This is a genomic window from Ferruginibacter paludis (assembly GCF_030409685.1).
Lineage (GTDB): Bacteria > Bacteroidota > Bacteroidia > Chitinophagales > Chitinophagaceae > Ferruginibacter > Ferruginibacter paludis.
The window spans coordinates 1-115,343 of the sequence record NZ_JAUFQJ010000024.1 but is presented as its reverse complement, the minus strand read 5'-3'; the positions used below and the strand labels follow the sequence as shown (position 1 = coordinate 115,343).

The window sequence follows — 115,343 nt, the reverse complement described above, 5'->3', positions numbered from 1 at the left end:
AAAGGAAACTTATCGCTTTTTCATTGATATTGGTGCCGATGTGGTTATATCCAATCACACTCATTGTTTTAGCGGCTATGAAGTTTATAATGGCAAACCAATTTTTTACAGCCTGGGTAATTTTATTTATGACTGGCCGGAAAAACAGCAGGCGGATTGGAATTTTGGTTATGTAGTAAAGCTGAGTATAACTGATAAAATTGATTTTGAAATTATCCCGCTTAAACAAAATAGCGGAGTACCAGGTGTTTTTAAATTGGATGAGGAAGAGAAAATTAGTTTTGATTTAAAACTCGCTCAATTCAATAAAATCATTGGCGATGATGAACAACTGGCCAGCTCATTTGATGCCTATTGCAATTCTGTAAAACGAATGTATGAGGCATTTATTGAACCAGGTTTTGGAAAAACAATTGCATCACTAAGGGCAAGGGGTTTTTTCCCAAAATTTATGAAGAAGAGAAAACGGTTACTATTATTAAACCTGGCAAGATGCGAAGCCCACAGGGATGTGCTAATAAATTTGCTTTCAAAATAATAAGAAATTTTCATGTGCGGAATAACAGGATATATTAATACGGATAGCAGGTGCATACCCAACACGGCAGTAATACGTGAAATGTTGGGCGCCCAGAAACACCGTGGGCCGGATGATTCCGGAATTATGGCTTTTAGTTTGAAGAATCAAAAAGCGCAGGAGTATATCCATCAGCAAACGCAGGAAATCAATGACCCATTTGAAGGCATACTCGGCTTTAACAGGCTAAGTATACTAGATTTGTCGGCAAATGGACATCAGCCAATGAGTTCACCGGATGGTAATGTATTGTTAATGCTAAATGGAGAAATATACAATGCGTTTGATTTGAAGCCAGCTTTGATTGCAGACGGATGTAAATTTAAAAGTACTACCGATACAGAAGTGGTATTATACCTTTATCTGAAGTATGGTTTCAGGGGAATGGTGGAAAGACTGAATGGGATGTTTGCAATAGTGGTGGCTGACTTAAGGGAAGGCAAACTGTATATAACCAGGGATCGCTTTGGTATTAAGCCCATGTACTTTTATAATAAAAACGGCGTACTCGCTTTTTCATCTGAATTAAAAAGCTTTTATGCATTGGATCAATTCAATGCTACTGTAAATACTGGGCTGCTGGATGAATACCTTATATTTAAAAACAACCTGAATAAGACGTTGATCAATGATGTGCAGCGGATAGCACCCGGACATTATTTAACATATAGTTCTGGCCAGGGAATTTCTTTTACTCAATATTTTGACGTCAACCATTATGAGCGGCAATCAGCAAAGGGGGCCGACTTTGAGGAAGCACTTAATAAACTGCATGATGTTCTTGAAAAGAGTGTACAATCGCAATTAATGAGCGATGTGAAATTAGGTTGCCAGTTATCCGGTGGGGTTGACTCCTCATTGGTGACCTGGCTGGCAAAAGACATAAAGCAGGATAATTTGTTAGAAAGTGTATCCATTGTTTTCGACGACAAAAGATTTAACGAAAAACCCTTTATTGATAAAGTGGCTAATCAGCTGGGAATTATTTCACACCAGTTCCCACTGCAGTCAGAATTTTATCAGGACAGCATCAGGCAGGCAACCTGGCACCTGGAAGAACCTATCAATCATCCGAATACCATCGGTATATATTTACTTGCACAAAAAGCAAAGGAGTATGTTACCGTTTTATTAAGCGGCGAAGGAGCAGATGAAGTATTTGGGGGCTATGCCCGTTTTTATGCTGTGATGTATCCCTATGCCAACAAGAAATTCTTCTCTGGATTAAAACAATCCGTCAACAACCCGTTCAAGTTTTTAAGGCAATATACTGACCCCTTTACAAGAGCCAATTTGGGCGTTGCCACAATGACGGAACAAATGGCCCTTTCATTAAAGCCTGATTTTAGATATGCCAATGCAACATGCCAAAGAAAAGCAGTATTTGATGAACTGACTGGCTCTGTATTTGACAAACAGGTTAAATATGATATGGCTACCTACCTGCCCGATCTCTTAACCCGGCAGGATAAAATGTCAATGGCGCATTCTATCGAGAACCGGGTACCCTTTCTTGATAATCGGGTGGTTGACCATTCATTTACAATACCGACCAACTACTTAATAAAACGAAAGGCTGCAGAAAGTAACAACACAGAGAAGTATATTTTGAAAAAAATGTGTGGTAATGTATTTGGCGATGAGTTCGCTTTTAGAAATAAAATGGGTTTCGGAATTCCTTTGCGTGAGTTTTTGGCAAAACCAGCTTTTAATAGTTATTTACGGGAGGAAATTTTACCGGGGATTGAAAAAAGAAATTTGCTGAATAGTAATAAAATAGCAGCCTGGATTAATAATCTTGAACAGATCAGTGTAGCGGAGTTGGATGCATTGTGGGTGGTAACAGGCCTTGAAATTTGGATGAAACAATTTATTGATAGATGAAAATAGCGATACACCACACTAAAGGAACTTTCAGCGTACGTTGGATTGCTTATTGCGAAAAAAATGGCATTCCCTATAAAATTGTTGATTGTTATAAAACCGATATAATACAGCAGCTAGAAGACTGTACCGCTTTGATGTGGCATTTTCATCATGCAGGTGCCAGGTCAGTATTATTTGCAAAGCAATTGATGTATTCAGTGGCCATCTCAGGGAAAAAAGTCTTTCCGGGCTTTAGTAGTGCCTGGCATTTTGATGACAAAGTAGGACAGAAATACTTGCTGGAAGCCTTAGGGGTGCCTTTTGTCGCAACATATGTTTTTTACTCAAAAAAGGAGGCGATAGAATGGATAAATAATACCAGCTTTCCCAAAGTATTTAAATTGAGAGGAGGAGCAGGTTCTGTAAATGTACGGTTGGTTAATTCAAAAAGGGAGGCAATAAGATTGGTGAACAAATCTTTTGGAAGGGGCTTTGGTCAATACCAGGGTTGGTCCAATTTTAAAGAGCGGCTTCGGAAATACAGGAATGGCAAAACATCATTTATTGACCTTTGTAAAGGAGTGGCCCGTATTTTTTACAAACCTGCATTCGATAAAATTGCAGGAAGAGAAAGGGGCTATATCTATTTTCAGGATTTTATTGAAAACAACGATAGTGATATTAGAATCATAGTAATAGATGGAAAAGCTTTTGCCGTAAAAAGAGTGGTGAGAAAGAACGATTTTAGGGCTTCAGGCAGCGGAGTTGCATTGTATGATAAGAATCTATTTGATCTGGGATCCGTTAAACTTGCGATGAATATTTCTTCCCGTTTAAATGCGCAATGCGTTGCCTATGACTTTGTATATAAAAATGGCAGACCTTTAATTTTAGAAATAAGTTATGGTTTTGCTATTGAATTTTATGACCCCTGTGAAGGATACTGGGATAAAGAGTTGAACTGGCATGAAGGGCAATTTGTTCCGCAAAACTGGATGGTGGATATGATGTTAGACGAAAAAAATAATTAATACCCTTATATATTCCCGATAATGCTATTTAATTCTGTAAGTTTTCTTATTTTTTTTCCCATTGTATTTTTTTTCTATTGGTTTGTAACCAAAGGGAATTTAAAATGGCAGAATATACTTTTGCTGGCGGCAAGTTATTTTTTCTATGCCTGCTGGGACTATCGTTTTCTTTTCCTGCTTATTTTTTCAACCGGGCTCGATTATTATACCGGGATAAAAATGGATGAAAGCGAAAATCAAAAAAAAAGAAGCTTTTGGTTTTGGTTAAGTGTTATCATAAACCTTGGTTTTTTAGGCGTATTTAAATACTACAACTTTTTTATAGGCTCATTCGTAGAAGGACTTTCATACCTGGGGGTAAGTGTTAATGTCTGGACAATAAAAGTGATACTACCGGTGGGCATTTCATTTTATACCTTTCATGGGTTATCTTATGTAATTGATATTTATAACAGAAAAATAAAGGCAGAACGGAATTTTGTTGATTATTCTTTATTTGTAAGCTATTTTCCATTGCTGGTGGCTGGTCCCATTGAGCGGGCAACGCACCTGCTGCCCCAGATAAAACAAAAAAGAACATTCAATAGCAAAAATGCCATCAGCGGAATTGAGCAGATGATATGGGGTTTTTTTAAAAAAGTGGTGATAGCGGATACGATGGCAATTATAGTAAATAAAGTATTTGATGATGCTGCTTCCTACGGCAGTGTTGCTTTAATCATTGGAGCAATTGCATTTTCATTCCAGATTTATTGTGATTTTAGTGGTTATTCAGATATAGCGATTGGTACCTCTAAATTATTAGGTATTGATCTTATACAGAATTTTAATTTTCCTTACCTCTCCAGGAATATTGCTGAGTTTTGGAGAAGGTGGCACATATCTTTATCAACCTGGTTCAGGGATTATTTATATATCCCATTGGGTGGTTCAAAAGCTAGCAGGTTATTGAGCATTAGAAATGTATTCATCATATTTTTAGTAAGTGGTTTTTGGCATGGTGCCAACTGGACATTTTTGATTTGGGGCGGTATTCATGCGTTACTTTTTATACCCTCATTTGTTTTGGGGTCTAACAGAAAATACAAGGAAGACATTGTGCACCGTAATAAGGTAGTCCCATCAGTGTTGGATATTTTTCAAATGGTAATTACTTTTCTCCTGGTTACAATTGCCTGGATATTTTTCAGGGCAGCTACACTTGCGCAGGCTGGTCATTATCTAAATAACATTGTACATAATGTAAAAGGGAAAACACTCGCTTTGGAAAATTCGGATGTAATAAGTTACTCACTTTCATTTGCTGTTTTTTTTACCGTAAGCACTTATTTTTTATACAGGAAGAATCATCTTTTAAAGACAACTGTTCTTAAACAATTTGCTTTATCGTTGGGGTTGTTAATTCTAATTACACTACTGGGTCAATTTTCACAACAAAGCTTTATTTACTTTCAGTTTTAATGAAAAAATTCTTTCAATTCTTCATAGCACTTTTACTGGCTTTTTTACTGGCCAATTTACTTTACCTGTTTGTTTTGCCCCGGGTCGATTGGGAATTTAAAAAAACAAAGGAGGCGCATAATTTTAAAGATAAACAGCTTAACGTAATCGTATTTGGCAATAGCACTGGAATGGACGGAATCAATCCTGAAATATTATCCGAAAAATTTGGTTCGGCCTATAATTTTTCAGTTGGCGGGGCTTCCCTGCAAACCAATTATGTTCAGTTATCTTATTACCTTCAACACAATGCCAGGCCCTCAAAAGTTTTGTTGTTTTTAAGTAGTGCACACACAAATTATGTAAAGGCGAATGATGTCAATCCAATTATTGAATACTATTATATTGATTCTTTTCATATTGGTGGCTTAACAGATATGCCGCTCTTCCGGTTCAGGTGGACCTTTGTTGAAAACATTAAAAAATTGCTCTCATTCAATCACCGCTCAGCAAAGGTTATTAATGGTCAGCTGCAAATAAAGAGAATGGTTACGGATTTTACGGTAAGAAAAAATGATTCCATAGTGTGCCATGATAATCGTTTCTACAACAGTACAGGCTATGAGTATATGTGGCAAATGGCTGCACTTTGCCGGGAAAAAGGCATACAAATGGAAGTGTTTGAAATGCCATGCTGGAAAGATGTACAAAACAATTGTGCTGACCTGGAAGTAAATAAACTGGTAGGCAACACGGCCTGCAATTTATTCATCCACAACCTCAATAATGTAAGCAAGTGTGATACATTATTGGAATCTAAAAAAGACTGGCTTAGCAGGGATCACCTGAATTACAATGGATCCATAAAAATTACAGATGAAGTGGTAAGGATATTATCACATTGAATCTATAAATTCTTCAACTATAATTTGTCTTTCAATTATAACCCAAAACGCCTCATTTAACATTTGATTGTTTTGACAATTTCAAAATAATTGAAATTCTTTATTTTAAATAAGTATTTCATGCCACAGCTAAGGAATTTGTATTTCACAATGCGTAGGATTTTCCTAAGAAACTTTGTGCCGGAATTTGTGTGGCCCAAACAAATTATTATGGATAATGTTGCTATTCCAATAAGAAATATGCCCTTTTCGTTTGGAACAAAAAGGGGATTAATAAGAAACGAATATGAACTGCCTGAAAGACAATTGATTTCTAATCAGTTAAAATCTTCAGATATTGTTATAGAAATGGGAGGGTCAATTGGAATACTTACTGCAATAATTTCAAAATATGTTGGACCACAAGGAAAGATAATATCTGTTGAAGCTTCAAAAAGAATAACTGATATTTCAAAAAAATGGTTGCAACCTAAAGGGAATATCGAAATACTAACAGGTTTTGGGTTCCCGGTTTTTTCAGTTAATAAGAAGCTAAAGGTTGATAAATTTTCTGAATATGGTGGCAGTCTCGGAGGTGTTGTTTCTTATAGTGATGCGGAGGCAGATAATTCTTCAAATGAGAAAAATGAAATTTGGGACATTGGTAAAATCTGTACAAACTTTAATATCAAGCCAACCGTGTTGGTATTTGATATTGAAGGCACAGAGACAATTTTAATAGATAGCCAGCCAAATTTCCCAGCTACCGTTAGAATCATTATGATTGAACTTCATCCCTGGATGTATGATGAAACGAGCAAAAATGCTATTATTGAAAGAATACAATCGGAGGGCTTTTCAATAGCAGACATAGTAACTACTTCTTATTTGTTCACAAGGAAATAAGTTACTTTATTATAACTTTTTACTTAGGGTTGATGGATCTAAGCAGAGGAGTTATTTGGCTAAAATGGAAACCTATAGATAGTTACCTGTTTATTTTTCTAATCCGGTTTTAGCTGATTTTTAAAGAAGCTAAACAACTTGAATTTTATATATGCACACTTTCTGATGAAAGATAATAAAGTATGTTTAATTAATCTGGCACTTGATATAGGTGGGGCTCAACGCCATACTGCAGATCTTGCAAATTTTCTTGCTGAAAATGACTGCCAGGTGAGTATTATTCTTTTGTCTAAAGCGCCTGTTTGCTTTAAGTTAAGTTCCGATATTAATTTAATAGAGCCCGATTTTAAGATGCAAAGGTCTGTTAAAGGTAAGTTAGTGCATATGACACGGTTGATCAGGTATATCAGGAAATCACTAAAAATGGTTGATCCTGGTGTTATTTTTAATGCATCGTCTCCTTCTTTTTTATTGGCTGCTACGGTAGGTTTAAATTATCCTATGTATTTAACTATCCGGTGTAACCCCTTATATACAAAATTAATTGAGTCATTTTCTGTGCCTTTAATCATCCGTAAAATTTTATACAGAAGACTCAAGGGAATTATAGCACAAACAAATTTTGCTGCATACATACTCGACCGGCAATTTAGTACCAATGCCATTATAGTTATACCTAATTATATCAGGCCATTGCCAACGCTCCGGGTAGCAAAAAAAAATCAAATTGTATCTGTAGGCAGGTTGATAAAAAGCAAAGGGTTTGATTATTTATTAAGAGCATTCGCATTAATAAAAAATGCTGACTGGAAGTTAATGATTGTTGGAGATGGGCCAGAAAGCAGTAACTTAAAACAACTTGCCGTTTCGTTGGCAATTGAAGAAAATGTTGTTTTTACAGGAGCCAAAAATGATGTAAATCAATGCCTTCAGGAAAGTAAAATTTTTGCTTTCACTTCATTGTCCGAGGGGTTTCCCAATGCACTGATGGAGGCAATGGCTACACCACTTGCCTGTATCAGCTTTAACTGTGATGCAGGTCCGGCAGATATTATTGAGGATGGGAAAAGCGGGTTTTTGATTACGCCAAAGGATATAAACGCCTTTGCCGAAAAATTAAGCGTTTTAATGAATGATGAAATGCTACGCACAGTATTTATGGAAGAAGCTTATAAAATAACAGTAAAAAATAGTCTTGAAAAAATTGGCAAACGTTACCTGGATTTAATAGCAGTAAAAGAAAATTAATATGTCTGAAAAACTGGTGAAGGGGAATATATTTTTCTATAATGCTATCCCAATGCCTCATTCCATCCTGATGCATAAGAAAATGGTGGAGGCCGGGTATAAGGTTAATTTTTGGTATTATAAGGGGCTCACTACAATGTATCCCTGGAGCACCATTGATAATGAAGTACATTATTATATATTTAATAAAAAGCCCGGGGATCTTAAAAAGATTTTTGCCCAATTTTCAAGTGCAGATTTTGCAGTTATAACTGGTTGGCATACTTATATGCATTTGTTGTTAATTATTTGGGGAACAATTACCCGAAAAAAATTTGCCTTATGGATTGATATTCATCTTGAAGAAATTGGATGGATTAAAAAACAACGAAATACAATCATGCTTAAAATAGCAACTTACCTTTTTGTGACCGGAAAAAATGGTTTTAATATAATTAATAAGCAGTATGGCATAAGTGAAAAAAAAATGATTGATTTTCCATATCTGGGTGCTGAGTTTGAGGAGCAGTTGGTTAAACAAATCAATGAAGACAGAAAACGGCAGGTAGAATCCGGCGCTAATATAAGATTATTGATTTCGAACAGGTTTATAGAAAGAAAGGGCTACGCTGTAATTTTAAAAATGCTTCATTTAATAAATCGAGATATTCTCAATCAATTTGAGATATCAATATTGGGTACCGGACCAGAGTTGGAGTTTTATAAAAGTTCTATTAGTGCATTTGCTAATAAAGTACATTTTTATGAATGGGTAGAGTACGACGTTTACATTCAACATGTAATGCGATGTGATGTTTATCTGCACGCATCTCTTAATGAACCATTTGGTATTCCTCCCAATGATGCAATGAGCTGCGGTAAAACTGTCGTTGCTTCTGATGGAGTAATTTCTTCAGCTGGCAGAATTACTACTGGTATAAACGGGTTCATCTATGAAAAGAACAATGCAGCCGAGTTGGCAAAAATATTAACCCAACTCGCAAATAACAGGCTTGAAATTTATACTATTGGAGAGAGGGCATTTGAAACGGCACAAATGTATGCACCTTCTTACAATGTGCATCATATGCAAAGTGTTTTATGATTGAAAAAAAAGTATTGTTTCTTTAATTTAAATGACGGTTTTACAAATAAATACAATTGTTAATAGCGGCAGTACCGGACGCATTGCTGAAAGTATCGGGATATTGTTGAGGTCCCGAGGCGAAGAAAGTGTTATTGCCTTCGGTAGAGGAAATCAGCAAAGTGCGTCTAAAACGATACGAGTAGGTACTAAACTGGATGCTCAGTTACACGGGTTAAAAACCAGGTTATTGGATAAACATGGTTTCGGTTCAACTTCGGCAACAAAAAAATTAGTAAATGAAATTAAAAAGATTCAACCGGATATCGTCCACCTTCACAACATACATGGCTACTATATTAATATTAAGGTGTTGTTTAATTTTTTAAAAGAAATCAATATTCCGGTAGTTTGGACACTGCATGATTGCTGGCCTTTTACTGGTCACTGTAGTTATTTCACAACTGTTAGCTGTGAAAAATGGAAAAGCCAGTGTCATCATTGTCCATTATTCAATCGTTATCCTGAGAGTTTTTTTGTAGATAATTCTTACAACAACTATCTCAAAAAAAAAGAATTATTCACTGGCCTGCAAAATATGGTGCTGGTGACACCCAGCAATTGGTTAAAGGATTTGGTAAAAGAGTCATTTTTGAAATCATATCCGGTTCAGGTAATTCATAATGGGGTTGATATAGAGCAATTTATTCCAGGTACAAACGGGGTAGAGCAGTATCGGGAAAAATTAGGCATTGGAAATAAAAAGGTGGTTTTAGGTGTAGCCAGTATTTGGGATCGGCGAAAAGGGCTGGCAGATTTTAAACTATTGGCAGCATTGCTATCACCCGAAGTTATAATCATATTGGTAGGTCTCACCCAGGATTTAATAAAAGAACTGCCTGCCAATATTATCGGAATACAAAGAACAGAAAATCTAAATGAATTGGTTGTTCTCTATAACATGGCCAGTGTGTTTATAAATCCTACCTGGGTAGATAATTTTCCAACAACCAATGTGGAAGCTCTGGCCTGCGGAACTCCCGTGATAACTTACGATACTGGCGGGAGTCCGGAAGCAATTGACGAAAGGTCAGGTATTGTAATTGAAAAGGGAAATATTCAATTGGTTAATGAAAAGCTGCAACAGATTTTAGAAAATGGGGAAGGCTTTTATTCAGCTGCATGCAGAAACAGGGCCGTCAACTTTTTCAATAAAGAGGAACGGTATAGCGATTATGTGGGATTGTATAAGATGCTTATAAAACAGGAAAAAGTTGAAAGCACTCCTTTTGCTGTAAATTAATACCTGTTATTTGAAAATGGTAAGCCCATAATCTACCTGGCTGGTTTGCTATAACTTTAATCCAATGCTTTAAAAGCATATGGTTACCTTATTTGTATGAAATCTATTGGTTCGTGGAATGCTATCTCCCGGTTCTCATAGAAAATGCTTAGTTTAAATTTGAAATATACCAACTGAAGGGGAACCCGATGGGTAGATTGAAGATTTTATTACCGCATTAATTGTTGGCTTCATAACTTACTTATCTGGATTGGATTTGAGTATTTTTTAATTCGGTAATAGTTACTTCAGCACCGTTGTATAAAATAAGTACCTTATATTTAAGGATAAGAATTTTAGTATTAATTTGTATTTTAAAACATACTATAGAAGCTATGAAGGAAAAATTTTTCAAATCTTTTAAAGAAGCCCTTCAAATTGAAAATCGGGAAATTTTGCAGGAGGATGTATTTCGTAATTATGAAGAATGGAATTCATTGGGAAGGCTTTGCCTGATTGTTATGTTGGATGAAGAATACGATTTACAAATAGAAGACAAGGAGTTTGAGAAACTTATTTCCGTTGGTGATCTTTTTAAAGTGGTTGAAAGGAAGATGAATCATTGAGATAATTAATCATAGGTTCAAAACTTAGCCAACGCAACTAATTTGCAAAAAGCTATAATATTAATTATTACCTTAAAGTTAATAGTTCACAAGTATTTTAAGCTTCCGCTTGTATCACGATAGAAGAGTGTATTACTTTCTTTAAAAAATGCAAAGGATGAAAAAAATTATCATAATTGGATCTGGTGGGCATAGCGCAGAGCTGGATGACTATTTTCATTATGCTAAAAAAAAGATCCCGGATTTTAATTTAGTAATTACAGGTTTCCTGGATGATAATCCGGACAGCTATAACAACTATCCATTTACGGCCCCTTTTTTAGGTGATATCAAATCTCATATTGTTCAAAAGGATTGTTACTACATAATAGGAATTGCGAATATGAAATTCAGAAGATCAATCATTGAAAAGTTTTTGGCAAAAGGAGCGTCGTTTACCAATTTTATTCATCCGGACACCTATATATCACCATCATCTAAATTAGGAACAGGGGTAGTAATAGCACCGGGAGTAAATGTGGGTCCAATGGTTTCAATAGGGGATTTTACATTGGTTAATTCGAGAAGCAGTTTGGGGCACAATACGCAGGTAGGCAGTTTTAATTTCATTTGCCCAAATGTTTGTTTTTCTGGATTTACAATCGTGGGTGAGGAAAATTTTTTCGGGATAAATAGTGCTAGTATACCGGGTATTAGGGTAGGTAATAAAAATAAAATTTCGGCAGGTATGATTTTGGATAAAAATGTGGGGGACGAAGAGGTAGTGTTTTACCGCTTTAGAGAAAGAGTAATGGCAGTTCCAAAAGTATATTGAAAACTAAATATTGCGATTTTATAAATCCAGGAGGGGTCTTGTATAATGTCTGATAAAAACTCAATAGTTTTCATAAACCAAAGTGCAGGGTATTTAATGATTGATATTATTAACGCTTACAGCAATTATAATAATAGAGCGTTTATTGCAGGCAATGTAGTTATAAGAAACAATAAATTATCTCCATCAGTTAAAAGGGAGAAAATCATTTCCTACAACAGGTCCTCTGCCTTAAAGCGATTATTTACCTGGTCCTGGGGCTTTCTTCAAATTTTATGGCTGGTAAAAACCCGATATAGGAAAGCAGATTTATTCATTGTGTCCAATCCCCCTTTAGCAGGGCTGATACCGTTACTTTGTACAAATAAATTTTCATTACTTATTTATGATATTTACCCGGATTCGCTGGTGGCCCAAAAATATATTTCTGCGAATTCGTTCCTCGCCCGTCATTGGAGGAATGCCAATCGTAAGATATTTCAAAATGCTCATAAAATATTTACAATAAGCGAGGGAATGAAATCGGTGCTTAAACAATATGTTGATGCAAATAAAATAGAAGTGGTTTCAATCTGGACAGATAATAGTTTTTTAAAACCTGTGGAGAAGCCAGAAAATATATTTATCCGGGAGCATAACCTTTTAGATAAATTTTTAATTGTTTATTCAGGTAATCTGGGTCATTCACACAGCGTTGAAGTTTTGTTAGAAGTTGCCAGGGAAATAACAGATCCGCATATTCATTTTGTAATTATTGGTGAAGGAGACAAAAAAAATTTACTCATTGAAAGGATTCAAAAATATCAATTAAAAAACTGTTTGATGCTCCCTTTACAACCTGTTGAAATCCTTCCATTTAGTCTTTCAGCGGCAGATATTGCAGTAGTAACTTTAAGCAAAGAGGCATCAGGCTTAAGCATTCCAAGTAAAACATTTAGTTTAATGTCTGTGGGGGCGCCATTACTTTGTATTGCCGCTATTGATTCAGAACTGGCTGTTTTAATTAACGATCACGAGATCGGAAAATGCTTTGACCCCACGGAAATTGGGCAGATGGTGAATTTTATTAATTTGGTAAAATCAGATAAGGATTATCATAGTACTTTACAGTTAAATGCGCTCAAAACTTCAAAAAGTTTTGGTCCTGAAAATGCGTTTAAATTTGTTGTCTAGTAAGTGACATAGTATGTATCATAGTTATTTAAAAAGGTTCCTGGATTTTTTTATAGCACTTTTTGTGCTGTTGATATTGTCACCGTTGATGGTATTGGTGGCGGTCCTTTTATATTTAGTAAATAATGGCAAGGTTTTTTTTACCCAGGAAAGACCCGGTAAAAATGCCTGTATATTCAAGGTTATCAAGTTTAAAACCATGAATGATAAAAAGGATGTTTATGGCAAATTGCTTCGTGACAAGGACCGGTTAACCCCTGTGGGTAAATTTATAAGATCTACTTCGCTTGATGAATTACCTCAGCTTATCAATGTTTTAAAAGGCGATATGAGCCTGATAGGACCGCGACCATTATTGGTAAGATATCTGCCATTGTATAACAAAAAGCAAACACGGCGGCACGAAGTAAAGCCTGGTATTACAGGTTGGGCGCAGGTGAATGGCCGCAATACCATCAATTGGGAAGAGAAGTTTGAATTAGATGTATGGTATGTAGATCATTTATCCTTTTCCCTGGACTTGAAAATTTTGTGGTTAACTATAAAAAAAGTTATTGTTAGGGAAGGTATTAATGCGGGTAGTAATGTAACAATGCCACCTTTTTCCGGTACTGCAAAAACGTAAAACAAGAATTATATTCCTTATGAAAGACATTGCTATATATGGTGCCGGAGGCTTTGGGAGAGAGATTGCTTGTTTAATAAAGGCTATAAATGAGTTGCAACCCCAGTGGAATTTACTGGGTTTTGTGGATGATGGAGTACCGAAGGATACAGCCAATCGTTATGGAAAAGTTTTGGGTGATTGCGAATGGTTAAATAATTATGACCATAACTTATCTGTTGCGATTGCAATTGCAAATCCCCAAATATTACGATCAATTACAGCAAGGCTTACAAATGTTCATCTCAATTTTCCAAATATAATTGCACCTACAGTAAGCTTCTATGACAAGGATAGTTTTCAAATAGGCAAAGGAAATATTATATTTTTCGGTTGTCGGTTTTCTTGTGATGTTCAAATTGGAGACTTTAATTTATTCAATGGTTTTGTGGCTCTGGGACACGATGTGAGATTGGGGAGTTACAATATTTTAAACCCGTCCGTTCGCTTATCTGGTGATGTAATAGTGGGTGATGGAAATTTTTTTGGTGTTCAGTCAATTATATTGCAGGGTAAAAAGATTGGGAATCAAACAAAAATTGGCGTCAATAGTGTTATTATGCGTAACACAAAGGATGGTTACCTTTACCATGGCAATCCCGCCAAAATCGTTGTTCAATAAAAAATCAGGTATGGCCTTTCAGGAGATTAAGAATATAGTAATAAGAGGGGTGGCTGCCTGCGTGCCGGAGCATGTAGTAGATAACAGAGATTCCACACTAATTGGTAATGCTGCAGAGATAGAAAAATTTATTGAAAATACAGCAATAGTCAGGCGGCATACCGTGGAGAATAGTGGTATCTGCACGTCTGATCTTTGTTTTGAAGCTGCTCAAAAACTTTTAGCCGAACTGAACTGGAAAAGTAGTGATGTGGATTGCCTTGTTTTTGTAACGCAGACACCAGATTATCAACTGCCTTCCACAGCATGTATTTTGCAACACCGGCTGGGATTGACTGTCGATTGCTTTGCAATTCAACTGTCGCTTGGTTGCTCTGGCTGGGTGTATGGATTATCAACCATCGCTAGCTTGATGAACAATGGCAATTTTAAAAAGGGGTTATTATTGGTTGGGGATACCGTTACAGTTACAAAATCGCCTTTGGATAAAAGTACCTATCCGCTTTTTGGGGATGCAGGAACTGCTACCGCAATTGAATTTGAAGAGGGGGCAGCCGGTATTAAAGTACATACGGGTACGGATGGTAAGGGATATGATGCTATTATTATAGATGATGGCGGGTCTCGCAATCCTTTCTCATCAACATCTTTACAAATGAAAGAAAGGGAATCCGGTATTGTACGCAATAATCTTCAAAGCCACCTCAACGGAACGGACGTTTTTATTTTTGGTATTACCCGGGCACCTCAAAGTATTAAAGCGTTGATAAATCATTTTAATATCAATATTGAAATGGTAGACTATTTTCTTTTTCACCAGGCTAATAAAATGATGACAGAGAAAATACGAAAAAAAATAGGGGTAACAGATTCATCAAAAGTCCCTTATTCCCTCCAGGAATTTGGAAACACTTCTTCTGCTTCCATTCCACTTACAATGGTAACACAAATCAGCGAAACACTCTCAGTTGGCAAACACCAGCTAGTCGGTTGTGGTTTTGGCGTTGGGCTTTCCTGGGGAACAGTTTATTTTGAAACTCATAATCTCTGCTGCCCCCCGGTAATTTATTTATAATTTTAAAATGATATTTTATGCAAGAAAGGTTTATTAGCCTGTTTAAAGAAACGCTTGAGATGGAAGGCAAAAACGTTCAACCCGGTGATTTATTCCGTGAGTACGAAGAATGGGATTCGATGGGACAGTTGTCATTGATAGCAATGATTGATGAAGAATATGATGTGGTTATTGAAGGTAAAAAGTTCCAGGAAATTCAAACAATCGCCCAACTTGTTGAGGCGATTGAATTAGAAAAAACAAAATAATTCGTTCTTTTAATTAATTGTTATGGCGGATATAACCTACAGCAATATTGGAATAATTGGATTGGCAGCTGCTGTGCCGGCAAATACAATTAAAAACCTGGACTATACTCAATATTTTGATGCGGCATCCGTAGCTGAAATAGTTGATAAAACAGGCATCCGGGAGCGCCGTTTTGCCGAACAAGGTACTTGTGCATCAGACCTCTGCTTTGCAGCGGCTGAAAAGTTGCTTGCGGATATGGATGTTGACCGTTCAGAAATTGATTTATTGATTTTTATCTCTCAAACAGGTGACTATCGTATGCCGGCAACCGCTGTTCTGTTGCAGGACCGGCTCGGATTAGGAAAGCATACTGCCGCTTTTGATATTAATCTTGGTTGTTCTGCCTTCATCTACGGATTGTCGGTTGCCTACGCCATGATGAATAGCGGCGGTTTCAGGAAAGTATTGGTATTGGATGGTGAAACAAGATCAAGGGTATATTCTCCAAAAGATCGTAAGACGGCATTTTTGTTTGGAGATGGCGGTATCGCTGCATTAATTGGTAAAGTTGAGCAGGCAGGAAACAGTTATTTTAGTCTTCACTCCGATGGTTCCAAGGAATCTTTTATTAAAATGGATGCTGGTGGTTACAGGATGCCAAGCAGCCCTGAGACCCTTACCGAAAAAGTAGTAGATGAATATGGCAATATGCGTTCTGACGAACATGGTTATATGAATGGCGCAGATGTGTTCAACTTTGTTTTGGCAGAAATTCCAAAAGATATACGCAATTTACTTTCCTATAGTGGGAAGGCCATAAGCGATGTTGATTATTTTGTATTTCATCAAGCTAACAGTTACATGAACGATTATCTAATAAAGAAAATGAAACTGCCGGTTGAGAAAGTACCGACCTCTATCGCATCATTCGGAAATACTTCTTCTGTTTCCATTCCGCTCACTATTGCTTCGCAGTTAACTACAGAGGATTGTAAAAATAAATATTTTTTGTTATCGGGATTTGGAGTAGGAATGAGCTGGGCTTCCTGTATTATTAAAATGACTGATTGTTATATCGCTGATTTGGTTGAAATATAATTTTATGAGTTTGTACAACCCTTTTTTATTGACGGATAAAACCATATTGGTGACGGGGGCTTCCTCAGGTATTGGTAAAGCGATTGCAATTGAGTGTTCAAAAATGGGTGCCAATGTTATAATTACAGGTCGTGATCAAAATCGCCTGAAGGAAACATTTTCCTTACTGCAGGGGGAAGGCAACCTGCAGCTTATTGCAGATTTTTCCACTACTGAAGGAATTAATTCGTTTGTTGAAAAACTCCCTGACTTGAATGGCGTAGTGCATGCCGCCGGGATAATTAAAAGACTTCCATTAAAATTTATCAACGAAAAAGCATTGAATGAGCTGATGCAGACAAATTTGTATGCTCCAGCTTTATTGACCCAGCAATTATATAAGAAAAAGAAATTGATAGACAAGTCATCAATAGTGTTTATCTCCTCCATTGCTGCTTCTTTTTCTTCTATAGGGAATATTATGTACATGGCTTCCAAAGGTGCATTGAACTCATTATGCAAGGGAATTGCCTTCGAATTATCAAGAAATGGTATCCGGGTAAACAGCGTATTGCCCGGAATGGTTCAAACCAATTTAACAAAAGTCATTACAGAACAAGAAATTCAGGATGATATAAAAAGGTACCCGCTTGGCCGTTATGGCAAGCCCGAAGAAATCGCCTATGCTGCTGTGTATTTACTTTCAGATACTACTCAATGGATGACGGGAAGTTTGCTCACGATTGATGGAGGTATTACATTAAGGTAAGACCAGTTTTTGATGACTTTACAAATGGTTGGCAAATTAAAACAACTTTCATATCCCTCGCCTTTTTAATCAATCTTTTGCAGAATGACTTTGTTTTTCCTGCATGCTAGCAAATAAATAATTAATGAACCAAAAAATGAGAAAGGGCCAGGGAGTTACAATGCGGGATGCATTGTCGTAGTACTGCCCAATTATTGCATTAAACCTGAATTCCCGCCCCCATATTAACACGGTACCTATCCGTTCACCTAAAAAAATAAGCAATAGCCGTAATAGCCAAAGGCTGGTATAAATAAGTGTAAATAATTTCCATGAATAAAAGGAAACAGTATATTTCAATGCGATTAAACCACCAATCATGGTAACAATCATCATTGGGTTAAAAGTTAATTTTAAACTTTTAATTTCAACCAATAATTTTCCAATTTCAAGCCAACTAAAAACCAGTGAAAATAATAATAGCGACAACAAATAAGTTATCAGAACCAAAGCGGCATTTTTCATTTAATTGTTTTCTTTCTAATAAATAAGAGCCATCCATAAAAGATTAAAATATCCATGGAAATTGTAAAAAGATAGTGATGGCTAAAATCAAAAGCCCTGTTATAATAAACATAAATATAATAGAGTGCACTCACCCGCAGAATATTGGCAAACGTAATAACAACGATTCCGGCAATACTAAAAACTATTTTTCTCATTATCGGGTAAGGTAACAGGAGCAGCAAACTAATATAAGTAAACATTAAATCAATACCATTGCACGCATAATCAATACCCAACACAATTTGGTTGTTTTCAATTATAGAATTTGCATGGTTGTTCGTATTCCTTATCCAGGAAACTGTTTTTGTTGATGAAAATAAATTAATAATTTTTACAACAGAGGCGCTGATTAAATTTGTAAGTGGTATATCAATTATACCGGATGGTTTTATTAAATGATAATATATAATAAACCATATTGTAAGTAATAAAGACAATTTGATAAAGAAAAACACAAGGGCTTTTCTAGCACCCGGTTTTGATAAATCATAAGATAAATTACTATGACTGGCATTCAGATTCAAAATGTTTTTTCTCTTATTTCTTAATTTAGCAAATATTTCTTGAATTGAAAATTGGAATTGATATGAACTGTTTTCACAAAATTACAGTTAAATCCCCCCAATAAAACTTGCCGGTTAAATTAGGTGTCAAAATTTATAAATTTAGTACTAACTGACCAAAAAAATACGCAATTTTCATCATTAATTTCGCATTCCCGTATCAAGATATTCAGCAGGTTTAATATGTATGAGGTACAGGTAAGCATAGCTAAAGCAATTACACAATGAACCCTAAAATCTGGCTCTCCTCTCCCCACATGGGCGGAAAAGAACAAGTATTTGTAAAAGAAGCATTTGACACCAACTGGATAGCGCCGTTGGGGCCGCACGTAGATGGTTTCGAAAATGACCTCTGCCAATTTACAGGAGCAAAATCTGCCGCTGCGTTAAGCAGTGGAACAGCCGCACTTCATCTGGCTTTGATACTATGCGGCGTTAAGGCAGGCGACGAAGTAATTTGCCAAAGCTTTACTTTTTCCGCATCTGCCAATCCCATAGTTTACCAGGGGGCTACACCTGTTTTTGTAGATTCTGAAAGGGATACCTGGAATATGAGTCCTGAGCATTTGCGGAACGCCATAAAAGACAGGGTAAAAAAGGGTAAAAAGCCAAAAGCCATTATACCGGTTCACTTGTACGGAATGCCTGCAAAAATGGTGGAGATAGCCGCAATAGCGGATGATTTTGAGATTCCTGTTATTGAAGATGCAGCAGAAGCCATTGGTTCGACAATTGACGAAAAACCTTGTGGCAGTTTTGGCAAAATGGGCATCTTGTCTTTTAACGGCAATAAAATAATTACCACATCCGGAGGTGGAGCACTCATAGCGGATAACAATGATTACATTGTAAAAGCCCGCTTCCTGGCTACACAGGCAAGGGACGCTGCACCGCATTACCAGCATTCGCATATTGGCTACAATTACCGGATGAGCAATGTTTGTGCAGCTATTGGCCGGGGACAGATGGAAGTGTTAACCGAAAGAATTCAACAGAGGAGAAATAATTTCAACTATTATATACAACACCTTAGCGGCATCGAAGGCGTTACTTTTTTAAAGGAACCAAACGGCTTCTTCAGTAACCGCTGGTTAACAGCCATTCTAATTGACAGCACTAAGACAAATGGAATTACACGTGAAAATGTAAGACTGGCATTAGAAGCAGAAAACATAGAAAGCCGGCCGTTGTGGAAACCAATGCATATGCAGCCGGTATTTGCCGGCGCACCTTTTTACGGCGATGAAACCTCAGCGCAATTATTTGAAAACGGGCTGTGCCTGCCATCCGGTTCAAACCTGAGTACTACTGACCTGGATAGGGTAATTCAGGTAATTAAAGCGATATTAAAATAGATTTGGGTATTGACGTATTTATACCCCATTTTTATAAAACTTAAAACGCGAATACACCTTACCTCAATCTTCTTTATTCAAAGTGTACTATTCTTCTTGTTAAACGACCCAAATAAAAGTGAATATCCTGTTTAAGGGCCACGCCGGTTTATACATTCTTCATCACACTACTACTACTACTACTACTACTACTGATTCCGTCAGGACAAAAGGAAATAGGCAACTAAATCATCCCAGCGAAGTAATGCATCCACATAGATCCACCCTTCTCTATTCCACTTCCAATGAGTTTCACTTACATTATTTTATCGATGGTTAATTTGAACAGATTGTAAAAACCATTGACGAAATCAAATAATTCAATATAATTGGCGTTACAGTTTGCCGGGTTTTGTAATTGTGTAGTGTTTTTTCTACAAATGGCTAAATTCGGGTTGCCATAGGCGAAATAAACTTTCAAGTTGTTCTATTTCTATAGTTTGGCTGTAATTTTGTTATTTATGGAAGAGTTTGTTTTCCTTAAACGTACAAATACCTTTAAAATATCCGGTTTTAATTTAAACATGTTATTAAAAATCAGGTCTTTATGGGAATTTTGAAGTGAATTAACAGGTTTACCGGATTTTTTATAATTCTTATACATATTATCCAAATACCTACAACTAAACTGAAGCATTATGTCAAGTTTTTTTTTAAAGAATTTTGCCCCGAGATGGATTATTTTTTGTTGTGATATTATTTTAATCACGGTTTCTTTTACTTGCTCCTTTTTTCTGATTGAACATCTTTCAATTGATGTGCATGACTTGTTAAGCTTATTTCCGGCATTGATTACTAATCTTGTGGTGGGTATTTTTTGCATTGGTATTTTTGCTATATACAAAGGAATTATTCGGTATTCTGAAGCAAAAGATATTGTTAGAATTATAAAATTTGCCTTTTTGCAATTTGGCATCTGGGTCCTTCTGTTTTTGGTTGATACAAATCATCTTGTTTCAGGTGTGGTTACTTTTCCGTTATTGGTAATTAATCTATTTGCGGTAATATTTGTTTTAGTTGCCTTTCGTTTGTTGGTAAAGGAAGTTTATTTTATGGCCCAGGCAAGACCCAATCCTGCAAATCGTACTGTTATATTTGGCGCGGGCATGATGGGACAAATTACACAAAAAGTATTGCAACAAGATGCAAAGATAAATACCACGCTTGTAGGATTTATAGATGATAGTCAATATAAGATTGGAAAAAAATTAGAAGGTCTCCCTATTTACAATGCAGCAGATGCTGCTCAATTGGGTAAGTTGTTTAAAAGCAAAAGAATTACACACTTATACATTGCGATTGATAAATTGAGTGTAGACAGAAAAATCGCTCTCACAGATTTGTGTGCGCCCTACAAAATTAGAGTAAACGTTGTTCCCCACGCCAAACAATGGTCTGGTGGTTTATTTCAAAAGAACCAGGTAAAGGAAATGAATATCGAAGATTTGCTGGAAAGGGACGAAATTATTCTTCCGAATGATCAATCAAAATCTGACTATACAAATGCTACAATTCTGGTTACCGGCGCTGCTGGTTCAATTGGGAGTGAAATTTGCCGCCAACTGGTAGGATACGATGTAAAGAAGTTGATTATTTTAGACCAGGCAGAATCAGGATTATTTGATTTGGAATATGAACTGAGACAGAAAGGGATGCGGCAGGGAATACAGGTGGAAGTGGCTTCTGTAAGGGACTATATGCGGATTAAAAAATTATTTGTCGCACATCAGCCAGATATTGTGTTTCATGTAGCAGCTTATAAACATGTACCGTTAATGGAGTGTTTTTCCAGTGAAGCAGTACTTACCAATATTTTTGGAACTAAGGTTATTGCAGATCTTTCGATGTTACACAGCGTGAAAAAATTTGTGCTGGTATCAACCGATAAAGCGGTAAACCCTACCAATGTGATGGGCGCAACCAAACGTGTTTCCGAGATATATATCCAATCGTTAAACGACCGGATTGAATCCAATACAGAATTTATCACCACCCGTTTTGGGAATGTACTTGGATCAGCAGGTTCAGTGGTAGCAACCTTTAAAAAGCAAATTGCTGAAGGCGGTCCGGTTACAATTACCCACCCGGAAATTACGCGGTATTTTATGACGATACCGGAAGCAGCCAAGTTAGTTTTAGAAGCTGGCAGAATTGGTAAATCAAGTGATATTTTACTTTTTGACATGGGTAAACCGGTTAAAATAATGGATCTTGCTACCCGCATGATTCAGCTGGCTGGCTTCGTACCGGGTAAAGAAATTGCCATACAGTGTACATCATTAAGACCAGGAGAAAAAATGTATGAAGAATTATTTAAGGATTCCGAAGAATTTGCACCTACAAGCCATCCAAAAATATTAAGAGCAAAAAAATGCTCGGATACGAATCCCAATTTTTATTCCTTACTAATTAAGCTGGAAGCTGCTGCTATTGCTCATAGCAACGAAATGATAGCTCCCCTTTTGGGAAAAATGCTTCCTGAATTTAAACATGCACCTAATAAAATCGTTAAGAAACCACTTACGCTGGAAAAAATAGATAAACTGCCTTTCAGTAAAAGTTGAGTTCAATACATAATTTATAGAAGATCTGATGTATTAATTGGTTGTTAATTCAACCTCTTTTTATTTACTAAACCATCGTTCGGGAGCTGCACAAATAAAAAAAGGCTCCAATTTCGTATTTGAAGCCTTTTAAGTATATCAATTTTTACATTTTACATTCAATTAAAATTAGAACGAATTATTGGGCGTCTTCAAAACTTTTAATCTTATTGTAAAGTGTTTTACGATCTATATTTAAAAGTTCAGCAGCTTTTGTTTTATTAAAATTTACCTCTTTCAGCACCTGCATAATTGCTTCGTATTCTGCCTTCGAGGCTGTGTCTTTTAAATCTACAGCAGTGGCTTTTACTGCCTGCGGTTCTTCTGCTGCGGGTATTGGTTTTGTGAAAATGAACCCTGTTATTTCAGCCGGCAATGTTGCAGGTGAAATTTTACCTCCGATGGTTAACAGTGCGGATCTGCGAATTACATTTTTAAATTCACGCAAATTTCCGGGCCACGAGTAAGCAATGAACATTTTCATTACCTCCTCTTCGAAACCCTCAATATTTTTGCCCAGTTCTTTGTTGGTCTTTTGTAAAAAGAAATCCGCGAAAGATGGAATGTCATTCTTGCGCTCCCTTAACGGTGGTAATTGAATTGAAAACTCATTAAACCGATGGTATAAATCTTCCCTGAATTTGCCGTGTTTATATGCATCCTGCAGATTTTCGTTTGTTGCTACTATAATTCTAACATCCACATCAATTTCTTTATTACCGCCAATTCGTTTTATTTTTCTCTCCTGTATTACCCGTAAAAGGGATGCCTGTATTTCAGATGAAAGGTTAGCTACCTCATCTAAAAATAAAGTGCCACCGTTGGCTAATTCAAAATGTCCTTCCTTATCATTAATGGCACCTGTAAATGCGCCTTTCAAATGACCAAAAAGTTCACTTCCCGCCAGTTCTTTAGAGAGTGTACCGCAATCCATGGCAATAAAAGGTTTGCTTTTACGACTGCTTAACTCATGGATGGTTTTTGCAATTACTTCTTTACCTGTGCCACTTTCACCATTTAAGATAACACTGTAATTGGTCGGCGCAACTATGGCAATTTGGTTATACAACGCTTTGGTTGCAGGAGCTTCACCTATCAAAAATTCTGAATTGGAGCCACTACTCTTTTTGTTAGTATTGGAAAGGTGTCTGTCATTTGTATAGTTGTCGGTGTCTCCTTTATTTTCGGATTGATGGATTGCGGCTTGCAATACATTTAATACCTCGTCTGGAATAAGCGGTTTGGTAATGTAATCGTACGCTCCGGCTTTGATAACATCTACGGCAGTTTTAATGTCCGAATATCCGGTAATAATCAGCACAATTGTTTTAGGGTTATGCTGTTTTATTTCTATCAGAATATCCTTTCCATCTTTTTTATCGCCCAGCCTGAAATCACATAACACAATATCAAATTTACCGGCTTTAAATTTTTCCAAACCCTTGTTACCACTGTGTGCAGCCTCCACTGTATAGCCGTTCTTGGATAGAAATCTTGTCAACAATGCACACATATCCGCATCATCATCTATAATTAAAATGCTCTTACTCATTGGGGCAATTTTTTCTCAAATATACAACTACTTATACTTCTTTTTTTAGGGTAACTTCTAAAACTGGAATTTCCTTAATTTTTATCCATTCCGAGTACTCAGATGGCTGGATACTGGTACCATGTTCGTTGGCATATACCTTAGTAAATTCTGCTCCAAGGTATAAAATTACCGAGCTATAATAGGCCCATAACATGATAATAATTACTGATCCTGCGGCTCCATAAATGGAGGCTAAGTTGGTTCGGCCCAAATAATATCCTATACAAAATTTGCCAAGTGTAAATAAGATGGCTGTTATAAAAGCGCCAATTGTTATGTCCTTCCATTTTATTTTGGCGTCCGGCAAAACCTTAAAAATAATAGCAAAAAGAAGGGAAGTGATGCCAAATGAAAGCACATTGTCGATCACAGGAATAAAAACTTTACCCACTCCGGAAAGTATGCTGTTAAGATGATTGCCAATAATAGCCACCAATGCATTTAACAAAAGAGATACTATGAGTACAAAGCCCAGGCTAATGATGAGCGAGAAGGAAAGTAAACGGTTAATGATCAATTTCCACCAGGCTTTTTTTGCTATTATTTTTAAGCCCCATATTTTATTTAAAGAATCCTGCATTTCTCCGAAAATTCCCGTTCCTCCGATGATTAAAACTATAATGCTAAAGGTACCTGCCACCGGACTGTTTTTTGTGAGATGAAGATTCTTTATAGTTTCCTGTATTTGTATGGCAGCCGGGCTTCCTACAAGATCCTTTATTTCGATATACACCCGCCCTTCAACAGCCTCCTGCCCAAACAATATCCCGCAAATTGTAATCATAATAATCAGCATGGGAGCCAGGGAAAATACGGTATAGTACGCCAGCGCAGCACTATACTTCATTACATTATCGTCAATAAATTCAGCTGCAACCTGTTTTAAAAAATGGTAGAGAGAAAATTTTTTCTTGTGCATAGTTGACAATTTACATTAAAGAATGTACCCAATAAAAAATTGAAAGGTTATTATTATAAATTGTTTGAATTTCGGCTATGGTGAAAAATATTATCAAATATTAAAATATACAACGCTTGTAATTCGTTATAGGTATGTCTCAACTTTTAACGGTCAAATTTTTTAGTTGGCTTTGAAATTGTTGTTCATGATTTGCATTTCAGTGAATCAAAACGTTTGGTAATCTTTCCTCTTTAAAAACAGACAATTTGAAAACGCTTATTATTGATGATGAAATTGATATTTGCTATCTTTTGAGTGGAATATTAAAACAAAAAGGCTGCCTTACAAATTATGTTAACAATTTAGCGGATGCCGTAGTTGCATTAAGAAATGTGACCCCTGCAGTTGTTTTTTTAGATAATCATTTGCCCGATGGATTTGGGGCAGACTTTGCCGCCGCCATCAAAAAAGATTATCCGGGCACCAAAATAATAATGATAACGGCATACGATACAATCGAAGACCGGCAACAAGCCATTGGAAATGGCGTTGATCTTTTTATTCCAAAGCCTTTTTCCAAAGAGGCAATTATTAATGCGCTGGCTTCAGTTCAATCTGGAAGCATTCCCCAATTGTAGATATTTTTCTACATCTCATTCTTAACTGAAATAATTTTTTATTAATTGATAATTAATTATTTATGTGTTTTGTGTATGGCAATAATTAAAAGAATGACTTTTGTATTGATTGTTTAGAATTTTTTTCGAATCGCAATTGGCAATTCATTCCACACTATTCCCGTCTTTTATTTTAAAGCAAAGCCAACCAGTATGTTGAGAAGTAAGGACACCTCTTATTTTTAATGCTACACTTACGAATTCTTAAAATCTGCGTTACACAGCAAAATAAAAAAATTGGGTTGCAGCTAATTTGTTGTTGTTTTATATGAATTCCTTCCTCCTATCAACATTATATCTATTGGAACAGGCGAAAAATAATCTAATTTAAAATTTCAAAACGTAATGAAAACAGTGTTCCATTTCCTGGTGCACTATCCACCTGAATGCTTCCCTTGTGATTCAAAATAATATTTTGGGTATTAGTAAGGCCCAGGCCATTGCCTTTTTGTTTGGTAGTAAAATAGGGTTCAAAAAGTTTGCTGAGTGCTAGTGCATCCATTCCTATCCCATTGTCGGCAATTTCAATCAAACATTTATCATCCTCTCGTTTTGTACTAATTTTTACAATGCCAGTCTTTGCTTCAGTAGCTTCAACCGCGTTTACAATAATATTTAAAAGTGCAATTTTCATCTTCTCTTTATCCGCTGAAATAGTAAATTGGTTAGTTGAATAATATTTTTCAATCTTCACCTGTTTTAAAACAATCCTGTCTTTTGCTAATTCCAGGGCTTCATCCAGTAACACGCTCATCAATACGGGTTGATAATTCAATTCTGCAAAACGGGTTGCATTTAATAATTCTGTGATCAGCTGGTTAATTCGTTGACTGTTCCTGTTTACCATGTCAAATAAAAGAGCAGCATTTTCATCCGTATCAGGCAATTCGGATTTTAGTTGTGCTATTGCCAGGTTGATGTTAGTAAGCGGGTTACGTACTTCATGGGCAATGTTGCGGGCTATTCTTCCTGTAGCGGCAAATTTTTCAATACGGCGCATTTGTATAAGCTCTTTATTTGCATTGGCCAGGTCATTTATTTTTAACTCTAATTGCTTTTGAAATTCAATCACTTGCTGATCTGAGGCCTGTCGGGCCTTTTTCTCCCTGGTATACGTGAGCAACCCCAACAAGGCAAATAACAGAGCTAGTATAGCGGAAATAACAATAAACACGTTCAGGGTATGATAGCGGTTGTCAATATTGGCGGCCTTTTCAACCAACTGATTTTTTTCGTCTGCCTCCATCGATCTTACTATTTGACTGATAGAATCCATGAGGGGTTTACCCTCATAACCAATTGCAATAAGTGAATCGTTGATAAAGGAATCGTGCTTTAAAAAGTATTGCAATTCATTCGACAGGTATTGATATTTTCTATCTGACAAAGACTTTAACTGAAGTAATTTTTGTTGCTTGCCAGGCAAATTGCTGAACGAAGCTTTCAACAGTAAAAATGAATTTTCTACCTGTTGTAAACTGCCATGGTAAGGCGCCAAAAACCTGTCATCTTTTGTTATAAAATAATTCCTTAAGCCTGCTTCTGCATCCTTAATTCCTGAAATCAGGTCTTCAAGATGGATAACAATTCCGTCTGCCCGGGTAATATTTGTAGTTTGTTTCAATAATTCCCGGTTTGCGTAAAAAGTAGATAGAAAAGAAATGAGCAAAAGCAAAAACGCAGTCCCATAACCAACCCGAATACGCCTGTCTATTTGTAATTGTTTAATAACATTGAGCATAAAGAGTAATTATGTAAAAGGTAACTGCTGCCATTATAATGTGGTAAATTTGGTTTTGAATGCTGATTAGGCAGCTAATTTTTAAAGACAATACAAGAATAAAAATTCATCTAAGTTATACTTGTTAAAACTTACAAGAGCAATACTCAAAAAGTCATCCAAAAAAGTTAACTGCTTCGTCGTTCTTTTTCGGGCGCATGAAACCGCACCTGTACACTTGTTTTAATTTCATAAATGCTGCAATTCTTTACCACCTGGTAAGAAGTAGTACTCCATCGGGTAACAATTTACTCAAATTACTTACCCTGCATTTTAATTTTTAAAGCATAATAAAAACTTTGAAGTTATTTTCTAATAATAAATAGAATTATATACCTTAATAAAAAATTGGCAGTGTTTTGGATTTAAAGGATAGAAATTCTTAAACAATTTAAAACTTAAAACTATGAGTTCTTCTAAAATCATCACCGGCCTTTTGATTGGAGCCGCCGCTGGCGCAGTATTGGGTATTTTATTTGCACCTGAAAAAGGAGCTGATACAAGAAAAAAAATCAGTAAAAAAAGCGCAGACTTAACGGACTCTCTCAAGGCAAAATTCAATGATCTTGTAGACAGTATTTCTGATCAGATAGAGACTGCGAAAGCTGACGCAGAAGATGCGATTGCTGAAGGAAAAGAAAAATCAACAACTGCACAATCCCGTATCAAGCACTCTTTGTCTTAATTTTTTAATCTTTATAAGTTAGGGTAAAATCATTTAAATGGAAAATCAGCCAAATTCAATTGGAGCATTGTTTGAAACTGCGGGAGATTACGTGGAAACGCGGGTTGACCTACTTAAATTAAAGACTGTCGACAAATCAGCCGATATTATTGCATCTCTTACAGCGGGACTAATTATTGCCGGGGTGATGATCTTTGGTTTTGTGATCGTAAATCTTGGATTATGCATTTGGCTGGGATCGGTTTTGGGGCAAGCATGGTATGGCTTTTTTATAGTGGGAGGTTTATATTTGCTGATTGGGGGATTGATTGTAGCTTTTAAAAATAAATGGATTAAAGAACCTGTTGGCGACCTTATTATTAAAAAATTACTCAATTGATGGCCATGGAAATTAATAACGTGAAGGAGCTGCGGGCTTCCATCAGGCAACTGGAGGAACAAACTGAAGAACAGAAAGAAAAATTGGTCAAGCAATTTCATGACACTTACAACAGCATGAAACCGATTAATATTTTAAAAAATTCTTTGAACAAGGTTGTACACTCGCCAGATGTTGTTGAGAAGATTGTGAATACAGGGATGGGAGTAGGACTGAGCTTACTTACTAACAGATTGGTAATTGGAAAATCGGCGGGTGTCGCCAGAAAATTATTCGGAACTGCAATGGAGCTAGGTTTAGCTAATATCGTGGCAAGAAAAGCAGCCCCCGTTAAGTTAGGCGCCCTCAACATATTAAGTAAGATCTTCAGGAAAAAAAGCAAAACTGTTAGTTGATTAATTTGAGAGCAAATGATCTGAAATGCTGTTTAAATAATTTGTTCATACCGGCCCTTAACAGGCCGGTTTTTTATGGTAAATTATATGGGAAAAGCTAATGATTCAAAATGCCGCCAAAAATACTGTTACTATTACTATTGGATATAAGTTCTTGTTTTGGAATAAACGTGAACAAATCTGTGTGGCAAACAATAAATTAGAATATTATAAATTGTACTAAAAACTAATTTCATTACGTTTAATTATTTTCAAGAATTTGCAACATTGATATAAAGAATATTGGCAGCAGCTGCTTTTATTTTATCTTCGTTTTAATGTCAAAATTTTTAATTGTAGGGCTTGGGAATGTTGGTAGTGAATATGCTAATACCCGTCATAATATTGGGTTTGACGTGGTAAATGCATTTGTGCAGCAACATGGCGGCACTTTCAGAACTGACCGGTTGGCCATGGTAGCAGAAGTGAAATGGAAAGGACATGTATTTGTTTGTATCTGCCCTACTACTTTCATGAACCTTAGCGGTAAGGCTTTTAAATATTGGATGGAAAAAGAAAAAGTGATATTAGAAAATACGCTCACAATTGTGGATGATCTTGCATTACCGTTGGATAAACTGAGATTGAGGGCGGCTGGATCTGATGCCGGGCACAATGGACTTAAAGATATTCAAAATACTTTAGGAACAGATAAATATGCCAAGCTTCGTTTTGGAATCGGTAATAATTATCCAAGGGGTATGCAAGCTGACTTTGTGCTAAGTAAGTGGTTGGCTAGCGAGCTGGCAACAGTACAGTTGAAAATCAAAAAATGCATCGAAATAATTGAACGTATCGCTGTTGCGGGTATTGAGCAAACTATGAGTGAAGTAAACAAACTTTCTATACAGCCTTAAACTGTATGGTAATCACACAATTGTTTTGTTTATTTGATTTGTTTATATTCGCTCTCTAAACCCCGGCTATCCTAATAATAAAAATAAAATGAAGATAATTTGTGTTGGCCGGAATTACCCGGCACATGCCAATGAACTTGGCAACGAAATACCAGACGAGCCTGTGATTTTTATGAAGCCTAAAAGTGCTTTGCTGCAGAGCCATACGCCCTTTTACTATCCTGAATTTACCAACGAGCTTAATTACGAATGCGAACTTGTATTGAGAATATGCAAAAATGGAAAATACATTCAGGAAAGACATGCCACCAATTATTATAATGGCATTACCGTTGGGATAGATTTTACCGCCCGGGACATTCAAAATGAATTAAAATCGAAAGGATTACCCTGGGAAAAAGCCAAGGCATTCGATAACTCCGCTGCTGTTGGAAAATTTATAGATCTTACGCCAACCTTCAACAAAAAAAACCTCAACTTTAGTTTTTATAAGAATAAAGAACTGGTACAACAAGGCAATAGTAACCAAATGATATTTTCTTTCGATTATATTATATCTCACATTTCTAATTATTTTTCTTTAAACATCGGCGACCTGGTATTTACAGGTACCCCGGCAGGAGTAGGTGAATGCGTGGTGGGAGACGATTTGGAAGCTTTTATTGAAAAAGAAATGTTATTAAAATTAGAGATAAAATAAATTAGCTTCTTATATTTTTAATTCCCTCAGCCGCAGCAATCAATATACATAGCCTTCCTTGCTGTTGATTAAAGCATGGCCCCTGGCGACGCTTAATAATTGCCCAAATATTTCTTGTAAAAATCTTCCATGTTTTAATACCCCATTTAATTTTTAAGTCTTTAGTCTCTGGCATTTGGTAAAAACGCCTATATTTGCACCCCGAAATGTCGGGGTAGCTCAGCTGGTTAGAGCATCGGATTCATAACCCGAAGGTCGGCAGTTCAAGTCTGCTCCCCGATACTAAGCCCCTTTCACAAGGGGCTTTATTATTGCCATGATCTATACTGTCTACATATTAAATTCATCGGGCACCAGAAGCACTACACAGGTTTCAGGATAAAGATTACCCAAAGAGTATGATCCCATAATGAGTTGGGTAAAGATTGGGCATCAAAATTTCATCCTTGGGTATTAATCTTCGCCCCCAATTTTAATAATAAAAAAGAAACACGGCGTGCAAAAAAATCCTGAAAACGGGAGTGAGCAGGGATTTTGTAAAAACAATACCTCACACAGCATGGCTTTCGTATCCGCCGCGGCGGACGGCAGTTCAAGGTCTGCTCCCCGATATAAAAGCCCCTTTTTGAAGGGGTTTTTATTGCCGGGAACTCCAGTTGCTATATTGTATAAGAGATTGCTCAATAAAGCACATTTAATTTCAACTAAAAACCTTACCGTACATTTTAATTGGAATATGCGTCCCAGGTTCTGGCCAGGGCTGTCAATTATGAAAGAAATTATTATTAATTGAAAATTATTAAGCAGTTAATGGCAACAACTGGCATGGAATTTAAGCCACAGTAAGAAAACTTTCAATTATGGAAAACAAAAATGAAACAATAGAAACGCTGAATGATCTTATTATGATCAATAATGACCGTATTGCTGGATATGAAAAAGCAATTGAAGAATTGAAAGGGCATGATACAGACCTTTCGGTAACTTTTGAAAAGATGATTGATGAAAGCCGGGAATTACGCAATGCCCTGGGAAGGGAAGTGCAGGTGCTTGGGGGCGAAATGGCCGAAGGAACGATGGCCAGCGGCAAAATTTACCGGGCCTGGATGGATGTCAAGGCGCTTTTCACCGGACATGATGTTCATTCAATACTTTCAAATTGCGAAGCCGGAGAAGATGCGGCCCAAAGAGCCTACCAGGATGCATTGACCGAAGAACATATTCCCCATTATTTAAAGGACATGATAAGAGAACAACAGGAATTGTTACGAAGTGCACATGACGAAATAAAAAATTTGAGAAACCAGATAGCATAGGTTGATTCACTCCGGCGAATTAATGTAGTTTCGCTAAAGAAAGATTTGGAAAATAGCATTGCCTGACAAGGTAATGCTATTTTAATTTTATAACCTCAATATGTCTGATAAGGCAGCATCTAATTTTTATATTGTAAAGATTTTAAAGAACTTGCTTTTAATAAACCGAATAATCAGAATTTCTTCAGAATGAGCCTTTACCATTGTAATTATTATAAACGTGCTGGAGTTATTAATCTTAGTTACACCAATTGAAAATATTAAATTGTGCATACTTGAATCAAAACAAAAAGGCAAACGTTCATGTATAAAATAAGTTTACTGGTGGCATTTTTTTCACTGCCCTTTCTTTTGCGAGCACAAAGCAAGACTGTAGCATATTTTATTGAGGCAGGATTACAAAATACTCCTTCACTAATTGAAAATACCAACCTGCAACAGTTTTTTAAAATACAAAATGAAATCATTACCGCACAAAATAAAAAGCCACAGGTAAATTTTACCGCCGATTATATTTTTGCACCTCTCTTTTTTAACAATGGGCGTGTTATCGCTGTTACACCCAATCCATCGCCCAAAGCAATAGGGTATGACGCTGCTTTAACTAATGGAGGTTTGTATGCAGGCCAACTCAACGTGTCAATCCCCATTTTTAATAAAGCACTTATAAAGCCTTTGTACGATCAAAATAAAATACAAAGCGATATAGCTGCTTTTAGCCGCAGGCAGCTGGAGCAGGATTTAAAAAAATCTATCATTGATCAGTACATTATCACTTACCAGTTTAAACAGCAAACGGATTACCTGCAAAAAATTATCGATCAGCTTGAATCCCGTAAACCTTTTGTAACGGCATTGGTGAAACAGGGCCTGTTGCAACAAAATGATTATCTCTTGCTTGATATTCAGCAAACCACCAGTCTCAACGATTTGCTGCAACTACAGTTTGCATACATTAATGGCATCGGGCTATTGAAAAGTCTTGCAGCAATTGCTGATACTGCAATTTTTGAACTGGCACCTCCGCAAATAAGGTTGCAGCCTGCGCCAGATGAATATTATTACGCTCAAAAATTCCGTCTTGACAGTCTGAACCTGGTGGCACAGCAAAATGTGTTTAATATAAAATACAAAACGCAGGTAAGTGCCATGGGTTCCACCGGCGTTTATTCCTCTGATATCAGTAACCTGCCTCGCAATGCCGGGTTGAGTGCTGGTGTGCATTTGCTGGTGCCTATTTATGATGGCAAACAAAAGAAATTAAATGAGCGCCAAAATAGTGTGTTGCTGACTAACCTGCAGGCTTACCGCAACAATGCATCGCTATTGCAGCAAAATAATTTACGCAATGCAAAACAGCAAATAATACAATGGCAGCAAACAATCACCTTGCTTGATCAGCAGATACACAAGCAGGAACTGCTACTCGATATTATCAAGGATAAAGTGATAAGGGGCCAGGTTTCTGTGATGGATTATATCAACGCTTTGCAGGATTATGCTGTAACACAAAAAAATAAAGCGCTGGCCTCTACCAATGTTTTATTGTACACCAATCAATACAATTATTATAACTGGTAAACTATTTTGCTGATGCAATTACGCCGATCTTTAATCATCCTCTTTGTAATAACAGCCGGGGTTGTTACCTGTAAGCAAAAGGAAAATACCAAAGAAGAGACACCAGCTGCCATTAAAACCAATGTTACGGTTGTGCAGCCGGTTAAGCAATCACTTACAGATTTTCTGGAATTAAATGGAAATACGGTTTTTCAAAAAAAGGTAGTTGTACGGGCTAATATTGCCGGGTACATTATTAATATTCCCTGGAAAGTTGGTGACCGTATTTCTTCGGGTTCAGTTTTTTGTAACATTAAAACAAAGGAACAAGATGCCTTAAAAAATATCGACCAACGGGAGCCTTCGCTCAAACAATTTCAGCAACCTATTAAGATTGTAACCAGTGCTGCCGGTTTTATTACGGCGGTGAATTATATTACCGGTGATTTTGTAAATGAAGGTGATGTGCTGGCCACTATTACAATTCCTTCTTCCCTGGTGCTTTCTGTTAACGTGCCTTATGAATACCACGCGTATGTTTATAATGGTCGTAGTTGCCAGGTAGTATTGCCAGATGGGAAAAAAATAAATACCGCCATCACGCTGAGTGTTCCTGTAATTGATCCCGCATCACAAACACAACAGTATTTTATTCAGTTACCTGCCAGCGAAAAATTACCGGAGAATATGAACCTGCTGGTACGGATACCAATGAAACAAAAAACAAATGTGCTTTGCCTGCCATTGACAGCGATTCAAACCAATGAAACACAGGATGAATTTTGGGTGATGAAACTGGCTAATGATTCAATGGCGGTTCGGGTGCCCATCACGGTTGGTTCGCAAAATGATTCTTTAAAAGAAGTGGAGTCGGGCATTAGTATCAATGATAAAATAATTGTAAAAGGAGGATATGGGTTGGCTGATTCTGCATTGGTCAATATAGAAAAATAACTGATCGTAAAATGTCTTATTGATTTTTTGCTTTTATCTGTGATAAATAAGCTGGCGTAAGCAGGAAGTTCAGCAAGGATAGCATGTACACGAGTGCGACGCCTCCAATGATCAACATGGTGCTTTCGCTGGGACAACAATAATATTTTATAAAATGCCGGTATAGCAGGTTATACAAATTGAATGAAACAATTTCACACGCATTATAAAAAGCCTTTGCTTGGGTTGGCTGTATTGCTGATACTGGCGGGTATTTATAGTTACTCCACTTTAAAGACGGGGCTTTTTCCTGATATTACTTTTCCTAAATTAAAAGTAATTGCAGATGCCGGCCAGCAGCCGGTTGATAAGATGATGACAACAGTTACCATTCCGCTGGAAAATGTCATCAAACGAACGGAGGGCCTGGACTATATCCGTAGTACTACATCAAGAGGCAGTTGTGAAATTTCTGTGTTTTTAAAGTGGAACGCCAATGTTGATTTGGCAAAACTGCAAATGGAATCGCTTATCAATGAAATAAGAGGAAACCTGTTGACCGGTACGCAGATTACGGTAGAAAAAATGAATCCTTCTATTTTGCCGGTAATGGGCTTTTCGGTAGAAAGTAACCGCAGCCAGGTGGAGTTAAAAAAAATAGCACAACTACAGATAAAACCTTTTCTTGCGGCAACCCCTGGCGTTGCGGATGTAGCAGTCATTGGCGGCAAAACAAAGGAATACCAGTTAATATTAAACCCCGATAAACTGACCCAGGCAGGCATAACGCCGCAGCAGATTGCCACGGTGGTGGGTCAGTCAAATGTATTGCAGTCCAACGGCTATATCAGCGATTATAACCGGTTATACCTAACGCTTACTGACAATGCCGTAAATGGAAAAGGCGAGCTGGAAAATTTAATTGTGTTGAATTCAGCCAAAAGAATTGTGCTGCTGAAAGATGTTGCAACAGTGCAGATAGCGGAGATGAAAGAATACATTAAGATCAATGCCAACGGAAAGGATGTGCCATTGATTGCGGTGATAAAACAACCCTCTGCCAACCTGATTGATGTGAACAATGGCGTATTGCAAAAGGTAAAAGAGCTGGAAAGTATTTTGCCGAAAGATGTCAAAATAAGGCCTTACTATTTGCAGGCAGATTTTGTACAGGACAGTGTGCAAAGTATTAAAGATGTTTTGTGGATTGGTATTGTACTGGCTATTGTTGTGGTGGTTGTTTTTTTGCGATCACTTAAATCCAGTTTGGTTTTATTGCTTACAATACCCTCCACACTTGCTTTAACGCTGGTGGTGCTGAACGCAGTTGGTTATACGTTTAATATTATGACACTCGGCGCCATTGCTGCTGCCATCGGGCTGATGATTGACGACGCCGTAATTGTAGTAGAGCAAATACATCGCAGTCACGAAGAACATCCGGAGGAAACCATGTCTGTAATTGTGGGCAAGGCCATTCATTATTTGTTGCCTGCAATGGTAGGATCATCGCTTAGCACAATCGTGATTTTTATTCCTTTCATTTTAATGAGCGGAGTTGCCGGTGCTTATTTTAAGGTGCTGGCTTTTACAATGATCATCACTTTAACAGTTTCTTTCTTTATTACCTGGTTGGTACTGCCCGCATTGTTTTTATTATTTAGTCCAAAGGATAAGCCTGTCAAAATACTAAATAATCCAGTTGCAGCAATAAAGCAGCAGGAGCGGGGAAGATGGATACGCTTCTTTGTGAGGCATGCATGGGTAGGTGTTTTATTTGCCGTGGCATGTGCTGCAGTAGTTTATCTATTGCCCGGCAAACTGCCGTCCGGCTTTTTACCCGAAATGGATGAAGGCGGTATTGTGCTTGACTTCAGCAGCCCGCCAGGTACCACATTGGACGAGACAGACCGCATGCTGAAAGAGGTGGACCAAATCATTCAGCAGCAGCCTGAGGTAGCAAGTTACAGCCGTCGCCTTGGTACTCAAATGGGATTTTTTATTACGGAACCCAATCGCGGCGATTACCTGATACAATTAAAAAAGAAACGGAGTAAAACTACAGATGATGTATCGGCAGACTTGCGGGCAAAAATTGAAGCCACCCTGCCTCAATTAAAAGTTGATTTTGGGCAGGTGATTGGGGATATGCTGGGCGACCTGATGACCAGTGTACAACCTGTTGAAATAAAAGTGTACGGCGATAACCGGCAAACACTGGAGGGACTGTCTAAGCAAGTTGCAGATATTGTACGGGGTGTAAATGGCACTGCGGATGTTTTTGATGGAATTGTAATTGCCGGTCCCCAGGTAATGGTTCAACCCAATGTTGCGAGACTTGCGCAATTTGGGATTACGCCGACCGATTTTCAATTTCAGTTGCAAACGCAGCTGGAAGGCAATGTGATCAGTACCGTGATGGAAAGGGAGCAGTTGGTGAACATCCGTATGATCTATCCCAATGCATTGCGTACCACCGTAAGCTCCTTAAATGCGGGTAATATTTTATTGCCCAATGGGTCACTAAAGCCCATCAGCACAGTAGCCACCATTCGCCTGGAAAAAGGTGTAGCCGAAATAGAAAGAGAAAATCAAAAAATGATTGGTGTAGTAACAGCCAGGCTGGAGAACCGCGATTTGGGTAGTACCTTGAAAGAGATTCAGCAAAACATGCAGCAAAAATTATCGCTGCCGCAAGGCTACCATGTTGAATATGGCGGTTCTTACGCTGAGCAGCAAAAAGCTTTCAGCGAATTGCTGATTATTTTATTAACGGCTTGTCTATTGGTATTTATTGTATTGTTGGTTTTATTTCGCGATTTTATTGTGTCCTTTGTTATTATTGTTTTAGCGGTGTTGGGCGTGGCAGGATGCTTGCTGGCACTCTATCTCACCCAAACACCATTAAACGTAGGCAGTTACACCGGCATCATCATGATTGTGGGGATTATCGGAGAAAACTCCATTTTTACCTACCAGCAATTTGCACAGGCGAGGCTTACTATGAACACAGAGCAAAGCATTGTTTTCGCCATTGCGGCCAGGCTCAGGCCCAAATTAATGACTGCCAGTGCAGCCATTATAGCTTTATTACCGCTGGCATTGGGGCTGGGTGCAGGTGCTCAATTGCACCAACCTTTAGCCATTGCTGTTATTGGCGGTTTATGTGTGGCACTGCCTTTGTTACTGATAGTGTTGCCCTCATTTTTAAGACTGATACACCGTAAAAATTGATGGTGATTTTTGCAGTTGGAAAAAGGCTATTTTCTTATCAAAAAACTATACTTATGTGGTGGATTTATGCATTGTTGTCTGCTTTGTTTGCATCACTTACCGCTATTTTTGCCAAGGTGGGTATTACCAATGTAAACTCTAACCTGGCTACTGCTATTCGCACCATTATTATTTTACTGGTGGCCTGGGGTATTGTGCTGGCAAGGGGTGAGGCAAAAGGATTGGCCACTTTATCCAAACACAATCTTATTTTTTTAATTATTTCCGGCGTTGCAACCGGCCTCTCGTGGATATTTTATTTTAAGGCGCTACAGATAGGAAAAGTGTCTCAGGTAGCACCGGTAGATAAATTAAGTGTTGCCCTTACCATCATTCTTTCGGTAATATTTTTAGGCGAAGCCTTAACTATAAAAACCGCTATAGGAGCGTTGCTGATTATTGCCGGAACAGTTGTGATGATTTTTTAAACAGGAATAAAACGGTGCAGGCTTACTGTATTCTGTCTTTGTAAAGATTTATTGCCATATTACGGTTGCCGGTGCCATTTTTTAAATATTTCAAACGACAGTAAAACCCATACAATTCCCAGGCAAAAGCTTGCCAATACATCTGTGGCGTAATGCACATTCAATACAATTCTGCTAATACCAATAGCAATGGCTACAGACATGAACAGTGCTATCAATATCCATTTCCATATTATCCGCAAGGAGGTTAATGACACCTGGTAACTTAAAATACTGCAAAAGATAAAGGCACAAAGTGCATGCCCGCTGGGGAAGCTATAACCGGCTATATCCTGTATTAAAGGCAGGGCCGGCCGATGACGGCGAAAAAGAAGTTTTAACCCAAACAGTACCAGGGTACTGCTAACTGCAATCGCCAATATACTGATTCCATAGGTTGTTTTTTTTTGCAACAAAAGATATGCTATCAGCAGTGAATAGGCTGGTGCCAGAAAGTAAAAAGAGCCTAAAAAAGTAACACCACGCATTATCTTGATGATGGCAGGGGACGAGTGCATTGAAAGGAAATGAATCGTCTTGCTATCAAATGATGCTTCATTTTCAAAAACCACTTCATGCGTGATCAATGCAAAAAGAAAAAGAAAGATGATAAGTAAACATGCTATCAAAAGCGATTTCTGTGTTAGTTGATTTGCTAAAAACTGTATCCTTTTTTTCATTGCGTAAAAATTTTCAGGAAGCAGTGAGTTTAAAGCGGTGAGTTGTAACGTTATGTGTGTAACGGATATTAATAGCGTTTGTATCACAAATTTCTTTTACAATGGCAAGGCCCAGCCCATTGCCTGTTGCACTATCGTGTTTTACAAAGCGCTGAAATAGCCGTGTTGCATCAATTGACGGCAGAGTACTGGTATTGATAATTTCAAAGCTATCCTGATTAATTTCAATGGCAATATTGCTACCCTGGCTGCTATACCTGATGGCGTTACTAAACAAATTTGATATCAACATATCTGCCAGCAAAGGATGAATGCTTAATAGCCAGTCACCATGTACCTTTACACTAAGCGTTATCTTTTTTTGATCCAGTAATTCTGCAAAAAATGAGCGGTATTTTTCTACAACACCTTTTATACTCAGCGCTTCGCTGGCATCAAATTGATTATTTTCAATTTTTGTAATCAGCAATAAAGCTTGGTTTAGTTTACTCAATCGTTGTGTAGCTTCAAAGGCAGATGAGATAGCAACAATTTGCTGTTCCGTAAGCAAATTATCCTGCATCAGTAATTCCAGTTTCGACTGAATGATGGCCAGCGGTGTCTGTATTTCATGACTTGCATTTTGGGTGAAAGTTTTCATCGAAAGGTAATCACCCTGCATTTTTTTTGTCATGGCATTGAGGGAATTATTCAGTGCATTGAATTCACTGATAGCCACTGCATCAAAATGTACCTGCTGCAGTTGTTGCATGTTGAGTGTAGTTATTTTTTGCAGCGAGGTATTGAAAGGTTTCCATAACTTTTTATTGATATAAAAATTGATCATTAAAAATAGTAGCAGTAAGCCACCAAAAACATAAATCATCAATAGAATCAATTTTTTGAAAACTGCTTTGTGTTCCAGTACTGAGCGTTGAAAGGAGAGTTTATAATGTTGATTGTTATGATCAGTAAAAACAGTAAGATTTCTGTACGGGTCTTTTCCATTTTCCAGCGGCTCATATACCAGTGTATCAGAATAATAATTGCTGGCCGGGGCTATATTGGTTTTTTCTATTTGTACGTAGGGGTTATTTAATTCCAGTATATCTTTATCTGCCGGCAAACTGTTTAAGTGTTGTATCCATATCACTTTGCTGTTTTCTAATTCTTCATCAACTTCATGCTGCAGGGCCCTTTCAATACTGTAGTATAAAAACAAACCACTCAAAAGCAATAGCGGCAGGCTAAAAAGCAAATAATAAGTAGTGGTTCTTGTAAGTAATTTCATCTTAACAACTCATTAATTATCGGTAAACTTATAACCGGTGCCATAAATGTTTTTAATGTAATCTGCCGTGCCCGATTCCATCATTTTTTTTCTCAAATTTTTTATGTGGGTATATAAAAAATCGTAACTCTCTGCCTGATCATACTGGTCTCCCCAAATATGTTGTGCCAACGCGCTTTTAGTGATTAGCCTGCCCCTGTTGCTGATAAAATAAACCAGCAGGTCATATTCCTTTTGCGTTAAATCAAGGTATTTATCATTCATCTTTACAGATTTTGCCGCAGGATATATTTCAATTTCGTTAAACAATATCTTTTCTTCTCCACCAAAATTTCTGCGCCGTATAATGGCTGCCACCCTTGCATTCAACTCCGATAAATGGAAAGGTTTGGTCAGGTAATCATCACTGCCCAGCTGCAAACCCATTATTTTATCATCCACGGCATCCCTTGCAGAAATGATAATGATGCCCGCTTTTGATTTTATTGATTTTAATTCTTTTACTATATCCAATCCACTGCCCATAGGCAGGCCAATGTCAACAACAATGCAATCGTATTCATAGTAATCAATCTTATCCATGGCTTCCTTAAAGTTGCCTGCAATTTCGCACAGGTAGCCCTGGGTTTCCATGTATTGTTGTATGGCATCTCTCAACGCTTGTTCATCTTCTATTATCAGCAGCTTCATCCTTAAAAATAAAAGATAATTCTGTGGTAAATCTGTTTATACAAACAATTCAAAAAAAATACACCAGTTGACAAACAGAAGGTAAGTTGGCCCTGGTTAAAAACAGTATAACTAACCAGTGTAAACTGCCGGGCAACAGTCATTCATTGGGTGCAGGCAAATATCTTCAGTATTACTACAGAATCTGTAATTAACTTTATTGTAAACTTAATAGCATGCAACTTGCCAGATTAATTATTTCTACAGTACTGATGGTTGGAACTGCCACGATAGCTACGGCACAACCTGATAAAATCCATTTGCTAAATACTTTTCACATAAAAAGCGAGGGGGGCTGGGATTATCTTGCCTTACTACCCAACTCAAATAAGTTATTCGTTTCGCATGGCGGGCAAGTAAATATCCTGGATAAAACAACAGGTGATTCCGTAGGTGTTATACCCAATACCACAGGTGTTCATGGCATTGCATTTATTCCTTCTTTAAATAAAGGGTACACAAGCAATGGAAGGTTAAATAATGTGACTGTGTTTGATTTAAATACCAATGCTGTGCTGTCTCAAATTGCAACAGGCGAAAATCCGGATGCTATTTTTTATGACGAATTCTCCAAAAAAATTATTACCTGCAATGGCCGGAGCAAAGATCTTTCTGTAATCGATCCATTAACAGAAAAAGTGGTTGCCACTATTGCGGTAGGCGGAAAGCCGGAAACAGCAGTAAGTAATAACAAGGGCAAAATATTTGTAAACATTGAGGATAAGAATGAAATAATAATGGTTGATATTACAAAAAATACAGTCGAAAAGCATTGGTCAATTTTGCCGGGTGAAGCGCCAACAGGACTGGTATACGATGCAAAAGCCAACATGCTTTTTGCCGGCTGTGGTGATAATAAATTATTGATGATCATCAATGCAGCTAATGGAAAGGTTGTGGATAAAATAGCAATTGGTGCAGGTTGCGATGGTGTGGGATATGATGCGGCGCAGCAGTTGATTTACACCAGCAATGGTGAAGGAACTATGACAGTAGTGAAACAAGTTGCTGGCGGTAAATTTGAAACGGTGACTACCATCACAACAAAAAGATCTGCCAGAACAATTGCAGTAGATGAGGCAACGCACAAAATATATTTGCCTGCTGCAGACCTTGAAGCTGCACCTGCAGGCGGCGGCAGACCTAAAATGATTGCCGGCACTTTCCAGGTATTGGTCTTTGGACAATAACTGTATACAATTTTTTAAAAATACCCACCCGCAGTTGTATCGGCTGCGGGCCTTTTTATGCCCGGCAGACAATATTGATGACATGAAAATCTTTTACAACAAGGCCTGATATCAGCAGTAAAGAGTAAATTGAGCGTTGTTGTAAGAAACAACCTTTGCATATGAAAAAAATAATTTATTGCCTTAGTATATTTTTATGGCCTGTTTTCTTATTGGCTCAAAAAGCAAAACTGGCTGATTTGTCTGCGTTTTATAAACCAGTATCAACACCCATTTTAAAAGCCGACTCTTCATTGGTGTTTTATGATTCGCTTAAAAAGGCAATGGTTAAATGGCAGAAGGCCGATGTATTTAATCCCGCGGCTGTTGTAAAAAATGGTAAGGTATATTTGTTTACCCGAAGCGAAGATAATCCGGCAGCCATCCTGGGTGGCCGAACTTCGCGTATAGGCCTTGCCGTTAGTAGCGATGGTATTCATTTCAAACATTTCTCCAGGCCGGTTTTATTCCCGGATAACAGCCCGTTTAAGCAGTACGATTATCCCGGCGGCTGCGAAGACCCAAGAGTTGTAGAAACTGCAGATGGCCGTTATGTAATGGCGTTTACTGCCTGGAATTATGATGTGCCCCGTTTATCAATCGCTATGTCAAAAGATCTTTTTCACTGGACGAAAAAGGGACCTGCTTTTGCTGTTGCTTATAAAGGTAAATTTTTAAATATGGCATCGAAGTCTGCTTCGATGGTTACTAAAATGAGGAATGGACGACCGATACTGGCAAAGATTAATAATAAATACTGGATGTACTGGGGCGAACATTTTGTAAACCTGGCATGGTCAACCAATTTATCCGACTGGTATCCATTGGTTGATAACGATGGCAAATTAAGACAAGCAATGATTACCCGGCCGGGTATGTTTGACAGTGATCTTACTGAATGCGGCCCTCCGGCATTGGTGACAGATAAAGGCATATTATTATTGTACAATGGTAAAAATGCTGAGAACGAAAAAGCAGATACATCCTTGCCCAAAGGAACCTATTCCGTCGGTGAAGCAGTATTTGATATCAACGACATGGAAAAAGTTGTTTTCAGAACGGATACCTGTTTATTAAGGCCATCGCTGCCCCATGAAATAACAGGTCAGTATGCGGCCGGTACTACCTTTTCTGAAGGGCTTGTTTATTTTAAAGATAAATGGTATTTGTATTATGGTACGGCAGATTCGTTTATAGGAGTGGCTATTGCTAAATAAACGCCGGTAAATTATTTACCTTTCCCTCCGTGAGTTTTACGGCAACCCAATATTATTAACTTCACAAAAAGAGACTTGTGAGAAGAGGATTTAATTTTTTCTTGATTGTATTTGTTTTGTTACTTGTCACCAGCCTCTCCCTAAATGCACAGCTCTGCCAGGGTAGTTTGGGAGATCCCATCGTTAATATTACTTTTGGATCTGGATCCAATCCTGGTCCCAGTTTATCTGCTGCAACTACTGCCTATAAGTACTTCGGCAACGATTGTCCGGGCGACGGCTTTTATACAGTAAGAAATAATACCATAGCCTGCTTCGGTAACACCTGGCATAGCCTTACATCCGATCATACAGGTAATGGAAACGGTTATTTTATGCTGGTGAATGCGTCTATCGATCCCAGTGCGTTTTACCTGGACACGGTGAAGGGGTTGTGTGGCAATACTACTTACGAATTTGCTGCCTGGGTGGTAAACGTGTTGCTTCAATCAGCATGCAATAACAACGGCAATAAACCCAATCTTACTTTCTCTATCGAAAAAACAGACGGCACGATTTTGCAAACCTATAACAGCGGTGACATTCCTTCTCAAAGCAGTCCGGTGTGGCAGCAGTTCGGTTTCTTCTTTACTACACCGGCAAGCGTATCAGATGTTGTGCTGCGAATATTCAACAATGCTCCCGGCGGATGTGGCAACGACCTTGCCTTGGATGATATTACTTTCCGTGCCTGTGGCCCTAAACTTACCCCTTCCATTACCGGCAATGCCAATACAACGGCGGTGGTTTGCGAAGGGCAGGCAAAGGCATTTGTATTTACCTGCAATGTATCGCCGGGCTTCAATAGCCCTGTATTTCAGTGGCAGCAAAATCTAAATAGCGGCACGTGGACGGATATTCCCGGAGCCAATACAACTGTACTTTCAAAAAACTTTGCGGCCAATGCCGAGCCAGGTAATTATGGGTACAGATTAACAGCATCAGAAATCGGGAATGCGACATCGTTACAATGCAGGGTGGTGGCTGATCCTTTATTTGTGAACATAGTAGCGAATCCGGTACCGGATGCCGGCAACAATGGACCTATCTGTGAAGGCAGTAACCTTGTGCTGACTGCTACAGACGGCACCCAATATGCATGGACAGGGCCGGGTAATTATTCAGATAGTGGTACATCTGTTAACATCAATGCTGTTCAGCAGGTGCAGGCAGGTAAGTATTTTGTGCTGGTAACCAATAGCAGCGGCTGTTCCCACCTTGATTCAACCGTTGTACAAGTAAACCCTGTGCCAACCGCTACGGTCAGCTTCTCTTCAAAAGTAATTTGCGCCGGCGATGCTGTTCAGCTGAATGCCGGGGGTGGTGCAGGTTATGCATGGTCACCACCCACAGCCTTGTCATCTGCCAGCATTTCCAATCCTGTTGCATCACCGGTGAACACCACACAATACCTGGTAACCGTCAGTAATCAGTTTGCCTGCACAGATACTGCAACGGTGCAGATTACCGTGAATGAAAGACCGACTGCTAATGCGGGGCCGGATAAAACCATCATCAAAGGACGCACGGTTTTACTTGAAGGCAGTGCTACCGGCCAGTCAGTAAGTTATTCCTGGCAGCCGGCTGTTAGTCTGGATAATCCGCAGTTGCTGCAGCCAATGGCGAACCCAACGGCGGATATTGATTATACCTTAACCGTAAGCTCTGCCAACGGTTGCGGCACAGCCACAGATGCAATGCATGTATTTGTTTTTAATGATATTTATATACCAACTGCTTTTTCACCCAATGGTGACGGCTTAAATGATACCTGGAAGATTCCTGCACTGGCGGCTTTTCCCGTATTTGAGTTAACCGTATTTGACCGGTTTGGCCAAAAAGTATTTCAAAATAAAAATACCAATACACCCTGGGATGGTATGTTTAAAGGAGCGCCTGTTGCAGCAGGATCGTACGTATATTATATTAACCTGTACCAGTTTCCGGGAATTTTAAAAGGAACTGTTATGATTGTCCGCTGATAAGAAAAGTTGTAAGAGTAAGATTCAGAAAAGATGTTTTGAAGCTTCGTTGTTTTTCCAGCATATCATTACATACAATGGCATTGTATCAATGCTGACGTTAATAAAAATGGGTTGGCATTGCCAACCCATTTTTATTTTAAATAATTAACTGAGGTCTAAAAATTAAAAGCCAGTTTGGTAAATAATCTTCTGCCATTAAAACCCATTTGAACGGAATCCCATGGGCCTCCGGATTCGTTATCGCCGACAAACCAAGTTTTTGCTTTTTGATTTACACCTAAATCAGGATGCAGGTTAAACACATTGTCGGCGCCTAAAAACAACGTTACCCTTTTGCAGAATTTATATGATACAGCAATGTCGGTAGTTATTTTTCCGGTGTAATTAAATACTTCCGGCACATAACCAGATCCGTCATCAGCAGGAATTTGAGGATTGATACCAGAATAGTTAGGGTTGTCTCCTGCGGGGGAATTGCCATCTCCAAAACCAAGCAGCACTATTTTACCAAAAGAAGTGAACTGAGCCTTAAATCCAAGGGCACCAGTTGTGTAATCAATGCCCAAAGAAACTTTACTATTGGGCGCTGAAGCTTTAAGGAAGGCTTCTTCACGGTCGCTGTAAAAAGTTTTACGATTTAGTTGTGTTCCGTTCAAAGCTGCAGGCACATTGATCTTATCGATAGTTATCTTTTGAAAATTTCCGGCCAGTAAAAAATGCAGTGTATTTACACCCCATTTTTTAGTATAGTCGCCCACAATATCCAAACCATAGTTGGTTGTATTAACTGCATTTGCAAAAAACTGTGCAGTGCTTACTTCGCTTGGAAACTGCGACGTAAACGCCACAGGCAACGTATTGTCATTTTTGTTAAACAGGCCTGATAATACAACACGATCTTTCATCTTAACTACATACCCATCCACTGTTATAGTAAAGGCTCTTGCCGGTTTATATGTAAAACCTAAGCTGGCGTTTATTGACTTTTCCTGTTTTAACTTGGGTACACCAGCTGCCCTTGCAATTGGACTTGTATTGGGTGCTATCAGGGACTGAACCAATGCGCCACTGCTGAAAGATGTAAGTGTATTACTAAAATTTATCTGGGCAAGTGACGGAGCCCGGAAACCTGTGCTTACAGAACCGCGAATATTAAAGTTATCAGCGAGTTTGTAACGTGTTGCCAGTTTGCCGGTTAGTACTGATCCAAAGTCAGAATAATTTTCAAAACGGGCAGCTCCATCTACCAGCCATTTTTTTGTAACATTCAGTTCCGCATCAGCGTAGAAACCGATATTAGTGCGATGTGCGTTTACTTCATCTGTGTTACTAAAGCCCGGAAAGCCCTGCGACCCCGAGGCAGGTGTTCTGGTAGCGTTTGTTGTATCATCTGCTGTAGCATTTGCAGGAAGTAAATTGGGATAAAGCATAGCCGCTGGATGATAACCTTTATACGATCTGTCTTCCCCTTTAAAGATTTTATATTGTTCATACCTGAACTCGCTGCCGAAAGCTATATTTAGGCCTTGTGCAACAGTATTAATGGACTTGCTGAAATCAAGATTGGTAGTGTTTTGCAAAAAGCTAAAGCCTCCATCATCAAAATGTGTTTGAGAGGTGTTGCCTATCACAGAAGCATTGAAAGTTTTATCACCATAATAATGAAAGTTGTTACTTCCGGTATTGTTACTTACATCCCAGCTCCAGTCATTTCCTGCACTCCCTTTAATTCCCATGGCCAGCGAGGCATCCCGGATGTGCGTTTGAATATGAGGATTGTAATAAATACTTCCGTCTTTTGTAGAACGCATTATTGAGGGAACATCTATTAAAGTGGCATTTTCTGTTACAGGAAAACGTTCAGGCTTTGCGCTCCATTCCCGGGTATAAGCAAATGCATCCGAAGCTTTATAGTTGTAGCCACCAAAAGAATAAAACGTAGTTTTCTTGCTTGCGCTTGTAGGTATTTCCATATTATACATAACACCACCGGCAGCAATAGATCCGTCACCAAATGCTCTTCTCCCGGTATTTACATAAGGTAGGGCATCTTTGTCAGTTGCGTAGTTTGCAGATACGGGTGCCGCCCGGTAGGTTTTGCCTTGCGTGCGGTAATCGAAAGAATAATTAATAAATCCACCATTTTTTCCAATTGCTAGTCCGTGATTTAATGAAGCTGAAAAAGTACCGCCATCAATTGCACCGCCTGTATAATAATCGTTATTTCCATTAAATTTCCGGGAATTATTTTTTGTGTCATAATAGCCGCTCCATCCGGCATTGACTGATAAATGATTGATGTCTTTCTTTAAAATAATGTTGATTACACCAGCAATGGCATCTGAGCCGTATTGTGCAGATGAACCATCCCGGAGAATTTCTATCCTGTCAACCTCGGCTTGTGGAAATCCATTCAGGTCTACACCTGAACCTGCACGCCCACGGGTGCCAAATAGACCTACAAAGGCCGTAGAGTGCCTTCTTTTTCCATTTATTAATACCAATGTATGATCGGCACCGAGCCCGCGAAGCGTACCTATATCTATATGATCAGCACCATCAGCACCACTTTGTTTATTATAGTTAAACGAAGGTGCAGCCATATTCAAGATAGAAGTTAAATCCATTTTGGCGGTGGGTAAACCAACCTGGTTTATTTTAATGATGTCTACCGGAACAGCGGTTTCAGTTTTTGCTCTCGGTGCACCACGGGTGCCTAATATGGCAACGTCGCCCAACTCCACCAAACCAGCTGCCAGGGCTATTGAAATATTTGATTCGTTTTTTAAAACAACCGACTGGGTTGCATAGCCAACTGAACTTATTTCCAATACGTCATTGCTATTGCCTTCAATTTTTACAATACCATCCGTATTTGAAATAACACCTTTTTTAGTGGACTTTATCTTAGCAGAAACGCCGGATAGAGGATTACCAGTTTTTGCATCCGTAACCTTCACCGTGTAGGTTTGTTGGGCAAAAACTACGTGCGCACAAAAAATAATAATTAATGAGAGGATTGGCTTTTTCATTATGTGTTGTTTTGGTTCTTTCAAAGGTCTTAATAAAAAATTAAAAAAGATAAAATACATTCAACAAGTAAAACACACAAAAGTTTTATTCAAACAATAGTTTAAATCTTACATTATTTTTTGTACTAATTTAATAGTAGCGGGCTTATTTTTCTGTTGGTAGAGCGCAATATTAAAAATCATTATTAGTGCTTTAGTTAAATTCTGGGCTGGTCAGCAAGCGTTTGCCCGGTTACCTTACTTTCGATACTTCCGCTATTTTTGCAGAGCGTAAGCACACCATTTGGGCAACCAGTTTTACCCCGGGATCAATTAAACAAAACACCGATGATGCAAATAATCAACAGCAACGAAAACGACGTCAATACCATATTTGAATTTTACGATCATGCCATTGCATATCAAAAAACCAAATTCAATAAGCACTGGCAGGGATTTGATTTACCGGTTATTGAAAAGGAGATAAAAGAGAACAGGCAGTTTAAAATTGTACAGGATGAAAAAGTGGTCTGTATATTTGCCGTCACCTTCAATGATCCCGCCATATGGGGCGAAAAAGATAAAGACAAAGCCATCTACATTCACAGAATTGTTACCCATCCCGCGTTTCATGGCAATAATTATGTGAAGCATATAGTGAAGTGGGCGATTGATTATTGCGTAAAAAACGGGATTGATTATGTGCGGATGGACACCTGGGGAGATAACCAGAAACTGATTGACCACTACCAGGGTTGTGGCTTTACTTTTATGGGCATATCAGCAAAAATGAATGATGTAAGCCTGCCCAAACATTACGATTGTATTTCCCTCAGTCTGTTTGAAATAAACATCAAAAAAAAACTGCAACATGGCAATGTATGACAATGAGAATACGGTCGTAAAATCTTTTGATCTTACCTATATCTCTGAACATTTACAACAGGCACAGTGGGCGGAATTTATTGAGCTTAAGAAAGTACTAACTGCCTTGTACAAGCGTCAGGGCAGGCCTGTATCCATACTGGATATCGGTATCGGCAATGCCCGCATTCCGAAACATTTAAGCGGCGTAAAAGAGATATGGGATATGGTTGCCATTTACGACGGAACAGATAATGCACAGGCCTGCGTTGACATAGCATCAAAAAACATCGCTGACTTAAATATTGCCGATAAGGTAAAGGCTTATTTGTTTGATGGCACCAAACTGGATGAATGGCCAAAAAAATATGATCTTATAATAACTACCTGGTTTACCGCAGGCAATTTTTACCCGGATGATTTTTCTTTTGAAACCTACCACTCCGCCGGCAAAATATTAGATCTTTCAACCAACGAAAAATTTACAACCATCTTTAAAAATGCGTATGAACTTTTGAATGAGGATGGCGCATTGCTGATTGGCGCCTGTTATATTGACAATGACAGTACCCGTTTAAAACAGGAAGAGTCATATAATAAAATGGGTATGACAGTCATCACCAACGAAGCAGATAGTTTTACCGCGACGATAGAAGGGTTCTGGAGCCAACGTTTTACCAGAGAAAGACTACAGCAATATCTTTATTTTATATCGCCCGAAAAAATACATTTCACTCCGTTGGATACGTATGATTATGCCATGCAGGTCTTTATCAGTAAATAGCAACCGGGTATTTATTGGTTGTAGGTTTCCAGCGCATTTTCAAGGCAATCCATTGCCGCATTAATATCGTCAGTATTTAAAACGTAGGCCAGTCGTACTTCCTGCTTACCCAAACCAAGTGTACTATAAAAACCACTGGCGGGCGCTAACATAAGCGTTTGCCCGTTATAATTAAATGATTCCAGCAGCCACTGGCAAAATAATTCCGCATCCGGCACGGGCAATTTAGCAACAGCATAAAATGCACCGCCCGGGTTAGGACAAAAAACACCAGGGATGGCGTTCAGTCTTTGTATAAGGATATCTCGTCTTTTTTTATATTCCGCTTTTGTGGCGTCAAAATAATTGGCCGGCAAGTCTACAGCAGCTTCTGCCAGTATTTGTGCAAAGCCGGGTGGGCTCAATCTTGCCTGTGCAAATTTTAAAACGGCATTCAATACCTCCTGGTTTTTTGTAACCAATGCACCAATTCTGCCGCCGCAGGCACTGTATCGCTTGCTGATGGTATCCATTATGATCACATTGTCATCCGCACCTTTTAAATGCATCGCACTGGTATGAGTACCTTCATAGCAAAATTCCCGGTACGCCTCATCTGAAAATAAAAAGAGCTTATGCTTTACAATAATTTGTTTCAGCAGTTCCATTTCTTCTTTACTGTATAAATAGCCAGTTGGGTTATTGGGACTACAAATAAGTATGGCTTTTGTTCTGGAGGTAATTGCTTTTTCAAGTTCCACCATTGGCGGCAAAGCAAAACCGTTTTCAATGGAAGCAGTAATGGGCCTGACTATAACGCCGGCTTCTATCGCAAAGGCATTGTAATTGGCATAAAAAGGCTCAGGTATAATCACTTCATCACCTGCATCCATACAGGCCATCATGGCAAAAATAATCGCTTCGCTTCCCCCGGTTGTTACAATAATTTGTTCTGCAGTTACATAAATACCAACCCTGCTGTAGTAGTCAGCTAATTTTTTACGGTAGCTTTCATTGCCCGCACTATGGCTGTATTCCAGTATTTTAAAATTGCTGTTGCGTACTGCTGCCAAAATTTGTGGCGGAGTTTCAATATCTGGCTGACCAATATTGAGATGATGTACCTTGATGCCTCTTTTTTTAGCAGCCTCTGCAAAAGGCACTAATTTTCGAATGGGTGATGGGGGCATTAAATGCCCGCGGTTACTGATGCTTAACATGGAACAAAGATATTGGAGTTTACTATTTTTAAATAGTATTAAAATTCGGCATTGTGTTTTTTTGTTTGAAACTTTTTGAGTGCAGGATATTGAAGCGGGTGTTTTACATGAATGTTGTACAGACCATTATACTGTTATGCCAGTGCCGTCTGTTCTAGGCAGGCCAGCGGTAACCCCTCAGAAAATCCTCCACCGTCATTTTCTTTTTACCTTCCAGTTGTAATTCTTTGATGGAAATGTAGCCATCGGTGCAGGCAAATTGTAAAAATGTTTTTTTATCCGTTTCAAACTCACCTGGCTTTATGGAAGGAGTTGTAAAGATTTTGACTGCTTTATACACTTTCATTTTCTTTCCGTCTAAAAAAGTAAAAGCGGCAGGATAAGGCGATAAACCACGTATGAGATTATATACATCCTCCAGCGGTTTAGCCCAGTTGATAAGGCAGGTTTCAGTGAAAATTTTGGGAGCATGTTTCAATAATTTTTCCGCAGCTGCTTTTTCGCTTTCACTACTTTCTGTTGAATCCTGAACCTGTTCCGTAATGTTGCCGGCAACCAATGCTTCCATTGTTTTTAGTAAAAGATCGGCGCCCGCTATCTTCATCCGGTCGTGGACTTCGCCGACAGATTCATCTTCGCCAACGGCAAGACTTTGCTGCATTAAAATATTACCAGTATCAATCTCCTGCTGTAATTTAAATGTGGTGACGCCCGTTTCTTTTTCACCGTTGATGATAGCCCAGTTAATAGGAGCAGCGCCGCGGTATTGGGGTAGCAACGATCCGTGTACATTGATGGTGCCCATGGGCGGCATGTTCCAAACCACTTCGGGCAACATCCTGAAGGCCACTACTACCTGCACATCAGCGTGCAATGCTTTCAGTGTTTCCAGGAATTCAGGGTTCTTTAATTTTTCCGGTTGCAGTACATTCAGACCATGCTGAACCGCATATTTTTTAACATCGCTTTGCTGCAATTCCATGCCCCGGCCGCCTGGCTTATCCGGTGCAGTTATCACGCCAACAATATTACATCCGGCCTGTACCAGTTTATCCAAAGATGCCACTGCGAATTCGGGCGTGCCCATAAAAACAATCTGTAAATCTTTCAAATTTTTCATCGTAGCAAAGTTAAACTTCCTTCGCAATAATCAGTCTGTACATGACCTCACCAGTAGATTTTTAAACGCGGGTTTATTTACACGTAACATTTGTTAAGGTTTTGAAAACTAGGCATCTTACTACAATGAACCATTATTAATGAAAGTAAGTTACAGTATGGAACGAAAAGACTTTTTTAAAATCCTTTTGTCTAAGCAGGATACAAAACCCGGGGCATCGCCAACGACCGCACTCACCAGCACTTTAAAGAGATATAAAGGCAAATGGGATGAGCAGGCGGTTGTATATTTTTTAAAGCATACGATGTTTGGTGCAAAGCCTGCCGATGTGGCTTTTTTTAAAAAGAAGAACTTAAAAAATACGGTTGCAGTAATGTTAAAGGATGCAGCTATGCCCACCACATCACCAATTAATAATTATGCAAGTGACAAGATAGAAGATGAACAGGTGCAACTGGGAAGCACGTGGGTAAATGCCACGAATGTGAATGGCAAAATCAACTACAGGCGTCGCAATTCCTACAAGCAATGGTGGATGGGTTTAATGATCAACCAGGATCGCAGCATCACAGAGAAGATGGTGTTGTTCTGGCACAATCATTTTGCCACCGAAACAAATATAGCAGAAAATCCCGTGTATTGTTACCGCTACAATTTGTTGCTCCGGCAGCATGCTTTGGGTAATTTTAAAGCCCTGGCAAAAGCAATGACAACCGACCTCTGTATGCTGCGCTATCTGAACGGATATGCCAATACAAAGAAGGCTCCTGATGAAAATTATGGAAGAGAGTTACAGGAATTATTTACCGTGGGGAAGGGGCCGGGTTCACACTATACGGAAGCGGATGTAAAAGCAGCAGCAAGGGTTTTAACAGGTTACAAAATTGACAATAAGATATTCACTTATTCCTTTGAACCCAACAGGCATGACGAGAGTGACAAACAGTTTTCAGCCTTTTATGGCAACACCATTATTAAAGGGCGGGCAGGGGAAGATGGTGCCTATGAACTGGATGATTTGATAGAAATGATTTTTGCAACGGACGAAACCGCCAGGTTCATTTGCAGAAAGCTCTACCGCTTTTTTGTTTTTTACACAATAGATGATGCCACAGAACAGGAGATAATAATACCGCTGTCTAAAATTTTGCGGAAAAAGAATTTTGAAATAAAACCCGTATTGCAAGCCTTACTGAACAGCCAGCATTTTTTTGATATGGCTTTCCGTGGAACAACCATTAAAAGCCCCGCTGATTTTTGTGTAGGACTGATGAGGGAATTTAATGTGGCGCTTTTACCGCCCGGCGATATGTTTGCCGAATATTCCATGTGGGAGTTTGTGCACAACCAGGCGTCCGCCATGCAGCAAAATATTGGTGACCCGCCCAATGTGGCTGGCTGGCCCGCTTATTATCAGCAACCGCAATACTGCAAGTTATGGATCAACTCAGATACATTGCCACGGCGCAACCAACTTACTGACAGGTTATTAAGCTATGGCTTTACCGCAAAAAACGGCAGCAAAATAAATATTGATCCCATCGCTTATGCCATGGCACTTCCACACCCGGAAGACCCGGATGCACTGATCAGCGACAGCATTCAGATGTTGTATACCGTACCAATAGCAGATGCTGAAAAGTCACATATCAAAAGCAACATTCTATTATCCAACCTGCAGGGAGAAGCAGCCAATCACTACTGGACCAATGCCTGGCATACCTTAATTGAAAAGCCGGATGATGCAGTGAATAAAAAAGAAGTGTTGAATAAATTAAAGAACCTGTATAAATATCTGTTGAACCGACCAGAGTACCAGGTGTACTAAAACCCTGACGGCAGTTAACAACCCGTCAGCGGTGAAAAAGAATGATAAAATAGCGGCATCTAACAGCAACGCATAACCGAAATTGTAGGAGCCATTACAAGTAAAAAATCTCAGCATGAAAAGAAGAACCTTTTTTAAATATGCGCTTCCTTCAGTGGTAATGCCGGCGCTACTGGGCGGATTTAAAATAAATGCGTTTGCGGGCAATCCGTTGCTGCAAAATTTATTGCATGCGGATACCAATGGCAGGGTGCTGGTAGTGATACAACTGGCGGGAGGCAACGACGGCTTAAACACGGTAATACCTATAGAATTTTATGGAGCATACAAAAATGCGAGATCGAATATCGCCATTGCGCTGGAAAAAATATTGTCACTCAACGGCTGTAATGCGACGGGTTTAAACCCTGCCATGGCTCCGTTGCAACAATTATTTAACCAGGATAGGTTAGCCATTGTGCAGGCTGTAAGCTATCCCCAACCGAGCTTTTCACATTTCAGGGCCACCGACATCTGGCTAACCGGCGAAGAAAGCAACCAGGTATTAAACACTGGGTGGATGGGCCGATACCTCAACCGGCAATACCCGGATTTTCCGGACCATTATCCAAACAGCATCATGCCCGATCCGTTGGCCATACAGATTGGCTCGGTGGTTTCAACGGGCTTGCAGGGCCCTGCTTTCCCCATGGGAATGGCCATCAGTAACCCGGATAGTTTTTATAATATGCTCAATGAAAAACCACGCCAGCTGTCTGCATCGCCGGCGCAGGATCAGCTGGATTATATACGCCAGGTAGCTGAAAAAACAGATGCCTATGGAGATGTGATAAAAGCTGCCGCAAAAAAGATTACCCGTCAGTCGACTAAATATGACGACAATAAAAAGAACCCGTTAAGCGACCAGTTAAAAATTGTTTCAAGGCTGATAGCAGGCGGGCTGCAGACAAAAATTTATATGGTAAGTATGGGTGGTTTTGATAACCATGCCAAACAAACAGATGCCGCGGATACCAGCAAGGGAACCCACGCTAACCAGTTGCAAAAGCTATCTGAAGCCATTGCCGCTTTTATGGATGACCTTGCCCTGCAGCAAGTCGCCGACAGGGTAGTTGGCATGACATTTTCCGAATTTGGCCGGCGAATAAAATCCAATGCGAGCGGTGGTACCGATCACGGTATAGCAGCGCCGGTGTTTGTTTTTGGCCAGCCGGTGCGGTCAGGGATAATAGGTAGTAATCCTACCATCCCGGAGAATGCGACAGTCAATGATAACATCACTATGCAGCATGATTTCAGGGCGGTGTATGCTACGCTACTAGAAGACTGGCTGGCTGTAAAACCATCCAATATTCCTGATATTTTACAAAAGGATTTTGCCTCGCTGCCATTGATAAAAAAAGTATAAGAAGTTTTTGTTACCAGCTAAGAAGCTCTCTGAAGCTGCATTGGCGACGCTCCGTTCAAATTTTATTTTTCTATTGGGCTTTTATACGTTATAGAAAGGCATTCAAAACTTTGAAAATTTTGTTGGTAAATTTCGCCCTATTCAAAGTCTCTATACAGCAAATATTTCTTCCTTATTTTTTTATAATTACTTAATGCTGGTTCCCAGCTCTTTCTTATTTCGGCTTCAGTTTTACCCTGCCTTACTTGCTGCGCCAGCATATCATTACCTGCCAGCCTGTTGATGAAATTATTTTTTAAAAAGAAACTGTCTTTGCCCGGAAAGAGTTTATATGCATTCAGTAAATATTTCAGCTGAATTTTTTTGTTAAGTTCCTTGAGGATTTTTTCAGGCGATCCGCCCAGGTCCCAGCCGTAGCATTGCTGGTAATAACACTTGCTGCTTTTAGCGCCCTCATTGGGTTTGGGCGTAAAGGCATACATAGTGTTGGGTAAAGTGGGATGGCCAATCAACTGAAAGGGTTTATCTGTTCCGCGGCCTTCGCTTAATACTGTGCCTTCAATAAAACAGGTAGAAGGGTAGAGGTAAATACTCTGAATATCCCGGATATTGGGAGAGGGCGCAACCGGTAAAACATATTTGCTGTTGTGATCGTAGTTGGCGCATTTTATAACCAGTACATGAAAAGGTGTGTCTTTGGTTGGTTTGGTAGTGGTGTTATAACTGTTGATTTTGTTGGCTTCAGGTGTTAGCCATTTTTCACCGGCTAACATCAACGCATATTCGCCGATGGTAAGGCCATACACTACCGGTACAGGTTGCATACCGATAAAGCTTCTAAATTTTGGTTCCAGTACCGGGCCGTCTACATAAAAGCCGTTGGGATTTGGCCTGTCAAGTATCAACAGTGGTACATGATTTTCCAGGGCTGCTTCCAGGTAATATTGCAGCGAAGAGATGTAGGTATAAAAACGGGTGCCGATATCCTGTATGTCAAATAATAAAACATCTACTCCTTTGCAATCTTCTGCTGTAGGTTTTCTATGGTCGCCGTAAAGGCTGATGATGGGAATACCTGTTTTTTTATCTACTGCATTCCCCAACTCTTCACCGGCACTTGCTGTGCCGCGAAAGCCATGCTCAGGGCCAAATATTTTTACTACTTTAATACCGCTTTTTACTAATGTATCTACCAAATGTGTATTGCCTACCATGCTGGTTTGGTTGGCAAAAACCGCTACGGACTTGCCTTTCAGCAGGGGCAGGTATACTTCCATGCGTTCGGCACCGGGGACGATGCGTAAACTTTTTGCTGGTTTATTTGTTGACTGTGCGTTGGCAAATGAAAATAAGGCCAGGGAGGTTATTAAAAGAAAAACTTTGTTATAATTCATCTTTCAAAGGTCTATAAAGTTTTTTAATTGGGAGGTGTAGTTTTTAATTAATAAATTGCCAAAAAACGGAGCATTCGTGCTTTTCTGGATAGTTGAACCGATGTTCAGCAGAACTGAAAAAGTACATGTGTGCAACGCCAGTGAAGCCAGATAGTAGTACAACTGTTTGGCCAAAAAAATAAATTATAAATTCTTAAAAAAATTAAAAATGGCACAAGTTAAAGAAGGGGATGTTGTAAAAGTACACTACACGGGTAAGCTGGTAAACGGGGAACAATTTGATTCTTCGGTGGGTAGGGAACCATTGGAATTTACCGTAGGCGCCGGGCAAATGATTAAAGGCTTTGACGCGGCCATGCCGGGAATGAACGTGGGTGAAAAGAAGACCATCAACATTGCACCGCAGGATGGTTACGGCGAAAAAAGTGAAGAAGCAATCATAGAGTTTCCAAAGGAACATGTGCCTGCTGATATGAAGCTGGAAGCAGGTATGCCGCTAACACTGAGCAACCAGGAAGGTCAGCCTGTACCAGTAATTGTAGTGGAAGTAAAAGATGACGTGATCATTTTAGATGCCAATCATTTTTTAGCCGGGCAGGAACTGGTGTTTGATATTGAGCTTGTAGAGATAGTGTAGGAGACAGTAAGCAATAGGGAATAGTAAATAAGCAATAATACAGAGGCGATAAGGAATAGTAAATAGGCAATAATGCTCAAATCAATCATAAAAAATTGAAGGCCTGGCAACTTGCCATTCAGCTATACAGAGAAGTGTTATTGCTTGTAAGGAAATTGCCGAAAGAAGAAATTTTCAATTTAACCTCACAAATAAAAAGAGCAGCCCTTTCTATAAGTAATAATATAGCGGAAGGAGCTGCAAGGAAATCAGCTGCAGAAAGAAAGCGGTTTTATGAAGTCGCACGTTCTTCTGATGTAGAAGTAGATAATTGTTTTGAAGTAATTTTAACGTCTGCGTATTTAAATAAAGAAGACATTTTGGTAGCTGAAGATTTGGTCGAGCAAATTTTCAGACTGCTTTCAGCAATGATTGATAACACGAAATGAATTATTGCTTATTTACTATTCCCTCTTGCCTGAATTTTACACCATGATACAAATAAGTCCTGATAACATGGCCGAACGCTTTATGCGGTATGTGCAAATTGATACGCAAAGCGATCCTACGAGTGCCGCACACCCAAGTACGGAAAAGCAAAAAGACCTGAGCAAATTATTGCACCGGGAATTATTGGGCATGGGCATTACAGATGCCTCGACGGATGAATTTGGCTATGTATATGCAGCGATACCCGGCAACAGTGAGAAGAAAAATATTCCGGCCATTTGTTTTTGTGCGCATGTAGATACGGCGCCGGATTGCAGTGGTACCAATGTAAAACCTATTCATCACCGCTACTATGACGGGGCGGATATTGTATTGCCGGATGACTTAACGCAGGTGCTTTCGGTGACCACATCACCCTATTTAAAAGAACATTTAAATCATGGAATTATTACGGCCAGCGGCTTAACGTTGCTTGGTGCGGATGATAAAAGTGGTGTGGCTGCCATCATGGAGGCGGCGTTTTTTTTTATGCAAAACCCGGCGGTAAAACACGGCGGCATAAAAATTTTATTTACACCTGATGAGGAAGTTGGGCAGGGCACGGCTAAAGTGGACATGCAAAAACTGGGCGCACAGTTTGGCTATACAATGGATGGTGGAGAAGCGGGGAGCCTGGAAGATGAAACCTTTAGCGCGGATGCCGCAATCATTACCATCCACGGCGTAATTGTTCATCCGGGTTATGCAAAAGATAAACTGGTAAACGCATTAAAAATTGCCGGTGCTGTGCTGGAAGCGTTGCCCAAAAATGAATGGAGCCCGGAGACAACTTCCGGTAAAGAAGGTTTTGTGCACCCGGTAGCTGTGAACGGTATTGCGGAAAAAGCGACCCTTCAATTTATTGTAAGAGATTTTGCTGTAGCCGGTTTACAGCAGCATCATAGCCGGCTGAAAAAAATTGCTGAAGAAGTTGTGTCAGGCTTTGCCGGCGCAACCATGGAATATTACATAACCGAACAATACCGCAATATGAAGGAAGTGCTAGACCAGCATCCGGAAGTGGTGGCTTATGCAGAAGAAGCGATAGGGCGTGCAGGCTTAACCGTAAAGAAAGAAAGCATTCGTGGTGGTACAGATGGCAGCCGCTTTAGTTATATCGGTATGCCCTGTGCCAATATATTTACAGGTATGCAAAATATTCACAGCAAGCTGGAATGGGTTGGTACCAAAGACATGGCGAAGGCTGCGGAAACGATTGTGCATTTGAGTATGATTTGGGAAGAGAGGGGATAGAAATTTCGGAAATTGCAGGAACTGGGTCGCGGCCCGTTCCTGCAATAAAGATTTTCTGCACTGCATTTAAAACATTGCTACCTTTCGTCCCTAAAATTTTTAACAATGGAATTACTAAAAGATTTCTGGTGGTTGATACCCATTTTTATGCTGATTGCAGGTGGGCTGTTTACCATCAATCAGGGAACCATCGGTGTGGTGACCCGCCTCGGAAAATACCACAGCATCAAACGACCAGGCTTAAATTTTAAAGTGCCTTTTTTAGATCAGCTGTATAAAAGAGTCAGCATTCAAAATCGTTCGGTTGAACTGGAGTTCCAGGCTGTAACGATTGACCAGGCCAATGTTTATTTCAAATCAATGCTGCTCTATTCAGTGTTGAATATTGATGAAGACACGATTAAGAATGTGGCCTTTAAATTTATCAGTGAAAAAGATTTAATGCAGGCATTGATACGCACGGTGGAAGGAAGCATCCGTGCATTTGTATCTACCAAAAAACAGGCGGAAGTATTGAACGTGCGGAGAGATATAGTGGAGAATGTAAAAGAGCAGGTGGATGTACAGCTCGAAAGTTGGGGCTATCACTTGCAGGATCTGCAGATCAACGACATCACTTTTGATGAAGCCATTATTACCAGTATGAGCAAGGTGGTGGCCAGTAATAACTTGAAAGCAGCGGCTGAGAATGAAGGCCAGGCTTTGCTGATCACCAAAACAAAAGCGGCAGAAGCAGAAGGTAACGCCATTAAGATTGCTGCAGAAGCAGAGAGACAGGCGGCACAACTACGCGGACAGGGTGTGGCATTGTTCCGGGAAGAAGTGGCCAAAGGTATGAGTCAGGCAGCAGAGCAAATGAAGCAGGCAAACCTGGATACCAATGTAATTTTATTCAGTATGTGGACGGAAGCCATTAAGAATTTTGCAGAATACGGAAAAGGCAATGTAATATTTTTGGATGGCAGCAGCGAAGGCATGGAAAAGACAATGCGGCAGATTATGGCCATGCAACAGATGGACGGAAAGAAATGATTGCAGCAATAAATATTTTATTATGGGAGCCGGATTTATCCGGCTCTTGTTGTAAGTTTACTTTAACATTTTTTTGTAGTGCAATTGATGTTTGTTTGCGTTACAAAGAGCAGTCAAAACCTATTGACATAATTATCGTAAAATAAAAAGACCATAAACAATTACTTTTGCCCAAAATCAGTTAAACATGTTTGATATTCTTTTACAGGTAGATACTACTAAAGTGGCCACAGAATTGTTGTCGCAAAAATCAGAAAATGTTTGGGGTGTACTGGCCAAAGGCGGCTTGCTGATGATCCCCTTGATGACCCTGCTGGTAGTAGCGATTTTCTTTTTTATTGAAAGGTTGCTGACTATTACCAAGGCGGCTAAAATTGAGGATAATTTCATGAGCATCATCCGGGACAATATTGTTTCCGGCAATGTAACAGCCGCCAGGAACCTGGCAAAAAATACCAACAACCCCGTGGCAAGGGTAATTGATAAAGGGATGCAGCGCATTGGTAAACCCATTGATGCTATTGAAAAAAGTATGGATAATGTGGGCGTGTTGGAAATGTATAAACTGGAGAAAAATTTATCCATCATTTCTATCATTGCACGTATTGCGCCGCTGTTTGGATTTTTAGGAACCATCATTGGTATGCTGGCGCTTTTCAAAGGTATTGCCGCTACATCAGAGTATACGCCCAATACCATTGCGGATGGTATTTATATTAAGATGATCACTTCGGCTACCGGTTTAATTATTGGTATCCTGGCCTATCTTGGTCATAGTTTTTTACAGGCACAAATTGCGAGGATCGAAAATAAAATTGATGCGGCAAGCGCTGAGTTTGTAGATATTTTGCAGGAACCAACAAGATAGAGATGTCAAGGTGAATGGGCAATGGTGAAAACTTTAAAGTTCACTATTCAGGATTTACCAATGACAATCTGCTGCAGACAATTCACAATTGACCATTCACATTTCACGATAAAAGTATGAGCTTAAGAAAAAAATTTAAAGGAGAAGGCGCCGAAGTAGATACCGGTCCGTTAAACGATATTTTATTTATCCTGATGTTCTTCTTTTTAATCATTTCTACACTGGCGAATCCCAATGTAATAAAGCTGAGCAACCCCAAAGCAAAAAGCGATACAAAGGCCAAGCAAAGCGTGATTGTAAGCATAGATAAAAACCGTATTGTGCATGTTGGCCAGCAAAAAATAATTTTTGATTCGCTGGAATCGCAGTTGAAGTTACATATTCATGTTGGCGACAGTATTAAGCCCGCAGTGGTAATCAATGCAGATTCATTGGTAGCCTGGAAAGACATTGTAAAAATAATGAGCGTGGCTAAAAGACTGGGTGCTACTACTTCGGCCTCAGTTTCCAATCAATAGTATTTATTTCCGCTAAGGCTTTAAGGCGTTTGTTTTATTAAGACAGACGCCTTGTTATTTTAGAGATCTGGTAGTGCTTTACATGGCATATCTTAACGTCTTCCCAGCAGAAATATTAGCTAAGCAAAAGAGGCAGTTACCATTCTTTCTTTTCCAAAAAGATCTTTTTTAATCAATACGGTTTTATAATACCTTGCAAACAAGGCTGCAGTTTCTTTTGCAAAATCTTCATGCGTTTCCATAAATATGGTGCCGTTTGGATTAAGATGGGTTTTACCAAAAACAGCTATTTTCTCATAAAAAAGCAAGGGTAGATTGTCTGGCACAAACAATGCCTGGTGGGGCTCAAAGGCAGTTACATTGATATCCAGTTTATCTTTTTCGTTTAATGGAATGTAGGGAGGGTTGCTGACGATACAATCAAACTTCGCTAAATGATCCCATTGATTTTCATCTAAAAAATCGACTGCCAAAAAATCAATGTCAGTTCGTTGAGCCGATGCATTTTGCCTGGCAATTTTTAAAGCATCCATACTTACATCTATTGCCGTAACACCCGCTGCAAGCATATTCTTTTTGATGGCAATAGCAATGCAGCCACTGCCGGTGCCAATGTCTAAAATGGAAATTGTTGTATTGTTAATCTTTGCCTGATCCAACACTAATTGAACCAGTTCTTCTGTCTCCGGCCGTGGAATTAAAACATGTTCATTTACCGTTAATTTCATCCTGTAAAACCAGGCTTCGCCTAAAACATATTGCACTGGTGTATGCTGCAGTAAAGCAGCTAGTGCCTTATCTAATTGCTTTTCTACTAAAGGCGATAAAAGAAGTTCCGGATTTTTTATTACCTCAAAACGTTGAATGCCGGCAAGGCTTTCAAACACCCAATCCGTAATTACCGTAGCTTCATTCAGACTGAAAATTGTTTGCAATTGTTGCAGGAAGTTGCGGTAATGTTTACTGATTGTCATTTTAGCAAACATACTTTATTTTTCTATACTTAAATTTGCCGCCTGACAACACATGAAACATATATGCAACGGAGCCTGCAACTCGCCAGACTGGGAGAGGGCAATGTAGCGCCCAACCCAATGGTAGGGGCCGTACTCGTCTACAAGGATCGCATTATCGGCGAAGGCTATCACCAGCAATATGGCCAGGCGCATGCCGAGGTGAATTGCATCAACAGCGTGCTTGCATCCAATTATTCACTCATACAAAAAAGTACATTGTATGTGTCACTGGAGCCTTGTGCACATTATGGTAAAACGCCTCCCTGTGCCGATCTGATCATCAGAAATAAAATTCCGCTGGTAGTAATTGGTTGCAGGGACAGTTATGAAGAAGTAGATGGAAAGGGCATTCAAAAATTAGAGCAGGCAGGTATTGAAGTGATCACCGGTGTGTTGGAGAGAGAAGCGCTTGAACTGAACAAACGGTTCTTTACTTTTCACACCAAACAACGGCCCTATATTATTTTAAAATGGGCGCAAAGTAAAGATCATATTATTGCCAATGCAGATTATTCGGCGATAAAAATCAGCAATGATATAACCAACAGGCTCGTGCATAAATGGCGCAGCGAAGAAGCTGCGATACTGGTGGGAACCAATACTGCATTGCATGATAACCCGGCCCTGACTAATCGTCTGTGGAATGGCAATAATCCTATAAGACTTGTAATCGACAAGCAGCTAAGACTACCTGCCACCTCGCATCTCTTTGATGGTGCTACAAAAACAATTGTATTTAACTTCCTGAGAGATGAAGAAAAGGAAAGCATTTTGTTTTATAAATTAAGTGCAGAAGAAAATATTATCCCAAGCTTACTGGACGCATTGTACAAATTAAAAATTCAAAGTGTTTTGATAGAAGGAGGTACCCAATTATTACAATCATTTATCAATGCAGGTTGCTGGGATGAAGCAAGAGTTATCACCAATGAATCGCTGATTATTGAAAATGGAATAGAAGCGCCGAAGTTAAAAGGCCATCGGTTGACAAGGACGGAAAAAATAAACAATGACAGTGTGGCTTATTATGAAAGCACCGAGCCGCAATAAATAGAAGCAAATACAAAACCAACAATCTTGACAACAGCGAACGAACCGACATTTTATTATACCATTGAAAAGCCGTCGGTAGAAGAATTTAAAGACCGCGGGAGTAGGTTTATTGCTTTTGCTTACCCGATAGAATCGGTAGATGATTTTAAAAAACTGTTGCAGCAATTAAAGAAAGATCATCCGAAAGCGGTGCACCATTGCTTTGCGTATCGCCTGGGAACGGATGGCAATAATTTCAGGGTAAGCGATGATGGAGAACCTTCAGGAACAGCCGGCCGGCCTATTTTAGGGCAGATAGACAGTAAATCTATTACCAATACGGCCATCATAGTCGTGCGTTATTTTGGTGGCACATTGCTCGGTGTTCCGGGTTTAATCAATGCCTATAAAACGGCTGCCACACTGGCTTTGCAGGTAGTACCTGTCGTACAGAAACAGGTAGAAGTAAATTACAGCATCCATTTCGACTATACACAAATGAATGATGTGATGATGGTGATGAAGCAATATAATTGCACCATCATCAGCCAGGAGATGCAATTGTTTTGTCACATAAAAGGAGGCATTGCTAAAAGCCGCCTGCCGGAAGTATTGTACCGGTTGAAGGAACTGCAGGTGGAGGTAGAAAAAATCAAATAAATATTGTATTTTTCTACATTAAAATCCAGCCTGGCCGACCCCTGTCTGACTGGTTTATTCAGTTAATAATAAATCTTCATGAACATCGAAACACTTCGGGAATATGTTTTGCAGAAGCCATCTGTAACAGAAGGCTTTCCATTCGGCGAAACCACCCTTGTGTTTAAAGTGAACGATAAAATATTTTTACTGGTGCCGTTAGAAGCTGGTCAGCTGCAATTTAATGCCAAGTGTGATCCTGATAAGGCCATTGAATGGCGAGACGAATATCCAGACGCTGTGCTGCCCGGCTTTCATATGAACAAGAAGCATTGGAATACAGTTATTGCAGATGGCACCCTATCGAACAAGCAATTGTTACAGATGGTGGATGATTCCTACAATTTGGTTGCAAAAAAAACGCCTTCGAAATTACCCCGCAAGAAAATATAATTACAACATTATTGTCAAATTGGTTGGAACGGGCCGCGGCCTGTTCCAACGGCTTCAATTATATTTATTAATCCTAAACATAACAACCATGCAAGACGAAGAAAAATTTTCTGATGATCCCGCTGAAAATATGCGGATGGAAAATGAATTTTTAAAACTGAAACTGAAGGCGCAGTACGGCGATGCCTTTCATGTAGAAAGCAATACCGATCTACCACCGGACATAGAGAACCAGTTTTTAAAAAGAATGATTGCTTTTGAGGCCAATCATGGCGATGCCGAAGTTGCTACTGTCTATGAATGCATCGGTCGGCCAGCTTATAAATCCGCAGAAGAATTAAATGACTTCGAAATCCCGGGTGAATTGCAAAGAATTAATGCAATCCTGAACGAACATAACATTGTCCTAAATATATGTGACGGCCCTTACCCTGACAGGCTTATCTATACTTTTATTACGGAGGAATTATTTGCGGAAGAAGCAAATAACACGGTTGATAAAGAAATACGTCACCATTTTACTTATGAAGAATTTCACCCAAATCACAAAGCGGAAATAACAAAACGAACGCATGAGTTCCTGAATCATTGGTTCACCTGCAGTTTTGATGAATACGCAAGTGAAATAAGCAGGCAGATTGTAATTCCCGACGGCAGACAAATGGACAAGGAAGAAGTGCTTGAAAAATTGAGGCTTTTCTTTGATGCTTTCCAGGGGTTTAAAAATGATGGCTATAATATTGATGAAGTAAGTTTTGAAATAAACCCGGAAACATTCATCGGACTGGGATTTGCCGAAGGCATGTTGAAATATGATGCGCTGCTGGAAAAAGGCGAGCAGGTACATTACCAGGGGCCATACAAATTATATATGCAAATGGAAAATAATTACTGGGATATTTTTTGTTTCATAATGCCAGGCTTTAACTGGTAATCAAAATTATTTTGTAGCATATTTCCAGTTCCTGCTTTTACCTTCTTTCATCATTTCAATGGCCTGCGCCATGCGTTTGTTTTTTGTTTCATCTGTCTTTGCTTCCTCTATCCATTGCACATACTCTTTTTTATGGGAGTAAGAAAATGCTTCAAATGTTTGCGCCGCTTTTTTATGCTTGCTCAATGCCTTTAGAAAATAATCAGGAACAATCAGTTCTTTTTTATCTGTTGTTTTTGGTCTGGACGGCACTTTGATACCTTGGTCATTTAACTGCATCGCTTCGTTTATCCACGCAACTATTTTTCTATCTGGCGGAAGGTCTTTTAGAGATGTCAGTCGTCCCAAATGTCCCATCGAAACTTCTGATTTTGCACGTTCAATCAGCACAGGGTCTTTCATCAATGCGGCCTTCCAAAAGCCAAATACAGCATGCTGTTTAAAAGCCGCCATGCTGCACATCATTTCGCCTTTGTAATCAAAATGCGGAAAGCCCCATTTTATTTTTTCTTCCGCATCGGGGCAAGCGGTATGAACCAATGCCCGCAGATGATTTAAAATTGGTTTTGCAAAATCAGCTGCTTTGCTGACGTATATATCGATTGGGTTATCCTTTATTGCCATAAAAATGGTTTAAATAAATACGTGTTGAAACCATAAATATAAAAAAGTTGTCTCAAAAAAGGAATAGGCAAAAGGCTATATCAGAATTGGAATTCCATTCATAGAGTTGGTTCTATCTAAATTTATTTGAAAGGACAAGCTCTTTGCTACCCGCCGTATACACATAAAATCCTTCACCACTTTTAACGCCCAACTTACCGGCCATCACCATATTTACCAGCAGGGGACAGGGCGCATATTTAGGATTGCCAAACCCATCCTGCAATACTTTTAAAATACTCAGGCAAACATCCAGGCCAATAAAATCCGCCAGTTGCAAAGGCCCCATCGGGTGGGCCATTCCGAGTTTCATAACGGTATCAATTTCTTCTACACCAGCCACGCCTTCATACAAACTATACATGGCTTCATTGATCATGGGCATTAAAATGCGGTTGGCAATAAAACCAGGGTAATCATTGACCACGCAGGGAATTTTGCCCAGTTGTTTGCTAAGTGCGGCAATGGTATCCGTTATTTCCTTTGTGGTTTGGTAGCCATTGATAATTTCCACAAGTTTCATCACCGGCACCGGGTTCATAAAATGCATACCAATTACGAGTTCTGGGCGTTTGGTTGCGGCGGCTATTTTTGTGATCGAGATAGAGGACGTATTGGTAGCCAGGATGCAACCCGTAGGTGCGGCCTCATCCATTTGTTTAAATATCTTTAGCTTAAGCTCTGCGTTTTCTGTAGCAGCTTCAATTACCAGTTGTGCATTTTGTACACCAGTTGCTATATCAGTTGAAGTAGTGATATTTTCAAGTGCTGCATTTTTTTGTTCTTCAGTTATGGAAGTTTTCGACACCTGCCGGTCTAAATTTTTGCCAATGGTCGCAATAGCTTTTTCTAACTGAGTTGCATTTACATCAATTAATGTTACAGCAAATCCATGTTGCGCAAATACATGCGCAATACCATTGCCCATGGTGCCGGCGCCGATAACAGCAATGTCTTTTATCATACATTCAATTTATCAATGTGTCAAGTATTCTCATTTCCATAATTCGAAATAAGCGTTTATGGGAAGGTGAATTATGCCGTAAGTAATTAATGCGATTATTGAATAAAAAATTAGTTCCCTTACGACTATTCTAAATTTTTTCACGGGTTCGGAATTTTGTAATTCCTCTTAAATTAAAGGGTTTTATCAAATAGAAGAGGACCACAATAAAGTAATATCAGTACAAGGGTGCGACGCCAATGAAGTTGAATACCGTTACTATTGCTGACATCAAAAAATAACAGAACATGCACTTATTCCTCCATCGGGGCGTTTTTTATTTAAACGCGTTCAACCCAGTAACATCCATTCCCGTAATCAGCAAATGAATATCGTGCGTGCCTTCGTAAGTGATTACACTTTCCAAATTCATCATGTGGCGCATTACCGGGTACTCGCCTGTAATGCCCATGCCGCCCAGCATCTGGCGGGCGTCTCTGGCAATATTGGTCGCCACCTCGCAGGCGTTTCTTTTAGCCATGCTTACCTGTTGCGGCGTCACTTTTCCTTCATTCATCAGCACACCAAGGCGCCAGTTTAAGAGTTGCGCTTTGGTAATTTCTGTAACCATTTCTGCGAGCTTTTTTTGCTGCAACTGAAAGCCGCCGATGGGTCTGCCAAACTGAATTCTTTCCTTGCTGTATTCGAGCGCAATATGGTAGCAATCCATAGCTGCTCCGATGGCGCCCCAGGCAATACCATAGCGGGCCTTGGTCAAGCAACCCAGCGGACCTTTTAATCCTTTTACATTGGGTAAAATATTTTCCTTTGGCACTTTTACATTGTCAAACACCAACTCGCCTGTAGCACTTGCACGCAGGCTCCATTTGCCATGCGTGGTGGGCGTACTAAAACCTTCCATACCTCTTTCAACAATCACTCCTTGTATTTCATCTTTTTCATTGCGGGCCCACACAACAGCCAGCTGCGCAAAAGGTGCATTGCTGATCCACATTTTTGCACCATTTAAAATAACATGGTCGCCCGCATCTTTTATATTCGTCAGCATGCTACTGGGGTCGCTGCCATGATTGGGTTCTGTTAAGCCAAAACAACCCAGCCATTCACCGCTGGCCAGTTTGGGTAAATATTTATTGCGCTGGTCTTCACTACCATATTGATAAATAGGAAACATTACCAGGCTCCCCTGCACACTGGCAGTTGAGCGTACGCCACTGTCACCTCTTTCCAGTTCCTGCATCATCAAACCGTAGCTGATATAATCTAGTCCGCCACCACCATACTGCTCAGGCACTGTCGGGCCAAAGCAACCCATGTCACCCAGTTGTTGTACAATTTGTTGCGGAAACTCGGCACGTTGTGCGTAGTCTTCTATAATCGGGCTGATTTCCTTCTTTACATAATTGCGCACGCTTTCCCTTACCAACTTATGCTCGTCGGTCAATAATTCGTCTACGTTAAAATAATCCGGGCTTTGAAAATTATCTGTTTTAGCTGCCATAGTAAATTGAGCAATTGTTTAGAAGATGATGTATATTTTTTTGAACAAGCATTTGTAATTCTGTTGACCATCGTTGTGTCAGCCGATAGCTATCGGCTCCCTTGTACCGCCATTTTTGAACTTTTACTGAAGCGTAGGATGGAACACCGCTGAAAGGGATATTGCGGATTGGCAGTGATTTTAAATCTGTTTTTAATCCGTTCCATCAGCGTCATCAGTGTTCTATCCTACGCACAAAGATAATATCTACCGCACTACAAAAATGGTTGTGTTTACCTTTGATGCAACATTATTTAAAGGCGCTTGTCTCTATTAATTAAAACATTGTTTTTTGGAACTAACGGTATCAATACATCGGGATGAACTGGTAGAACGCTGCAAAAAAGGCGAAGCGGCGAGCTATAAAGAACTGTACCAGCGGTACGCCAAAGCCATGTTCAACACCTGCTATAGAATTCTGAATAGCATTGATGAGGCAGAAGATGTGTTGCAGGAAAGCTTCACAGAGGCATTTAAAAACCTGCACGACTTTGAGTACCGTACCAGTTTTGGCGGCTGGTTAAAGCAGATCTGCATTCACCGCAGCATCAACCAGCTTAAAAAAAGAAAATTCAGGTGGGAGGACATTGAAACAATCAGTGTATATAACATAGCGGAGGAGGATTTTATTGATGAAAATGAAATTGCATTTAAAGTAGAACATATCAAAAAATGCATCCTATCACTACCGGATGGCTACCGCACCGTGTTGAGTTTGTATTTACTGGAAGGATACGATCACCAGGAAATAGCGGAAATATTAAACGTAGCGGAATCAACCACCCGAACGCAATACATGCGGGCGAAGCAAAAATTATTACAGTTGTTAAAAGAAGGAATATGAGCAGGAAATTAGAAAAGTTTATAGGTGATAACCGGAACGAATTTGATGATAAAATGCCATCGGTTAAGGTTTGGGAAAACATTGCAACATCGCTGGTTGAAAAGCAACCTAAAAAAAATATACTGACACCCATATTTAAATGGACCGTCGCCGCTGCAATCATCATCACAGCCGGACTGATTGTATTTTTTGTAACGAATACAAATAAAATAGGAAGAGAGATTGGCGTAACAAAAAAAGACTCTTCCGTAGAAGTCAATGCCATGGTTTCTGAAAATACACCGGAAGTAAATGAATTTGCAAAACTGGTGTTACTGAAACAGGAAGAATTAAAAGCACTGGCGCCCGAGCACCCCGAGCTGTATCACCAGTTCACCACCGACATTAACCAATTGGATAGTTCGTATAAATCCCTCAAAGGCCAGTTGAGCATTACACCCAACCGTGAAATGCTGATACAGGCAATGGTTCAAAACCTGCAGCTGCAGCTGAATGTATTGAATCAGCAGTTAAACATTATCAATCAAATTAAACAATCTAAAAAAGATGACCATGAAAAAAGTACTCCAACTATTTAGCATATGGTTACCGTTTTTCTTCTTACAGCACCAGCTGTTTGCACAAAACGATAACAATAAAAAGTACGAGTTTGTAAAGAACAAAGCGGTAAATAAAACCTACAATGTGTCTTCATCGGATAAACTGGACATTCAAAATTCTTTTGGCAGCGTTGAAGTACATACCTGGAACAAGAATGAGATAAAAGTAGATGTGACAGTAGAAGTATCGGCCAATTCAGAGGCGCTGGCGCAAAAAATAATCGACCGAATTGACGTAAAAGATGCTAAAAATAACAGCGATATCTCCTTTAAAACATCTATCAATGGAATAAATAATTCAAAGAATGAAAAAAGCACCATGAAAGTGAATTATGATATTTCCATGCCTGCATCCAACCCGCTTCACATCAGCAATGAGTTTGGCGCCACAGTGCTACCTGATTATAAAGGCGAAGTAGAATTGTCCAGTAAATTTGGCTCTTTAACCACCGGCAGTTTAAGCAAAGTAAAGTCTGTGAATGTAGAATTTGGTCATGCCAATATTGAAAGTATTTTTGACGGACCGGTTAGCATAAAATATTCTTCTGCAGAGATCGGCAAACTCTCCGGCAAAATAAAGCTGGATTTGGAATTCAGCAGCGCTACAAAAATAAATATCGATAACAGCCTTACCAGCCTGGATGCAAAAGTATCTTACTCAACTGTAAACATCAGGCCGGTAGGGGATTTGTCTGCATCTTACTCCATCTCTACCAGCTTTGGCAGTTTTAAAAACCGCAGCAATATTAAGTTTGACAGTGATGAAGACAACAGCGAGGACAAGGGGCCACAATTCGATCATAATTATAATGGTAAGTCTGGCAATGGCGCCATTCCCATTAAATTAAATACCAGCTTTGGTAAAATAATTTTGGGCGAAGCCACAGAAGATGATATGAAGGATAAAGAAAAAAATAAGTCAAAAACCAGGACTACTTCATAACGACGTTACGCGGTTGTGAACTAGAAAGGTCTGTGATTAATTGCAGACCTTTTGTATTTTCATACAAATTATTTTTTTTGAGACATCTTATAAAATACCTGTTAGTTGCCTTTTGTTGCCTGTCCATCACCAGCCTGGTCTATGCGCAGGATCAAAAGTCAGCTGGTGCGTCAAGGCCCGAAGATAAAATCAGGCAATACTTTTTTGTGATGCTAACCACGGGTACTAACCGCACCCATGATTCGGCCACTGCAGCTAAAATACAGGAAGGTCATATGGCTAATATCAACCGCTTGTATTATGAAGGTAAATTAAAGGTTGCCGGTCCCTTTGGTGATGATGGTAACTGGCGTGGCATTTTTATTTTCGACTGTAAAACAAAGGAAGAAGTAGAAGCGCTGCTGAAGACAGACCCTGCGATTGCGGCAGGAAGACTAGCTTATGAAATACATCCATGGTGGACCGCATCTACGGGAAGCTTTACGCCAGGCAAACCTGATAAGAAGCCTTAGTAAAAGTGTCTTGAATTTGATATGATGGCCTTTAAGTGCTAATTTTAGTGCTACCCAATAAAATACGGATGACTCTTCTAAAAAAAATCCGGCTGCTGATTGTATTTTTTATAATTGCCTTAATACTTAGCGGGGTTACTGCTTTTCCGGTAGAAACAGAGCTGCGATGGTTACAACATCACCCGTCGATGGCACCGGAATTTGCGAAAGCGTGGTTGCAAAATGTATACGTTGCCCTGGTGGAAACAAATGCTAAATATCCCATGCTGGCCTATGGATTTGACTGGCTGGCTTTTGCACACATTGTAATTGCGATGGCTTTTATAGGGCCATTAAAAGATCCCATAAAAAATAAATGGATCATTGATTGGGCAATACTTGCGTGCCTTGCAGTAATTCCGCTGGCGTTTATTGCAGGTCCCATCCGGCATATCCCGATGTTTCATATTTTAATTGATTGCAGTTTTGGTGTGGTGGGTTTAATCCCACTATTGATTTGCAGAAAATGGATAAAACAATTGGAAGATCAAAGTTTGGCTAAATAGCCTGCCATTTCAGTTTGGTACTGCAATGCAACAGCCCTTGCTTCTGCGGCAAAATCTTCTTTTTCGCTGGCGTAAATAATAGCCCGGCTGGCATTTACCAGCAAGCCGCAATCGTTGTTTAACCCGTATTTACTTACTTCTTCAAGGCTGCCTCCCTGGAAGCCTACACCGGGTACAAGTAAAAAATGATCCGGAATAATTTTGCGGATATCAGCTAAAATATTTGCTTTCGTTGCACCTACTACAAACATCAGGTTACCGGGATTGCCCCAACTACTGACTGTTTTTAAAACTGTCTCATATAAAAATTCATCACCCACTTTTTGTTGCTCAAAATCTTTGCTGCCGGTGTTGCTGGTTAAACCCAATACGATGGCCCACTTGTTATCAAATTCCAGGAAGGGTTTCACGCTGTCTTCGCCCATGTAAGGCGCAACGGTTACAGAATCAAATTCCATTGTTTCAAAAAAGGCTTTGGCGTATTGTGTGGACGTGTTGCCGATATCACCGCGTTTGGCATCAGCGATGGTAAAGTGTTCTTTCGGAATATAGTTCACTGTTCTTTCCATAATATCCCATCCGTTGGAGCCCAGCACTTCATAAAAAGCAGTATTGATTTTATAGGCTACACACAAATCTTTAGTAGCATCAATGATCTGTTTATTGAATTCAAATATGGCATCTGCATGGCTTTGAAGGTGCTTTGGTATTTTATTAAAGTCCGTATCCAGACCAACGCAGAGAAATGATTTTTTTAATTGTATTTGGTGGATGAGTTGTTGTCTTGTCATGATTGTAAAATGAACTTATGCCTGGGTTGTACTAATTAGTTTTTTCATTTCTGCTGCAATCAGTATTGAGTTTTCGTCACCCCGTTTTTTTAGCTTATCAATAATGTTGAGCTGCTCCTCGCTGGTTTTATTCTGACTAAGTTTAAAAATATTTTCAACGGTTTTTACTTCAATAGTAAAACCCACAATCGCTTTCAGCATCTTGCCTATATAAGCTTGTGACATATTATTGAAGGCGGCTGCGCTTTGGGCATCGTCATACTTATTGGTTATAGCTTTAATCGCTTCATAGGTTCCAATATCATCTGAAAAACTAATGGTGCCTTTTGCATGTACAGTCATGTAATTCCAGGTAGAGGCAGATTGCGGATTGTTGTACCAGCTTGCACTAACATAACAATGCGGCCCGTTGAAAATTACGAGCACTTTGTCATTTTTTACAAAGGCGCGGTGATGATCAGTATTTTTCATGAGGTGGCCGGATAGAATAATTTTTCCATCATTGTCTGCTATTACTTCTAAGGGAATCTGTGTGGCCGCCGGATATTCTTCTCCCGGCCCGGTAATTATTGCAAATGAATTTTTCTTCATAAACGCAATTACTTTGGCTCCATCTTTTTCGGTAAAATAAGGAAGGCTATACATTAAGCGACATTTAAAATGTGTTGCAACAGTTCGGCAAAAATATAGATTTCTTCGAAGCTATTGTATAAAGGCACTGGTGCGATCCTTATTACGTTGGGCTCTCTCCAGTCTGCAAAAACGCCATTAGGCAGTAAACTGTCAAAAACAGCTTTTGCATTTTTATGTACTGAAAGTGAAACCTGGCAGCCGCGTTCGTCCGGATTGGATGGCGTGATGATTTTAAATTTTTCTATTGGTTGATTGATATGATTTAACACAAAAAATAAATAGTCACTCAGTGCTTTGCTTTTTTTCAGCAAGTTATCAAAACCCGCAGCAGCAAATATTTCCAGCGATGCTTTGTGCGCAGCTAGTAACATCATAGGCGGTGTACTCATGGCCCAGCTTTCTGCTGTTGGTGTAGGTGTAAACGTACTAGCCATTTTAAAACGGTTGCCGGCATCATTGCCCCACCATCCTTCGAGCCTTTTCAGGTTATGGTTGTTGAGATGCTTTTGATGTATAAAAGCACCTGCAACTGCCCCAGGACCGCTGTTTAAATATTTATAATTACACCAGCAGGCAAAATCAACCTGCCAGTCGTGCAGTTGCAGTTTAATATTACCGGCCGCATGTGCCAGGTCGAAACCTGCGTAAGCGCCGGCTTCGTGCGCCGCTTTTGTAATGGCCTTTATATCGAAAACCTGGCCTGTGTAATAATTAATACCGCTGAATAGAACCAGTGCAATGCTGTCCTTGTGTTGTTCAATAACAGCAGTGATGTCTTCGGTAGTGATCAGTTCTGTTCCTTCTTTGGGAAATACTTCTATGATAGCATCAGCAGGATCAAGACCATGCAATTTTACCTGTGACTGAAAGGCATATTGATCAGAAGGAAAGGCTTTTGCTTCGCAGATGATTTTATAGCGGGTGACAGTTGGCTGATAAAAACTAAGCATTAGCAAATGCAGGTTCACCGTCAGGTGATTCATCGTTACCAGTTCTTCTTCTTTTGCGCCAATGATATCACAAAGCAGCGGCGTTATTTTTTTTGAATACTGCAGCCATGGATCCTTGCCTAAAAAAAATCCTTCCACCCCAAAATGGGCCCAGTTTTCCATGATGTTGGTTACTTCATCCTGTGTTTTTTTTGGTTGCAGCCCCAAAGAGTTGCCTAAAAAATAGGTGGCATGTTTACCCTGGAAATAAGGCATATAAAATTGTGCCCTGAAATGACTTAGTGTATCTTGGCTATCCAGTGCCTGTGCATATTCCAGCGTAAATTCATGCTTCATTAGGAGAAGTTTTTGCCGTTAAGGCGTTAAGACGTTTTTGGTGTTTCACTCAAAAGATTTTTTACCAAGCCGGCTTCAAGCCATGCATCTTACAGTCTATGGATGCTAATTAAAAAGATTAGGGTAATCCGAAATAATTCCGTCAACGCCCATTGCTTTTAAATCATTTATTTTCTTTGCATCATTCACCGTCCAGGGAATTACTTGTATGTTTTGCTGATGACATTTTTCAATAATATCCGCATTGACCAGTGTATTTTCCGGGCTGTAAATAGTGGGAGTAAATCCAAGTGCTTTTATTTGTTCCTCTAAAGTTCTTTTATCAAACCGCTCTATGAGCATGGCTGTTTTTATTGCCGGATAATGCTCATGTAAATATTGCAGGCTCCGGAAATCGAAGGATTGAATGATAACCTGCTCTTCCATCTTTTTTTCTTTGATGACTTTCATCAGCAACTCAACAAACTCCGGTGGTGCGGGGTGATTGATATTATCCGTTGCCGGCATGCACTTGGTTTCTATATTAAAAAACGGGTAAGGTCGTTTGCTGGTTGACATGTATTTTTTCACGCTGTCAAACACATCACTTAGCAATGGTTTTGCAACCGCTATTTTTTGTTGCTGCGGAAAAAACGGGTGTGGTTTCAGGCCAACATCAAAAGTCTTGATGGAGTCGTAATTCATTTGGTACAGAATATAACTGTGCTCGTCTTTCGCAGCTATAAAAGAGCCGTCTGGTTTGGTAGTAATGTCGTGATTGAAGAACGGATCATGACTCAGGATCACCTGCTTGTCTTTACTGATGCTGGCATCCATTTCCAGCGTGGTTACACCGAGGTCTAATGCTTTGAGCATCGCGGGTATGGTATTTTCTGGCATCAAGCCACGGCAGCCGCGGTGGCCCTCTTTATCGAAGGCTGGAACTGAAACAGTGGTTGATGCTATTTTATTTTGAACGGACATTTTTTTATTGGACGAACAGGCACCGCACATCAATAAAATAAATGTTGCGGCTGTTTTTATTGTTGATGCCATTGAATTAGCAAACTATTTTTTATTATAAAGCTATTTCGGATTGAACGCCAATGATCCACAATGGTATGCAGTACAAGAGGGCGACGCAACGATATACCACAAAGCTTCCTGGCCCGGACAAATATTGTTTCCTTTTCCTACTCTGTCATTTCAACTATTTTGGTCGGCTCCATATTAGCATTTCGCATGGCAATACCACGGGTGGCAATGGCCGCAAAATCAATGAAGGCTCTCTTCGTCAGCTCATCATCGCTTACCATAACCGGTACACCGGCATCCCCGCCTTCACGAATGGATTGCACAATAGGAATTTGCCCAAGGAAAGGAAGATCAAATTCTTCGGCCAGGTTTTTACCACCATTTTTTCCAAACAGGTAATATTTATTATCAGGCAATTCTGCCGGGGTAAAGTAGCTCATGTTTTCTACCAGTCCAATGATGGGCACTTTTAATTGAGCCTGCCCAAACATGGCGATGCCTTTTTTTGCATCGGCAAGGGCCACGGTTTGCGGCGTGGTGACCACAATAACGCCGGTTACGGGCACGGTTTGTACAACAGTTAAGTGGATGTCGCCCGTGCCTGGCGGCATGTCTATTACAAGGTAATCCAGTTCGCCCCAATCCACATCGCTTACAAACTGGCGGATGGCGCTGCTCACCATTGGTCCCCGCCAAACTACCGCCTGCTTTTCATCTACCAGTAAACCAATGCTCATCATTTTAATGCCATATTTTTCGATGGGTACAATCATGCCTTTACCATCCACATCTTTCATTAAAGGCCGGTCGCCGCGAACGCCAAACATGATGTGCTGGCTTGGTCCGTAAATATCCGCATCCATCAATCCCACGCGGGCGCCGCTTTGGGCGAGTGCAAGGGCAAAGTTGCTGGCCACTGTGCTTTTGCCTACGCCACCTTTTCCGCTGACAACTGCTATAATATTTTTTACACCGCTTAAAACCGTTTTGGCATCTTTACGATTGGTGGTGGTATTGCTGGTGAAGTTTACTTTTACAATGGCCTGCTTGTTAACGAGCAGTTTCACGGCGTTGATGCACGCATTCATTATCAGGTCTTTCAGGGGGCAGGCGGGGGTAGTAAGTACCACCGTAAAGGATACATCATTTCCATTGATTACTATATCTTTAACCATGTTAAGGGTTACCAGGTCTTTTCCAAGATCGGGTTCCTGTACATTGCTCAGGGCTTTCAGGATATCTTCATTTGTCATCAGTTCAATTTTTTGTTAAAAAGCAGTATCTGCGGCAAAATTAGCTATTGATGCCCTTACTTTGTTTATTAATTAAGGAATGTTGTTATTTTTGAAAAGAGAAGATTTTTTAACCAACTGTAACCGCTTCGCCAGATAACCGCTTAGATATGCAGTAACTGAATTTTATTGAATGAAAATATTTTTACGATACATTTTTATCTGTTTTATCTGTGCTTTGTTTATTCCGGTTGCTGCAAAAGCTCAATTTGAAAATTTTAAGGATTCAGTAGTGCAGTTGTATGGCGTTGTGATGACGGCTGACAGCCTGCAGGCATTGCCCTCTGTAAGCGTGGTAGAAAAATTACAGGGAAGGGGCACCGTAACCAATAACCAGGGTGTATTTAGCCTGGTGGTATTAAAGGGCGAGAAGGTAGAATTTACAAGTGTTGGGTTTAAACCTAAAACCATTACTATTCCCAGGGATATAGAAGGCAATCAGTACAGTGTATTGCAATTGATGGTTACAGATACTGTTTACCTGGCGGCAACCATTATTAAGTCCAGGCCTACAAGGGAACAGTTTGAAAGGGATTTTTTAAAGACAAATGTGCCGGCCGATGACCTGGAAGTCGCCCGGCAAAACAATGATGAAAACAGACGACGTGTGCTGATGGCATCATTACCGAGAGATGGCAGGGAAGCGGCCAATAAATACCTCAGTCAGCAATCGGCAAAATACTATTACGCAGGCCAGGCTCCTCCACAAAATATTTTTAATCCATTTGCCTGGGCAGACTTCATAAAGGCCTGGAAAAGGGGCGATTTTAAAAAGAAGAATTAGGCTGGCTATATTTCTGTTTTATATTGCTGTTTTTTATTTTTGCGATTCCTCTATTCTGCAATCGGCACGATTTAGAAGTCATTCTATTTAATTTTTTCCGCTTATTTCATTCCACTTTCTTTTACCATTTATTCCGGTAATTTTGCAACTGTTGTCACCAAGCAAGGCAATTATAAATTTAGCATGATTTGTTTTTTAATTGGTTTTATGGGAAGCGGTAAAACGCATTGGGGTAAAATATGGGCCGGTGTTTCCGGCTTTAATTTTATAGATCTGGATGAAGCAATTGAAAAGCAGGAAGGAAAGTCAATTGCGGATATTTTTGAACGCAAGGGTGAAAAGTATTTCAGAAAGATAGAAGCAAAGGCACTCCGCAATTTTGGAAGCTTAACAAATACGATTGTAGCATGCGGTGGGGGAACACCCTGCTTTTTTGAAAACATGCAATGGATGAATGAACATGGAATGACCATCTACCTTAAAACTACCGGCCCGAAAATTTTAGAAAGAGTGTTACTTGAACAGGAAAAAAGGCCCCTGCTAAAAAAAATGAACCCCGCAGAGCTGTTGTTTTTTATTGAACAAAAATTAAAAGAAAGAGCCCCCTTTTACAATGCGGCAAAACAAATACTGACAGCTGAAACCCTTTCGGAACACACCTTTGGAAAATTGTTGGGTACATTAAAGGCTTCTTAAAAAATATATTTAATGCAGAAAAAATTTATTCAAGCCGCTGCCTTATTGGGTGCACTATCAGTTATTTTAGGTGCATTTGGTGCACATGCCCTTAAAGAAATGATCAGCGAAAAAAGCCTGGCTATTTTTGAAACCGGTGTGCGGTATCAGTTCTATCATGCTGTAGCGCTTATGCTAACAGGTATGTTGTATAAGGAGTTTACAAATAAATATTTATTGTGGGCAGGACGACTATATGGTATCGGCATGTTGCTATTTTGCGGATCATTGTATTTTTTGGCTATTGTTGACCTTGCGGCCCACCCGGGACTAAAAGCGATAGGGGCAGTTACACCTTTTGGGGGACTTTGTTTTATTGCAGGCTGGCTTTTACTGGCAGTGGGCGCTGCTAAAACACTTAAGCAGTAAGTTTTGCATATAATGTTACGAGGGTACCGTTTTTATTTTCAATAGAAAAATTGATTCCTGATTTCGTCATTCTTTGCTTCATGTTTTTTAATCCGTTGCCAAAACGTCTCAGATTTTCGAAATCAATTCCCACCCCGTTATCCTGTATATAAAACGAGATGCCATCTGTCTCCCGTTTCAATGTGAGCCAAACCTCCGTTGCCTTAGCATGTTTTAAAATATTATTCAGCGCTTCTTTAACCACTAAAAAAACATTGCGTCTTATCTCGCCGTTCACTACAAACTCGGGTAAATTGGTATCAATATTCACTGAGCAGTTGATACCTGTATTTTCGAAATATTCAAGTGCATAGCTACGTATATAAGCCACCATATTTCCAAATGAATCATTGCTGCTATTCATCGTCCAGATGATGGTGTTCATGTTGTTCAGCAGCTCATTGGCAGAGAAAGAAATTTTTTCTATTTCAGGAATGGTGTTTTTTCCCAGCCTGCTTTTTGCCAGTTCGCTGAAAAGACGAATAGCGGTAACACCCGCGCCAAGGTCATCATGCATGTCTGTACTGATACGGTTTCGCTCATCCTGTTGCGCATTCAGTATAGCTAGCTTTGACTCAAAAATTTGTTTTTCAGCCTCCAGTTTCAGCGCTTCCTGCTCTTTAATTTTTTCGATGAGTTCTATGCGGTTTTTATAAGTTAACCCCAGGAGAAAAAAGATTAGCTCACATACAATGCCAAGCTCATAGTACAACAATGCGCTTGTAAAAATACTGATGGCCGGCCTTACAGGAAATATAATCAGCAGAAATGAGATGATAGAAAAAAAGATCAAAATGGCATTGCCAATTGCCAGGTAATTGATCAGCCTGTTTTTTTGTTTGATACCGATAATGACATACAATATTCCTATACCAAGACAAATCATTTTTGTACCGTTCTCCAATAAAGATGTCAACCGGAAGTTACCTGAAAAAAAATAGGTATAGCTGTATATGGCTAACAATACCAGCAAAACTCTTTCTTCGTAATAAAAAATCTTATTTAACAGAGGATAGTTGACACTTGTGTTTAAGAATTTCCTGGTAAAAGCAATATAGAAAACGGTGCCTATAACCAGCACAGCAAACCCTAGATATCCCATAAAAAAACTTGAAAAAACGCCACTTCTTCTTTCTGTGTAGGTATTAAAATAGATCAGTATAAACATACAAATTGCGTAAAAACAATTGTACAAAAATTCCTTTTTCCCGTTTACACTAAAATTGGCGCCGTTAAAGAATATCATCATCAGCAATAACCCGCTCAGCAAATAACCAATTACCATTTCATTGTAACTTGATGTATACAATATTTTCTGGTATTTGGTGAGATAGCTTTTCTGGATAATCTGAAGCGCCAGCGAGTTAAATTTTCTTTTTGAAAAATGCAACTCCGCCAGGTAAGTAGTTTTTTCAAGAGGGGAAAGAAAGATTGGTTGAAATCCATCCTCCTCACTTTCATCTTTTAAAGTGACGAAATTACCTGCAGGCGATATTTTGCTTAGTTTAATACTGCGAAAAGAATTGCCGGGATATAAATAAACTGTATCGTTTAAAGCCGAACTATTTTGCAACGTAAACTTTACATAAACAGTTCCATTGATCCAGGTAGCAGGGATCAATTTAAGGCCTTTGAAATCGGCCATACTTTTCCATTGCCGTTGCAAAATATTTCCGGAATGTGCCGTATTATCAGAATCAATAAGTATATCACATTTATCCTTGATGGAACAAGCGTCTTTAAAGGATGAAACCTCTGTCGCCAAGCTATCAGCAAGGGATTGGCCCATCATGCAACCATAAGAAAATGTAAATACAAAAATGCAAATTAGTCTCCTCAATTGCGTAGGTTTTACCAAACGTACAGCTTTTCGTTGATATCTTTTTATACTCCGGCAATCAAATTCTGTAATGTTACAGTAAGGGATTTATATATCTTTGTCAGTAATGGCAAGTAAAGTTAAATCAGGTAAATCCAAAGCCTCTGGCAAGGAAGGGTTAAAAGCAGAAACAGAGGAAAAAGTAGTGATGAAAGAACTGCTTAAGGATGATCGTACACGTAAAATAACGGGTACAGTATTGTTGTTGCTGGCATTTCTTTTTTTTATAGCATTTACTTCTTACCTGTTTACATGGCAGGAAGACCAGGATAAAGTTTTTCTGCATGGCTACAAATTACTGTTGGGTACCGATGCCAAAGTGAGCAACTTGTTAGGCACTTTCGGAGCTTTTATTTCTCACCTTTTTATTTACAAGGGTTTTGGAATCGCGTCTTATTTTATCTGCAGTTTATTTTTTGTAGCAGGATGTAATTTGTTTTTTGGAAAGAAAATATTTTCTGTAAGACGCAATGTCAAATACGTTATTACCGGCCTGGTTATTCTGAGCGTGACAGCAGCCGTTATTATGAATGGAAAAGGTTTTCCATGGGGCGGGGCGGTAGGTAATATGGTAAGGGACTGGATGTATAAAACCATTGGTAAAGTAGGAACACTGGCCGTGTTGGCAGTTTCAGTACTTGTATATGTTATCTGGCGGTTTAACCCGGTTTTTGCGCTGCCATCCAAAAAAATGTATACAGCTGCCACTGGTGGTGAAGAAACAGAGGATGCTTTGGTAGCTATTGATCCGGACGTAACAGAGGCGCCGGAAGAGGTTGTCAAAACAAACAGGGGAAATAAAGTAAAAGGTGATGCCGGAATGCTGAATATTCCTATGGAAGTCAATAATGGCCTGAATCACGATTTAAACATTGTTGAAAAGGATCTGCCCATAGTCACCAAGCCAGCAATAAATCCGGTAAATGAAGAAGACCGTTTTGCGGAAGCCAAACTATTTATACAGGATGCCGCTGTCGATAAAGCCAGTAATTTAAAAAAGGATCCAAAAATTGAAAATGACCCTTTGCTTGAACTGGAAATTAAAACAGTTCCGGAACCCATTTTGGAAGGAGGCAATGCTGTTGCCACTCAAACAAAGTCTTCGGGTATAAATACACCTTATGATCCGGTGCTGGATTTGCGGGATTACAAATATCCACAGCTTGATTTGTTGGATGCGCATGGCAGCGAAAAAATAGTACAGGATCCTGCTGAACTGGAAACCAATAAAAACCAGATCATCAATACCCTGAAAAATTATGATATCAATATTCAGAAAATTTATGCAACTGTAGGACCTACGGTTACCTTGTATGAAATTATTCCTGCAGCTGGTGTGCGGATATCAAGAATAAAAAATCTGGAAGACGATATCGCATTGAGCCTTGCGGCCCTTGGAATCCGCATCATCGCACCCATTCCGGGAAAAGGCACCATCGGCATAGAAGTGCCCAATGCTAAAAAAACAATCGTAAGCATGCGTACTTTGCTGGATACAGATAAGTTCCGGCAAAATAATTTTTCTTTACCTATTGCCATTGGTAAGAAAATCAACAACGAAAATTTCATTGTTGATCTGGCCAGTATGCCTCACTTACTGATGGCCGGGGCAACAGGCCAGGGTAAATCTGTGGGCTTAAACGCTATATTGGTATCGTTGCTTTACAGCAAACATCCATCACAATTAAAATTTGTATTGGTAGATCCTAAGAAGGTGGAATTGAGTATTTATAAAACCATTGAAAAACATTTTCTGGCAAAATTGCCCGGCGAAGAAGATGCTATTATAACGGATACAAAGAAAGTAGTGCATACACTAAATGCTCTTTGTATTGAAATGGATAACCGGTATGATTTGCTGAAGGAAGCGGGTTGCCGTAACATCAGGGAGTATAATGAAAAATTTGTTGCCCGAAAATTAAATCCTGAAAAAGGGCACCAGTTTTTACCGTTTATTGTTTTGGTGGTAGATGAGTTTGCTGATTTGATAATGACGGCTGGCAAGGAAGTAGAAATGCCAATTGCAAGGCTGGCGCAGCTTGCCAGGGCGGTAGGGGTGCATTTAATTATAGCAACGCAGCGCCCCAGTGTAAATATTATAACAGGAACCATAAAGGCGAACTTTCCTGCAAGGATTGCATTCAAAGTGAGTAGCAAGATAGATAGCCGGACTATATTAGATGCAGGCGGTGCAGAACAATTAATTGGAAAAGGAGACATGCTGATCAGCTACAACGGAGAGCTGGTACGTTTGCAGTGCGCTTTTGTTGACACACCGGAGGTAGATAAAATTGTTGACTTCATCGGCGATCAGCGTGGTTATGCGCAGGCATTTTTATTGCCGGAATATGTGGATGAAAAGGAAATGGAAGGAAAGGATTTTGACCTGAACGATAAGGACGCTTTGTTTGAAGATGCGGCAAGGCTGATAGTTGCCAGCCAAAGCGGAAGTACGTCTTTATTGCAACGCAGAATGAAACTTGGATACAACCGTGCAGGCCGTTTAATGGACCAGCTGGAAGCGGCTGGCGTAGTCGGTCCCAACCAGGGAAGTAAAGTAAGAGATGTGTTGATTAAGACGGAAGCCGATCTGCAAATGTATCTCGATAACTCTCTTTAATATTTCAGTCAAGTATCTTTTCCATTTGCATACTGCGTGATCCTTTAATCAGTAAGGTTGCGTTGCTAAGCCGCTGTTGCTGCAACCATTCGCGTGCCTGGACGGATGTAGCAAAATTGAGGTAAGGGTGAGGAATGACATTGAAATCCCCGCCTACCAAAACTACCTGTTGCCAGTGATATTTTTTTATCAGTTCTATTAACGCTTTGTGTTCGTCCACGCTCTCTTGTCCCAATTCCATCATTCCTCCCAACAATAATATTTTGTTATTGCCTTCCATGGCTGCAAAGTTTTCTATAGCAGCCTTCATGCTGCTGGGATTGGCGTTGTAAGCATCAAGAATTATTTTATTGCCATTTTTTTCCATCATTTGAGAGCGGCTGTTGGTAGGCAAGTATTGCTCTAAAGCAGTTTTTATTTTTTGTTCGTCTACCTTAAAATATTTGCCTATAGTAATTGCTGCCAAAACATTGGGTAAATTGTAATCGCCAACTAAATGAGTTTGAATGTCGCCTAATCCTGTTCCACCAGTCATCCTCATCTTTAAAAATTCATTGTGACCAGCTGCAGCAACCCCTGTAATTTCCGCACGGCTGGTGCCGTAAGTCTTGATTTCGGGGATGCCGGCACTCATCTCCTTCAGATAGTCGTAATCAGCCATAATAAAGGCGGTTCCATTATTTTTTTTCAGGTAATCAAACAACTCACCTTTGCCTTTTCTTACACCTTCAATTCCGCCAAAGCCTTCCAGGTGGGCCTTGCCGCAATTGGTGATAAGGCCGTGAGTTGGCAGTGTATATGCACAATAACTTTCTATCTCTTTCTGATGATTGGCACCCATTTCTACCACAGCCATCTCCGCATCTTTCCTAACGGATAAAATTGTCAGCGGTATACCAATGTGGTTGTTTAAATTTCCCTTGGTAGTGTAGGTTTTGTATGTCGTGGAAAGTACTTGGTGTATTAATTCCTTGGTGGTTGTTTTGCCATTGCTTCCGGTAATAGCAATAAAAGGAATGGTAAATTGCTGACGGTGATATTTGGCTAGTTGCTGCAGTGTTTCAAGCGCATCATCCGTATAAATTAATCTTTCATCCACAAAGTCCGTTGGCTCATCCGCTATAACAAATGCAGCACCGCTGTCAATAGCCTGGCGTGCGAATTTATTGCCATTAAAATTCGGTCCCTTTAATGCAAAAAAGAGATCGCCTTCCTGTAATTTTCTCGTGTCGGTTTGGATGGACGGATGCTTCAAAAAGAGGGTGTATAAATCTTGTATTTCCATTTGTCAAAAATAGGAGAAGTGATTGTTATATAGTATAAAATGGGCAGATAAAAAAAGCCCTCCACTTTTTTAGTGAAGGGCTCAATTAATTTATTATAAGTAATTTACTGTTTTTTTCTGCTGTTCTGCTTGCGTTTTCCAAAGATATTACCTTCTTTAAATCCGGCACCTTCAGGAGAGCCCATATAAGTTTGTGCACAACGGAAACCAATAGTACTGGAAGACTGATCTTCTTCCAAAAATCTGCGTGCACCGGGAGATAACCAGTAAGGCCTGTCATTCCAGCTACCGCCTTTAAATACCCTTGATTTATCACTTACTAGTGTGGTAACACCATATTGGTAAAAAGCTCCGCTGGTTGAATCTCCATCCAGGTATCCGGAAAGGCTGTTGTGCTGGTAGTTACGGCGATTTTTTACTTCTTCGTCGCTCACAGCAGTTTTCTTTAAATGGCCTAAAGAATCTCTTTCGAACTCACCGCTACTATTTTTATAATACTTATCAAACTTATTACCTCTGAAATAGTTGAAGTCTTCACCATCAGTTGGAGTAGATGGTCGGTAAACGTCCTGAACCCATTCAGCCACATTACCACTCATGTTGTATATACCGAATGAATTAGGATAGAAAGCTTTGATATTACCAGGAATCGCAGAACGGTCATTCAAACCGCCGGCAACGCCCATGTTATCACCACTACCACGTTTGAAGTTAGCTAAAAACTTACCCTGCCAGCTGCCTCTGCGGTTGTCACGAAGACCATTTGGATTTTTGCTCCATGAATAAATCTGCTGGTTTGATATTAACTCTTCACCACTTTTTCCTTCTTTCTTACGCGGGCTTGGGTTTTGATCCAATAAACCGTAAGCAGCATATTCCCACTCTGCTTCAGTTGGTAACCGGTAACCCATATTCAGTAAACCATCTTCCATTTTTACATTGGCTCTTGGCTTACCGCTTACATCTTTCAATTCCGATTTTTTGGGTTTGGTTCTACCCTGTATCAATTCTGGATTCATCAAATAGGTTTCTGTATTAAATGACCCTTCAGCGCCACCGCCACGCATTTCTTTTTTAGCAAAATCCTTTTTCAAATATCCTTTCTGTAACAAGGTAAGTTCATTTACCCTGTCCGTTCTCCAGATACAGAAATCATGTGCCTGCTGCCATGAAACACCAACAACGGGATAATAATTATAAGCAGGATACCTGAAATAGTATTCAACATAAGGTTCATTATAGGCAAGCTCTTCACGCCAGCACAGTGTGTCCGGCAATGCTTTCGCCATTACTGCTGTATCACCGGCAAAGGTATTTTCAAGCCAATAGATATATTCACGATAATGCACATTGGCTACTTCTGTTTCATCAATAAAAAATGATGGTACTGTAATACGGCGGGGAATATTATTCCAGTCTCCCATTACATCTTCATCTTTAGCGCCCATAACAAAAGTACCACCCTGAACAAAAACCAATCCGGGCCCTGCTTTTGGATACTTCATCTTAGATACATGGTAGTTACCCATGTTCTTGTCATCATAGTTCCATCCGGTTACAGACGATTTAGACTTCTTCTTTCCGGAAGAGCCGCCACTTTTACAGGCTCCCAGCGAGAAGAATACTGCTGCCAGGATAATTAAATTTTTTACTGAAAATGTTTTTTGCATGTGCGTTCGTTTTGCAAATTATTTAACGAAAGGTTTTCTTTAATATTGTTTTGGGGAATTCAATGCGAATATAAATATTTTACCCCATATACAATTTACCGGAATGCCGGTTTAAGGATTTTATCAAAATGTTAGCATCCCTTTTTCCATTTACCGGAACGAAAAATATTGTACTTATTGTATATGTGGGTGGTGTAAATTTTATTTACTAAAAATGACAAGCAAAATTCCAGCCATATATGGCGTGTACCTTATCTTTTTTTAACGTGGAAATCCAGGTGGAAATATATTACCCGTTATATAGATAGTGCTGTTTTAAAACAATAAACAACTTTGAAACCCGTTCTTTAAAAATTGGCTGTTAAGCGGAAATAAAAATTGTAAAAATTAATTATTACCATAACGGTTATGCGGTCGATTGGCAAAAATCTTCTAATTTCACAAATTAGTTAATATAATTGTGCACACTATTTGTTAATTTATAATTTTACACCCCCAAAACTCTGCGCTTATTGAGTGTATGTCTACTTAAACAAGACAAAAATTACGAATGAAAAAAGCAACTATTAAATTAACTGCCTTGGTTTTATTACTGGGAACTGCCTCCAGCCTGGTAAATGCCCAGCAAACTGATCCTATAAATGTAGTCACTTCTGCTGTGCCTTTTTTACGCATTTCCCCCGACGCACGTGCCGGCGGTATGGGAGATCTTGGTGTAGCCACCTCTCCTGATGCCAATGCGGCTTTCTGGAACCTGGCCAAAACGCCTTTTAACACTAACAAAGGGGGTATGTCTTTAACGTACACGCCCTGGCTTAAGGGGCTTGATATAAATGACGTTTATCTAGCATCATTGTCGGGTTTTTATAAATTGGATGAGCTTTCTGCCATATCCGGTTCATTAAGGTATTTCAGTTTGGGTAATATTCAGTTTACAGATAACAATGGGTCCGAGTTAGGTCAGTATCGTCCGCGTGAATTTGCACTTGATTTGGGATATTCCCGTAAGTTATCAGATAAACTGGGTGTAGGTATTGCCATGCGTTACATTAATTCCAGCCTGGCAAGCGGAGACCCAAACAACAGCGGTACTATTTACAAGCCGGGTACAGCCATTGCTGCTGATATAAGTATATTTCATACCGGGTTGAAGGAAGATGGTTCCGGATTAAATTACGGTGTAACGTTGAGTAATCTTGGTTCTAAAATCAGCTATACCAACGATGCCACCCAAAAAGATTATATACCTGCCAACCTTGGATTGGGGGTTGCTTACACCACGGTATTTGACCAGGATAGTAAAATGACTTTTGGACTGGATCTTCATAAGCTATTGGTACCTACGCCGCCGGCATTGGGAGACAGCGCTGGTCTTCAAAAGTACCGCAACCAGGGAGTTGTAGGAAGCTGGTTTAACTCATTTGGTGATGCGCCTGGTGGTTTTTCAGAAGAATTAAAAGAAGTGCAGGCATCTTTAGGAGCCGAGTTCTGGTATCAAAACCAATTTGCTTTGCGTGCAGGCTATTTTTATGAAAATCCGGCGAAGGGAAACAGGAAATATTTTACATTGGGCGCCGGTTTAAAATATGAAATGTTTGGCTTAAACTTTTCGTACCTGCTGCCATCCGGTAATGGTGTTAACCGTAATCCTTTGTCAAACACTTTGCGTTTTAGCCTGGTATTTGATTTTGCAGATACACAGGAAAAAAAATAAATTAAATTAATTACCTCTTTTATATCAGCGTTCTGCAAAAAAGCAGAGCGCTTTTTGTTTTGGCTTAATCGTACATTTGCGCACTTCATAAATGCTTAAATAAATGCACATGAATTTAAGAATCGGCTTTGGTATTGACTTTCATCAATTAGTAACGGATAGGGAGTTTTGGCTTGGAGGTGTTAAAATACCTCATACCAAAGGGGCTTTAGGGCACAGTGATGCGGATGTATTGTTGCATGCTATTTGCGATGCAATGCTGGGCGCTGCCTGCCTGGGAGACATTGGCGTGCACTTTCCTGATACCGATCTTGCTTTTAAAAATATTGACAGTAAAATTTTGCTGCGCAACAGCTTTACTTTGATTCAGCAGGCAGGCTATAACATTGTAAATATTGATAGCAGCCTTTGTTTGGAAGCGCCCAAAATAAAAACTTATATACCGGAGATGCAAAAAACAATTGCTGGTATTTTGTCATTGCAGGTAACAGATGTTTCAATAAAAGCAACCACAACAGAAAAGATGGGCTTCGTTGGCAGGGAAGAAGGTTTAATAGCTTATGCTACTATCTTATTGCAAAAATGATCCGCTATTTATTTCATTTTAGTAGTTGTTAAATAAAAATCACATCTCATCATTACCTTTGCGCCCATGCAAAATATACCTGTAAATATTATTAATCAATCTGGCAACGAGTTGCCGGCTTATGCCACCACCGGATCGGCTGGCATGGACCTTCGGGCCAATCTTCAGCAATCAGTCACTTTGCAATCTCTTGAAAGGGCATTAATACCCACCGGATTATTTATTGAATTGCCCGAAGGTTTTGAAGCACAGGTAAGACCCAGAAGCGGCCTGGCAATTAAACAGGGTATTACCTGTTTAAATACGCCCGGTACTATCGATAGCGATTACAGGGGAGAATTAAAAGTAATATTAATTAACCTGAGCACTGAGCCGCAAACTATTCATCATGGCGATCGCATAGCGCAGATGGTGGTCGCTTCGGTTACCAAAGCAGATCTTATACAGGTACAGCAATTGAACATTACAGCAAGGGGCGAAGGTGGTTTTGGTCACACCGGCAAACAATAAAAAATAAAAAGAATGAAATTTCTTATCAAAGATATCCGGGTGCAGTTGTTTTTTTATGCACTGATTGCGGTGGTGTCAGTCAGCAGTTGCAAAACAGCAAAGAAGATACAAACAGCTGTAGCAAAAAAAGATACCGTATCTGTTGTTATAACCAATACTTCGGCAGATGATTCACTGAAAGTAATTAGAGCCGCCATGAGTGAAGTAAAAAGTCATAAAATGGACTTTAAGACTTTTTCTGCCAAAGTAAAAGTTGATTACCAGAATAATAAAGGCAATCAACCCAATATAACTGCTTACGTAAGAATTTTAAAAGACAGCCTGATTTGGGTGTCGGGTTATGCCACTGTTTTCAATATAGAGGCCTTCAGAGTGTTAATCAATAAAGACAGTGTTTTTTTGATAGATAAAATAAACAAGCAGGTACAGTACCGGTCGATAGACTACCTGCAGGAAGTTACCGCGATCCCTTTTGATTATAAAACGTTGCAGGACCTGCTGATTGGTAATCCTGTTTTTTTTGAAGACAGCGTCATTTCCTATAAAGAAACGGAATCAAAAATATTACTTGCCACGCTGGGTAAATTTTTTAAAAACCTGCTGACAATTGATAAAAGCAATCACTATTTAACGCATAGCAAACTCGATGATGTAAATATCAACCGGAACAGAACAGCGGATATCACCTACAGTAATTTTGAAAATAACAACGGTATCAATTTTTCTACCTACAGGGAAATAACGGTATCAGAAAAGAATAAACTGGACATCCAGTTAAATTATAAGCAGTGGGAGTTTAACAAAGATTTGTCTATTATTTTCAACATACCTAAAAATTATAAGCGCAATTAGGCGTTATTTACAGCGATGCAATAGTTAGCTTTGTTAACGTACCATTTGCACCGCTGTATTGTAATTTTGTTTATCCAAGTAAACTTAGCTCATGATCAGATTTGTTGTAATCCTTTTCTCCATTTTTATTTTTAGTGCGGCGGTAACAGCGCAGGCCCAGGCTTCCAAAGAGCAGCAGGAACTGGAAAAAGAGCGTCAGCAACTGAGAAGGGAACTGGAAGAAACCCAGGAACAGCTAAATAAAAATAAAAAGACAACCAAAGAAATTATAAGTCAGAAAGCGCTTATTGAAAGGAAATTAAGTCTGCAGGAAAAAGTAATTGATAATATTAGCCAGGATATCAATTTCCTGGATAACACTATTTATAAATCGCAACGGGACATTAATAAAATGCAATTGTTGCTGGATACATTAAAGCAAGATTATGCCAAAAGCATGGTGTATTCTTATAAAAACAGGAATAATTCCGACTTCTTAAATTTTATATTTTCCGCCTCCAGTTTTAATGATGCCATCAAAAGAATTACCTATTTAAAAAGTTACAGGAATTACCGTGAGATGCAGGGACAAAATATTTTGCGTACCCAGGAGTTGTTGCGCAACCGTATTAATGATTTGAGCGGCACAAAGAAAAAGAAAAGCACTGTGTTGCAGGTACAGGCAAAAGAAGCAAATGTTTTACAATCGCAACAAGAAGAAAAAGATCAGATTGTTAAGCAGTTGAAGGCGCAGGGTAAAGAATTGAATAACGTGGTGGCAGCAAAGAAAAAGCAAATGGCAAAAGTGAGCAATGCCATTACTGCTGCTATCCGGCGAGCTGTTGAAGAAGCCAAAAGAGCGTCTGCTGCAAAGGCAACTGAAGAACGGAAAAATAGAGAGGCAGAACTGAAGGCGGCAAAAAATAGTAGCGATAATAATGACAACACCGCTAGTACAAAAACCATAGCGAAAGTGCCAAAAAAAACAGTTATTGCGCCCGTTAACAAGCAAAGTGAATTATTAAATACAGATGCCGCTGTTACTTTAAATGAAAATTTTAAAATAAATCAGGGTAAGCTGCCATGGCCTGTTGATAAAGGATATGTTTTATTGCACTATGGCCCGAATAAGGTGGGCGATGTTACAATTGTAAATGATGGGCTATCGATCGGCTGCGATATAGGAGCACCGGTAAAAGTAATTTTCGGTGGTGAAGTTGTTCTGATAAATAATTATGACGACGTAGAATTAGTTGTGGTGAAACATGGTGGCTATTTTACCGCCTATAGTAATTTAACAGGCGTAAATTTAAATAAAGGCGAAATTGTACAGATAGGACAAGTTATTGGTAAAGTGGGGGCTAATCTGGATGGAGTTGGCGAAGTGAAACTAAACATCACTAAAGAAAAGGGAGACCTTAACCCGGAACAGTGGCTAAGACGCCGGTGATAATACAATCAACCTTTCATACAACTTTTCGTACTGCGGAACAATATTATCAATATCAAATTTTTTAGCCTGGATCAGTGCATTTGCTTTAAACCGGTCATGCGTAGTTTTATCCTGTAAAATCAGGATCGCGTTTTTACTCATATCTTCCACATCCCCGACATTACTCATATAACCGCAATTGCCATCTATAATAATTTCCGGTAATCCGCCTGCGTTGGTTGAAATAACCGGTACTTCAGCCGCCATCGCTTCCAGCGCCGCCAATCCAAAACTTTCATATTCGCTGGTCAGCAAAAACAAATCTGCGATTGGTAAAATATCTTCCATTTGTTCCTGCTTACCCAAAAATTTAATCGCATCGCAAGCATTGCTGTTTCTTGCGTCCGCTTCAATAGAAGGACGTTCTGGCCCATCGCCCAGCAACAATAATTTGGAAGGTATTTTTTCATTCAGCAATAAGAATGTTTTTACCACATCATCCACTCTTTTTACTTTACGAAAGTTGCTGGCATGTACAATTATTTTTTCTCCGTTAGGTGCAATCAGCTTTTTAAATGCATCCACAGGTTTGCGGTTAAAGCGCTTTACATCCACAAAATTGTATATCACTTCGATGTCTTTTTCTATAGCAAAATTGCGGAAGGTTTCTTCTTTCAGGTTATCGGACACTGCTGTAAGAATATCACTTTCATTCATGGAAAACGTTACTACCGGGCGGTAAGTTTTATCCCGTCCAACCAGTGTAATATCCGTTCCGTGAAGTGTAGTGATTACGGGAATATGAATGCCTTCTTTTGCAAGTATTTGCTTGGCCATATATGCGGCAGATGCATGCGGGATGGCATAATGTACGTGCAGCAGCTGAATGTTATTATTGGTTATTACATCAACCATTGTGCTGGATAAAGCCGTTTCATAAGGAGGAAAATCGAACAACGGATACGTGGGGACCCTTACTTCATGGTAAAATATATTTGTGTGAAAATGGCTTAGTCTTACCGGTTGCTGGTAAGTTATAAAATGTATATTATGACCTTTATCGGCCAGGGCCTTTCCCAATTCTGTTGCCAGTACGCCGCTACCACCAAAGGTTGGATAACAAACAATCGCAATATTCATACAATATAATTTTAGCCGCGTTTTTTAAATTTGGCACAATTTACAAATTTATTATCCATACCCGATACCGTCCGCATTATTGTATTGTTGTGTTAAGGAGCTATCGAAATATGCTTTTTACATTTAGTCGCAACTCAATGGTGTCTTCAATTCTTGCAAAGGGAATGTTTTTGACAAATTTGCTACAGCAGTTGCTAATGCGTAACAGCTAAATCACTAAGTTTGTTAAACTAAATCAGTAAAATGTTTAAAAAGATAATCCCGGCAGTAATCATTTTTTTATTGCCTGCTTTTTGTGCTGCACAGGCAGAAGATTCTGCAATGATCAGGAAAATAGCAGACGAGGTTTTAATCAACGGAAAGGCGTATGAAAACCTGCGGTTTCTTTGTAAAAAAGTAGGCCCGAGGTTATCCGGCTCTCCGCAGGCGCAAAAGGCAGTAGAAGCAACTGCAAGGATGCTGAAAGAAGCCGGGGCTGATACGGTTTACCTGCAACCCTGTATGGTGCCGCATTGGGTAAGGGGTATAAAGGAAAAAGGGCTTATACAGGTTGCAGGAAAAGCACCCTACCCATTGCATTTATGTTCGCTGGGCAATTCCCTGGGCACGGGTAAAAAAGGCATTAGTGCTGGTGTAGTTGAGGTAAGAAGTTTTAAAGAACTCGATCAGCTGGGTGCAACCGTTATAAAAGGCAAAATTGTATTTTTTAATTTTGAAATGAATCCTACCTATATCCATACCTTCAGGGCATATGGAGAAAGTGGCGGATCAAGAGTCGCAGGCCCTTCGAAGGCTGCCAGCTATGGTGCCATCGGCGTGATGGTTCGATCACTGGCGAGCAACACAGACGACTTTCCGCATACAGGTGTGACAGTTTACAACGATTCATTTCCCAAAATTCCCGCAGTAGCCATCAGCACCAATGATGCAGAGTGGCTCAGTAAACAACTAAAATTAAGAATGGTATTGACGGCGTCTTTTACCAACACCTGTGCTATGCTTCCGGACACGATCTCTTACAATGTGGTTGGAGAAATAAAGGGAAAGGAATTTCCAAAAGAAATTATTACAGTAGGTGGTCATCTGGACAGTTGGGATCTGGCAGAAGGAGCGCAGGATGATGGCGCAGGCGTGATGCAAAGCATTGAAGTATTAAGAGCCATCAAGGCTGCAGGTGTTCAACCTAAAAGAACCCTGCGTGCAGTGATGTTTATGAATGAAGAAAATGGCGGCCGTGGAGGAGAAAAATATCTTGAAATAGCCGAGAAAAATAAAGAGACTCATTTGTTTGGTTTGGAAAGCGATGAAGGCGGATTTACCCCAAGGGGATTTCGCCTGGATATGACAGAAGCTCAGCTGAACAAGGTTTTGCAATGGAAGAATTTATTTTATCCTTACGGAGTGTATGAATTAGCTGCTGGCGGAAGTGGTGCAGATGTGGGACCATTAAAAAAAATTGGCGCCTCTCTTGCAGGGTTAAATCCCGATAGTCAACGGTACTTTGATGTTCACCACGCAGGTACAGATGTTTTTGAAAACGTTAGTAAAAGAGAGCTGAACCTGGGTGCATTAAACATGGCGGCACTCATTTATTTAATTGATAAATATGGATTATAATTAACTTACAAAAAAGAAATTATGGATAATAGCAGCACGGTACAGTTACAACCCAAAAAGGCAGGCGCATTTAAAAAATTTGTACGCTGGTTTACTTTAATACTATTAGTGGTATTGGGATTTTTGTTTTGGTGGAAATATTTTTATACCTATAGTGACGGATATCGCAGCGGTTTAATGCAGAAACTTTCACACAAGGGCAACATGTTTAAAACCTATGAAGGTGAACTTGTAATGAGTAGCGTTTCGTCAACAAGCAATGTTGCAATCGCTTCCGAAAAATTTTACTTCTCTGTTCCATCTGACAGTATAGCAAAGGCGTTGCAATTCTATGAAGGCAAACAGGTGAAAGTTCATTATCAGCAAAAAAATGGCAAACTATTTTGGCGTGGGGAAAGTGAGTACCTGGTAGATGAAGTTATACCAGAAGCAACCACCAAGTAAAAATAATCTTACGCCAGCAATAAAAATATGACCGGCTTTTTATGAAAGTCGGTTTTTTCTTTTCCCCAGTCTGCGATCGTTTTTGTTTTTACAAACTCGTTCGCACCGGTTAGTTCTGCCGCAATACAAAGTCTTGTAGACGGCTTGCAACTTTTAAGCAGTGTTTCTATGAGTTGATTATTGCGGTAAGGTGTTTCGATAAAAATAATGGTACTTCTTTTCCTTTGTGAACTTGTTTCCAGTTCTTTAATGGTCTTCATTCTTTCCCCGTTATCAATGGGCAGATAGCCTACAAATTCAAACTGTTGTCCGTTCATACCGCTGGCCATCAATGCTAGCAAGATAGAACTTGGGCCAACCAACGGTTTAACAACAACGTTTAATTGCTGCGCCAGTTCAATCAAAATCTGGCCGGGATCAGCAATGCCAGGGCAGCCGGCTTCACTGATGATGGCAATATTTTTGTGTTCTTTGACTTTCTGCCTGAAACTATTTTTTTGGTCTTCCTCTGCTTTATGAATCGTAAACCATTCATAATCATCAATTACAATTTCTTTGCAGATGCTTTTTAAAAAACGTCTTGCTGTACGTTCGTTTTCTGCAAAAATTACCTGGCAGTTTTTTACAGCCTCGATTATGTAATGAGGTATTGTATTTAAAGCTGTCTCATCCAGCACGCAGGGAACTAAATAAACGATCGAATTCATGACAGACGGGGCTTGGTTTTATAAAAACTGATAGTGGCGGCTACAACGGCATAGCTTGGTGCAAGTATCCATCCAACGATAATTACACTGTGCATCAGGTAAAAAACGATGCCATTTCCAACAGCAAGTCCTTTATGACGGCCAATAAAATCAATACTTTGGGAAGCGGATAATTTGTGTCTTTCAGAACTGTAATCAAGCATAGCAAAGCCAAGGTAATAACACTCAATAATCAACGCTATCAGCGGCGTAAACCAACCTATTAATGGGATGAATGAAAGTATCAGGATAGACAAAGTGTATACAGTTTGCCACAAGGCATTTCTAAAAGCTAATCTGATACCCCGGGCGATGTCGCTTAACAATTGCTGAAAACTAAACGGGAAATTCCTGTCTTCCATGATGGCTTCCGTTTTTTCGCTCAGGTAGGCAAATAAAGGGGAACCAACGATGAGAAAAAGGTATTTAAATAAAGAGAAATAAAACAGCAGCATCACCAATTGTAAAATTACCTGGCCAAAAATAAACAGGAATTTGAGCCAGCTACCCTCCATGGTATACATCCATTTTTTTAAGCCGGTAACGGAGAAGATGGCGTCAATGGCCTGGCCGCTGCTGATCCAGAAAAGGTAAATTCCCACTCCAAAAAGTGCGGCATATAAAATGCCTGGTATCAAAATCCATTTCCATAAGCGGTGCTTTACAATAAAGCGGTGCGCCTCAAGATAAGATTGTATGGCAATAACAATATCTTTTAACATGCTCGATTATTCATGGTAGATTTTCTGGTTGATTGTTACAAGATGCTGGATTGTATAAATTTGTGTTTAAAAGTACAGATAACTTGAAGAAATTAGGCATTGATTTTTATAAACGTAAAAATGTATTAGCGATAGCCCGTGATTTGTTGGGTAAAATTATTGTCACCGATTTTGATGATGGCTTTACCAGTGCAAGGATTGTTGAAACGGAAGCCTATGCAGGTGTGACTGATAAAGCATCGCATGCATGGCAGGGAAAACGTACGGCACGCAATGAAGTAATGTATTTAACCGGCGGAATAAGTTATGTATACATCTGTTATGGAATGCACCAGATGTTTAATGTAGTAACCAACGTCAGCGAAGTACCGCATGCAATTTTAATAAGGGCTGCTGAGCCACTGTCAGGTACAGATATTATGCTTGCCAGAACGGGTAAAAAAGTGTTGGATACTACTTTGACGAAGGGGCCTGGTAATATGGCTAAAGCGCTGGGGATTGCTAAAATTCATTCGGGAGGCGATCTTTCGGGAGATGCCATTTATATCGCATCTGATGGATATGCTCTAAAAAATGAGCATATTGGCATAAGCCAGCGAATAGGCGTAGACTATGCCGGGGATGATGCTTTATTACCTTATCGCTTTTATATAAAGGGAAATAAATTTGTAAGCGGTAAGCCGGTTAAGTAGGCTTACAATCGGAACGAATTAAAATTTAGGGCAAGGGATACCCTTGTTTTTAGAAGCTTCTTTTTTAATGTATATCAATGAAAATTCTGATCCTCCCCTGCTGGCAGTAGCGGCTTTAAGACTGCTCGTATTTACATCATAACTTGCCCCGATACGCAGGCCGTTAATTTCGATACCAATGTATGGGATAAGAGCGTCCCCAAAACGATACCAGGTACCCAGGTAAACACTCGTTGGGTTTACATCATCACTGTTAACGTCGGCAGACAAAGCTCCCCCTACAACAGTTTCCGTAGCCTTGTTTTGCAATTGAAAAATAGCGGATGTAAATACTGATAAATTATCAGCTACCGGAAATGAACCACCACCATGAACGGTTAATCTGCTGGAGAGGTTCCATGTTTTGTCGATAAAACTTAAGCTGGGTTTGTTAATATGGTATATAGATGCCCCAAGGTAATAGTTATTAATACCATTGCTTGAACCCGAATATAACAAACCTGCGTTTACATCAAAATAATTTTGATTGCTGCCATTATTCAAGGTTTCTGCGGTAGTGCCTGTAAAGCCGTTTTGTGTCAGCTGATCTTCAAAAGTAAGTTTCGAAAAATCAAGAATGGCACTTGTATAGGTAGCCTGAAAACCAGCACCGATTGTGTTATAGCCATCCTCATCCAGTGCTTTATGATAACTCATTGAAAGAGATCCGTAATTCAATTTAAGTGCAGCATCAGCACTTTGATCACTTAATCCGGAAATGCCAATTCCGAAAACATCCCCTTGCGGAACTTTATTTTTAAGAATGCTAAAATCCAGGGAAGCACTGGTAGTAACATAAGCTTTGGGGATAGATGGCCATTGATCCCTGTGGTTAGCGGCTAAACGCCATTGTCCGTCAAACTTTCCTGTAAAAGCAGGGTTTAAGGTAAGTGGTGAAGAGAAAAATTGTGAAAAATGCGGATCCTGTGCTCTAACAAACACAGCAAATAATAGTGTACAGGCTAAAAAAACTAATTTTCTCATTTTGAATTTTGCTTCAGGATATTAAAGATAAGCTTTTGCAGTAAATAGCTGCAATGGGCCTGTAAAAGTTTATTCAATCATAAAAACCATTTTTCCTGGCTCAGACGATATGTAAAACCCTGGGATTTTATGGACGAAATGAGCAATAAAGAAAAAAAGTCCAGCCCTTTAAAACTGCATTTTTTGTCCGAATGCCAGGTCTCCGGCATCGCCCAACCCAGGCACAATATAGCCTTTACCGGTTATCTCGTCATCTATGTCACCACACCAGATCGTTGCTTTTGGCTGCTCCCTTAAAACAAATTCAATACCGACGGTGCATGCTATCGCACAAACAATATGAATTTCCTTAATAACGCCTTCTTGTTTCAGGTATTGTATGGCCTTTACTAAAGAGGCACCTGTGGCAATCATCGGATCGCTGATGATTAGCACTTTGTCATCCAACTCAGGGCAGCTGATGTATTCAATGCTTATTTCAAAGCCCCCATCAGGATTGTGTTTGCGGTAGGCGCTTATAAAAGCGTTTTCCCCTTTATCAAAATAATTCAACAGTCCGTTGTGCATGCCAAGTCCGGCCCGTAAAATGGTAGCCAGCACCGGCTGAGTTTGCAGCACCTTGCAATTGGCAATACCTAGCGGAGTTGTAATTTCTTTTTCTTCCCATGCCAGCGTTTTACTTATTTCATAGGCTGCTACTTCTCCAATACGTTCCAGGTTTTTACGAAAGCGCATCCTGTCATTTTGAGTCTCTACATCTCTTAATTCGCTTACCCAATTACTCACCAGTGAATGTTGCTGACTTAAATTAACTACCATGAATATTATTTTGAAACTTTGAATTTGAAATTTGAAATTGCACCATCAACCCACGTTGTAAAAGTAGGAATTAAAATTTCAAAAAATTATGATTTACAGGGCAATCGGTATAATGAGCGGCAGCTCGCTGGATGGATTGGATATTGCTTTTACAGAGTTGACAGAAACCGGGGGAAAATGGAGTTACCAGATTTTGGTGGCAGATTGTTTGGCGTATGAAACCGAATGGAAAGAAAAGTTAGCCAATGCAACGAGCCTTTCTGCAGCAGATTATTTATTACTTCATACAGCCTATGGCCATTACATCGGTCAGGCAATTAATAAGTTCATTGATAACAATAATTTGCATCACCGCGTAAACCTTGTGGCGTCGCACGGGCATACTACATTTCACTTACCCGGTCAAAAAATGACAGCACAAATTGGCGATGGAGCTGCCATTGCCGCAGAGACCTGCTTACCTGTCGTAAGTGATTTGCGCAGTATGGATGTGGCTCTCGGCGGACAGGGAGCACCCATTGTACCCATTGGCGAAAAATTGCTGCTGGCAGAATATGACTACTTTTTAAACATTGGAGGTATTGCCAACATTTCAATCAATGCTGATGGTAAGCATGTAGCTTTCGATATTTGTGCTGCCAACAGGGTTTTAAATATGCTGGCGGCAAAAAAAGGTTTATTGTATGATGATGCTGGAAAAATTGCTGCATCGGGGAAATTAAATGAACAGTTATTGGAGCAGTTAAATCAATTGGATTATTACCGGCAACCTGCACCGAAATCCCTGGCCAATAGTTTTGGAACTGATACGGTATATCAATTAATCGAAGATGCCTCACTAACCGTGGAAGATGCCTTGAGAACTTATACCCAGCATATTGCCGCACAGGTTAAAGCAGCCATTGGGGATGAAGCAGGACGGAGGGATAAGAAACTGCTGCTAACAGGTGGAGGAGCATTCAATACTTTTTTGAAAGATAGAATCAGTGATTTATTGAAAGAAAAATCAATAGCCGTTGTTGTGCCGGATGAGCAACTGGTGAAATACAAGGAGGCATTGATTATGGCGTTAATAGGTGTATTGCGATGGCGTGAAGAAATTAATGTGCTGGCGTCAGTAACAGGGGCGTCACAAAATAGCATTGGCGGCGCACTTTGGATGAGCAAGGCTTAACACCAGGTTTCAGCCTTCGGCCTTTCACAAATTTTTGTTTTATTTGTAAAATTTTCAACATGAAAACGATACCGGGGTTGTTATTGGTTGTCCTTCTTCTGATGGCATGCAGCAATGGCACTACAGAAACTGCATCAGATAAAGAGAATTACAAAAAAGCAACAGAAACTTTACAGGAAAAAGAAAAGAAAAATCCAATAACTTTTTTAAAAGTGTACAGCCACGATAAACATAACCTGCTTGGACAAACCGTTATAAAAGGAAATATTGATAACAGTGCGAAGGTATGCAGCTATAAGGATGTACAGCTGGAATTATCCTTTTTCAGCAAGACCGGTACGTTGCTTGAAAAAGACAACGAAACGATATACGATGTAATTGCGCCTGGTAAATCTGTGGATTTCAAAACAAAATATTTTGCACCCAAAGGCACGGACAGCGTGGCGATTAAAATAGTAAGCGCAAAAATTAATCAATAAAAGCAAACTGGTCGCCATCAAATAAACCAAGGTCGCTTAATTTTAAATGAGGAATTACCAGCAGCGCCATAAATGATAAGGTCATAAAAGGTGCTGCCAATGTTGAACCCAATTTTTCCTTTACCATTTTATCAATTGCTGTGTATCTGGCTGCTACAGTATAACCATCTTCGTTGCTCATTAATCCGGCCACAGGCAAACCCAATACCATATCTGGCCCATTGTCTGATACAGCGCTTATGCCCCCTTTTTCTTTAATCACCATATTTACGGCGCGGCACATACTTTCATCATCAACACCAACAGCAATAATATTATGGCTATCGTGTGCCACGCTGGAAGCAATGGCTCCCTGCTTTAAACCAAAATTCTTTACAAAAGATTTGGCAACCGGCGCATTTTTGTAACGGTTTACCACTACGATTTTTAAAATATCGTTGGCCACATTGCTCACTATTGCTCCATTTGCGACGGAGGGTTGCATGCTGAGTTTATTTGTTATCAGTTGTCCTTCCATGGCTTCAATTACAAAAATTTCTTTCGAGCCGGTATCTGCCATTGTAAAATCAGCAATCTTTTTTTCTACACAATCAAACTGGTTGATTAAGCCGGAGGTGTGTGCGGTAATTAACGATACGCCATCTGAAGCAACCAATAACCCATCAATGTAAGTTTGCTTAATTTTAAAATGACTGAGATCTTCAGCAACAATAAAATCAGCAGCATCACCTTCTCTTAATAACCCTACATTTAGTTTATAATGCAGCACCGGGTTTATGCACGCCGCCTGTAAAACATTAAAAACATCAATTCCCTTTGCAACGGCTCTTTCGCACAACAGGTTAATATGCCCTTCGTCCAAGCTATCAGGATGTTTGTCATCGCTGCAAAACATCATTCTGGAAGCATGATCTCTGAGTAGGTCAACAAGGGCTTCAAAATTTTTGGCCGCACTTCCTTCCCTGATTAAAATTTGCATACCGTACTGTAACTTATCCAATGCTTCTTCAGCGGTAAAACATTCGTGATCGGTAGTAATGCCCGCGGCAATGTAAATTTTAGCGGCTTCTCCCCTAAGGCCGGGGGCGTGCCCATCAACAGGTTTGTTGTATTTTTTTGCAGCCGCAATTTTTTTCATTACTTCTTCATCGCCATTTAATACGCCTGGGAAATTCATCATTTCGCTCAGGTATTTAACATCGTCTTTTTGAAGCAGCGACTCTACATCAGCGGAATTTAAAGCTGCACCTGCAGTTTCAAAAATAGTGGCAGGTACACAACTGGGCGCTCCAAAATTAAATTTAAAGGGCACTGTTTTTCCATTCTCAATCATAAATTCTACACCTGCCATCCCGCAAACATTGGCAATTTCGTGGGGATCACTTACCGTGGCAACAGTACCATGCACCACCGCCATACGGGCAAATTCACTGGGTACCAGCATGGAACTTTCTATGTGCACATGACTATCAACAAAGCCGGGTAAAATAAAACCGGCATCCTCCTTAGCAGCTGAAATTTTTGAAATGGCACTGATCTTTCCGTCTTCTACAGTCACTTCACCATAAAAGATGACCCTATCAAAAATATTTACCACATTGCCTTGTATTGAAAATTGCATACAAATATTTTTAGTTGAAGCCCCGACTTTTTAAGCATTAAAAGTAAGCATAACCGGTTACTTTTAATCCCTGCAAGATGAAGCCAATTTCATCGTTATTTAATACAACACCTCTCATATTTATAATATCTTTCAGCTTTGGTATAAATTAGCATCATGATGAACCTGGTTTTGTTTGGCATATTTGTTTTTTTGCTGGTGGCCATACAATTTGCCGGTGGACAAACTATTGATGAAATAATTGAAAAGCATATCCGTGCTAAAGGTGGTCTTAACAAAATGGAGGATATCAGGGAAATGTGTATGAAAGGGGAGATGACCTTTACTGGAATTGCAATTCGTTTACAAATTACTAAACAGCGGGATGAATTAAATCCTTCCGGCTTTAATATGCAATGGCAGACTGCAAATGATGAAGGCCTTACTTGGGAAAATACCTTAAAAGGTACGATGCAAATTGATAATTTAATGACTGAAATGCAAACAACTCCGGACATTTCCCAATACCTTGTAAACTATGCCGGTAAAGGCTATTCGGTTGTTTTAATTGGCAAAGAAATAGTTGGGGATAACAGCTGTTATCACGTAAAGCTGACCACCAAAGATCAGCAGGAAATACATTACTGGATAAATACTTCAGGCTTCATGCTTCAGCAATCTTGTCTTATAAAAGAGGCTGTTTCGTCTGGGGATACAGGTAATTATCTCACCTACTACAATTACAAACCAGTTGATGGAATTCAGATTGCTCATTCAATACACGTATCAAAGAAAGGAAGTAATGAAAATAGCCATTGCGAAATTCAATTTGAAAAAATATTGATCAATCAACCTTTTGAACCTTTTATTGTAAAACCACCTATACAATCATAATTAAACTAAAACATGAAAAAAATCAAACTTGGCCTTTTAACCATCGCAGCAGTTGTAAGTGCACAAACCATCCATGCCCAAACCATTGACGAAATTGTAAATAAATACGTAGATGCTTTGGGAGGTAAAGAAAAACTGTCTTCCTTGAAATCAGTAAGGATGGAGGGCGCTTTAAATGTGAGCGGTACGGACGTTGCATTGGTCATTACCAAGCTGAATATGGCCGGACAAAGAAACGATATCGTAGCAATGGGCATGAGCGGTTACCAGGTTTATACGCCTGCTGCTGGCTGGACTTATATGCCTTTTATGGGACAGTCATCCCCTGAGGCAATGAAAGACGAAGAAGTAAAAACCGGTTCCGGTATGCTCGATTTGCAGGGGGCTTTATTTAATTATAAGGAAAAGGGAAACCAGCTTGAATTGCAGGGCAAAGAAACTGTTGAAAATACAGATTGTTATAAAATAAAAGCAACGCTAAAATCCGGGCGGGTAATTACTTATTTTATTGACAGTAAAACCTATTTTATAGTTAAGTCCGTTGCTGTTCAAAACATACCGGGCGAAGAAGAAGTTGTGAATACTTATGCTAATTATAAGGTGAACGAAAACGGTTATATTTTTCCGTTTACAAATACCATAGCCAGAGGGGAAATTACTTTTTCTAAAATAGAAACCAATGTGGCAGTGGATGAGAAGATGTTTACTGCAAATTAACCGGCAGTAATGGTGCAATTGCACAATCTAACTTATTGCCGGTAAAATTTGGTTAAAATAATTTTACTATATGCCGCAAATCCTTTAAAATTCAGCATTATTTTCCTGTAATCCTTCGTACCTTTGCAACGTTTCTAAAAAATCAAAAAATCACTTTTTATTATGAGTACAGTAAAAGTTGCCATCAACGGATTCGGTCGTATCGGCCGTTTGGTGTTTCGTCAAATTTATAACATGCAGGGCATTGATGTCGTTGCTATCAATGATTTAACTAGTCCGGCAGTATTGGCGCACTTATTAAAATACGATAGTGCGCAAGGCCGCTTTAACCAGGAAGTTACCTCAACAGAAAATTCAATTATAGTAAATGGTCATGAAGTAAAGATTTACGCACAAAAAGATCCGGCGCAAATTCCATGGGGAAGTCACGGTGTTGACGTGGTAATTGAAAGCACAGGATTTTTCACAGATAAGGCAAAAGCAGAAGCACATCTTACAGCAGGCGCCAAAAGAGTAGTTATTTCTGCACCAGCTACAGGTGATTTAAAAACAGTTGTTTTTAATGTTAACCATAGCATACTTGATGGTTCTGAAACTATCATCAGCTGTGCAAGTTGCACTACCAACTGTTTAGCACCAATGGCAAAAGTGTTGAATGATAAATTCGGTATCGCAACAGCTATCATGACTACGATTCACGCTTACACCAATGACCAGAACACACTGGATGCACCACATCCAAAAGGTGATTTGCGCAGGGCAAGAGCTGCTGCTGCCAATATCGTTCCCAACAGTACTGGTGCTGCAAAAGCAATTGGCCTCGTTTTGCCTGAATTGAAAGGTAAATTAGACGGAAGTGCGCAAAGGGTACCCGTTATTACCGGTTCTTTAACTGAACTTACAAGTGTGCTGAACAAATCGGTAACTGCCGAAGAAATAAACGCAGCTATGAAAGAAGCCAGCAACGAAAGTTTTGGTTACAATGTAGATGAGATTGTAAGTTCTGACATTATCGGTACTACTTTCGGATCTTTATTTGACGCAACCCAAACAAAAGTGATCACCGTTGGCGACAAGCAATTGGTAAAAACAGTTAGTTGGTACGATAACGAAATGAGCTATGTATCTCAGCTGGTACGTACGGTTCATCATTTTGCAGGTTTAATCAAGTAATATTTTTGAGTGTTTGACAAGCAGTTGTTTTTCATGGCAACATCGTTGTGTCACTCACTTATACCGCATACCAACCTGGAACGTCTTCAATTTGCATCGGCATACATTTGCTGATGCATCAGGTAGTTCTTTGTTTATACTATTAAAGCAAGGCTTTCAAATTTATTTTGAAAGCCTTGCTTATTTTAATAACCTTTAAAATTAAGTTCTCCGCCTGTTGCGGAGACAGGCACCATGAGTACATTTTCAGATTTTAACTTCGCAGGTCACAAAGCCCTGGTACGGGTTGACTTTAACGTTCCGCTCGATGACAAGTTCAACATCACCGACGACACAAGGATGTCAGCCACGATACCAACTATAAAAAAAATACTGGCTGATGGCGGCAGCGCTATTTTGATGAGCCATTTTGGCCGCCCCAAGGACGGCCCCACAGACAAATATTCCCTGAAGCATTTGGTAAAGCACCTGCACGAATTATTAAATCCGGACGGCGGCAACATAACCAAAGTATTTTTTGCAGACGACTGCATTGGCGAGCAAGCCAGTATCACTGCTTCAACATTAAGAGCGGGTGAAGTATTGTTGCTGGAAAATCTTCGTTTTTATAAAGAGGAAGAAAAAGGCGATAAAGACTTCGCAGAAAAATTAAGCAAGCTGGGCGATGTATATGTCAACGACGCATTTGGCACAGCACACAGAGCACATGCCTCTACAGCTGTAATTGCACAGTTCTTTGCGGCAGATAAAAAAATGTTTGGCTTACTGATGGAAAGCGAAGTGAAGAGTGCGGAAAAAGTATTGCATGAAGCAGAAAAGCCATTTACTGCAATCATAGGCGGAGCAAAGGTTTCAGATAAAATTTTAATTATCGAAAACTTGTTGCAAAGGGCTACTGACATTATTATTGGTGGTGGCATGGCCTACACATTTTTAAAAGCAAGGGGTGGAAAAATTGGAGGTTCTTTATGTGAAGATGATCGTTTACAAACCGCACTTGACATTTTGGAAAAAGCAAAACAAAAAAATGTGAGCATACATCTTCCAGAAGATTCTATCATTGCTGATAAGTTTGCAGCTGATGCCAACACAAAAAATTGCCCGAGTGACCAGATACCCGATGGCTGGATGGGATTGGATATCGGTCTGAAAGCAATTGGCATTTTTAGTGAAGTTATCCGCAATTCAAAAACCATTTTATGGAACGGCCCCATGGGCGTTTTTGAAATGGAAAAATTCCAGGGTGGAACAAAAGCCATTGCTTTATCTGTAGCCGATGCAACCTCAAAAGGTGCGTTTAGCCTGGTAGGCGGCGGCGACAGTGTTTCAGCAGTGAACCAGTTTCACCTTGCAGATAAAGTAAGTTATGTAAGTACCGGTGGTGGCGCCATGCTGGAATACTTTGAAGGAAAAGTACTACCGGGAATTGCGGCTATAAAAGAGTAATTAAACAATGTTTGAATAAGGGTATCGTTAACCAGTAACAAGTAGTTAACGATACCCTTCTTTTTTTCACGGTATTTTTACCTGTAATAAAGTACAATATCATACTATGAAAAATCTGACTGCTATGCTGATTTTATTCAGCACTCTCCAAAGCCTTGCCCAGGAAAAATCTAAATCGGTTTTTATTCAGACTGGTGTATCCACAAGCACTACTGCGAACTATTCAATTAATGGAACTGATACTGCATTACAAAGTGCATTCACCCTGGCTCCTTTTGTTCGCATAATGCATAAGAGCGGACTCGGGTTAGATTATGCACTTAATACATTATCATCGGGAGGTAAGCAAGTTGTTTATATGAATACGGCCACTGCTTTTTATGAGTCCTACGATAGGCCTGTGAATCTTAATTTTAGTTATACTCACTTCTTCTTTTCCAATAATACACATATACCTTACACCCCAATTAGTAATGAGCTGTATGCTTATGTATCGTATAAAAAAGCATGGCTGGCACCTGTGTTTATTGCAAATGCTGGTTTTGGACAGGATGAAAATAATATCACCCAGGCGGTTTTTAATTTAGCGGCCGGAGTCACCCATAATTTTAATTTTGTTTCCAACTCAAATAATGAAAATGATATTGCACCATCCATAATTTTAAACGGCGGTAATAATGGGTATTATTCTTTTCTGCAATCAGTCCATTACATTACTCAAAACACAGGAAGTAAAGGTTTTTTAAAATCCGTGTCCAAAGGTCATGCCCATGTAAGGGGTAGAGGAAGCAATGGTTCAGGAACCACCACAACTGCAAGTGCTCAGTCTTCAACCAGTCAATTTACATTAAGTAATATTGAATTAAACCTTTACTCAAGCTTTCATTTCGGTAGCTTTGAATTGGTTCCCGATGGAAGTATTTTCATTCCCGTGGTAGCCAACAGTGCTATTGCCGCATATTGGCAGTTAAAGCTTGCCTATACTTTTCCCAAAAAATAATTTTCCAATTAATTTAAGGCTGCGCTTAATTACAAAACTATTTATCAAATATTAAAAAGCTTTGTACGTCTTAGTAACTAAAGAGAGAAAGAATATTTTTCTCTGTATAACTTTACTATTTTTGAGCTTATTATCTAAAAAAATGATAACTAAAAGATTGTTATATTTAAATACTCAAAATTAAAAATTAAGCAAAATGAAACGTCCCGGATTAATAATAGTATTGGCTATTGTAGTTATAGTTGGTTTTTTAGGCTGCAATGGCTATAATGGTTTGGTTAAACAAGATGAATCTGTAAAGAAGGCCTGGAACAACGTGCAGACTGAATATCAGCAAAGGAGCGATCTCGTTCCTAACTTGGTAAATACAGTAAAGGGCGCTGCAAATTTCGAACAAAAAACCCTTACAGATGTGGTTGAGGCAAGAGCTAAGGCTACCAGTGTAAACATCAATGCAGACAACCTAACCCCGGAAAAAGTTGCCGAGTTTCAGGCTGCACAGGGTCAGTTAACAGGCGCACTTAGCAGGCTGCTGGCTACAGTAGAAGCGTATCCAACATTAAAGGCTACGGAAAATTTTACCAAATTACAAGGTGAACTGGAAGGCATTGAAAACGGAATTAAAAATGCCCGGAAAAATTTTAATGAAGAAATTAATGTATACAATACAAAGGTTCGTTCTTTCCCGATGAACATTTTGGGAGGCTTATTTGGCTTTAAGCAAAAAGAAGGCTTTAAAGCAGATGCGGGAGCAGAAAAGGCACCCGAAGTTAAATTTTAAGCTATCATTGCATGAACAATAAGCGGTCTTCTGGTTATATCATCGGTGGAATAGTCATTCTTCTGGGCATCTTTTTAATAGTCACCTATAATGGGTTGGTAAAAAAAGAGGAGCAGGTAAAATTGCAATGGAATGAAGTGCAGAATGCCTACCAGCGGAGGATTGATCTTATTCCAAATGTAGTTAATGTGGTAAAGGGTCAGGCAAACTTTGAACAAACTACACTGCAGCAATTAACTGAAGCCAGGGCTAAAGCAACTGCTGTCACTGTTTCTTCCAGTGAGGTAAATGCAGATAAATTTAAAGAGCAGATGGCGGCGCAGGATGGTTTGGCTGCTGCTACCAACCGGCTATTAATTACCGTAGAAAAATATCCCGAATTGCAGGGTGCCGCTGCTTTTAAAGGTTTGCAAACACAACTTGAAGGAACAGAAAGAAGAATAAAAGTGGCCCGCAAGGATTTTAACGATGCCATCCAGGATTATAACAGTTCTGTACGAAGCTTCCCGACAAAACTGGTTGCTGGTGTTCTCGGCTTTGAAGCAAGGGAAGGCTTTCAGTCTGATGCCGGAGCGGAGAGAGCAGTAGAAATAAAATTTTAATTTATTTATCGTGGGTATATTTTCAATTTTCAGCAAGCCGAAAGGTTTTTTTTCTGTGCGGGATAATGAGCAGATCGTGCAGGCTATACGCATTGCAGAAAAGGAAACCAGTGGCGAGGTTCGGGTATATGTAGAAAGCCGCAACCCTTTTGTAAATGTCATGGACCGGGCTTCTGAAATTTTCTTTCAATTAAAAATGGATAAGACGGATGACCGTAACGCGGTGCTATTGTACATTGCCATAAAAGATAAGGAACTGGCTTTATTTGCGGATGAGGGTATATATAAAATGGTAGGCGCCGAATATTGGGATAAAGAGGTTAAAAATATGATTGCACAGTTTTCCAAAGAAAATATAAGCAATGGAATTGAGCAATGTGTACTGCACATCGGGCAAACACTGAAAGAAAAGTTTCCTTATAATAATGCTGCTGATAAGAATGAATTGCCGGATGAGATTGTATTTGGCAAATAAATGTGCTATTCTTTCCAAATAAAATAATTAAAAAACTTATAAAAATATTTTCCTTTACCGGATCAGGAGCATGAAAAAAATTACCTCCATATTATTTTTTGTATTTGTTGCAATATTGGCGGTGGCCCAAACCGGTTCAAATTTTTCCATTGATAAGGTAATCAGTACACCACCTAATCCGCCCAAGCTCGTAAACGATTATGCCAATATATTAACGGCCGATCAAAAAGAAGCGTTGGAAAGCAAATTGTACCATTTTGATGATACAACATCTAACCAGGTAACAGTTGTAATAGTGCCCACTGTTGAAGGAAAAGATATAGCAGATGTTGCCATTGAACTTGGAAGAAAATGGGGCGTGGGAAATAAAAAAAGTAACAACGGTGTAATATTATTGGTTTCTATCGGGGATAGAAAACTAAATATTTCACCGGGTTATGGGCTCGAAAAGTCATTGCCAGACTTAACCTGTCAGCAAATAATTGAACAAATAATTGTACCTGAATTTAAGGGCAACGATTATTATGCGGGTATTAACCAGGGCACGGATGCTATCATTGAAGCAACCAAAGGCGAATTTAAAGCACCGAAAGATTATAACAAGCGTGGTCAATCATCTGGAATTGGTAAAATCATTTTTATTGTTATCATAATCATTGTATTTCTTGCAATCAGTTCCGGTGGTCGCGGTGGCGGCGGGTCTTACATGAGCAGGGGGGGCGTAATGCCTTTCATTATCGGTGACCTGCTCAGTGGTGGAGGCAGAGGTGGCGGTGGTTTTGGCGGAGGTGGAGGCGGAGGCTCAGGTGGCGGTGGTTTTGGTGGCTTCGGTGGTGGAAGTTTTGGCGGCGGCGGATCAAGCGGTAGCTGGTAATTTCAAAATAGGCTTTATAAAAAATCCCAACTTTTTACGGTTGGGATTTTTATATTTTAACCAATGCTTATTGACTCAGACTTTCTTTAATGTATGTGTCAATTTCTTTTCCCTTAGCCTTTCCCAGCGCATCGAAGGCTTGCTTAAATGCAGGATCGCTCATATTCCTGTATTGTGCAGGAATGCTTTTTCTAACCGCCATAACTGCATCAATACTCTTTTTAATTTTGCTGATGTCAGTTACTCTGGCAAGATATTTTACTATGCCAAATGCCATTCCTACTTTTTCCTGGCCAAAAGAAGTTTGATTGAATAAGTTGCTTATCACATCATAATCGGCTTCATTCCCTTGTGTTATCAAACCGCTTAATACAGCTTCACCCAATGCTCCTTTTGCATCTGCAGCATATTTTTTGGCTAAACTATACCCGTTCGCCGGATCCAAAACTGTAAGTCCGGAGAGTGCTGCACCAGCAACACTATAGGATGAATCATCTGCATTTTTCAAAAATAAAGTTTGATACTTGCTGTACCCGGTGGCACCTAAAAATGTCAATGCAGCCGCTTTTGTTTTTTTATCGTTTTCACTGGCAGCGATTTCTTCAACGCGTTTAATGATCGATTCATCGGTAGCAAATTTAGATTCCATTAAACTTTCAATCGTCTGCTTTCTTAGTCTGGCAAAAGGATCATTTAATCCTATAGCAAGTTCTTTCAATCCTTTAGCCGCAAAATAATCGAGTGCTTCTTTTCTGTCCAGGTAATTGGGTGCGTGGGTAAACTGGTAAACAAAATTTTCGGTTGTTTTATTATCTGTTTTTTCGCACAGTGTTGCCTTCGCAGCGTCTACATTAACTAAATCAGGATGTTGACTGTAACTAAATGTAAAAGTGTCTGTACTATTTTGGAGCCATACTGTATGTTTACTTTTATTTGAGCCGTTATAAATATCAATGTTGATGGGTAAACGAAATATTTTGTCTGCCTGAGTCTGCAGAATGATTACCTGTAAATTTCCATGTGCATCATCATAAACGTAATCTATTTTTAATTTGGGATGTCCGCTACCATAGTACCATTGATTCCAGAACCAGTTTAAATCTTCACCGGTAACATCCTCAAAAGCCAGCCTTAACTGGTCAGCTTCGCCTGTTTTAAATTTATTGGTAGTTAAGTAATTATTCAATGATTTAAAGAAGGCATCATCTCCTACATAATTGCGCAGCATGTGCAGGATGCGTCCGCCTTTGTTATAGCTCACCGCATCAAACATATCTTCTTTGTCTGCATAGTAAAAGCGAACCAGTTGTTTTTGCTCACTGCCGCTTTGCAGATAGCCCTGCATATCTTCAAAATTATGTGCATCGGCAAAGTCTTTACCATATTCATGTTCGGTCCAAAGGTATTCGCTGTAGTTGGCAAAACTCTCATTGACTGTAAGGTTGCTCCAGCTCTCTGCCGTTACCAAATCACCAAACCAGTGATGGAACAATTCATGCGCAATGGTTTCTTCCCAGGCGTTGCCGTCGGTTAACTGCCGTGCGTTTTGATAAGCACTTTCCTGGTGTAGCGTAGCGGTGGTATTTTCCATGGCGCCGCTAACATAATCCCGACCTACAATCTGGCTGTATTTCGGCCATTGATAGGGTACACCCAATATTTTTTCATAAAAGCCAATCATGTCAGGTGTATGTCCAAATATTTTTTTTGCTACCGGTTCATATTTTTTTTCTACATAATAATTCACTTCCATTTTTTTGTACTGGTCTTTTACTATGGCAAAATCGCCCACCCCCATAAAAAATAAATAGGGGGCATGCGGCAAATCCATTTTCCAGTAGTCTGTTCTTGTACCATCCGCATTTTTTTGCTGATTGATGAGCAGACCATTACTGAGTGTTACATATTTAGCCGGCACGGTCATGTATATTTCTTCCGTGCTTTTTTGATTTGGCTTATCAATGGTAGGCATCCAAACGCTGTTGGCTTCTGTTTCGCCCTGCGTCCATATCTGTGTTGGTTTGTCTTTATCTGCTCCTGTGGGATTTATAAAATACAAACCCTTGGCATCTGTGATAGCTGCGCTTCCGGTCGCCTTCAAATCGTTGGGTTTGGATACATAGCTGACGTAAATGGTATACTTTTCTTTTGCTGAATAGACTTTATCCAGTTTGACAAATAACTGTGCATTGTCATAGCTGTATTTTAATGCAGTTGTAACATTTCCTTTAGCAATTGCTACTTCTTTAATATCCATTCCTTTTGCGTCCAGGGTCAATGTATCGGTAGCGTAAAAATGAGGTTGCAGCGTTAGCCAAGCTTTTCCGTACATCCATGCTTTGGAAAAATCAAACTTTACCTGCAGTTTGGTATGAACCAGTTCACTGGTTTTGGGATAGGCCTGCCGGTATATATCAGCGGAAGCTGCTTCCTTTTCCTGGGCTTGGGGCGTATAAACACTTAAAAATAAAACAATAAAAATCAACAAATGCTTCATAACATAATTTTTGTAAGTTGTAAAAATAGCTTTCATGTTGTTAACTCAAATTGAATTTTTACAAATTGGCAAATGGTGAAAATAATAATAAGTAGTTTTGTAGGTAAAGCATAACAAAGCATGAAGTATATACAAAGGTTTCTTTTTATTATCTGCCTGGTAATTTCCTTTAAAGTACAAGCACAGCAAAATCACTTTATTTATATCCAGGCAGATGCTAAACAACCTTTTTATGTAAAGCTTGATAAAAAAATTTACAGCTCATCGGCTTCAGGTTATCTAATACTTTCTAAATTGAAGGCAGGCGGTTATGATTTAGTGATTGGTTTTCCGCAAAACGAATGGCCTGAACAATCAATACAGTGTAAAGTTGATGACAATGACCAGGGGTATTTACTAAAGAATTTTGGTGATAAAGGCTGGGGATTTTTTGATCTTCAATCATTAAATGTATGGATGGCTTCGAATACAAAAGCCGTTAAAAAGGCCGATACACTTACGGAAGTGAAAACAGACGCATTCTCCAATATGTTGTCCGAAGTTGTAAATGACCCCACAATCAGGCAAAGGGAACCGGTAAAAGAAGAAGTTAAAAAAATATTGCCTGATCAGCCGAAAGTGGCTCCGGTAGCTATTGCTGAGCCTGTAAAAGACAAAATAACAGAGGTTGTAAAACCTGCTCCGTTAGAGGGTAATAATGTGGAAATCAGTCCAATTGAAAAACCGGTGGAAAGCAAAAATATTATTATTAAAAAACTGAGCAGCAGAACAAGCCTGGGTTCGGAGGGAATATATCTTGATATAGCAGATGGAAGAACAGATACTATCAGTGTTTTTATTGCTGAAGACAAAATTGTGCCTGATTCATCCTTTGCAAAAACTATTGCAGAGACAAAACCGGTTGAACCAGAAAAAAAGGACTTATTAAAAACGGAGTTTAAGAAAGAAGTGGTTCCTCTCATGGAAGAAAAGAAAGAGCTAAAAAAAGAAGCGGTAACTTCCGTGGAAGAGAAAGACAAGGAAAATAAATTTATTGAAGTGACTATACCTGATCGGGGCAGGCCAGCAAAGGAACGCAAACCTGATTCTGTTGTTCAGCAAAATACATCTAATAAGGTAGCCATCATTAATTCCGATTGTAAAGAATTTGCCTCTGATGAAGATTTTTTAAAGCTGCGAAAAAAAATGGCTGCTGCTCATAATGAGGAAATGATGATTATCTCAGCGAAAAAAGCATTTAAATCCAAATGCTTTACTACTGAGCAGGTAAAGAACTTAAGCACTTTATTTTTAAAAGATGAACACCGGTATAGTTTTTTTGATGCAGCTTATCCCTTTGTATCAGATTCTCAAAATTTTACAACGCTCGAAAGTCAGTTAACTGACGGATATTATATAAATCGCTTTAAAGTGATGATCCGGCATTGATGATTGCTTTCACAACAAATCCCACTGATGTTACGCTATTTTATAGAGGTTGCCTATAAGGGCACACGCTACTCCGGCTTTCAGATACAGCAGAATGCCAATTCTGTTCAGGCTGAGATTGGAAAAGCAATCAAAATTTTTTTCAGAGAAGAAATAAGTTTAACCTGCTCTTCCCGTACAGATGCGGGCGTGCATGCATTGAGCAACTATTTTCACTTTGATGCTGCGGGATTACCTGAACAAACGGCATTGAACGAAATTATCTATAACCTGAACTCAATTTTGCCGGATGATATTGTAGTAAAAAGAATAGTTGAAGTTTCGCCCACGGCACACAGCCGCTTTGATGCAGTCAGCAGGGAATACCAGTATAATGTATATCAGACCAAAGATCCGTTTGTAGCTGACCGGGCATATTATTATCCCTATAAATTGGAAATTGATAAATTGCAGGAGGCAGCCGGCGTAATAAACGATTATACAGATTTCACTTCTTTCTCAAAAAGAAATACCCAGGTAAAAACCTTTAATTGCAAAATCATTAAAAGTGGGTGGAGCATTACTAACAACCTGGCTGTATACAATGTAGAAGCTAACCGCTTTTTAAGAGGTATGGTTCGGGGATTGGTAGGTACCATGTTAAAAGCGGGCACTGGAAAAATTTCGATTGATGAATTTCGAGGTATTATAGAAAGCAAAGATTGTACAAAGGCAGATTTTTCGGTGCCGCCCCAGGGACTTTTTCTTTTAGCGGTGCGTTATAAATTCCAAATTTGATATTGCTTTTCCTGCCCCTTATGTTGAATTAGTGTCTTTCGTGGTAGAGCATTTCAATGACTATTTATTCTCCGGTTATGTGTAATTAATGACTTTTAATAATACCGGCTAAATATCCCCGGCGATGTCCAAAATAGATAGGCCTGTTAAACTCAATAGAATAAAGCCTTTCACGCCCGCAGGCTTATTTTTTACTTTTATTTTCTTAAAAAAGTTTGATAGTAATCCATTACCTGTTATCTTTGCCGTCCGCAAATAAAAAAGGCGAAAAGTTCTTTTCAAAATGGTCATTTTAACAGCAGTTTTTTTGAGAAATTTAATTTCAAATAATTGCAAATAAAGTTGGCTCATAATGCAAAAGCTTATACCTTTGCAATCCGAATAAAAATCGGAACAGTTCATTAAAATATAACTCTTAATTAATTCAGAATCAATCGTTTAAAACGAAAGTTTTTCTTGCAAAATTTAAAATTAAATTAGGTAAAATAAATAAAGTGATTTACTTTTGCAACCCGCTTGAAAAAG

At 39.4% G+C, this 115,343-nt stretch carries 110 protein-coding genes and 1 tRNA gene (1 of these 111 running past the window's edge); 79 read left to right on the top strand and 32 right to left on the bottom strand.

What is annotated here, in order from left to right; all coding sequences use genetic code 11:
• The 18 genes from QWZ08_RS24830 to QWZ08_RS24745 form a co-directional block, all read left to right on the top strand.
• A protein-coding gene (locus tag QWZ08_RS24830) for a CapA family protein (protein WP_290340332.1) crosses the window boundary here: on the top strand, nt 1-538 show its 3' portion. 587 nt of this gene lie to the left of the window's left edge; only the last 538 of its 1,125 coding nucleotides appear in the window; the start codon falls outside the window, past its left edge; the stop codon is at nt 536-538.
• Nucleotides 539-550: 12 nt separating this feature from the next.
• Nucleotides 551-2,461 carry an asparagine synthase (glutamine-hydrolyzing) gene (asnB, locus tag QWZ08_RS24825; protein WP_290340331.1) on the top strand — a complete coding sequence of 637 codons (1,911 nt, stop codon included), beginning with the start codon at nt 551-553 and terminating at the stop codon, nt 2,459-2,461.
• Nucleotides 2,458-3,474 (top strand): ATP-grasp domain-containing protein, encoded by a 1,017-nt coding sequence (locus QWZ08_RS24820; RefSeq protein WP_290340330.1) that lies wholly within the window; start codon nt 2,458-2,460, stop codon nt 3,472-3,474. The genes asnB and QWZ08_RS24820 overlap by 4 nt, the downstream gene beginning before the upstream one ends.
• Before the next feature lie 21 nt (nt 3,475-3,495).
• On the top strand, nt 3,496-4,935 hold the full coding sequence (locus tag QWZ08_RS24815; protein WP_290340329.1) for an MBOAT family O-acyltransferase: 1,440 nt from the start codon (nt 3,496-3,498) through the stop codon (nt 4,933-4,935).
• Nucleotides 4,935-5,819, top strand: a complete 885-nt coding sequence (locus tag QWZ08_RS24810; protein ID WP_290340328.1) for a hypothetical protein — start codon at nt 4,935-4,937, stop codon at nt 5,817-5,819. The genes QWZ08_RS24815 and QWZ08_RS24810 overlap by 1 nt, the downstream gene beginning before the upstream one ends.
• A 210-nt stretch (nt 5,820-6,029) precedes the next feature.
• A complete protein-coding gene (locus QWZ08_RS24805) occupies nt 6,030-6,704 on the top strand; it encodes a hypothetical protein (RefSeq protein ID WP_290340327.1) in 675 nt (224 codons plus the stop codon).
• Nucleotides 6,705-6,869: 165 nt separating this feature from the next.
• Nucleotides 6,870-7,952, top strand: coding sequence for a glycosyltransferase (locus QWZ08_RS24800; RefSeq protein WP_290340325.1), 1,083 nt, complete (start codon nt 6,870-6,872; stop codon nt 7,950-7,952).
• 268 nt (nt 7,953-8,220) lie between these two features.
• Nucleotides 8,221-9,036 carry a glycosyltransferase family 4 protein gene (locus QWZ08_RS24795; RefSeq protein WP_290340324.1) on the top strand — a complete coding sequence of 272 codons (816 nt, stop codon included), beginning with the start codon at nt 8,221-8,223 and terminating at the stop codon, nt 9,034-9,036.
• 31 nt (nt 9,037-9,067) lie between these two features.
• Nucleotides 9,068-10,318: a glycosyltransferase gene (locus tag QWZ08_RS24790; RefSeq protein WP_290340323.1), complete on the top strand. Its 1,251-nt coding sequence runs from the start codon at nt 9,068-9,070 to the stop codon at nt 10,316-10,318.
• A 374-nt stretch (nt 10,319-10,692) separates the two neighbouring features.
• Nucleotides 10,693-10,923, top strand: coding sequence for an acyl carrier protein (locus tag QWZ08_RS24785; RefSeq protein ID WP_290340322.1), 231 nt, complete (start codon nt 10,693-10,695; stop codon nt 10,921-10,923).
• Between the two features lie 157 nt (nt 10,924-11,080).
• Entirely contained in the window at nt 11,081-11,737 is a 657-nt protein-coding gene (locus tag QWZ08_RS24780; RefSeq protein ID WP_290340320.1) for an acetyltransferase, read from the top strand.
• A gap of 96 nt (nt 11,738-11,833) precedes the next feature.
• Nucleotides 11,834-12,910, top strand: a complete 1,077-nt coding sequence (locus tag QWZ08_RS24775) for a glycosyltransferase family 4 protein (RefSeq protein ID WP_290340318.1) — start codon at nt 11,834-11,836, stop codon at nt 12,908-12,910.
• Between the two features lie 13 nt (nt 12,911-12,923).
• Nucleotides 12,924-13,535, top strand: coding sequence for a sugar transferase (locus tag QWZ08_RS24770; protein WP_290340317.1), 612 nt, complete (start codon nt 12,924-12,926; stop codon nt 13,533-13,535).
• A 19-nt stretch (nt 13,536-13,554) separates the two neighbouring features.
• Nucleotides 13,555-14,196 carry an acetyltransferase gene (locus QWZ08_RS24765; protein ID WP_290340316.1) on the top strand — a complete coding sequence of 214 codons (642 nt, stop codon included), beginning with the start codon at nt 13,555-13,557 and terminating at the stop codon, nt 14,194-14,196.
• A 10-nt stretch (nt 14,197-14,206) separates the two neighbouring features.
• Entirely contained in the window at nt 14,207-15,271 is a 1,065-nt protein-coding gene (locus QWZ08_RS24760) for a 3-oxoacyl-ACP synthase III family protein (protein WP_290340315.1), read from the top strand.
• Between the two features lie 17 nt (nt 15,272-15,288).
• Complete coding sequence (locus QWZ08_RS24755; RefSeq protein WP_290340314.1) at nt 15,289-15,519, top strand: acyl carrier protein; 231 nt, start codon at nt 15,289-15,291, stop codon at nt 15,517-15,519.
• A 22-nt stretch (nt 15,520-15,541) separates the two neighbouring features.
• The gene (locus QWZ08_RS24750; protein ID WP_290340313.1) at nt 15,542-16,600 is read left to right on the top strand and encodes a 3-oxoacyl-ACP synthase III family protein; all 1,059 of its coding nucleotides are present in this window, start codon (nt 15,542-15,544) and stop codon (nt 16,598-16,600) included.
• Between the two features lie 4 nt (nt 16,601-16,604).
• Nucleotides 16,605-17,348 (top strand): SDR family NAD(P)-dependent oxidoreductase, encoded by a 744-nt coding sequence (locus QWZ08_RS24745; RefSeq protein ID WP_290340312.1) that lies wholly within the window; start codon nt 16,605-16,607, stop codon nt 17,346-17,348.
• Between the two features lie 69 nt (nt 17,349-17,417).
• Here the strand turns inward: QWZ08_RS24745 and QWZ08_RS24740 are convergent, their stop codons facing one another.
• Nucleotides 17,418-17,852 carry a hypothetical protein gene (locus QWZ08_RS24740; protein ID WP_290340311.1) on the bottom strand — a complete coding sequence of 145 codons (435 nt, stop codon included), beginning with the start codon at nt 17,850-17,852 and terminating at the stop codon, nt 17,418-17,420.
• Complete coding sequence (locus QWZ08_RS28285; protein ID WP_494337714.1) at nt 17,849-18,349, bottom strand: exosortase/archaeosortase family protein; 501 nt, start codon at nt 18,347-18,349, stop codon at nt 17,849-17,851. Before QWZ08_RS28285 ends, QWZ08_RS24740 begins: the two co-directional genes overlap by 4 nt.
• 332 nt (nt 18,350-18,681) lie before the next feature.
• Here QWZ08_RS28285 and QWZ08_RS24735 point away from each other — a divergent pair, with 332 nt between their 5' ends.
• On the top strand, nt 18,682-19,812 hold the full coding sequence (locus QWZ08_RS24735) for a DegT/DnrJ/EryC1/StrS family aminotransferase (RefSeq protein WP_290340310.1): 1,131 nt from the start codon (nt 18,682-18,684) through the stop codon (nt 19,810-19,812).
• Between the two features lie 472 nt (nt 19,813-20,284).
• Here QWZ08_RS24735 and QWZ08_RS24730 read toward each other — a convergent pair whose 3' ends face one another.
• Nucleotides 20,285-20,767 (bottom strand): hypothetical protein, encoded by a 483-nt coding sequence (locus QWZ08_RS24730; RefSeq protein ID WP_290340309.1) that lies wholly within the window; start codon nt 20,765-20,767, stop codon nt 20,285-20,287.
• Here QWZ08_RS24730 and QWZ08_RS24725 point away from each other — a divergent pair.
• On the top strand, nt 20,754-22,415 hold the full coding sequence (locus tag QWZ08_RS24725) for a polysaccharide biosynthesis protein (RefSeq protein ID WP_290340308.1): 1,662 nt from the start codon (nt 20,754-20,756) through the stop codon (nt 22,413-22,415). The genes QWZ08_RS24730 and QWZ08_RS24725 overlap by 14 nt on opposite strands.
• A 178-nt stretch (nt 22,416-22,593) precedes the next feature.
• Here the strand turns inward: QWZ08_RS24725 and QWZ08_RS24720 are convergent, their stop codons facing one another.
• Together QWZ08_RS24720 and QWZ08_RS24715 are read right to left on the bottom strand one after the other, a co-directional pair.
• The gene (locus QWZ08_RS24720; RefSeq protein ID WP_290340307.1) at nt 22,594-24,006 is read right to left on the bottom strand and encodes a sigma-54-dependent transcriptional regulator; all 1,413 of its coding nucleotides are present in this window, start codon (nt 24,004-24,006) and stop codon (nt 22,594-22,596) included.
• Nucleotides 24,007-24,037: 31 nt separating this feature from the next.
• The gene (locus QWZ08_RS24715; RefSeq protein WP_290340306.1) at nt 24,038-24,967 is read right to left on the bottom strand and encodes a YihY/virulence factor BrkB family protein; all 930 of its coding nucleotides are present in this window, start codon (nt 24,965-24,967) and stop codon (nt 24,038-24,040) included.
• Nucleotides 24,968-25,215: 248 nt separating this feature from the next.
• Here QWZ08_RS24715 and QWZ08_RS24710 point away from each other — a divergent pair, with 248 nt between their 5' ends.
• Nucleotides 25,216-25,587, top strand: coding sequence for a response regulator (locus tag QWZ08_RS24710; protein WP_290340305.1), 372 nt, complete (start codon nt 25,216-25,218; stop codon nt 25,585-25,587).
• Between the two features lie 361 nt (nt 25,588-25,948).
• On the opposite strand, the gene QWZ08_RS24705 is transcribed toward QWZ08_RS24710, so the two are convergent.
• Nucleotides 25,949-27,250 carry an ATP-binding protein gene (locus tag QWZ08_RS24705; RefSeq protein WP_290340304.1) on the bottom strand — a complete coding sequence of 434 codons (1,302 nt, stop codon included), beginning with the start codon at nt 27,248-27,250 and terminating at the stop codon, nt 25,949-25,951.
• Nucleotides 27,251-27,812: 562 nt separating this feature from the next.
• Here QWZ08_RS24705 and QWZ08_RS24700 point away from each other — a divergent pair.
• From QWZ08_RS24700 to QWZ08_RS24650, 11 genes are all read left to right on the top strand, one after another.
• Nucleotides 27,813-28,091, top strand: a complete 279-nt coding sequence (locus tag QWZ08_RS24700; protein ID WP_290340303.1) for a YtxH domain-containing protein — start codon at nt 27,813-27,815, stop codon at nt 28,089-28,091.
• Between the two features lie 37 nt (nt 28,092-28,128).
• Nucleotides 28,129-28,470, top strand: coding sequence for a phage holin family protein (locus QWZ08_RS24695; protein ID WP_290340302.1), 342 nt, complete (start codon nt 28,129-28,131; stop codon nt 28,468-28,470).
• Nucleotides 28,471-28,475: 5 nt separating this feature from the next.
• Nucleotides 28,476-28,865: a hypothetical protein gene (locus QWZ08_RS24690; protein ID WP_290340300.1), complete on the top strand. Its 390-nt coding sequence runs from the start codon at nt 28,476-28,478 to the stop codon at nt 28,863-28,865.
• A 317-nt stretch (nt 28,866-29,182) separates the two neighbouring features.
• On the top strand, nt 29,183-29,761 hold the full coding sequence (gene pth / locus QWZ08_RS24685; RefSeq protein ID WP_290340299.1) for an aminoacyl-tRNA hydrolase: 579 nt from the start codon (nt 29,183-29,185) through the stop codon (nt 29,759-29,761).
• 88 nt (nt 29,762-29,849) lie between these two features.
• A complete protein-coding gene (locus tag QWZ08_RS24680; protein ID WP_290340298.1) occupies nt 29,850-30,461 on the top strand; it encodes a fumarylacetoacetate hydrolase family protein in 612 nt (203 codons plus the stop codon).
• 208 nt (nt 30,462-30,669) lie between these two features.
• Nucleotides 30,670-30,743 (top strand) — tRNA-Met (locus QWZ08_RS24675).
• A 578-nt stretch (nt 30,744-31,321) separates the two neighbouring features.
• Nucleotides 31,322-31,777 (top strand): PA2169 family four-helix-bundle protein, encoded by a 456-nt coding sequence (locus tag QWZ08_RS24670; RefSeq protein ID WP_290340297.1) that lies wholly within the window; start codon nt 31,322-31,324, stop codon nt 31,775-31,777.
• Nucleotides 31,778-32,080: 303 nt separating this feature from the next.
• Nucleotides 32,081-33,358 (top strand): TolC family protein, encoded by a 1,278-nt coding sequence (locus tag QWZ08_RS24665; protein WP_290340296.1) that lies wholly within the window; start codon nt 32,081-32,083, stop codon nt 33,356-33,358.
• A gap of 12 nt (nt 33,359-33,370) precedes the next feature.
• Nucleotides 33,371-34,291 carry an efflux RND transporter periplasmic adaptor subunit gene (locus QWZ08_RS24660; protein ID WP_290340295.1) on the top strand — a complete coding sequence of 307 codons (921 nt, stop codon included), beginning with the start codon at nt 33,371-33,373 and terminating at the stop codon, nt 34,289-34,291.
• Nucleotides 34,292-34,474: 183 nt separating this feature from the next.
• The gene (locus QWZ08_RS24655; protein ID WP_290340294.1) at nt 34,475-37,504 is read left to right on the top strand and encodes an efflux RND transporter permease subunit; all 3,030 of its coding nucleotides are present in this window, start codon (nt 34,475-34,477) and stop codon (nt 37,502-37,504) included.
• 53 nt (nt 37,505-37,557) lie between these two features.
• A complete protein-coding gene (locus QWZ08_RS24650; RefSeq protein ID WP_290340292.1) occupies nt 37,558-37,971 on the top strand; it encodes an EamA family transporter in 414 nt (137 codons plus the stop codon).
• A 59-nt stretch (nt 37,972-38,030) separates the two neighbouring features.
• Here QWZ08_RS24650 and QWZ08_RS24645 read toward each other — a convergent pair whose 3' ends face one another.
• The 3 genes from QWZ08_RS24645 to QWZ08_RS24635 are packed head-to-tail and all read right to left on the bottom strand — an operon-like array spanning nt 38,031 to nt 40,650.
• Complete coding sequence (locus tag QWZ08_RS24645) at nt 38,031-38,690, bottom strand: phosphatase PAP2 family protein (protein WP_290340291.1); 660 nt, start codon at nt 38,688-38,690, stop codon at nt 38,031-38,033.
• 13 nt (nt 38,691-38,703) lie between these two features.
• Nucleotides 38,704-39,960 carry a sensor histidine kinase gene (locus QWZ08_RS24640; protein ID WP_290340290.1) on the bottom strand — a complete coding sequence of 419 codons (1,257 nt, stop codon included), beginning with the start codon at nt 39,958-39,960 and terminating at the stop codon, nt 38,704-38,706.
• A 12-nt stretch (nt 39,961-39,972) separates the two neighbouring features.
• On the bottom strand, nt 39,973-40,650 hold the full coding sequence (locus tag QWZ08_RS24635; RefSeq protein WP_290340289.1) for a response regulator transcription factor: 678 nt from the start codon (nt 40,648-40,650) through the stop codon (nt 39,973-39,975).
• A gap of 215 nt (nt 40,651-40,865) precedes the next feature.
• Between QWZ08_RS24635 and QWZ08_RS24630 the strand changes: the two genes are divergently transcribed.
• The 3 genes from QWZ08_RS24630 (at nt 40,866) to QWZ08_RS24620 (ending at nt 45,156) form a co-directional block, all read left to right on the top strand.
• A complete protein-coding gene (locus QWZ08_RS24630; RefSeq protein ID WP_290340288.1) occupies nt 40,866-41,879 on the top strand; it encodes a YncE family protein in 1,014 nt (337 codons plus the stop codon).
• Nucleotides 41,880-42,040: 161 nt separating this feature from the next.
• Entirely contained in the window at nt 42,041-43,135 is a 1,095-nt protein-coding gene (locus tag QWZ08_RS24625) for a glycoside hydrolase family 130 protein (protein WP_290340287.1), read from the top strand.
• A gap of 77 nt (nt 43,136-43,212) precedes the next feature.
• Nucleotides 43,213-45,156, top strand: a complete 1,944-nt coding sequence (locus tag QWZ08_RS24620; protein WP_290340286.1) for a T9SS type B sorting domain-containing protein — start codon at nt 43,213-43,215, stop codon at nt 45,154-45,156.
• Between the two features lie 158 nt (nt 45,157-45,314).
• Here the strand turns inward: QWZ08_RS24620 and QWZ08_RS24615 are convergent, their stop codons facing one another.
• Complete coding sequence (locus QWZ08_RS24615; protein ID WP_290340285.1) at nt 45,315-48,191, bottom strand: TonB-dependent receptor; 2,877 nt, start codon at nt 48,189-48,191, stop codon at nt 45,315-45,317.
• Nucleotides 48,192-48,518: 327 nt separating this feature from the next.
• On the opposite strand from QWZ08_RS24615, the gene QWZ08_RS24610 reads away from it, so the two are divergent.
• On the top strand, nt 48,519-49,055 hold the full coding sequence (locus QWZ08_RS24610; RefSeq protein ID WP_290340284.1) for a GNAT family N-acetyltransferase: 537 nt from the start codon (nt 48,519-48,521) through the stop codon (nt 49,053-49,055).
• The gene (locus QWZ08_RS24605; RefSeq protein WP_290340283.1) at nt 49,042-49,818 is read left to right on the top strand and encodes a class I SAM-dependent methyltransferase; all 777 of its coding nucleotides are present in this window, start codon (nt 49,042-49,044) and stop codon (nt 49,816-49,818) included. Before QWZ08_RS24610 ends, QWZ08_RS24605 begins: the two co-directional genes overlap by 14 nt.
• A gap of 11 nt (nt 49,819-49,829) precedes the next feature.
• On the opposite strand, the gene QWZ08_RS24600 is transcribed toward QWZ08_RS24605, so the two are convergent.
• Together QWZ08_RS24600 and fmt are read right to left on the bottom strand one after the other, a co-directional pair.
• Complete coding sequence (locus QWZ08_RS24600) at nt 49,830-51,017, bottom strand: pyridoxal phosphate-dependent aminotransferase (protein ID WP_290340282.1); 1,188 nt, start codon at nt 51,015-51,017, stop codon at nt 49,830-49,832.
• Nucleotides 51,018-51,171: 154 nt separating this feature from the next.
• The gene (gene fmt, locus QWZ08_RS24595; protein ID WP_290340281.1) at nt 51,172-52,137 is read right to left on the bottom strand and encodes a methionyl-tRNA formyltransferase; all 966 of its coding nucleotides are present in this window, start codon (nt 52,135-52,137) and stop codon (nt 51,172-51,174) included.
• Nucleotides 52,138-52,276: 139 nt separating this feature from the next.
• On the opposite strand from fmt, the gene QWZ08_RS24590 reads away from it, so the two are divergent.
• Both QWZ08_RS24590 and QWZ08_RS24585 read left to right on the top strand, forming a co-directional pair.
• Nucleotides 52,277-53,965, top strand: coding sequence for a DUF1800 domain-containing protein (locus tag QWZ08_RS24590; protein WP_290340280.1), 1,689 nt, complete (start codon nt 52,277-52,279; stop codon nt 53,963-53,965).
• A gap of 115 nt (nt 53,966-54,080) precedes the next feature.
• Complete coding sequence (locus QWZ08_RS24585) at nt 54,081-55,373, top strand: DUF1501 domain-containing protein (protein ID WP_290340279.1); 1,293 nt, start codon at nt 54,081-54,083, stop codon at nt 55,371-55,373.
• Nucleotides 55,374-55,510: 137 nt separating this feature from the next.
• Here QWZ08_RS24585 and QWZ08_RS24580 read toward each other — a convergent pair whose 3' ends face one another.
• The gene (locus QWZ08_RS24580) at nt 55,511-56,767 is read right to left on the bottom strand and encodes an exo-beta-N-acetylmuramidase NamZ family protein (protein WP_290340278.1); all 1,257 of its coding nucleotides are present in this window, start codon (nt 56,765-56,767) and stop codon (nt 55,511-55,513) included.
• Between the two features lie 208 nt (nt 56,768-56,975).
• Between QWZ08_RS24580 and QWZ08_RS24575 the strand changes: the two genes are divergently transcribed.
• The 6 genes from QWZ08_RS24575 (at nt 56,976) to QWZ08_RS24550 (ending at nt 61,544) form a co-directional block, all read left to right on the top strand.
• A complete protein-coding gene (locus QWZ08_RS24575) occupies nt 56,976-57,404 on the top strand; it encodes an FKBP-type peptidyl-prolyl cis-trans isomerase (RefSeq protein ID WP_290340277.1) in 429 nt (142 codons plus the stop codon).
• Between the two features lie 95 nt (nt 57,405-57,499).
• Nucleotides 57,500-57,832, top strand: coding sequence for a four helix bundle protein (locus QWZ08_RS24570; RefSeq protein WP_290340276.1), 333 nt, complete (start codon nt 57,500-57,502; stop codon nt 57,830-57,832).
• 43 nt (nt 57,833-57,875) lie between these two features.
• A complete protein-coding gene (gene pepT, locus QWZ08_RS24565; protein ID WP_290340275.1) occupies nt 57,876-59,126 on the top strand; it encodes a peptidase T in 1,251 nt (416 codons plus the stop codon).
• A 105-nt stretch (nt 59,127-59,231) separates the two neighbouring features.
• A complete protein-coding gene (locus QWZ08_RS24560) occupies nt 59,232-60,158 on the top strand; it encodes an SPFH domain-containing protein (RefSeq protein ID WP_290340274.1) in 927 nt (308 codons plus the stop codon).
• A gap of 187 nt (nt 60,159-60,345) precedes the next feature.
• Nucleotides 60,346-61,026 (top strand): MotA/TolQ/ExbB proton channel family protein, encoded by a 681-nt coding sequence (locus tag QWZ08_RS24555; protein WP_290340273.1) that lies wholly within the window; start codon nt 60,346-60,348, stop codon nt 61,024-61,026.
• Between the two features lie 116 nt (nt 61,027-61,142).
• Nucleotides 61,143-61,544, top strand: coding sequence for an ExbD/TolR family protein (locus QWZ08_RS24550; protein WP_290340271.1), 402 nt, complete (start codon nt 61,143-61,145; stop codon nt 61,542-61,544).
• Between the two features lie 119 nt (nt 61,545-61,663).
• Here QWZ08_RS24550 and prmC read toward each other — a convergent pair whose 3' ends face one another.
• Complete coding sequence (prmC, locus tag QWZ08_RS24545; RefSeq protein WP_290340269.1) at nt 61,664-62,530, bottom strand: peptide chain release factor N(5)-glutamine methyltransferase; 867 nt, start codon at nt 62,528-62,530, stop codon at nt 61,664-61,666.
• 21 nt (nt 62,531-62,551) lie between these two features.
• Between prmC and ribD the strand changes: the two genes are divergently transcribed.
• The 4 genes from ribD to QWZ08_RS24525 all read left to right on the top strand — a co-directional run bounded on the left by ribD (nt 62,552) and on the right by QWZ08_RS24525 (nt 65,618).
• Nucleotides 62,552-63,610 carry a bifunctional diaminohydroxyphosphoribosylaminopyrimidine deaminase/5-amino-6-(5-phosphoribosylamino)uracil reductase RibD gene (gene ribD / locus QWZ08_RS24540; RefSeq protein ID WP_353960513.1) on the top strand — a complete coding sequence of 353 codons (1,059 nt, stop codon included), beginning with the start codon at nt 62,552-62,554 and terminating at the stop codon, nt 63,608-63,610.
• A gap of 27 nt (nt 63,611-63,637) precedes the next feature.
• On the top strand, nt 63,638-64,252 hold the full coding sequence (locus QWZ08_RS24535) for an IMPACT family protein (protein ID WP_290340268.1): 615 nt from the start codon (nt 63,638-63,640) through the stop codon (nt 64,250-64,252).
• 78 nt (nt 64,253-64,330) lie between these two features.
• Nucleotides 64,331-64,684: an MmcQ/YjbR family DNA-binding protein gene (locus tag QWZ08_RS24530; protein ID WP_290340267.1), complete on the top strand. Its 354-nt coding sequence runs from the start codon at nt 64,331-64,333 to the stop codon at nt 64,682-64,684.
• An 88-nt stretch (nt 64,685-64,772) separates the two neighbouring features.
• On the top strand, nt 64,773-65,618 hold the full coding sequence (locus QWZ08_RS24525; RefSeq protein ID WP_290340266.1) for a hypothetical protein: 846 nt from the start codon (nt 64,773-64,775) through the stop codon (nt 65,616-65,618).
• 6 nt (nt 65,619-65,624) lie between these two features.
• Here the strand turns inward: QWZ08_RS24525 and QWZ08_RS24520 are convergent, their stop codons facing one another.
• The 3 genes from QWZ08_RS24520 to QWZ08_RS24510 all read right to left on the bottom strand — a co-directional run bounded on the left by QWZ08_RS24520 (nt 65,625) and on the right by QWZ08_RS24510 (nt 68,746).
• Entirely contained in the window at nt 65,625-66,242 is a 618-nt protein-coding gene (locus QWZ08_RS24520; protein ID WP_290340265.1) for a YdeI/OmpD-associated family protein, read from the bottom strand.
• A gap of 112 nt (nt 66,243-66,354) precedes the next feature.
• Nucleotides 66,355-67,245 carry a 3-hydroxyacyl-CoA dehydrogenase family protein gene (locus tag QWZ08_RS24515; protein ID WP_290340263.1) on the bottom strand — a complete coding sequence of 297 codons (891 nt, stop codon included), beginning with the start codon at nt 67,243-67,245 and terminating at the stop codon, nt 66,355-66,357.
• 316 nt (nt 67,246-67,561) lie between these two features.
• Nucleotides 67,562-68,746 carry an acyl-CoA dehydrogenase family protein gene (locus QWZ08_RS24510; RefSeq protein WP_290340262.1) on the bottom strand — a complete coding sequence of 395 codons (1,185 nt, stop codon included), beginning with the start codon at nt 68,744-68,746 and terminating at the stop codon, nt 67,562-67,564.
• Nucleotides 68,747-69,077: 331 nt separating this feature from the next.
• Between QWZ08_RS24510 and QWZ08_RS24505 the strand changes: the two genes are divergently transcribed.
• The 5 genes from QWZ08_RS24505 to QWZ08_RS24485 all read left to right on the top strand — a co-directional run bounded on the left by QWZ08_RS24505 (nt 69,078) and on the right by QWZ08_RS24485 (nt 72,228).
• Nucleotides 69,078-69,629: an RNA polymerase sigma factor gene (locus QWZ08_RS24505; RefSeq protein ID WP_290340261.1), complete on the top strand. Its 552-nt coding sequence runs from the start codon at nt 69,078-69,080 to the stop codon at nt 69,627-69,629.
• Nucleotides 69,626-70,207, top strand: a complete 582-nt coding sequence (locus QWZ08_RS24500) for a hypothetical protein (protein ID WP_290340260.1) — start codon at nt 69,626-69,628, stop codon at nt 70,205-70,207. Before QWZ08_RS24505 ends, QWZ08_RS24500 begins: the two co-directional genes overlap by 4 nt.
• Nucleotides 70,182-71,171 (top strand): DUF4097 family beta strand repeat-containing protein, encoded by a 990-nt coding sequence (locus tag QWZ08_RS24495; protein WP_290340259.1) that lies wholly within the window; start codon nt 70,182-70,184, stop codon nt 71,169-71,171. The genes QWZ08_RS24500 and QWZ08_RS24495 overlap by 26 nt, the downstream gene beginning before the upstream one ends.
• A 77-nt stretch (nt 71,172-71,248) precedes the next feature.
• Nucleotides 71,249-71,683, top strand: coding sequence for a YciI family protein (locus QWZ08_RS24490; RefSeq protein WP_290340257.1), 435 nt, complete (start codon nt 71,249-71,251; stop codon nt 71,681-71,683).
• A gap of 68 nt (nt 71,684-71,751) precedes the next feature.
• Nucleotides 71,752-72,228 (top strand): hypothetical protein, encoded by a 477-nt coding sequence (locus tag QWZ08_RS24485; protein WP_290340256.1) that lies wholly within the window; start codon nt 71,752-71,754, stop codon nt 72,226-72,228.
• Here QWZ08_RS24485 and pyrF read toward each other — a convergent pair.
• The 5 genes from pyrF to QWZ08_RS24460 form a co-directional block, all read right to left on the bottom strand.
• Nucleotides 72,210-73,019: an orotidine-5'-phosphate decarboxylase gene (pyrF, locus tag QWZ08_RS24480; RefSeq protein WP_290340255.1), complete on the bottom strand. Its 810-nt coding sequence runs from the start codon at nt 73,017-73,019 to the stop codon at nt 72,210-72,212. The genes QWZ08_RS24485 and pyrF overlap by 19 nt on opposite strands.
• Before the next feature lie 15 nt (nt 73,020-73,034).
• Nucleotides 73,035-73,664 carry an FMN-binding negative transcriptional regulator gene (locus QWZ08_RS24475; protein WP_290340254.1) on the bottom strand — a complete coding sequence of 210 codons (630 nt, stop codon included), beginning with the start codon at nt 73,662-73,664 and terminating at the stop codon, nt 73,035-73,037.
• Entirely contained in the window at nt 73,664-74,938 is a 1,275-nt protein-coding gene (kynU, locus tag QWZ08_RS24470) for a kynureninase (RefSeq protein ID WP_290340253.1), read from the bottom strand. Before kynU ends, QWZ08_RS24475 begins: the two co-directional genes overlap by 1 nt.
• A 105-nt stretch (nt 74,939-75,043) precedes the next feature.
• Complete coding sequence (locus QWZ08_RS24465; RefSeq protein WP_290340252.1) at nt 75,044-75,973, bottom strand: glycerophosphodiester phosphodiesterase; 930 nt, start codon at nt 75,971-75,973, stop codon at nt 75,044-75,046.
• A gap of 137 nt (nt 75,974-76,110) precedes the next feature.
• On the bottom strand, nt 76,111-77,205 hold the full coding sequence (locus tag QWZ08_RS24460) for an Mrp/NBP35 family ATP-binding protein (protein WP_290340251.1): 1,095 nt from the start codon (nt 77,203-77,205) through the stop codon (nt 76,111-76,113).
• A 172-nt stretch (nt 77,206-77,377) separates the two neighbouring features.
• On the opposite strand from QWZ08_RS24460, the gene QWZ08_RS24455 reads away from it, so the two are divergent.
• From QWZ08_RS24455 to QWZ08_RS24445, 3 genes are all read left to right on the top strand, one after another.
• Nucleotides 77,378-78,028, top strand: coding sequence for a carboxypeptidase-like regulatory domain-containing protein (locus tag QWZ08_RS24455; protein WP_290340250.1), 651 nt, complete (start codon nt 77,378-77,380; stop codon nt 78,026-78,028).
• Between the two features lie 183 nt (nt 78,029-78,211).
• Nucleotides 78,212-78,724 (top strand): shikimate kinase, encoded by a 513-nt coding sequence (locus QWZ08_RS24450; RefSeq protein ID WP_290340249.1) that lies wholly within the window; start codon nt 78,212-78,214, stop codon nt 78,722-78,724.
• 12 nt (nt 78,725-78,736) lie between these two features.
• Complete coding sequence (locus QWZ08_RS24445; protein WP_290340247.1) at nt 78,737-79,132, top strand: DUF423 domain-containing protein; 396 nt, start codon at nt 78,737-78,739, stop codon at nt 79,130-79,132.
• Here the strand turns inward: QWZ08_RS24445 and QWZ08_RS24440 are convergent.
• Entirely contained in the window at nt 79,122-81,011 is a 1,890-nt protein-coding gene (locus QWZ08_RS24440; RefSeq protein WP_290340246.1) for a sensor histidine kinase, read from the bottom strand. The genes QWZ08_RS24445 and QWZ08_RS24440 overlap by 11 nt on opposite strands.
• A gap of 106 nt (nt 81,012-81,117) precedes the next feature.
• On the opposite strand from QWZ08_RS24440, the gene QWZ08_RS24435 reads away from it, so the two are divergent.
• Nucleotides 81,118-83,670: an FtsK/SpoIIIE family DNA translocase gene (locus tag QWZ08_RS24435; protein WP_290340245.1), complete on the top strand. Its 2,553-nt coding sequence runs from the start codon at nt 81,118-81,120 to the stop codon at nt 83,668-83,670.
• A gap of 4 nt (nt 83,671-83,674) precedes the next feature.
• Here QWZ08_RS24435 and QWZ08_RS24430 read toward each other — a convergent pair whose 3' ends face one another.
• Complete coding sequence (locus QWZ08_RS24430; protein WP_290340244.1) at nt 83,675-84,955, bottom strand: UDP-N-acetylmuramoyl-tripeptide--D-alanyl-D-alanine ligase; 1,281 nt, start codon at nt 84,953-84,955, stop codon at nt 83,675-83,677.
• Between the two features lie 104 nt (nt 84,956-85,059).
• Nucleotides 85,060-86,625, bottom strand: a complete 1,566-nt coding sequence (locus QWZ08_RS24425) for an SUMF1/EgtB/PvdO family nonheme iron enzyme (RefSeq protein ID WP_290340243.1) — start codon at nt 86,623-86,625, stop codon at nt 85,060-85,062.
• Nucleotides 86,626-87,175: 550 nt separating this feature from the next.
• On the opposite strand from QWZ08_RS24425, the gene porV reads away from it, so the two are divergent.
• The 5 genes from porV (at nt 87,176) to QWZ08_RS24400 (ending at nt 91,716) form a co-directional block, all read left to right on the top strand.
• Nucleotides 87,176-88,339, top strand: a complete 1,164-nt coding sequence (gene porV, locus QWZ08_RS24420) for a type IX secretion system outer membrane channel protein PorV (protein ID WP_290340242.1) — start codon at nt 87,176-87,178, stop codon at nt 88,337-88,339.
• A gap of 109 nt (nt 88,340-88,448) precedes the next feature.
• Nucleotides 88,449-88,925 (top strand): 2-C-methyl-D-erythritol 2,4-cyclodiphosphate synthase, encoded by a 477-nt coding sequence (gene ispF, locus QWZ08_RS24415; protein WP_290340241.1) that lies wholly within the window; start codon nt 88,449-88,451, stop codon nt 88,923-88,925.
• A gap of 66 nt (nt 88,926-88,991) precedes the next feature.
• Nucleotides 88,992-89,435 carry a dUTP diphosphatase gene (gene dut / locus QWZ08_RS24410; RefSeq protein ID WP_290340240.1) on the top strand — a complete coding sequence of 148 codons (444 nt, stop codon included), beginning with the start codon at nt 88,992-88,994 and terminating at the stop codon, nt 89,433-89,435.
• A 12-nt stretch (nt 89,436-89,447) separates the two neighbouring features.
• Nucleotides 89,448-90,287, top strand: a complete 840-nt coding sequence (gene lolB1, locus QWZ08_RS24405) for a lipoprotein insertase outer membrane protein LolB1 (RefSeq protein ID WP_290340239.1) — start codon at nt 89,448-89,450, stop codon at nt 90,285-90,287.
• A gap of 91 nt (nt 90,288-90,378) precedes the next feature.
• Nucleotides 90,379-91,716, top strand: a complete 1,338-nt coding sequence (locus QWZ08_RS24400; RefSeq protein WP_290340238.1) for a murein hydrolase activator EnvC family protein — start codon at nt 90,379-90,381, stop codon at nt 91,714-91,716.
• On the opposite strand, the gene bshA is transcribed toward QWZ08_RS24400, so the two are convergent.
• Nucleotides 91,702-92,838 carry an N-acetyl-alpha-D-glucosaminyl L-malate synthase BshA gene (gene bshA, locus QWZ08_RS24395; protein ID WP_290340237.1) on the bottom strand — a complete coding sequence of 379 codons (1,137 nt, stop codon included), beginning with the start codon at nt 92,836-92,838 and terminating at the stop codon, nt 91,702-91,704. The two genes, QWZ08_RS24400 and bshA, sit on opposite strands and share 15 nt — an antisense overlap.
• A 243-nt stretch (nt 92,839-93,081) precedes the next feature.
• On the opposite strand from bshA, the gene QWZ08_RS24390 reads away from it, so the two are divergent.
• Nucleotides 93,082-94,455, top strand: coding sequence for a M20/M25/M40 family metallo-hydrolase (locus tag QWZ08_RS24390; protein WP_290340235.1), 1,374 nt, complete (start codon nt 93,082-93,084; stop codon nt 94,453-94,455).
• A gap of 21 nt (nt 94,456-94,476) precedes the next feature.
• Nucleotides 94,477-94,899: a DUF8785 domain-containing protein gene (locus tag QWZ08_RS24385; RefSeq protein ID WP_290340233.1), complete on the top strand. Its 423-nt coding sequence runs from the start codon at nt 94,477-94,479 to the stop codon at nt 94,897-94,899.
• An 8-nt stretch (nt 94,900-94,907) separates the two neighbouring features.
• Here the strand turns inward: QWZ08_RS24385 and QWZ08_RS24380 are convergent, their stop codons facing one another.
• Nucleotides 94,908-95,606: an SAM-dependent methyltransferase gene (locus tag QWZ08_RS24380; RefSeq protein ID WP_290340232.1), complete on the bottom strand. Its 699-nt coding sequence runs from the start codon at nt 95,604-95,606 to the stop codon at nt 94,908-94,910.
• Nucleotides 95,603-96,367 carry an EI24 domain-containing protein gene (locus QWZ08_RS24375; RefSeq protein ID WP_290340231.1) on the bottom strand — a complete coding sequence of 255 codons (765 nt, stop codon included), beginning with the start codon at nt 96,365-96,367 and terminating at the stop codon, nt 95,603-95,605. Before QWZ08_RS24375 ends, QWZ08_RS24380 begins: the two co-directional genes overlap by 4 nt.
• Nucleotides 96,368-96,450: 83 nt before the next feature.
• Here QWZ08_RS24375 and QWZ08_RS24370 point away from each other — a divergent pair, with 83 nt between their 5' ends.
• Nucleotides 96,451-97,059: a DNA-3-methyladenine glycosylase gene (locus QWZ08_RS24370; RefSeq protein WP_290340230.1), complete on the top strand. Its 609-nt coding sequence runs from the start codon at nt 96,451-96,453 to the stop codon at nt 97,057-97,059.
• Nucleotides 97,060-97,077: 18 nt separating this feature from the next.
• Here the strand turns inward: QWZ08_RS24370 and QWZ08_RS24365 are convergent, their stop codons facing one another.
• Both QWZ08_RS24365 and upp read right to left on the bottom strand, forming a co-directional pair.
• Entirely contained in the window at nt 97,078-98,082 is a 1,005-nt protein-coding gene (locus QWZ08_RS24365; protein WP_290340229.1) for a PorP/SprF family type IX secretion system membrane protein, read from the bottom strand.
• Nucleotides 98,083-98,250: 168 nt separating this feature from the next.
• On the bottom strand, nt 98,251-98,901 hold the full coding sequence (gene upp, locus QWZ08_RS24360) for a uracil phosphoribosyltransferase (protein ID WP_290340228.1): 651 nt from the start codon (nt 98,899-98,901) through the stop codon (nt 98,251-98,253).
• An 88-nt stretch (nt 98,902-98,989) separates the two neighbouring features.
• Here upp and QWZ08_RS24355 point away from each other — a divergent pair, with 88 nt between their 5' ends.
• Together QWZ08_RS24355 and QWZ08_RS24350 are read left to right on the top strand one after the other, a co-directional pair.
• Complete coding sequence (locus QWZ08_RS24355; RefSeq protein ID WP_290340227.1) at nt 98,990-100,075, top strand: anhydro-N-acetylmuramic acid kinase; 1,086 nt, start codon at nt 98,990-98,992, stop codon at nt 100,073-100,075.
• A 59-nt stretch (nt 100,076-100,134) separates the two neighbouring features.
• Nucleotides 100,135-100,554, top strand: coding sequence for a hypothetical protein (locus tag QWZ08_RS24350; RefSeq protein ID WP_290340226.1), 420 nt, complete (start codon nt 100,135-100,137; stop codon nt 100,552-100,554).
• Here QWZ08_RS24350 and ade read toward each other — a convergent pair.
• Nucleotides 100,544-102,175 carry an adenine deaminase gene (ade, locus tag QWZ08_RS24345; protein WP_290340225.1) on the bottom strand — a complete coding sequence of 544 codons (1,632 nt, stop codon included), beginning with the start codon at nt 102,173-102,175 and terminating at the stop codon, nt 100,544-100,546. The two genes, QWZ08_RS24350 and ade, sit on opposite strands and share 11 nt — an antisense overlap.
• Before the next feature lie 156 nt (nt 102,176-102,331).
• On the opposite strand from ade, the gene QWZ08_RS24340 reads away from it, so the two are divergent.
• The 9 genes from QWZ08_RS24340 to QWZ08_RS24300 all read left to right on the top strand — a co-directional run bounded on the left by QWZ08_RS24340 (nt 102,332) and on the right by QWZ08_RS24300 (nt 110,116).
• Nucleotides 102,332-103,048, top strand: a complete 717-nt coding sequence (locus tag QWZ08_RS24340) for a LolA-like protein (protein WP_290340224.1) — start codon at nt 102,332-102,334, stop codon at nt 103,046-103,048.
• A gap of 12 nt (nt 103,049-103,060) precedes the next feature.
• Entirely contained in the window at nt 103,061-103,765 is a 705-nt protein-coding gene (locus tag QWZ08_RS24335; RefSeq protein WP_290340223.1) for a LolA-like protein, read from the top strand.
• Nucleotides 103,766-103,927: 162 nt separating this feature from the next.
• On the top strand, nt 103,928-104,938 hold the full coding sequence (gene gap, locus QWZ08_RS24330; protein ID WP_290340222.1) for a type I glyceraldehyde-3-phosphate dehydrogenase: 1,011 nt from the start codon (nt 103,928-103,930) through the stop codon (nt 104,936-104,938).
• Nucleotides 104,939-105,172: 234 nt separating this feature from the next.
• Nucleotides 105,173-106,384, top strand: a complete 1,212-nt coding sequence (locus QWZ08_RS24325) for a phosphoglycerate kinase (RefSeq protein WP_290340221.1) — start codon at nt 105,173-105,175, stop codon at nt 106,382-106,384.
• A 124-nt stretch (nt 106,385-106,508) separates the two neighbouring features.
• A complete protein-coding gene (locus QWZ08_RS24320) occupies nt 106,509-107,384 on the top strand; it encodes a hypothetical protein (RefSeq protein WP_290340220.1) in 876 nt (291 codons plus the stop codon).
• 196 nt (nt 107,385-107,580) lie between these two features.
• Complete coding sequence (locus QWZ08_RS24315) at nt 107,581-108,165, top strand: LemA family protein (RefSeq protein ID WP_290340219.1); 585 nt, start codon at nt 107,581-107,583, stop codon at nt 108,163-108,165.
• A gap of 11 nt (nt 108,166-108,176) precedes the next feature.
• Nucleotides 108,177-108,767, top strand: coding sequence for a LemA family protein (locus tag QWZ08_RS24310; RefSeq protein WP_290340218.1), 591 nt, complete (start codon nt 108,177-108,179; stop codon nt 108,765-108,767).
• A gap of 10 nt (nt 108,768-108,777) precedes the next feature.
• Complete coding sequence (locus QWZ08_RS24305; protein ID WP_290340217.1) at nt 108,778-109,242, top strand: TPM domain-containing protein; 465 nt, start codon at nt 108,778-108,780, stop codon at nt 109,240-109,242.
• Between the two features lie 70 nt (nt 109,243-109,312).
• Nucleotides 109,313-110,116: a TPM domain-containing protein gene (locus QWZ08_RS24300; RefSeq protein ID WP_290340216.1), complete on the top strand. Its 804-nt coding sequence runs from the start codon at nt 109,313-109,315 to the stop codon at nt 110,114-110,116.
• Between the two features lie 67 nt (nt 110,117-110,183).
• Here QWZ08_RS24300 and QWZ08_RS24295 read toward each other — a convergent pair whose 3' ends face one another.
• A complete protein-coding gene (locus tag QWZ08_RS24295; RefSeq protein WP_290340215.1) occupies nt 110,184-112,613 on the bottom strand; it encodes a M1 family metallopeptidase in 2,430 nt (809 codons plus the stop codon).
• Nucleotides 112,614-112,733: 120 nt separating this feature from the next.
• Here QWZ08_RS24295 and QWZ08_RS24290 point away from each other — a divergent pair, with 120 nt between their 5' ends.
• Both QWZ08_RS24290 and truA read left to right on the top strand, forming a co-directional pair.
• Nucleotides 112,734-114,041, top strand: coding sequence for a DUF4476 domain-containing protein (locus tag QWZ08_RS24290; RefSeq protein WP_290340214.1), 1,308 nt, complete (start codon nt 112,734-112,736; stop codon nt 114,039-114,041).
• A 27-nt stretch (nt 114,042-114,068) separates the two neighbouring features.
• Complete coding sequence (gene truA / locus QWZ08_RS24285; RefSeq protein WP_290340213.1) at nt 114,069-114,818, top strand: tRNA pseudouridine(38-40) synthase TruA; 750 nt, start codon at nt 114,069-114,071, stop codon at nt 114,816-114,818.
• Nucleotides 114,819-115,343 lie beyond the last annotated feature (525 nt).

Coding starts and splice junctions, on each gene's coding strand:
- asnB (WP_290340331.1), top strand. CDS start 551: ATGTGCGGAATAACAGGATATATTAATACGGATAGCAGGTGCATACCC.
- QWZ08_RS24820 (WP_290340330.1), top strand. CDS start 2,458: ATGAAAATAGCGATACACCACACTAAAGGAACTTTCAGCGTACGTTGG.
- QWZ08_RS24815 (WP_290340329.1), top strand. CDS start 3,496: ATGCTATTTAATTCTGTAAGTTTTCTTATTTTTTTTCCCATTGTATTT.
- QWZ08_RS24810 (WP_290340328.1), top strand. CDS start 4,935: ATGAAAAAATTCTTTCAATTCTTCATAGCACTTTTACTGGCTTTTTTA.
- QWZ08_RS24805 (WP_290340327.1), top strand. CDS start 6,030: ATGGATAATGTTGCTATTCCAATAAGAAATATGCCCTTTTCGTTTGGA.
- QWZ08_RS24800 (WP_290340325.1), top strand. CDS start 6,870: ATGAAAGATAATAAAGTATGTTTAATTAATCTGGCACTTGATATAGGT.
- QWZ08_RS24795 (WP_290340324.1), top strand. CDS start 8,221: ATGCATTTGTTGTTAATTATTTGGGGAACAATTACCCGAAAAAAATTT.
- QWZ08_RS24790 (WP_290340323.1), top strand. CDS start 9,068: ATGACGGTTTTACAAATAAATACAATTGTTAATAGCGGCAGTACCGGA.
- QWZ08_RS24785 (WP_290340322.1), top strand. CDS start 10,693: ATGAAGGAAAAATTTTTCAAATCTTTTAAAGAAGCCCTTCAAATTGAA.
- QWZ08_RS24780 (WP_290340320.1), top strand. CDS start 11,081: ATGAAAAAAATTATCATAATTGGATCTGGTGGGCATAGCGCAGAGCTG.
- QWZ08_RS24775 (WP_290340318.1), top strand. CDS start 11,834: ATGATTGATATTATTAACGCTTACAGCAATTATAATAATAGAGCGTTT.
- QWZ08_RS24770 (WP_290340317.1), top strand. CDS start 12,924: ATGTATCATAGTTATTTAAAAAGGTTCCTGGATTTTTTTATAGCACTT.
- QWZ08_RS24765 (WP_290340316.1), top strand. CDS start 13,555: ATGAAAGACATTGCTATATATGGTGCCGGAGGCTTTGGGAGAGAGATT.
- QWZ08_RS24760 (WP_290340315.1), top strand. CDS start 14,207: ATGGCCTTTCAGGAGATTAAGAATATAGTAATAAGAGGGGTGGCTGCC.
- QWZ08_RS24755 (WP_290340314.1), top strand. CDS start 15,289: ATGCAAGAAAGGTTTATTAGCCTGTTTAAAGAAACGCTTGAGATGGAA.
- QWZ08_RS24750 (WP_290340313.1), top strand. CDS start 15,542: ATGGCGGATATAACCTACAGCAATATTGGAATAATTGGATTGGCAGCT.
- QWZ08_RS24745 (WP_290340312.1), top strand. CDS start 16,605: ATGAGTTTGTACAACCCTTTTTTATTGACGGATAAAACCATATTGGTG.
- QWZ08_RS24740 (WP_290340311.1), bottom strand. CDS start 17,852: ATGAAAAATGCCGCTTTGGTTCTGATAACTTATTTGTTGTCGCTATTA.
- QWZ08_RS24735 (WP_290340310.1), top strand. CDS start 18,682: ATGAACCCTAAAATCTGGCTCTCCTCTCCCCACATGGGCGGAAAAGAA.
- QWZ08_RS24730 (WP_290340309.1), bottom strand. CDS start 20,767: ATGCCAAATTGCAAAAAGGCAAATTTTATAATTCTAACAATATCTTTT.
- QWZ08_RS24720 (WP_290340307.1), bottom strand. CDS start 24,006: ATGAGTAAGAGCATTTTAATTATAGATGATGATGCGGATATGTGTGCA.
- QWZ08_RS24715 (WP_290340306.1), bottom strand. CDS start 24,967: ATGCACAAGAAAAAATTTTCTCTCTACCATTTTTTAAAACAGGTTGCA.
- QWZ08_RS24700 (WP_290340303.1), top strand. CDS start 27,813: ATGAGTTCTTCTAAAATCATCACCGGCCTTTTGATTGGAGCCGCCGCT.
- QWZ08_RS24695 (WP_290340302.1), top strand. CDS start 28,129: ATGGAAAATCAGCCAAATTCAATTGGAGCATTGTTTGAAACTGCGGGA.
- QWZ08_RS24690 (WP_290340300.1), top strand. CDS start 28,476: ATGGAAATTAATAACGTGAAGGAGCTGCGGGCTTCCATCAGGCAACTG.
- pth (WP_290340299.1), top strand. CDS start 29,183: ATGTCAAAATTTTTAATTGTAGGGCTTGGGAATGTTGGTAGTGAATAT.
- QWZ08_RS24680 (WP_290340298.1), top strand. CDS start 29,850: ATGAAGATAATTTGTGTTGGCCGGAATTACCCGGCACATGCCAATGAA.
- QWZ08_RS24670 (WP_290340297.1), top strand. CDS start 31,322: ATGGAAAACAAAAATGAAACAATAGAAACGCTGAATGATCTTATTATG.
- QWZ08_RS24665 (WP_290340296.1), top strand. CDS start 32,081: ATGTATAAAATAAGTTTACTGGTGGCATTTTTTTCACTGCCCTTTCTT.
- QWZ08_RS24660 (WP_290340295.1), top strand. CDS start 33,371: ATGCAATTACGCCGATCTTTAATCATCCTCTTTGTAATAACAGCCGGG.
- QWZ08_RS24655 (WP_290340294.1), top strand. CDS start 34,475: ATGAAACAATTTCACACGCATTATAAAAAGCCTTTGCTTGGGTTGGCT.
- QWZ08_RS24650 (WP_290340292.1), top strand. CDS start 37,558: ATGTGGTGGATTTATGCATTGTTGTCTGCTTTGTTTGCATCACTTACC.
- QWZ08_RS24645 (WP_290340291.1), bottom strand. CDS start 38,690: ATGAAAAAAAGGATACAGTTTTTAGCAAATCAACTAACACAGAAATCG.
- QWZ08_RS24640 (WP_290340290.1), bottom strand. CDS start 39,960: ATGAAATTACTTACAAGAACCACTACTTATTATTTGCTTTTTAGCCTG.
- QWZ08_RS24635 (WP_290340289.1), bottom strand. CDS start 40,650: ATGAAGCTGCTGATAATAGAAGATGAACAAGCGTTGAGAGATGCCATA.
- QWZ08_RS24630 (WP_290340288.1), top strand. CDS start 40,866: ATGCAACTTGCCAGATTAATTATTTCTACAGTACTGATGGTTGGAACT.
- QWZ08_RS24625 (WP_290340287.1), top strand. CDS start 42,041: ATGAAAAAAATAATTTATTGCCTTAGTATATTTTTATGGCCTGTTTTC.
- QWZ08_RS24615 (WP_290340285.1), bottom strand. CDS start 48,191: ATGAAAAAGCCAATCCTCTCATTAATTATTATTTTTTGTGCGCACGTA.
- QWZ08_RS24610 (WP_290340284.1), top strand. CDS start 48,519: ATGATGCAAATAATCAACAGCAACGAAAACGACGTCAATACCATATTT.
- QWZ08_RS24605 (WP_290340283.1), top strand. CDS start 49,042: ATGGCAATGTATGACAATGAGAATACGGTCGTAAAATCTTTTGATCTT.
- QWZ08_RS24600 (WP_290340282.1), bottom strand. CDS start 51,017: ATGTTAAGCATCAGTAACCGCGGGCATTTAATGCCCCCATCACCCATT.
- fmt (WP_290340281.1), bottom strand. CDS start 52,137: ATGAAAAATTTGAAAGATTTACAGATTGTTTTTATGGGCACGCCCGAA.
- QWZ08_RS24590 (WP_290340280.1), top strand. CDS start 52,277: ATGAAAGTAAGTTACAGTATGGAACGAAAAGACTTTTTTAAAATCCTT.
- QWZ08_RS24585 (WP_290340279.1), top strand. CDS start 54,081: ATGAAAAGAAGAACCTTTTTTAAATATGCGCTTCCTTCAGTGGTAATG.
- QWZ08_RS24580 (WP_290340278.1), bottom strand. CDS start 56,767: ATGAATTATAACAAAGTTTTTCTTTTAATAACCTCCCTGGCCTTATTT.
- QWZ08_RS24575 (WP_290340277.1), top strand. CDS start 56,976: ATGGCACAAGTTAAAGAAGGGGATGTTGTAAAAGTACACTACACGGGT.
- pepT (WP_290340275.1), top strand. CDS start 57,876: ATGATACAAATAAGTCCTGATAACATGGCCGAACGCTTTATGCGGTAT.
- QWZ08_RS24560 (WP_290340274.1), top strand. CDS start 59,232: ATGGAATTACTAAAAGATTTCTGGTGGTTGATACCCATTTTTATGCTG.
- QWZ08_RS24555 (WP_290340273.1), top strand. CDS start 60,346: ATGTTTGATATTCTTTTACAGGTAGATACTACTAAAGTGGCCACAGAA.
- QWZ08_RS24550 (WP_290340271.1), top strand. CDS start 61,143: ATGAGCTTAAGAAAAAAATTTAAAGGAGAAGGCGCCGAAGTAGATACC.
- prmC (WP_290340269.1), bottom strand. CDS start 62,530: ATGTTTGCTAAAATGACAATCAGTAAACATTACCGCAACTTCCTGCAA.
- QWZ08_RS24530 (WP_290340267.1), top strand. CDS start 64,331: ATGAACATCGAAACACTTCGGGAATATGTTTTGCAGAAGCCATCTGTA.
- QWZ08_RS24525 (WP_290340266.1), top strand. CDS start 64,773: ATGCAAGACGAAGAAAAATTTTCTGATGATCCCGCTGAAAATATGCGG.
- QWZ08_RS24520 (WP_290340265.1), bottom strand. CDS start 66,242: ATGGCAATAAAGGATAACCCAATCGATATATACGTCAGCAAAGCAGCT.
- QWZ08_RS24515 (WP_290340263.1), bottom strand. CDS start 67,245: ATGATAAAAGACATTGCTGTTATCGGCGCCGGCACCATGGGCAATGGT.
- QWZ08_RS24510 (WP_290340262.1), bottom strand. CDS start 68,746: ATGGCAGCTAAAACAGATAATTTTCAAAGCCCGGATTATTTTAACGTA.
- QWZ08_RS24500 (WP_290340260.1), top strand. CDS start 69,626: ATGAGCAGGAAATTAGAAAAGTTTATAGGTGATAACCGGAACGAATTT.
- QWZ08_RS24495 (WP_290340259.1), top strand. CDS start 70,182: ATGAAAAAAGTACTCCAACTATTTAGCATATGGTTACCGTTTTTCTTC.
- QWZ08_RS24485 (WP_290340256.1), top strand. CDS start 71,752: ATGACTCTTCTAAAAAAAATCCGGCTGCTGATTGTATTTTTTATAATT.
- pyrF (WP_290340255.1), bottom strand. CDS start 73,019: ATGACAAGACAACAACTCATCCACCAAATACAATTAAAAAAATCATTT.
- QWZ08_RS24475 (WP_290340254.1), bottom strand. CDS start 73,664: ATGTATAGCCTTCCTTATTTTACCGAAAAAGATGGAGCCAAAGTAATT.
- kynU (WP_290340253.1), bottom strand. CDS start 74,938: ATGAAGCATGAATTTACGCTGGAATATGCACAGGCACTGGATAGCCAA.
- QWZ08_RS24465 (WP_290340252.1), bottom strand. CDS start 75,973: ATGGCATCAACAATAAAAACAGCCGCAACATTTATTTTATTGATGTGC.
- QWZ08_RS24460 (WP_290340251.1), bottom strand. CDS start 77,205: ATGACAAATGAAGATATCCTGAAAGCCCTGAGCAATGTACAGGAACCC.
- QWZ08_RS24455 (WP_290340250.1), top strand. CDS start 77,378: ATGAAAATATTTTTACGATACATTTTTATCTGTTTTATCTGTGCTTTG.
- QWZ08_RS24450 (WP_290340249.1), top strand. CDS start 78,212: ATGATTTGTTTTTTAATTGGTTTTATGGGAAGCGGTAAAACGCATTGG.
- QWZ08_RS24445 (WP_290340247.1), top strand. CDS start 78,737: ATGCAGAAAAAATTTATTCAAGCCGCTGCCTTATTGGGTGCACTATCA.
- QWZ08_RS24435 (WP_290340245.1), top strand. CDS start 81,118: ATGGCAAGTAAAGTTAAATCAGGTAAATCCAAAGCCTCTGGCAAGGAA.
- QWZ08_RS24430 (WP_290340244.1), bottom strand. CDS start 84,955: ATGGAAATACAAGATTTATACACCCTCTTTTTGAAGCATCCGTCCATC.
- QWZ08_RS24425 (WP_290340243.1), bottom strand. CDS start 86,625: ATGCAAAAAACATTTTCAGTAAAAAATTTAATTATCCTGGCAGCAGTA.
- porV (WP_290340242.1), top strand. CDS start 87,176: ATGAAAAAAGCAACTATTAAATTAACTGCCTTGGTTTTATTACTGGGA.
- ispF (WP_290340241.1), top strand. CDS start 88,449: ATGAATTTAAGAATCGGCTTTGGTATTGACTTTCATCAATTAGTAACG.
- dut (WP_290340240.1), top strand. CDS start 88,992: ATGCAAAATATACCTGTAAATATTATTAATCAATCTGGCAACGAGTTG.
- lolB1 (WP_290340239.1), top strand. CDS start 89,448: ATGAAATTTCTTATCAAAGATATCCGGGTGCAGTTGTTTTTTTATGCA.
- QWZ08_RS24400 (WP_290340238.1), top strand. CDS start 90,379: ATGATCAGATTTGTTGTAATCCTTTTCTCCATTTTTATTTTTAGTGCG.
- bshA (WP_290340237.1), bottom strand. CDS start 92,838: ATGAATATTGCGATTGTTTGTTATCCAACCTTTGGTGGTAGCGGCGTA.
- QWZ08_RS24390 (WP_290340235.1), top strand. CDS start 93,082: ATGTTTAAAAAGATAATCCCGGCAGTAATCATTTTTTTATTGCCTGCT.
- QWZ08_RS24385 (WP_290340233.1), top strand. CDS start 94,477: ATGGATAATAGCAGCACGGTACAGTTACAACCCAAAAAGGCAGGCGCA.
- QWZ08_RS24380 (WP_290340232.1), bottom strand. CDS start 95,606: ATGAATTCGATCGTTTATTTAGTTCCCTGCGTGCTGGATGAGACAGCT.
- QWZ08_RS24375 (WP_290340231.1), bottom strand. CDS start 96,367: ATGTTAAAAGATATTGTTATTGCCATACAATCTTATCTTGAGGCGCAC.
- QWZ08_RS24365 (WP_290340229.1), bottom strand. CDS start 98,082: ATGAGAAAATTAGTTTTTTTAGCCTGTACACTATTATTTGCTGTGTTT.
- upp (WP_290340228.1), bottom strand. CDS start 98,901: ATGGTAGTTAATTTAAGTCAGCAACATTCACTGGTGAGTAATTGGGTA.
- QWZ08_RS24355 (WP_290340227.1), top strand. CDS start 98,990: ATGATTTACAGGGCAATCGGTATAATGAGCGGCAGCTCGCTGGATGGA.
- QWZ08_RS24350 (WP_290340226.1), top strand. CDS start 100,135: ATGAAAACGATACCGGGGTTGTTATTGGTTGTCCTTCTTCTGATGGCA.
- ade (WP_290340225.1), bottom strand. CDS start 102,175: ATGCAATTTTCAATACAAGGCAATGTGGTAAATATTTTTGATAGGGTC.
- QWZ08_RS24340 (WP_290340224.1), top strand. CDS start 102,332: ATGATGAACCTGGTTTTGTTTGGCATATTTGTTTTTTTGCTGGTGGCC.
- QWZ08_RS24335 (WP_290340223.1), top strand. CDS start 103,061: ATGAAAAAAATCAAACTTGGCCTTTTAACCATCGCAGCAGTTGTAAGT.
- gap (WP_290340222.1), top strand. CDS start 103,928: ATGAGTACAGTAAAAGTTGCCATCAACGGATTCGGTCGTATCGGCCGT.
- QWZ08_RS24325 (WP_290340221.1), top strand. CDS start 105,173: ATGAGTACATTTTCAGATTTTAACTTCGCAGGTCACAAAGCCCTGGTA.
- QWZ08_RS24320 (WP_290340220.1), top strand. CDS start 106,509: ATGCTGATTTTATTCAGCACTCTCCAAAGCCTTGCCCAGGAAAAATCT.
- QWZ08_RS24315 (WP_290340219.1), top strand. CDS start 107,581: ATGAAACGTCCCGGATTAATAATAGTATTGGCTATTGTAGTTATAGTT.
- QWZ08_RS24310 (WP_290340218.1), top strand. CDS start 108,177: ATGAACAATAAGCGGTCTTCTGGTTATATCATCGGTGGAATAGTCATT.
- QWZ08_RS24300 (WP_290340216.1), top strand. CDS start 109,313: ATGAAAAAAATTACCTCCATATTATTTTTTGTATTTGTTGCAATATTG.
- QWZ08_RS24295 (WP_290340215.1), bottom strand. CDS start 112,613: ATGAAGCATTTGTTGATTTTTATTGTTTTATTTTTAAGTGTTTATACG.
- QWZ08_RS24290 (WP_290340214.1), top strand. CDS start 112,734: ATGAAGTATATACAAAGGTTTCTTTTTATTATCTGCCTGGTAATTTCC.
- truA (WP_290340213.1), top strand. CDS start 114,069: ATGTTACGCTATTTTATAGAGGTTGCCTATAAGGGCACACGCTACTCC.